Origin of the sequence: Citrobacter farmeri, assembly GCF_019048065.1 — a bacterium.
Lineage (GTDB): Bacteria > Pseudomonadota > Gammaproteobacteria > Enterobacterales > Enterobacteriaceae > Citrobacter_A > Citrobacter_A farmeri.
Window position 1 is genome coordinate 806738 of sequence record NZ_CP077291.1, and the last position, 115343, is coordinate 922080.

General features: G+C 52.0%; 103 protein-coding genes and 1 tRNA gene (2 of these 104 running past the window's edge). 52 read left to right on the forward strand and 52 right to left on the reverse strand.

What is annotated here, in order from left to right; translation table 11 throughout:
* From guaD to mocA, 7 genes are all read right to left on the reverse strand, one after another.
* Positions 1–766, reverse strand: the 5' portion of a protein-coding gene (gene guaD, locus I6L53_RS03785; RefSeq protein WP_042322145.1) for a guanine deaminase. 551 nt of this gene lie to the left of the window's left edge; 766 of the gene's 1317 nt are visible here — the first part of the coding sequence; its start codon is at positions 764–766; its stop codon lies beyond the left edge, outside the window.
* 17 nt (positions 767–783) lie between these two features.
* A complete protein-coding gene (locus tag I6L53_RS03790) occupies positions 784–2184 on the reverse strand; it encodes a nucleobase:cation symporter-2 family protein (protein ID WP_042322148.1) in 1401 nt (466 codons plus the stop codon).
* A gap of 162 nt (positions 2185–2346) precedes the next feature.
* Positions 2347–5217: a molybdopterin-dependent oxidoreductase Mo/Fe-S-binding subunit gene (locus tag I6L53_RS03795; protein WP_042322152.1), complete on the reverse strand. Its 2871-nt coding sequence runs from the start codon at positions 5215–5217 to the stop codon at positions 2347–2349.
* Positions 5214–5993 (reverse strand): molybdopterin-dependent oxidoreductase FAD-binding subunit, encoded by a 780-nt coding sequence (ygfM, locus tag I6L53_RS03800; protein ID WP_042322155.1) that lies wholly within the window; start codon positions 5991–5993, stop codon positions 5214–5216. Before ygfM ends, I6L53_RS03795 begins: the two co-directional genes overlap by 4 nt.
* Positions 5994–6039: 46 nt before the next feature.
* Positions 6040–7368, reverse strand: coding sequence for a putative aminohydrolase SsnA (ssnA, locus tag I6L53_RS03805; protein ID WP_042322157.1), 1329 nt, complete (start codon positions 7366–7368; stop codon positions 6040–6042).
* A 2-nt stretch (positions 7369–7370) separates the two neighbouring features.
* Positions 7371–10475, reverse strand: a complete 3105-nt coding sequence (gene ygfK / locus I6L53_RS03810) for a putative selenate reductase subunit YgfK (protein ID WP_042322159.1) — start codon at positions 10473–10475, stop codon at positions 7371–7373.
* A gap of 364 nt (positions 10476–10839) precedes the next feature.
* Positions 10840–11427, reverse strand: a complete 588-nt coding sequence (gene mocA, locus I6L53_RS03815; RefSeq protein ID WP_042322161.1) for a molybdenum cofactor cytidylyltransferase — start codon at positions 11425–11427, stop codon at positions 10840–10842.
* 48 nt (positions 11428–11475) lie between these two features.
* On the opposite strand from mocA, the gene yqeC reads away from it, so the two are divergent.
* Together yqeC and yqeB are read left to right on the forward strand one after the other, a co-directional pair.
* The gene (gene yqeC / locus I6L53_RS03820; RefSeq protein ID WP_042322165.1) at positions 11476–12243 is read left to right on the forward strand and encodes a selenium cofactor biosynthesis protein YqeC; all 768 of its coding nucleotides are present in this window, start codon (positions 11476–11478) and stop codon (positions 12241–12243) included.
* Between the two features lie 48 nt (positions 12244–12291).
* Entirely contained in the window at positions 12292–13917 is a 1626-nt protein-coding gene (gene yqeB / locus I6L53_RS03825) for a selenium-dependent molybdenum cofactor biosynthesis protein YqeB (protein WP_042322167.1), read from the forward strand.
* 58 nt (positions 13918–13975) lie between these two features.
* Here the strand turns inward: yqeB and arcC are convergent, their stop codons facing one another.
* The 5 genes from arcC to ygeW are packed head-to-tail and all read right to left on the reverse strand — an operon-like array spanning position 13976 to position 20087.
* Positions 13976–14908, reverse strand: a complete 933-nt coding sequence (gene arcC, locus I6L53_RS03830) for a carbamate kinase (RefSeq protein ID WP_042322170.1) — start codon at positions 14906–14908, stop codon at positions 13976–13978.
* Between the two features lie 13 nt (positions 14909–14921).
* Positions 14922–16328 carry a dihydropyrimidinase gene (gene hydA, locus I6L53_RS03835; protein ID WP_042322172.1) on the reverse strand — a complete coding sequence of 469 codons (1407 nt, stop codon included), beginning with the start codon at positions 16326–16328 and terminating at the stop codon, positions 14922–14924.
* A 48-nt stretch (positions 16329–16376) separates the two neighbouring features.
* Positions 16377–17588, reverse strand: a complete 1212-nt coding sequence (locus tag I6L53_RS03840) for a YgeY family selenium metabolism-linked hydrolase (protein ID WP_042322173.1) — start codon at positions 17586–17588, stop codon at positions 16377–16379.
* Positions 17589–17647: 59 nt separating this feature from the next.
* Complete coding sequence (gene dpaL, locus I6L53_RS03845) at positions 17648–18844, reverse strand: diaminopropionate ammonia-lyase (RefSeq protein ID WP_042322174.1); 1197 nt, start codon at positions 18842–18844, stop codon at positions 17648–17650.
* A gap of 55 nt (positions 18845–18899) precedes the next feature.
* The gene (gene ygeW / locus I6L53_RS03850; RefSeq protein ID WP_042322176.1) at positions 18900–20087 is read right to left on the reverse strand and encodes a knotted carbamoyltransferase YgeW; all 1188 of its coding nucleotides are present in this window, start codon (positions 20085–20087) and stop codon (positions 18900–18902) included.
* Positions 20088–20554: 467 nt separating this feature from the next.
* Between ygeW and I6L53_RS03855 the strand changes: the two genes are divergently transcribed.
* Positions 20555–22330, forward strand: a complete 1776-nt coding sequence (locus tag I6L53_RS03855; RefSeq protein WP_042322179.1) for a sigma-54 interaction domain-containing protein — start codon at positions 20555–20557, stop codon at positions 22328–22330.
* A gap of 61 nt (positions 22331–22391) precedes the next feature.
* Here I6L53_RS03855 and xdhC read toward each other — a convergent pair whose 3' ends face one another.
* From xdhC to xdhA, 3 genes are read right to left on the reverse strand one after another with little or no spacing between them, the layout of a single operon-like run.
* Positions 22392–22871: a xanthine dehydrogenase iron sulfur-binding subunit XdhC gene (gene xdhC / locus I6L53_RS03860; RefSeq protein WP_042322180.1), complete on the reverse strand. Its 480-nt coding sequence runs from the start codon at positions 22869–22871 to the stop codon at positions 22392–22394.
* Positions 22868–23746, reverse strand: a complete 879-nt coding sequence (gene xdhB, locus I6L53_RS03865; RefSeq protein WP_042322183.1) for a xanthine dehydrogenase FAD-binding subunit XdhB — start codon at positions 23744–23746, stop codon at positions 22868–22870. The genes xdhC and xdhB overlap by 4 nt, the downstream gene beginning before the upstream one ends.
* Positions 23747–23756: 10 nt before the next feature.
* Positions 23757–26054, reverse strand: coding sequence for a xanthine dehydrogenase molybdenum-binding subunit XdhA (gene xdhA / locus I6L53_RS03870; RefSeq protein ID WP_042322187.1), 2298 nt, complete (start codon positions 26052–26054; stop codon positions 23757–23759).
* Positions 26055–26374: 320 nt separating this feature from the next.
* Between xdhA and actS the strand changes: the two genes are divergently transcribed.
* The 18 genes from actS to I6L53_RS03960 all read left to right on the forward strand — a co-directional run bounded on the left by actS (position 26375) and on the right by I6L53_RS03960 (position 42829).
* Positions 26375–27118, forward strand: coding sequence for an amidase activator ActS (actS, locus tag I6L53_RS03875; RefSeq protein ID WP_042322188.1), 744 nt, complete (start codon positions 26375–26377; stop codon positions 27116–27118).
* A gap of 79 nt (positions 27119–27197) precedes the next feature.
* Positions 27198–27271 (forward strand) — tRNA-Gly (locus I6L53_RS03880).
* A gap of 209 nt (positions 27272–27480) precedes the next feature.
* A complete protein-coding gene (gene arsR / locus I6L53_RS03885) occupies positions 27481–27834 on the forward strand; it encodes an As(III)-sensing metalloregulatory transcriptional repressor ArsR (RefSeq protein ID WP_042322190.1) in 354 nt (117 codons plus the stop codon).
* Positions 27835–27881: 47 nt separating this feature from the next.
* Complete coding sequence (arsD, locus tag I6L53_RS03890) at positions 27882–28244, forward strand: arsenite efflux transporter metallochaperone ArsD (protein ID WP_042322193.1); 363 nt, start codon at positions 27882–27884, stop codon at positions 28242–28244.
* Between the two features lie 17 nt (positions 28245–28261).
* A complete protein-coding gene (gene arsA / locus I6L53_RS03895) occupies positions 28262–30013 on the forward strand; it encodes an arsenical pump-driving ATPase (protein WP_217124962.1) in 1752 nt (583 codons plus the stop codon).
* A 45-nt stretch (positions 30014–30058) separates the two neighbouring features.
* Entirely contained in the window at positions 30059–31348 is a 1290-nt protein-coding gene (locus tag I6L53_RS03900) for an arsenic transporter (protein ID WP_042322200.1), read from the forward strand.
* A gap of 12 nt (positions 31349–31360) precedes the next feature.
* Positions 31361–31786 (forward strand): glutaredoxin-dependent arsenate reductase, encoded by a 426-nt coding sequence (gene arsC, locus I6L53_RS03905; RefSeq protein ID WP_042322203.1) that lies wholly within the window; start codon positions 31361–31363, stop codon positions 31784–31786.
* Positions 31787–32056: 270 nt separating this feature from the next.
* Entirely contained in the window at positions 32057–33061 is a 1005-nt protein-coding gene (gene cuyA, locus I6L53_RS03910) for a D-cysteate sulfo-lyase (RefSeq protein ID WP_042322206.1), read from the forward strand.
* On the forward strand, positions 33054–33764 hold the full coding sequence (gene cuyB, locus I6L53_RS03915) for a cysteate racemase (RefSeq protein ID WP_042322209.1): 711 nt from the start codon (positions 33054–33056) through the stop codon (positions 33762–33764). Before cuyA ends, cuyB (I6L53_RS03915) begins: the two co-directional genes overlap by 8 nt.
* A 54-nt stretch (positions 33765–33818) precedes the next feature.
* Positions 33819–34826 carry a taurine ABC transporter substrate-binding protein gene (locus tag I6L53_RS03920; protein ID WP_094465711.1) on the forward strand — a complete coding sequence of 336 codons (1008 nt, stop codon included), beginning with the start codon at positions 33819–33821 and terminating at the stop codon, positions 34824–34826.
* On the forward strand, positions 34823–35593 hold the full coding sequence (locus I6L53_RS03925) for an ABC transporter permease (protein WP_042322211.1): 771 nt from the start codon (positions 34823–34825) through the stop codon (positions 35591–35593). The genes I6L53_RS03920 and I6L53_RS03925 overlap by 4 nt, the downstream gene beginning before the upstream one ends.
* A complete protein-coding gene (locus tag I6L53_RS03930) occupies positions 35593–36369 on the forward strand; it encodes an ABC transporter ATP-binding protein (protein WP_042322213.1) in 777 nt (258 codons plus the stop codon). Before I6L53_RS03925 ends, I6L53_RS03930 begins: the two co-directional genes overlap by 1 nt.
* A gap of 53 nt (positions 36370–36422) precedes the next feature.
* On the forward strand, positions 36423–37640 hold the full coding sequence (locus tag I6L53_RS03935; RefSeq protein WP_042322214.1) for a M20 family metallopeptidase: 1218 nt from the start codon (positions 36423–36425) through the stop codon (positions 37638–37640).
* Positions 37641–37662: 22 nt separating this feature from the next.
* Positions 37663–39225 carry an ABC transporter substrate-binding protein gene (locus tag I6L53_RS03940; protein ID WP_042322216.1) on the forward strand — a complete coding sequence of 521 codons (1563 nt, stop codon included), beginning with the start codon at positions 37663–37665 and terminating at the stop codon, positions 39223–39225.
* A gap of 11 nt (positions 39226–39236) precedes the next feature.
* On the forward strand, positions 39237–40193 hold the full coding sequence (locus I6L53_RS03945) for an ABC transporter permease (RefSeq protein ID WP_042322739.1): 957 nt from the start codon (positions 39237–39239) through the stop codon (positions 40191–40193).
* Complete coding sequence (locus I6L53_RS03950; protein ID WP_052425404.1) at positions 40190–41050, forward strand: ABC transporter permease; 861 nt, start codon at positions 40190–40192, stop codon at positions 41048–41050. Before I6L53_RS03945 ends, I6L53_RS03950 begins: the two co-directional genes overlap by 4 nt.
* Positions 41043–42032 carry an ABC transporter ATP-binding protein gene (locus tag I6L53_RS03955; RefSeq protein ID WP_042322218.1) on the forward strand — a complete coding sequence of 330 codons (990 nt, stop codon included), beginning with the start codon at positions 41043–41045 and terminating at the stop codon, positions 42030–42032. The genes I6L53_RS03950 and I6L53_RS03955 overlap by 8 nt, the downstream gene beginning before the upstream one ends.
* Positions 42029–42829 (forward strand): ABC transporter ATP-binding protein, encoded by an 801-nt coding sequence (locus I6L53_RS03960; protein WP_052425405.1) that lies wholly within the window; start codon positions 42029–42031, stop codon positions 42827–42829. The genes I6L53_RS03955 and I6L53_RS03960 overlap by 4 nt, the downstream gene beginning before the upstream one ends.
* 658 nt (positions 42830–43487) lie before the next feature.
* Here I6L53_RS03960 and I6L53_RS03965 read toward each other — a convergent pair.
* On the reverse strand, positions 43488–43649 hold the full coding sequence (locus I6L53_RS03965; RefSeq protein WP_042322220.1) for a DUF4223 family protein: 162 nt from the start codon (positions 43647–43649) through the stop codon (positions 43488–43490).
* Between the two features lie 756 nt (positions 43650–44405).
* On the opposite strand from I6L53_RS03965, the gene ehaB reads away from it, so the two are divergent.
* The 3 genes from ehaB (at position 44406) to I6L53_RS03980 (ending at position 49317) form a co-directional block, all read left to right on the forward strand.
* Entirely contained in the window at positions 44406–47288 is a 2883-nt protein-coding gene (gene ehaB, locus I6L53_RS03970) for an autotransporter adhesin EhaB (protein ID WP_042322222.1), read from the forward strand.
* Positions 47289–47376: 88 nt separating this feature from the next.
* Positions 47377–48000 carry a helix-turn-helix domain-containing protein gene (locus I6L53_RS03975; protein ID WP_042322224.1) on the forward strand — a complete coding sequence of 208 codons (624 nt, stop codon included), beginning with the start codon at positions 47377–47379 and terminating at the stop codon, positions 47998–48000.
* Between the two features lie 282 nt (positions 48001–48282).
* A complete protein-coding gene (locus tag I6L53_RS03980; RefSeq protein ID WP_042322227.1) occupies positions 48283–49317 on the forward strand; it encodes a LacI family DNA-binding transcriptional regulator in 1035 nt (344 codons plus the stop codon).
* Between the two features lie 40 nt (positions 49318–49357).
* Here the strand turns inward: I6L53_RS03980 and I6L53_RS03985 are convergent, their stop codons facing one another.
* From I6L53_RS03985 to I6L53_RS04000, 4 genes are all read right to left on the reverse strand, one after another.
* Positions 49358–49777 (reverse strand): RbsD/FucU family protein, encoded by a 420-nt coding sequence (locus I6L53_RS03985; protein WP_042322229.1) that lies wholly within the window; start codon positions 49775–49777, stop codon positions 49358–49360.
* A 47-nt stretch (positions 49778–49824) separates the two neighbouring features.
* The gene (locus I6L53_RS03990; protein WP_042322232.1) at positions 49825–50589 is read right to left on the reverse strand and encodes an SDR family NAD(P)-dependent oxidoreductase; all 765 of its coding nucleotides are present in this window, start codon (positions 50587–50589) and stop codon (positions 49825–49827) included.
* A 117-nt stretch (positions 50590–50706) separates the two neighbouring features.
* Positions 50707–52581 (reverse strand): TRAP transporter large permease, encoded by a 1875-nt coding sequence (locus I6L53_RS03995; protein ID WP_042322233.1) that lies wholly within the window; start codon positions 52579–52581, stop codon positions 50707–50709.
* A 73-nt stretch (positions 52582–52654) separates the two neighbouring features.
* On the reverse strand, positions 52655–53698 hold the full coding sequence (locus I6L53_RS04000; protein ID WP_052425406.1) for a TRAP transporter substrate-binding protein: 1044 nt from the start codon (positions 53696–53698) through the stop codon (positions 52655–52657).
* A 449-nt stretch (positions 53699–54147) separates the two neighbouring features.
* Between I6L53_RS04000 and cuyB (I6L53_RS04005) the strand changes: the two genes are divergently transcribed.
* Positions 54148–54882, forward strand: a complete 735-nt coding sequence (gene cuyB, locus I6L53_RS04005; RefSeq protein WP_042322236.1) for a cysteate racemase — start codon at positions 54148–54150, stop codon at positions 54880–54882.
* Positions 54883–54889: 7 nt separating this feature from the next.
* Here cuyB (I6L53_RS04005) and hypT read toward each other — a convergent pair whose 3' ends face one another.
* From hypT to I6L53_RS04025, 4 genes are all read right to left on the reverse strand, one after another.
* On the reverse strand, positions 54890–55798 hold the full coding sequence (hypT, locus tag I6L53_RS04010) for a hypochlorite stress DNA-binding transcriptional regulator HypT (RefSeq protein ID WP_042322239.1): 909 nt from the start codon (positions 55796–55798) through the stop codon (positions 54890–54892).
* A gap of 70 nt (positions 55799–55868) precedes the next feature.
* On the reverse strand, positions 55869–57035 hold the full coding sequence (iadA, locus tag I6L53_RS04015; protein WP_042322240.1) for a beta-aspartyl-peptidase: 1167 nt from the start codon (positions 57033–57035) through the stop codon (positions 55869–55871).
* A gap of 12 nt (positions 57036–57047) precedes the next feature.
* Positions 57048–57509, reverse strand: a complete 462-nt coding sequence (locus I6L53_RS04020; protein ID WP_042322243.1) for a YjiG family protein — start codon at positions 57507–57509, stop codon at positions 57048–57050.
* Positions 57506–58192 carry a nucleoside recognition domain-containing protein gene (locus I6L53_RS04025; RefSeq protein WP_042322246.1) on the reverse strand — a complete coding sequence of 229 codons (687 nt, stop codon included), beginning with the start codon at positions 58190–58192 and terminating at the stop codon, positions 57506–57508. Before I6L53_RS04025 ends, I6L53_RS04020 begins: the two co-directional genes overlap by 4 nt.
* A gap of 343 nt (positions 58193–58535) precedes the next feature.
* On the opposite strand from I6L53_RS04025, the gene evgA reads away from it, so the two are divergent.
* The 7 genes from evgA to I6L53_RS04060 all read left to right on the forward strand — a co-directional run bounded on the left by evgA (position 58536) and on the right by I6L53_RS04060 (position 68225).
* Entirely contained in the window at positions 58536–59165 is a 630-nt protein-coding gene (evgA, locus tag I6L53_RS04030) for an acid-sensing system DNA-binding response regulator EvgA (protein ID WP_042322250.1), read from the forward strand.
* Entirely contained in the window at positions 59162–62347 is a 3186-nt protein-coding gene (locus tag I6L53_RS04035; protein WP_232231096.1) for an ATP-binding protein, read from the forward strand. The genes evgA and I6L53_RS04035 overlap by 4 nt, the downstream gene beginning before the upstream one ends.
* Before the next feature lie 459 nt (positions 62348–62806).
* A complete protein-coding gene (locus I6L53_RS04040; RefSeq protein WP_042322256.1) occupies positions 62807–63331 on the forward strand; it encodes a helix-turn-helix transcriptional regulator in 525 nt (174 codons plus the stop codon).
* A gap of 114 nt (positions 63332–63445) precedes the next feature.
* Complete coding sequence (locus tag I6L53_RS04045) at positions 63446–63964, forward strand: fimbrial protein (protein ID WP_042322259.1); 519 nt, start codon at positions 63446–63448, stop codon at positions 63962–63964.
* 44 nt (positions 63965–64008) lie between these two features.
* Entirely contained in the window at positions 64009–64686 is a 678-nt protein-coding gene (locus tag I6L53_RS04050) for a fimbrial biogenesis chaperone (RefSeq protein ID WP_042322264.1), read from the forward strand.
* Positions 64687–64697: 11 nt separating this feature from the next.
* Positions 64698–67199, forward strand: coding sequence for a fimbria/pilus outer membrane usher protein (locus tag I6L53_RS04055; protein WP_042322268.1), 2502 nt, complete (start codon positions 64698–64700; stop codon positions 67197–67199).
* A 12-nt stretch (positions 67200–67211) separates the two neighbouring features.
* A complete protein-coding gene (locus I6L53_RS04060; RefSeq protein WP_042322271.1) occupies positions 67212–68225 on the forward strand; it encodes a fimbrial protein in 1014 nt (337 codons plus the stop codon).
* Between the two features lie 66 nt (positions 68226–68291).
* Here I6L53_RS04060 and I6L53_RS04065 read toward each other — a convergent pair whose 3' ends face one another.
* Both I6L53_RS04065 and I6L53_RS04070 read right to left on the reverse strand, forming a co-directional pair.
* Positions 68292–69590: an anaerobic C4-dicarboxylate transporter gene (locus tag I6L53_RS04065; protein WP_042322274.1), complete on the reverse strand. Its 1299-nt coding sequence runs from the start codon at positions 69588–69590 to the stop codon at positions 68292–68294.
* Between the two features lie 111 nt (positions 69591–69701).
* A complete protein-coding gene (locus I6L53_RS04070; protein WP_042322277.1) occupies positions 69702–71132 on the reverse strand; it encodes an aspartate ammonia-lyase in 1431 nt (476 codons plus the stop codon).
* A gap of 138 nt (positions 71133–71270) precedes the next feature.
* Here I6L53_RS04070 and I6L53_RS04075 point away from each other — a divergent pair, with 138 nt between their 5' ends.
* The 3 genes from I6L53_RS04075 (at position 71271) to I6L53_RS04085 (ending at position 73709) form a co-directional block, all read left to right on the forward strand.
* Positions 71271–72212, forward strand: a complete 942-nt coding sequence (locus I6L53_RS04075) for a LysR family transcriptional regulator (RefSeq protein ID WP_052425407.1) — start codon at positions 71271–71273, stop codon at positions 72210–72212.
* Positions 72213–72300: 88 nt separating this feature from the next.
* Positions 72301–72603: an antibiotic biosynthesis monooxygenase family protein gene (locus I6L53_RS04080; RefSeq protein WP_042322280.1), complete on the forward strand. Its 303-nt coding sequence runs from the start codon at positions 72301–72303 to the stop codon at positions 72601–72603.
* A 470-nt stretch (positions 72604–73073) separates the two neighbouring features.
* Positions 73074–73709, forward strand: a complete 636-nt coding sequence (locus I6L53_RS04085) for an acyl-homoserine-lactone synthase (RefSeq protein ID WP_052425408.1) — start codon at positions 73074–73076, stop codon at positions 73707–73709.
* Positions 73710–73722: 13 nt separating this feature from the next.
* Here I6L53_RS04085 and I6L53_RS04090 read toward each other — a convergent pair whose 3' ends face one another.
* The 11 genes from I6L53_RS04090 to I6L53_RS04140 all read right to left on the reverse strand — a co-directional run bounded on the left by I6L53_RS04090 (position 73723) and on the right by I6L53_RS04140 (position 84784).
* On the reverse strand, positions 73723–74406 hold the full coding sequence (locus I6L53_RS04090) for a LuxR family transcriptional regulator (RefSeq protein ID WP_232231097.1): 684 nt from the start codon (positions 74404–74406) through the stop codon (positions 73723–73725).
* A gap of 178 nt (positions 74407–74584) precedes the next feature.
* The gene (locus I6L53_RS04095) at positions 74585–76006 is read right to left on the reverse strand and encodes an EAL domain-containing protein (protein ID WP_042322286.1); all 1422 of its coding nucleotides are present in this window, start codon (positions 76004–76006) and stop codon (positions 74585–74587) included.
* Positions 76007–76022: 16 nt separating this feature from the next.
* A complete protein-coding gene (locus tag I6L53_RS04100) occupies positions 76023–76928 on the reverse strand; it encodes a fimbrial protein (RefSeq protein ID WP_042322287.1) in 906 nt (301 codons plus the stop codon).
* Between the two features lie 16 nt (positions 76929–76944).
* Positions 76945–77445, reverse strand: a complete 501-nt coding sequence (fimG, locus tag I6L53_RS04105) for a type 1 fimbrial minor subunit FimG (RefSeq protein ID WP_042322290.1) — start codon at positions 77443–77445, stop codon at positions 76945–76947.
* A gap of 12 nt (positions 77446–77457) precedes the next feature.
* Positions 77458–77988, reverse strand: a complete 531-nt coding sequence (gene fimF, locus I6L53_RS04110) for a type 1 fimbrial adaptor subunit FimF (protein ID WP_094465706.1) — start codon at positions 77986–77988, stop codon at positions 77458–77460.
* 7 nt (positions 77989–77995) lie between these two features.
* Positions 77996–80632: a fimbrial biogenesis usher protein gene (locus tag I6L53_RS04115; RefSeq protein ID WP_042322294.1), complete on the reverse strand. Its 2637-nt coding sequence runs from the start codon at positions 80630–80632 to the stop codon at positions 77996–77998.
* A 72-nt stretch (positions 80633–80704) separates the two neighbouring features.
* Entirely contained in the window at positions 80705–81409 is a 705-nt protein-coding gene (locus tag I6L53_RS04120) for a fimbria/pilus periplasmic chaperone (RefSeq protein ID WP_042322297.1), read from the reverse strand.
* A gap of 56 nt (positions 81410–81465) precedes the next feature.
* Complete coding sequence (gene fimI / locus I6L53_RS04125; RefSeq protein WP_042322300.1) at positions 81466–82005, reverse strand: type 1 fimbrial minor subunit FimI; 540 nt, start codon at positions 82003–82005, stop codon at positions 81466–81468.
* 68 nt (positions 82006–82073) lie between these two features.
* Positions 82074–82622 (reverse strand): type 1 fimbrial major subunit FimA, encoded by a 549-nt coding sequence (gene fimA / locus I6L53_RS04130; RefSeq protein ID WP_042322303.1) that lies wholly within the window; start codon positions 82620–82622, stop codon positions 82074–82076.
* A 493-nt stretch (positions 82623–83115) separates the two neighbouring features.
* Positions 83116–83712 carry a tyrosine-type DNA invertase gene (locus I6L53_RS04135; protein WP_042322306.1) on the reverse strand — a complete coding sequence of 199 codons (597 nt, stop codon included), beginning with the start codon at positions 83710–83712 and terminating at the stop codon, positions 83116–83118.
* A gap of 466 nt (positions 83713–84178) precedes the next feature.
* A complete protein-coding gene (locus I6L53_RS04140) occupies positions 84179–84784 on the reverse strand; it encodes a tyrosine-type DNA invertase (protein WP_042322310.1) in 606 nt (201 codons plus the stop codon).
* An 844-nt stretch (positions 84785–85628) separates the two neighbouring features.
* Between I6L53_RS04140 and I6L53_RS04145 the strand changes: the two genes are divergently transcribed.
* Positions 85629–86204, forward strand: coding sequence for an LOG family protein (locus tag I6L53_RS04145; RefSeq protein WP_042322313.1), 576 nt, complete (start codon positions 85629–85631; stop codon positions 86202–86204).
* 76 nt (positions 86205–86280) lie between these two features.
* A complete protein-coding gene (locus tag I6L53_RS04150) occupies positions 86281–86805 on the forward strand; it encodes an HD domain-containing protein (protein WP_042322315.1) in 525 nt (174 codons plus the stop codon).
* Here I6L53_RS04150 and I6L53_RS04155 read toward each other — a convergent pair.
* Positions 86802–87425 carry an ECs1377 family protein gene (locus I6L53_RS04155; protein ID WP_042322319.1) on the reverse strand — a complete coding sequence of 208 codons (624 nt, stop codon included), beginning with the start codon at positions 87423–87425 and terminating at the stop codon, positions 86802–86804. The genes I6L53_RS04150 and I6L53_RS04155 overlap by 4 nt on opposite strands.
* Before the next feature lie 276 nt (positions 87426–87701).
* Here I6L53_RS04155 and I6L53_RS04160 point away from each other — a divergent pair, with 276 nt between their 5' ends.
* The gene (locus tag I6L53_RS04160) at positions 87702–88253 is read left to right on the forward strand and encodes a hypothetical protein (RefSeq protein WP_042322322.1); all 552 of its coding nucleotides are present in this window, start codon (positions 87702–87704) and stop codon (positions 88251–88253) included.
* A gap of 45 nt (positions 88254–88298) precedes the next feature.
* Here I6L53_RS04160 and I6L53_RS04165 read toward each other — a convergent pair whose 3' ends face one another.
* Both I6L53_RS04165 and I6L53_RS04170 read right to left on the reverse strand, forming a co-directional pair.
* Entirely contained in the window at positions 88299–88781 is a 483-nt protein-coding gene (locus tag I6L53_RS04165; protein ID WP_084196623.1) for a hypothetical protein, read from the reverse strand.
* A complete protein-coding gene (locus tag I6L53_RS04170) occupies positions 88774–89622 on the reverse strand; it encodes a winged helix-turn-helix domain-containing protein (protein WP_042322326.1) in 849 nt (282 codons plus the stop codon). The genes I6L53_RS04165 and I6L53_RS04170 overlap by 8 nt, the downstream gene beginning before the upstream one ends.
* A gap of 809 nt (positions 89623–90431) precedes the next feature.
* Between I6L53_RS04170 and yjdI the strand changes: the two genes are divergently transcribed.
* Together yjdI and I6L53_RS04180 are read left to right on the forward strand one after the other, a co-directional pair.
* Complete coding sequence (yjdI, locus tag I6L53_RS04175) at positions 90432–90662, forward strand: 4Fe-4S mono-cluster protein YjdI (protein WP_042322328.1); 231 nt, start codon at positions 90432–90434, stop codon at positions 90660–90662.
* Between the two features lie 11 nt (positions 90663–90673).
* Positions 90674–90946 carry a GNAT family N-acetyltransferase gene (locus I6L53_RS04180; protein WP_042322332.1) on the forward strand — a complete coding sequence of 91 codons (273 nt, stop codon included), beginning with the start codon at positions 90674–90676 and terminating at the stop codon, positions 90944–90946.
* Positions 90947–90984: 38 nt separating this feature from the next.
* Here the strand turns inward: I6L53_RS04180 and I6L53_RS04185 are convergent, their stop codons facing one another.
* Positions 90985–91917 (reverse strand): LysR substrate-binding domain-containing protein, encoded by a 933-nt coding sequence (locus I6L53_RS04185; protein WP_042322335.1) that lies wholly within the window; start codon positions 91915–91917, stop codon positions 90985–90987.
* 113 nt (positions 91918–92030) lie between these two features.
* Positions 92031–92525, reverse strand: coding sequence for a DUF1097 domain-containing protein (locus I6L53_RS04190; RefSeq protein WP_042322338.1), 495 nt, complete (start codon positions 92523–92525; stop codon positions 92031–92033).
* 255 nt (positions 92526–92780) lie between these two features.
* On the opposite strand from I6L53_RS04190, the gene I6L53_RS04195 reads away from it, so the two are divergent.
* The 6 genes from I6L53_RS04195 (at position 92781) to I6L53_RS04220 (ending at position 99678) form a co-directional block, all read left to right on the forward strand.
* The gene (locus tag I6L53_RS04195; RefSeq protein WP_042322341.1) at positions 92781–93386 is read left to right on the forward strand and encodes an ankyrin repeat domain-containing protein; all 606 of its coding nucleotides are present in this window, start codon (positions 92781–92783) and stop codon (positions 93384–93386) included.
* Positions 93387–93425: 39 nt separating this feature from the next.
* Positions 93426–94289 (forward strand): oxamate carbamoyltransferase subunit AllH family protein, encoded by an 864-nt coding sequence (locus I6L53_RS04200; RefSeq protein WP_042322343.1) that lies wholly within the window; start codon positions 93426–93428, stop codon positions 94287–94289.
* The gene (fdrA, locus tag I6L53_RS04205; RefSeq protein ID WP_042322346.1) at positions 94279–95826 is read left to right on the forward strand and encodes an acyl-CoA synthetase FdrA; all 1548 of its coding nucleotides are present in this window, start codon (positions 94279–94281) and stop codon (positions 95824–95826) included. The genes I6L53_RS04200 and fdrA overlap by 11 nt, the downstream gene beginning before the upstream one ends.
* On the forward strand, positions 95826–97244 hold the full coding sequence (locus tag I6L53_RS04210) for a YlbE family protein (protein ID WP_042322349.1): 1419 nt from the start codon (positions 95826–95828) through the stop codon (positions 97242–97244). The genes fdrA and I6L53_RS04210 overlap by 1 nt, the downstream gene beginning before the upstream one ends.
* 88 nt (positions 97245–97332) lie before the next feature.
* The gene (locus tag I6L53_RS04215) at positions 97333–98283 is read left to right on the forward strand and encodes a carbamate kinase family protein (RefSeq protein ID WP_042322352.1); all 951 of its coding nucleotides are present in this window, start codon (positions 97333–97335) and stop codon (positions 98281–98283) included.
* A gap of 12 nt (positions 98284–98295) precedes the next feature.
* The gene (locus I6L53_RS04220; RefSeq protein ID WP_042322354.1) at positions 98296–99678 is read left to right on the forward strand and encodes an amidohydrolase family protein; all 1383 of its coding nucleotides are present in this window, start codon (positions 98296–98298) and stop codon (positions 99676–99678) included.
* A gap of 16 nt (positions 99679–99694) precedes the next feature.
* Here I6L53_RS04220 and I6L53_RS04225 read toward each other — a convergent pair whose 3' ends face one another.
* The 6 genes from I6L53_RS04225 to I6L53_RS04250 all read right to left on the reverse strand — a co-directional run bounded on the left by I6L53_RS04225 (position 99695) and on the right by I6L53_RS04250 (position 107318).
* Positions 99695–100420 (reverse strand): fimbria/pilus periplasmic chaperone, encoded by a 726-nt coding sequence (locus I6L53_RS04225; RefSeq protein ID WP_042322357.1) that lies wholly within the window; start codon positions 100418–100420, stop codon positions 99695–99697.
* Positions 100386–101723, reverse strand: a complete 1338-nt coding sequence (gene stbD, locus I6L53_RS04230; RefSeq protein WP_042322360.1) for a fimbrial usher protein StbD — start codon at positions 101721–101723, stop codon at positions 100386–100388. Before stbD ends, I6L53_RS04225 begins: the two co-directional genes overlap by 35 nt.
* A gap of 6 nt (positions 101724–101729) precedes the next feature.
* Entirely contained in the window at positions 101730–104282 is a 2553-nt protein-coding gene (locus I6L53_RS04235) for a fimbrial outer membrane usher protein (protein WP_042322363.1), read from the reverse strand.
* Positions 104263–105015 (reverse strand): fimbria/pilus periplasmic chaperone, encoded by a 753-nt coding sequence (locus I6L53_RS04240; protein ID WP_042322365.1) that lies wholly within the window; start codon positions 105013–105015, stop codon positions 104263–104265. Before I6L53_RS04240 ends, I6L53_RS04235 begins: the two co-directional genes overlap by 20 nt.
* A gap of 52 nt (positions 105016–105067) precedes the next feature.
* Complete coding sequence (locus I6L53_RS04245; protein WP_042322367.1) at positions 105068–105601, reverse strand: fimbrial protein; 534 nt, start codon at positions 105599–105601, stop codon at positions 105068–105070.
* Positions 105602–106436: 835 nt separating this feature from the next.
* Complete coding sequence (locus I6L53_RS04250; protein WP_042322368.1) at positions 106437–107318, reverse strand: nickel/cobalt efflux protein RcnA; 882 nt, start codon at positions 107316–107318, stop codon at positions 106437–106439.
* 119 nt (positions 107319–107437) lie between these two features.
* Here I6L53_RS04250 and rcnR point away from each other — a divergent pair, with 119 nt between their 5' ends.
* The gene (rcnR, locus tag I6L53_RS04255; RefSeq protein ID WP_042322371.1) at positions 107438–107710 is read left to right on the forward strand and encodes a Ni(II)/Co(II)-binding transcriptional repressor RcnR; all 273 of its coding nucleotides are present in this window, start codon (positions 107438–107440) and stop codon (positions 107708–107710) included.
* A gap of 27 nt (positions 107711–107737) precedes the next feature.
* On the opposite strand, the gene I6L53_RS04260 is transcribed toward rcnR, so the two are convergent.
* The gene (locus tag I6L53_RS04260; protein WP_042322373.1) at positions 107738–108049 is read right to left on the reverse strand and encodes a hypothetical protein; all 312 of its coding nucleotides are present in this window, start codon (positions 108047–108049) and stop codon (positions 107738–107740) included.
* A gap of 20 nt (positions 108050–108069) precedes the next feature.
* Positions 108070–108771: a helix-turn-helix transcriptional regulator gene (locus I6L53_RS04265; RefSeq protein ID WP_042322754.1), complete on the reverse strand. Its 702-nt coding sequence runs from the start codon at positions 108769–108771 to the stop codon at positions 108070–108072.
* Between the two features lie 601 nt (positions 108772–109372).
* On the opposite strand from I6L53_RS04265, the gene I6L53_RS04270 reads away from it, so the two are divergent.
* Together I6L53_RS04270 and I6L53_RS04275 are read left to right on the forward strand one after the other, a co-directional pair.
* Positions 109373–110170, forward strand: coding sequence for a winged helix-turn-helix domain-containing protein (locus I6L53_RS04270; RefSeq protein WP_167382399.1), 798 nt, complete (start codon positions 109373–109375; stop codon positions 110168–110170).
* Complete coding sequence (locus tag I6L53_RS04275; protein WP_042322378.1) at positions 110157–110627, forward strand: hypothetical protein; 471 nt, start codon at positions 110157–110159, stop codon at positions 110625–110627. The genes I6L53_RS04270 and I6L53_RS04275 overlap by 14 nt, the downstream gene beginning before the upstream one ends.
* 29 nt (positions 110628–110656) lie before the next feature.
* Here I6L53_RS04275 and I6L53_RS04280 read toward each other — a convergent pair whose 3' ends face one another.
* Entirely contained in the window at positions 110657–111886 is a 1230-nt protein-coding gene (locus I6L53_RS04280; RefSeq protein WP_042322381.1) for an amino acid permease, read from the reverse strand.
* A gap of 142 nt (positions 111887–112028) precedes the next feature.
* Positions 112029–112484, reverse strand: coding sequence for a multidrug/biocide efflux PACE transporter (locus I6L53_RS04285; RefSeq protein WP_042322384.1), 456 nt, complete (start codon positions 112482–112484; stop codon positions 112029–112031).
* A gap of 101 nt (positions 112485–112585) precedes the next feature.
* On the opposite strand from I6L53_RS04285, the gene I6L53_RS04290 reads away from it, so the two are divergent.
* The 3 genes from I6L53_RS04290 to kduI form a co-directional block, all read left to right on the forward strand.
* On the forward strand, positions 112586–113461 hold the full coding sequence (locus tag I6L53_RS04290) for a LysR family transcriptional regulator (RefSeq protein WP_042322387.1): 876 nt from the start codon (positions 112586–112588) through the stop codon (positions 113459–113461).
* Positions 113462–113572: 111 nt separating this feature from the next.
* Positions 113573–114751 (forward strand): acetyl-CoA C-acetyltransferase, encoded by a 1179-nt coding sequence (locus I6L53_RS04295; protein WP_042322389.1) that lies wholly within the window; start codon positions 113573–113575, stop codon positions 114749–114751.
* 419 nt (positions 114752–115170) lie between these two features.
* A protein-coding gene (gene kduI / locus I6L53_RS04300; RefSeq protein WP_042288966.1) for a 5-dehydro-4-deoxy-D-glucuronate isomerase crosses the window boundary here: on the forward strand, positions 115171–115343 show its 5' end (the start). It continues 664 nt past the right edge of the window; the window shows 173 of its 837 coding nt (coding positions 1–173); it begins with the start codon at positions 115171–115173; its stop codon lies beyond the right edge, outside the window.

Here is a 115343-nt window from a genome sequence, read left to right on the forward strand (position 1 = left end):
CGTCATGTTCAGGATAGAGTTCTTTAACCCAGGCAATTTCGTCTTTATTTTCACAGAGATGGGTATGCAGCCAGGTATCGGGATATTCTTCACGCAGACGCTGCGCCATTACCATTTGCTGCGGGGAAGAGGTCGGCGCAAAGCGCGGCGTGATGGCATACAGCAGACGACCATTTTTATGCCAGCGTTCAATTAACGCCTTACTTTGCAGGTAGCTGCTTTCGGCATCGTCCAACAGGTAATCCGGTGCGTTACGATCCATCATCACTTTGCCGGCGATCATGCGCATATTGATATGGCTTGCGGCTTCGAATAATGCATCAACGGACTGTGGATGCACCGTACCAAAAACCAGCGCGCTGGTGGTGCCATTACGCAACAGTTGCTTAATAAAAAAAGCCGACATCTCGCGTGCGTATTCCAGATCCTCGTAACGTTTTTCGGTCGGGAAGGTGTGTTTATTCAGCCATTCCAGCAACTGTTCGCCATAGGCACCGACCATTTCGCTCTGGGGGTAGTGGATATGCGTATCAACGAATCCCGGCACGACCAGTTTTCCGCGATAGTCACGGACACGGATGGCGTCAGGGATTCGATGTTTCCCTTCTTCCCATTCGCCAAACCATTCGATTTTCCCCTGGCGAATCAGCAACAAGCCGTCTTCCACAAATCGTAGCGCTGAGGCAATTTCTTCCGGGTCTTCGGCGGTGCGGGTGACGTCAATAAAGCTGCCGCGCACCGCTTTCAACGTATGTTCTCCAGACATCGTAAACTCCTTTACCGTTAGTCCGCTTCCTCCGGGGAGGCGATGCCCGGCAGCACTTCTTCAGGCCGGTAACCTCCAGGGAGAATGATATTCAGTAGAATGGCGGTCAGTCCGCCTGCGCAGATGGGGTTTTCCACCAGTACATAAATTGAGGCTGGCAGGATTTTGAAAATTTCCGGGTCATAGGAGACACCCAAACCCAGCCCCAAAGAGGTGGCGACAATCAGCGTTTCACGGCGTTTAAGCCCGTTGGTGATGATGATGCGGATCCCGGCGATTGCGATCATTGAGAACATCAGCGTCATCGCTCCCCCCAGTACCGCCGAGGGAATCGTGGTGAAGAAGCCGCCAATCATCGGAAACAGACCAAGCAACACCAGCATGACGGCGATTGTGCGCCCGATATAGCGTGAGGCGACGCCGGTCATCTGAATAACGCCGTTGTTTTGCGCAAAGGTCGTCAAGGGGAGTGAACCCACCGCAGAGGCAATGACGGAGACCAGTCCATCAGCCAGCACCCCGCCCTTCAGGCGCGACTGATATTCATCCCCCTGAATCGGGCGTCTGGAAACCATCGCCGTCGCGGTAATGTCTCCTACAGCCTCCAGCACGCTGAGTAGATAAATGGTCCCGACGACCAGAAAGTGATGAAAATTGAACTGAAAACCGTATTTAAAGGGGGTCGGGATGGTGACCCACGGCAGATTGCGTATACCACTGAAATCCACCATGCCAAGGCACAGAGAGACAACATAGCCCACGCACAGGCCGATTGCGATGCCACCCATTCTCAGTAACGGACTGCGGCAGCAGTTAAAACCGATCACCACGATCAGCACCAGCAACCCGACGCCAATGTTCTCGTAATTCCCGTAGGTGCCGCTGCTTTTCGCCGCAAAGCCGCCGCCAAAATCGATGATCCCGACTTTAATCAGGCTCAGGCCAATCATCAGCACCACTATGCCGCTGACGGTCGGGGTAATGACTCTGCGCAAGTAAGGCAGAATGAAAGACGATCCCACCACCAGAAATGCCCCGACAAATGAAACGCCGAGCAGCGATGACATGATCAACTCTTCATGAAATCCGTCGTTTTTCATCCCGCTGCCCAGGGCAATCATCACCGTGACAAAGGAGAAATTGACCGACTGAATCGAGAGTAAACCGGAGCCGACCATGCCATAGCGATTGACCTGCAGCCAGGTACCGATGCCGGAGGCAATCATCGCCATTGAAACCAGGTAGGCGGTGGTTTCCGCCGAGAGCTGTAGCGCGGTGCCGACAATTAATGCGGGTGTGACCATGGGAACAAAGATGGCCAGCAGGTGGGTGATCGCGCCAATAATTGACTGATGAAAGGGAGGGCGATCCTCCAGTTCGTAAATCAGATCTGAGCCTGCACGTGATATATCAGACATCCCTTCACTCCTTAATAAGTAAATTTGATCATCTGAATCAGCAGAATTAAATTCTGCGAATTTGAGGCGCAGGTTGCCCTGAGAACGGCTTATCTCATTTCCGCAGACGGCATTTAATCATTATTGAGTCATGAAAGCGGGCCGCCTGAGCGGCCCACGTCGCTACATTTTTTCCAGTGCGGTCAGTATTTTCTCCGGTGTGAAGTGCCATTCGCGTAACCATACGCCGCAAGCATCATGAATCGCGGTGGCAATGGCGGGCGCCGCACCGTTTACGCCAATTTCAGAGATCGATTTGGCACCATAGGGGCCGACTTTGTCGTCGCTCGGCACCAGCACGGCACGAAAATCTCGAGGGATATCGCCAATTTTGGGGGCGCCATAGCTGCGCAGGTCGCGGGTCAGTGGATGGCCTTCAGGATCATAGAGGATCTCCTCAGTCAGACTGTGACCGATCGCCCGCATCGACGCACCGTAGATTTGCCCCAGCGCGAGTTCCGGGTTGACCGGCGTGCCGCAGTCCAGCAGCGCGTAGAACTTGTCGAGACGAATTTCGCCGGTGCGGGTATTCACCGCGACTTCGGCGAAGTTCGCTCCATAGGGGAAAGCGAAGTCTGCGGTGATGTAACTGGCCGTGGCGACCAGCGTGCCAAAACCGGTCCCCGTCTCTGCTTTATGCGCGATTTCACCATAGCTTACTTCTCCCTGCTTGCCGCGCACGACGCCAGGGGCCGCCAGTTGAACATCAGAAACGGGTTCGCCCAGCATTTGTGCACCGTGAAAAAGGATTTTTTCGCGCAGGTTTTCCGCCGCCTTACGCGCCGCATTCCCCGAGAAGCAGGTGCCGGATGAGGCGTAAGCGCCTTTGTCGAAGAGCGCATGATCCGTATCGCCGGAGATGACATGCACGTCTTCTGGCGCGCAGTGCAGCACTTCCGCTGCCAGCTTGGTGACGACGGTATCCAGTCCAGTGCCGATATCCGCACCGCCGGAATGGACGATGAAGGTGCCATCGGATTCCAGTTTGATCATGCAGTTGGCCTGATCGATATCCGGGATCCCTGATTTCTGCATGATAATGGCGACTCCGCGACCGGTACGCCAGTCACCGTCCTGCGGCTTGGGTGAAGACCAGTCGATCATCTTCCGTCCCTGGCGCAGGATCTCTTCCAGCGCACAGCTGGCGGCGGAAGGAACGGACGTTGGCGCTTTCCCTTCGCCGATCGCACCGAGTATCTTCAGTTCCTGTCCTTCGTGAACCCGGTTGCGCTCGATGATCTCCAGTTGGTCAATTTGCAGTTGTTCGGCAAGCTCGGCTAACGCCATTGTCATCGCAAAAGTGCCTTTCGGCGCACCATAGCCCTGATACGCCCCAGTCGGGCAGATATTGCTGTAGTACGTGGTGACCTGGAAATCGACGTTGTCGCAAGGGTACAGCGGTAACGAAAGTGCCGGACCGTTGCTCGGTACGGTCAGAGAATGGTTGCCGTAAGGGCCAGTATTGGCGCGGAAGTCCATTTTAACCGCCGTCAGGCGACCATCTTTCTTCGCGCCAAGCTTAACCGTGACTTTCGCAACGTGACGGGAGGTATTGGCAATGAACTCCTCTTCACGGGTATAACGGAAATAGACCGGGCGTCCGGTCACACAGGTCGCCCAGGCGCAGACTTCTTCCAGCAGGATATCCTGTTTGGAACCAAAGCCGCCGCCGACGCGCTCTTTAATGACGTGGACCTTGTGTTGTTTCATGCCAACGAGACGGGCCACCTGGCGGCGAAGGTGCCATGGTACCTGAGTTGAGGCGTGAATGATCAGACGATCGCCATCCATGCGGGTAAAACAGATATGAGGCTCTGCCGGGCACTGTTGCGCCTGTGTGGAATGGTAGGTGCGCTCAATAATCACATCCGCTTCGGCAAAACCTTTCTCCATGTCGCCGATATGACCATGGATACTGGCGGCGATATTTTTCCGGGGACGAGAACCAATCGGGAAGTTGATGATCATATGCTCGCCACGCTGGGCGGCATGGCGGTTGTCTTCTTCCAGCGTCTCCGGCGCGCCAGCGACGTATACCACGGGTTCATCGTGGACGACTGGGGCATCGTCCGCCATCGCTTCGTCAATCGACAATACCGGTTTAAGCACATCGTATTTCACGTCGATAAGCGCCAGCGCTGCCAGTGCAATCTCTTCGCTTTCTGCAACCACGGCGGCAACGCGATCGCCGACGTGGCGCAGTTTCTTACCGAACATGCGACGGTCGAGCGGGGAGGGTTCCGGCGCACTCTGTCCGCCTGGCGTATAGTAGATATCGGGACAGTTGCGATGCGTGATGACGTGAACCACGCCGGGTAGCGCTTCGGCTTTGCTGACGTCGAGATGAGTAATCAGCGCATGGGCGTGCGGACTGCGCAGCATTTTAATCACGCAGGCGTCAGGAGTGATCCGGTCTTCCACATAGCAGGGTTTGGCCTGGACCATTTTGGCTGCATCCGTTTTTGGCCAGGGCTTACCAATGACCGCGAGATCGTCGCGGAAAGTTGGTGCTACGGTAATATGGGCTTGCGGATCGTTTTTACGTGCCACCGCCAGTTCGATCACCTGATAATATTGCTGCCAGCCCGCGTCACGGCTGAACAGACCGGACAATGCATCGTCAATCTCTTCACGCGTAGGGAGCGCGATGCGCTCCAACAGATCGCTGATGATCAGCGCGGCGGCCGGATCGTTATAACCGGACTGCACGACGCCGACATCCACCATCGCCTGTTGAACGAGGCTCAGCGCATTCCACTTACCGAGTGATTCGCTGGTGCGGATCTCCGCGTGATCCAACTGAGCGGCAATCAATAATGAGGCATTGACGATGCGACCGTTATAAAGAATCGCGTCCGAACCGGCGAAACCGAATCCGTCATCGCTGTTACGTACCGAGTGCATGCCCAGGTTGAACAATAGTTTCTGTACGTTTTCGCCCGGGTTAATCTTCATTTCACGGACCGTGCCGTTCAATGTGAAGTGAATCATCATACAACGTCCTCCCCGAGCATCAGACAGTCTGCATACAGATCGGCCACGACCACGCCGGTGATGTAGCGCTTATAGGCAGCGCTACCTCGAATATCATCCTGTGGGAATATGGCGTTAGCGACCATTTGTTCCAGTTCTGCACCTTCGCGCATTTGTGTTTCCACATCACGCAGGCGTTGCGCTTTGCCCGCCACGCCATCCAGCGCGATACAAATACCACCATGTTCTGTTAACGCGACCGCCGCTGTCACGACGGTTAATCCGGCTTGTGAACGGCTTACTTTGCGGGTGGCGCAAGGACGGAAGGGATCTTTAATGATAATTTCGGTGAGCAGGCGATCGCGTGGGGAGGCGAGATAGCTTTCCAGCGACAGGGTTTCGCCATCACCACAAACCAGCTGGGCGTCCAGCGCCAGCAGGGCGGGGAGTAACACAGATTCTTTCTGTTGTGCGGCAATCTCTCCGCCGAGAGTTGACTGGTTACGTAAATGACGCGAGTAAATAAAGCCGATCGCCTCCCGCAGTGCTGCCGGGAGATAACGGGCATCGTGTAAAGGTTGCAGACGGGTCATCGCTCCAATGCGCAATGTGCCATTGTCCCAGTCGATCCACTCCAGTTCCAGATCCTGTAGTGAAATAGCAATTCGCTTATCGGTACGCGTTGGCGTGGCGTTGAGTTTGCTGCCCCCGGCAAACCACACGGCGTCCTCCTGATAGCGACGCTTGAGTTCCAGCGCCTGGTCAACGGAGTCGGGCCTGAAAAATTGTTCAATCATCAATCATTCCTCATCACTCCCTCTCCCGTTCAGAAGAGGGTATGGGCTATGCCAGCGCATCCATTCGCCGCCACATGCTGGCGGCGGCTTTTCGGGCCTGCGCATAAATTGAATCGGTATCGAAAGTGAACTGACGGTCTTCATATACCATCACGCCATTCACCATCACGCTGTGCACGCTGCCTGAACCGAGGCCGAAGGCGATATGCCCGGCAACGTTTTCGGCGATCAGCGGCGTCGGCGACGAATAGTCAAGGAGGGTTAAATCGGCCTTATAACCGGCTTGCAGTTGGCCAAAGTTTTCCCCGAAGTTGCGGTGCAACAGCTCGTTGCCATTTGCCAGCGCTTTCGCAAAGCTGTCAGGCCACAGAGGACCGCCCGCGTCGCGATGTTTGAAGAAGGCAAATTTCATCTCTTCCAACATGTCGGAGCCGATGCCGTCCGTCCCCAGCGCCAGATTGCGAATGTGGGTAAGGTGGTGGTTGTAACCCACATGGTTATTCATGTTGGAGCGGGCATTGTGTACCAGGAAGGCATCTTGCTGATTCAGCAACGCGATATCTTCTCCGGACAGGTACAGACCGTGCGCCACCAACGTTTTACTGTCGATAAGCCCGTATTCCGCCAGCCGGACCAGCAGGTCTTTACCATACAGATGATGGCTGTGGGAGACATCGTAACTGTCTTCCGCCGCATGGATGTGCAGCCCGCGCCCGGTGATGCTGATGGCCTCACGCAACATCTCCAGACCGGCATCTGGTACGGTAAACGGGGCGTGCGCGCCAATGTGCGCTTCCACCAGGTACGGCTCGCTACCGGTCTCCCGAGCGTGGTCTATCTGGCGGGCGAAGCGGATATTCTCTTCGACGCTGGCCTGCAACTCTTTGATTCCCTCGTTACGATCGGTGGTTTCAAAGCAGGTCATTGCCCGCAGGCCCACCTTTAAAAATGCTGAACGTAGTGTAGAAAGCGACCCTTGTATGTAGCCCGGCGAGGCGTGGTGATCGATCACCGCAGAGCATCCGCTCTTAATTGCCTCCATTGAGCAAATCAGCCCGCTGTAGTAGAGCGATTCTTCGTCAAGAGCACGGTCCAGACGCCACCACAGGTTTTTCAGCGTCGAGATAAAGTCCGGGCTGGGAGCGATATTGGCCTGGATCCCGCGTGATAAACCGGAATAAAAGTGGTTATGCGCGCAGACCAGGCCCGGCATCACGATTCGCCCGTGCATCTCTTTCCATTGCGCCTGCGGGTAGCGCTGCGTCAGGGCATCGCCCACTTCAACGATCGCGTCTTTGTCGATCGCAATATCCACACCTTCGCGCACGCTGGCCGGATGAAGTTGTACGGCAGTGACATTTTTCAGAATCAACATGATTACACCTCCACGCGGCCTAACAGGTAATGGTGACGCTGGTGGACATAGCTGATGATTCGGCACATGTCATCCAGCTCCGGCGGGATGCTGGCGAACTGCCCATCGCTGCTGATGTTCAACACCCAGCTTTGGTCGTTTAACCGGACTCTGACCCGATCGTCTTCCACCAGGAAACCGGGGTTAGTGCTGTTGTCGAAATCCTGCGGTAGGCTAAAGAGCGTGACTTTGTCTTTATACGGCTTGCCCTGCCACGGGCAGAATTGGGCGCAGTTACCGCATTCGTTGCAGTAAGCATCCAGGTGCAGCGTCTGGAAGCGGTTCTGGAAGCCAGGAACGGGAATCGACACATTGGCGCGGTTTGGACAGACATCCACGCATTTGCTGCAGACATAGTTGCATTCAAGACAGCGGGCCGCTTCCTGGACGACAAAGGCGTCGCGGTCGTCTTTATCGACCCTTGCGATCGCTATCTCGCCTTTACGCTGATAGATTTTAGCGGGACTGACATTACTCCAGCGCTTATCGTCGTGGTGTGAGCGGATATTTTCTCGCCAGAGGATGGTATCCGTGGCCCGGCGCGCAGAGCCGATGGCAGCAACAATGGATGACGGACCGCGCTGGACATCGCCAATCATGAACACGTCGGAGAGACGGGTTTCGCCATTGTTGTTCACCTCTGGCCAACCTTTGCTATCCAGCGGTACGCCCATTGCGCTCAGCGCGTCGCTGTCCTGTTGTTCACCAATGGCGGTAATCAGGCTATCGATATGCAGGGTCAGCGTTTCGTCGGTTTCCATCGGACGGCGACGCCCTTTCTCATCCGGCTCCCCGAGCGTCATGACGCGCAGGGTGAGTGTGCCATCCGCATCAAAACGTTCCGGATTGTTGAGGAAACGGAACTCAACTCCGTCATGCAGGGCTTCTTCATACTCTTCACGCCAGGCGGGCATCTCCTGTAGCGAACGACGGTAGACCACCGTGACGTTTTCCACACCCGGTACGCGTAATGCCGCTCGGGCACAGTCCATTGCCGTGTTACCCGCACCGACGATCGCCACATGTTTACCGAGCGTCAACGCCGTTCCCTGGTTGTATTCGCGCAGGAAAGGGAGTGATTTCCAGATGTTGGGGTTGTCGCCATCGAGCTTCACGCCGCTGTTTTTATCCGTACCGGTTGCGATCAGAACATAGTGGAAACCCTGATCTTTCAGGCCTTGAACGGTCATATCCGGTGCACAGCCATATTCGAACTTCACGCCGTGATCGGCGACAAAATCGATATCGTGTTGGATGAGTTCTGCCGGAATACGGAACTGGGGAATGATATTTTTCACCACGCCACCCGCATTGGCTTCGCGTTCGAATAGCGTCACGGGATGTCCTGCCCGGGCCAGGAAGTAACCGGCGGCAAGCCCGGCAGGACCCGCGCCGATGACCGCAACAGGATGACGTGAACCCGAGCCTGCAGGTTTATGCCAGCGTTGTTTGTACTCTTCCCACCCTTTTTCCAGCGCCACTTTCTTCAGTTCACGAATGTTAAGCGCACTGTCGTAGTCCAGACGGGTACAGTTGTACTGGCATTGATGATCGCAGATATGACCGGTGATCGCAGGGAGGGCGTTTCGTTGATAGATCAGTTCCAGGGCATCGGCGTAACGCTGTTCACCAAGCAGGCGAATATACTCCGGAATATCCTGTTTGATAGCGCAGGCTGTAACACAAGGGGCCACGTAGCAGTCGGTCAACGGCAAGTCATCGGCAACGTCGATGCGTTCTTCGGGCTTCCAGTTTTTCTGGGTGTAGGCCATCGTGACGGCCTCTTCCGCCAGCCGATCCAGACGCGCGACATCGACATGTTCCATTCCCCACGCATCTGAAGATTCCAGCTCACGCATACAGGCGCTCAGACGCAGGTAACCGCCCGGTTTTAACAGGTCAGTCGCCATCGTGATCGGGCGGATTCCGGTGTCGAAGATATCGCGGATGGTCAACTGGCTGGCACCGCCGGAATAGGAGATGGGTAATTTGCCGTCAAACGCCCGGGAAAGCACGGCGGCCACATTGATCGAGAGAGGGAACAGCGCCCGGCCGGACATATACATCTCTTCACCGGGAAGCGCGCCTTTATGATTAATGGTGCCGAGGGTATTGGTGAGTTTGACGCCGAAACCCAGCGATTTTTCTTTTGCCAGCGTCATCAACCGCTGCAACATTTCCAGCGCCTGAGTGAGCTTGAGATCGTGTTCAAACGACTCCTCTTTTAAGCCGACATAAGCAAAACCGCAGTTATCCAGAATTTCACGCGCGCGTGGGTAACCCAGGAGCGTCGGATTGAGCTTCACAAAGGTATTCAGCCCTTTTTCTTCCAGCATGTAGCGGCAGATGGCTTCTATTTCGTGCGGCGGACAACCATGCATCGTGGATAACGTGACGCCCTGCACCAGTTTTGCGGGAATACGTGCTGGCAGCGCCTGTAGATGCTGTCGATGTTCGTTCAACCCGTGACGCGCCAGGAACGTCTCATCGTGCAGCCATTGCTGTAGTGTGTTGCGATATTGCGCGAACTTAGGATGCGCCGACGCGTCCATCATGTTGTCGATGAACTGTTGCATGGGCGGTTGCTTGATACCATCAAGGTTATAGCCGACGCTCATATTAAAAATGAACGATTTACCGGTACCGGCTTCCGAAGGTTGCAGCAGTTGCTCCAGTAAATGCAGTGCGAACCAGGCTTTAAGATACTCATCCCACGCTTTCAGCAGGGTAAATTCAGTCGACCATTCGGTATTGAAGCACTCATCCTCCGCATCGATACAGGGTTTTTCCAACTCCAGCCGATCGAGAATTTGGACTGTTTTGAGTTCAATGAATCGGCCGCCTGTCAGCCAGGAGGTGATGATATTTTGTGCGAGTTGAGTGTGCGGGCCAGCGGCGGGACCGACGGGAGTGGCACAGGTTTCACCGAATACATTTATCGATTTGCCTTTTTTCGGTGAATAGAACTGTTGCTCAGGAATACCAAAGATCGAGCGTTGCTGCTGATATTCATCAAATAGGCGCGTCAATAGTTCCTCAAATGGAATCGGACGCATTATATCCCCCATAACCCTCTCCTTAGCTTTACTCGACCTCCTTCAGGGTGTTGCAAGGCAACGGGAAGGAGCGCGTGTTCATAAATGTCATCGGTTGACCGGAACTGATAAATCCGGCGGTTTGGAGAGATAGAGCAACATTCACACCACTCTGACAAAGCAACGTCATAAAAATATAATTTTGTGAAGCGGTTCTAATCTTAAGTCCGCTTTGTGAAATATCTCACAAATGCCAAATGAGAATGAAAATCAGCCGGGAGGATAATTGCGGGAAGGTATTTCATTACCGCATTCTGTTTTTCTCAAAAATGGCGATCTCTTATCATTATGATAAGTGAAAGATGGCCGGGGGAATTTCTTTAACGCAATCGTTTAACTACAGGTTTGTTATTTGTTTGTGCCGATCCTGCACATTGATAAAATCCTCTGGGGTATCAATATCCAGAGTGATCTGAACATCGTTCATTTCAATGATATTATGTTTTCCGCGCAGCAATGCCTGACGCATACTACTCACATCCGGTTGGGATATGGCCTGCAACAAGCATTTTTTAGAAAGTAAAATAGGATGTCCTGGCTGGCCGTGATAGCAGGGGATAAGGGCATTATCGTTTCGTAACATCCAGATTTTACGAAAGATATCGCGGTTCAGCTCTGGCATGTCACCGTGTGTAATGAAGCAATATTTACTCCGCACGGCGGTAGCGCCAACCTTAATTGATGTAAATAATCCCTGCGCATAATCCGGATTGTGCGTAATAATAATATTGGGCTGATTCGCATAGCGATTATGTAACTCAGTTGCGCGATAACCGGAAACTAATATCACTCTGTTACAAAATTGCAGCGCGTTTTTGATACTTGCATCAAGAATTGTGCCTTCACGCCAGGGTAACATCATTTTCCATTTTCCCATTCTGGATGATAACCCGGCAGCAGTAATTATACAGTCGACAACAGGCATAGCGATTCCATAATGTCTATTAGACGTTGTGTCACTTCAGAGAGGCTTATGAGTATATCGGGTCATGCTTCTTTATTCTTTGATTTAGGTGCACAGAAACGGCCTGCGGTTATTTCAGTTGTCGGTGCCGGTGGGAAAACCAGTACCCTTTTCTGGCTCGCACGTCTCTTTCAATTATCAGGTCGACGGGTAATTATCACCACGACGACGCATATGTTTCTGCCTGACCCGCGCTGGCCGATCCTTTTCTGTCGGGAGCCCGCCGGATTGCCATCCCACACCTTAATGCAACCCATCATAACCTGTTTTCAGTCATGGAAAGCGCCATTGGGAAAAGCGCGTGGTTTCTCGCCAGACGCCATCGATGCGCTAGCCCGGCGGGCGGAATGTGACGTGGTTCTCGTCGAGGCAGACGGTGCCCGCGGAATGCCGCTCAAAGCGCCAGATGAGCACGAACCTTGCATGCCTGAAAGCAGTTGCTGCGTGATTGCCGTTATGGGGGCACACCTTCTGGGAAAAAACGTAGGGGCAGAGCAGGTGCATCGCTGGCCGCAGTTTGCCGGGATTACTGGCCTGACGGAGGGATCCCCCTTACCACTGAAGGCGCTTATTCGACTGGTTCAGCATCCACAGGGCGCATTCAAAAATGCACCACCTGCCAGTCGACGAGTCTGGTTCCTCAATCGTTTTTCTCAATCTGAGAATGCTATTGATGAAAGTGAGCTCATCCAGCCTTTGTGGGACGGCGATGTGGAGGCTATCTGGCTGGGGAATGCCCAGGAAACGCCTGCAATCGCGCGCAGATTTGTGAGATAGCGACGCCGGTAACACCGGGTGACTGAAAGGATATCCATTGAGGTTCGTATGAATATTTTCACAGAGGCTGCAAAACTTGAAGAGCAAAACCGCCCATTTGCGCTGGCGCAGATTGTCGATAGTCGGGGTTCCACACCCCGGCATTCGGCACAGATGCTGGTGCATCAGGATGGGTCTATCGTGGGTACGATCGGCGGGGGAATGGTTGAGCGCAAAGTGATCGAGGAGGCGCTGCTGGCGTTGCAGGAAAGAAAGCCGCGTATGTTCCATGGTCGAATGGCCCGTAACGGTGTTGACGCTGTTGGTTCAGATTGCGGCGGCGCGATGTCGGTCTTTATTAGTGTGCACGGTCTGCGTCCGCGCCTGGTGTTAATTGGCGGCGGGCATGTGAACCGGGCGATTGCTCAGAGTGCGGCGCTGCTAGGGTTTGATATCGCCGTGGCGGATGTTTACCGCGAGAGCGTAAATCCGGACGCTTTTCCCCCTTCGGTACAGTTGTTACATGCCGATTCTTTTTCCGCGGCGGTGGATGCGCTGGAGATTCGTCCAGACAACTTTGTGCTCATTGCGACGAATAATCAGGATCGGGAGGCGCTGGACAAATTGATCGGGCAGCCCGTCGCGTGGTTGGGTTTGCTGGCGAGCCGTCGAAAAGTGCAGTTGTTCCTGCGTCAGTTGCGGGAAAAGGGCGTCGCTGAAGAGCATATTGCGCGTCTGCATGCGCCCGTTGGTTACAACATTGGTGCTGAAACGCCGCAGGAAATTGCGATCAGTGTGCTGGCGGAGATCCTACAGGTTAAAAACAATGCGCCTGGTGGGCTGATGATGCGGGCCGCACACCCGTCTGGTCATCAGCGTGTGGTGATTCGTGGCGCGGGGGATATCGCCAGCGGCGTGGCGCTACGTCTGTTCCATGCCGGTTTTAAAGTGATCATGCTGGAAGTGGATAAACCGACCGTCATTCGCCGTAGTGTCGCATTTGCACAGGCGGTTTTTGATGGCGAAACGATCGTGGAAGGCGTGACGGCCCGACTGGCCACCTCGTCTGCAGAGGCCGCGGCGTTAGCTGAGCGAGGCTTCATTCCGATACTGGTTGACCCCGCAGGTTCGTTGATTGACACACTGAAACCCGTCTGCGTTGTCGATGCTATCCTGGCAAAACAGAATTTGGGCACGCGGAAAGAGATGGCTCCCGTGACCATTGCGTTGGGGCCTGGGTTTACTGCGGGTGAAGACTGCCATGCGGTAATTGAAACGAATCGCGGACACTGGCTGGGACAGGTGATTTACGCCGGTTGCGCACAGGAAAATACCGGTATTCCCGGCAATATCATGGGGCATACTGCTCGCCGGGTGATCCGTGCGCCTGCCGCAGGCATCATGCGTGCCAGAGTGAAATTAGGCGATCTGGTGGAAGAGGGGGATGTGATTGCCTGGATTGGGGAAAACGAAATCAAAGCACCGCTGTCGGGTATGGTGCGCGGCCTATTAAGCGACGGGCTGGCGGTAGTGGGCGGCTTTAAGATCGGCGATATCGATCCACGTGGCGAGACGGCTGATTTTACCAGCGTCTCCGATAAGGCGAGAGCGATAGGCGGCGGTGTGCTGGAAGCGCTAATGATGCTGATGCATCAAGGGGTGAAGTCAACGAATGAGGTGCTTGAAGTGGCGTAAAGCGAGTTGCCGGGTAAGCGAATCGCCCCCGGCAAACGCACAGGACAGACGTATCAGACTACTGGCAGATAACGGTGCCGGTTTTTCCTTCAATCCCTTCTTTCGCTTTACTCAGCACCGTAATCAGGGCTTCCCGACCTGGTCGGGAGCGAGCAAACGAAGCCGCGGCCTCAACTTTAGGCAGCATGGAACCTTTGGCAAAATGTCCCTCGCTGATAAAACGTTCCGCATCGCTCAACGACAGACGATCCAGCCATTGCTCATTTTCTTTGCCAAAGTTAATCGCCACTTTTTCGACAGCTGTCAGAATGATGAGCATATCCGCATCGATCATCTCTGCCAGGCGGGCACTGGCCCAGTCCTTGTCGATCACCGCGCTGGCGCCACGCAGATGGTTACCCTCACGAATCACCGGAATTCCGCCTCCGCCCACGGTAATGACCACCTGTCCGGCCTCAACCAGCGCTTTGACGGTCTCTTTCTCAATAATGTCTACCGGCTTAGGTGAAGCAACGACGCGACGATAACCGCGGCCAGCATCTTCTTTAAGCGTATAACCTTGTTTTTCCAGCTGTTCCGCTTCTTGCTGGGTGAAGAATGAACCAATGGGTTTGGTAGGATTCAGGAACGCCGGATCGTTGGCATCGACCTCTACCTGTGTCACCAGCGTGGCGACAGGTTTGTGCATTCCACGTGAGAGTAATTCTTCGCGCAGCGCATTTTGCAGATCGTAACCGATGTAGCCCTGGCTTAATGCCACACAGACGGACATCGGCAGCATTGGAGAGTGCGCTTCTGTTTTTGCCGCCGCTTCAAATGCCTGGTTGATCATGCCTACCTGCGGCCCATTACCGTGGGTCACGATAACTTCATGACCCTGTGCGATGAGATCAACAATGGCTTGCGCCGTGATTTTGACGGCCTGCATCTGTCCGGCAAGATCGTCACCCAGCGCGTTACCACCCAGCGCGAGAACAATTTTCTTCCTCATTTTTCCTCACTTATCATACACAGTTGTCTGTTTCGCAAACGCCGGGCGGGGTGAACGGCTTACGCCGCAAGAAGCGTCCCCGGCCTGCTTTCCCTGTAAAAATGCCATCGCAGAAGATCGTTTCGCCACGCGACAGCGTTCTGACAATGGCTCCCTGACAGCGGAACCCCTCCCAGGGCGAATAGTCAGCGTTATCGTGCAGGCGGGCATGATGGATCACCTGGCTTTGACGGGGATCGATAATCACCACATCGCCATCAGCGCCAGGCGCCAGACTCCCCTTCTGCGGCCACAGGCCGAACAGCCTGGCGGGCATCGCACTGGTCAACGCGACAAAGCGTTCAGGGGTAATTCGTCCGCTCATGACACCTTCAGAAAAGAGCAGTTGCAGGCGGTTTTCCACACCGGGCAAACCATTCGGACAGCGGCTAAAATCACCGCCTGAGATCTGCAGGCGTTGTACACTTGAGAAGGTGCAGTGGTCCGTTGCCACCACGTCGATGGCACCGTCGCTGATGCCGCACCAGAGCTTGTCCTGTTCACGAACATTGCGTAGCGGCGGGCTGAGAATGAAGTTCAGGCCGTCTTCTCCGTCATAACGACGTTCATCCAGCAGCAGATATTGTGGACAGGTCTCTATCCACACGGGCTGATGATTCGCTTTCGCCAGGCGTAAATAGTCCAGCCCCAGACCGTTGGATAAGTGGACGATATACAGCGGCGCGTTCCCTGCAAGTTGTGCAAGATTGATCATCCGGGCGATGGCCTCGGCTTCACATTCCAGCGGTCTGCTCAGGGCGTGATAGCGCGGTGAGGTTAGGCCAGCGGCAATGAATTCGGCCCGTTTACTGGCGATAGCGGCGTCGTTTTCCGGGTGGACGGTGGTCAGCGCGCCGGACTTGTGCAGACGGCGCAGCACCTGCAAGGTTTCATCATCGTTGAGTTTGTACTGGTAGGTCAGATAGAGCTTGAAGCTGCTGATACCTTCTTCCACCATCATCGGGATCTCATCGAGGATGGCGTGATTGACGTGCTGAATGACGCCGTGGAAACTGTAGTCAATCGCCGCTTTATGCGCCGCATACCCCTGATAGATGTCCAGTTGATGGCGCAAGCGGCATCCTGTCGGACCAAATCCCATATGGTCGATAATGGTTGTTGTACCGCCACACGCCGCAGCGCGGGTGCCGGTAAAAAAATCATCACAGCTACGGGCGAGTCCTGTGTCGATATTGAAATGCGTATGCACATCCACGCCGCCAGGAAAAACGTAACATCCTGCTGCGTCAATAATTTCACATGAGGGCGGCGGCGTAATCTTCGCGTCAAGCTGGCGAACGATGCCGTTCTCAATCAGTAAGTCTTGTTTTGCCTGTCCATCGGCGTTAACGACGATGCCATTTTTAATTAATACGCGCATAGCACTCTCCGGAAATCCCCCGGTAAACCGGGGGAGGCAGATGGATTGTTATTTTGTTGCCAGCCAGGACAGTGGAATGGCAGCGTACATTGCGGCGCAGGTCACCAGATGTGATTTCCAGGTTTTTTCGTTTGGCGCGTGGGCTTCTGGTTCTTTACCCGGACCAAAACCGATCACCGGAATACCGTGACGTCCCATAATCGATACGCCGTTTGTGGAGAAGGTCCACTTGTCGACCACCGGTGCTTTGCCGAACAGTCCTTCATAAGCATTGACCAGCGCTTTGACGGTGAAGTGATCTTCTTCCACTTTCCAGGTCGGGAAGTAACATTCGGTGGGGTAAACCAGGCCGGTCCAGGAGGGGCGGTCATAGTTGTACATTGAGACCACCGCATTGGCAGCTTTCACTGCCGGCAGGGCGCGAATCTCTTCCAGCGCACCCTCCCAGGTTTCGCCCCAGGTCAGACGACGGTCGATAGAGACGGCGCAACTGTCCGCTACGGCGCAGCGGCTGGGTGACGTGAAGAAGATTTCAGAAACGGTTAAGGTTCCTTTCCCGAGGAAGTCGTCCCAGGCCAGATTCTGTGACAATTCCTGTAACTCGTTGAGGATTGGGCCCATTTTGAAGATGGCGTTATCACCGCGTTCCGGGGCGGAACCGTGGCAACTCACCCCCTGTACGTCAATGCGTATCTCCATGCGTCCGCGCTGGCCACGATAGACCTGGCAGTCGGTTGGTTCGGTGCTAACGACGAATTCCGGGCGGATACCGGATTGTTCAATGATGTACTGCCAGCACAGGCCGTCGCAGTCTTCTTCCTGTACCGTGCCGGTGACCAGCAGCGTGTACTCATCTTCCAGACCGAGATCTTTAATGATCTTCCCGGCGTAAACCATTGACGCCATACCGCCTTCCTGGTCTGACGTGCCGCGTCCGCCGATCAGTTCGTCGGTCTCCATCCCTTCATAGGGATCAAAATTCCAGTTCTTGATGTTGCCGATACCGACTGTATCGATATGCGCGTCCATCGCGACAAGGCGCGGACCATGACCGATGTATCCCAGAATGTTGCCCATCGGGTCAATCTCGACTTTATCAAAGCCGACTTTCTCCATTTCTTGCTTGATACGATGAATGACGCGTTTTTCATCGCAACTCTCGCTGGGAATGGCGACCATATCGCGCAGGAAACGCGTCATGTCCTCTTTGTAGTCGTTTGCTTTTTCAAGAATCAGTTTAAAGGGAATGTGCTTAGCCATGACTTTTCTCCAGTGTTCGCTCCCGAATCTCCTGGGGAGCGTTGTCCAATAGGGGGGGATTACAGTGCGACCGGATGTTTGCCTTCCCAGACCACTTCGCGGTAGTGCTTCACATCGGTATCGCCTTCGGTACTGATGACCAGCACAACGGCGTCTTTATCTAACGCCAGTTTGTTCATTAAGGCCTGACGCTGTGGGTGGTGATGGACGGCTGCCAGAATGCCTAATCCTACGGCCCCGGACTCACCGGAGATCACGCGTGGGTCGCTGCCAAAGGGATTGCCCAGCACGCGCATGCCCAGTGCGGCGACGCTGTCCTGGCAGGAGATAAACTGTGTGGCGCAGTTGCGCAGAATTTCCCAACCAAGCGGGTTAGGTTCGCCACAGGCCAGACCGGCCATGATGGTTGCCATATCCCCACCGACGTTGACAATGTCACCTTTCACGCCGGAACGATAAATACAGTCCGCTTTGTCCGGTTCGACGATGATGCTGTGCAGATTTTGTGGGCCATAGACGTCCACCAGATAGCCCAGCACGCCGCCCGCCATTGCGCCTACGCCGGCCTGTAACAGCACGTGAGTCGGCGTGACATCCATGGCGCGCATTTGCTCAACAGCCTCGTCGGCCAGCGTGGCGTATCCCTGCATAATCCAGGTAGGAATCTTGGTGTAGCCTTCCCAGGCGGTGTCCTGCACCACTTCCCAACCGTTCTGTTGGGCATGCTGCATCGTCAGGCGAACGGTATCGTCATAGTTCATATCGGTGACGATGCACTCTGCGCCGAGGTTGAGAATGGCGTCCACGCGCTCCTGGGCTGAGCCTTTCGGCATGTAAATCACCGCATTTTGTCCGAGCTGTTGTGCAGCCCAGGCAATACCGCGGCCGTGGTTGCCGTCGGTGGTGGTGGCGAACGTCATTTTTTCGCCGATGGCGTTTTTAAGCTGTTCGAAAGAGAGCGTCTCAATATCAAGATGATATTTCTCACACAGCAGGCAGGCGATGGCCCAGGCTCCGCCGAGCATCTTGAACGCGTTGAGTCCAAAGCGTTTTGATTCATCTTTGACGAGGATTTTTTTCACGCCAAACAGGCTGGCAAGGTCATCCAGCGCACAGAGCGGCGTTGGGTGGTAGCCAGCGATCTTTTGATGGAACTGGCGAGCCACTTTGGCCTGTTTTTGCGAAAAAAGGGGCGATGTCTCACCGTTGTAAAAGCGGTTATCGACAATATCGATCTTCAATGAGAAAACGGACATATCCTATCCTTTTGGCCTCCGGAAAGGAGAGCCGACCGGCAGGTCGGCTCAGGGGTTATTTCACGCGTGGTTGCGCTTCTTTCAACAGTTGTTCCAACAGCACGCCAGGTTTCGGATATTTGCGGGAGAGGATCATCGCGGCGATGATGTAGGGTTTCCAACTGGCTTCTTTGTAAGTCGCGATGCGGTATTTTTCGAAGACGGCGTCGGTAACTTCGCCTTCTTTGCAGGAGACGCCGCTAATATCCGCAGGCAGGCAGTGCATATACAGCGCTTCGCCGTTGCGGGTGAGTTGCATCATTTCTTCAGTGCAGTGCCAGTTTTTATGCTTCGCGTTCTGTTCAAGGCACTGTCTTTCCAGCTCTTTCAGGGCCGCGTGGTCATTGGCGCGCAGAAGTTCGGTGCGCTCTTCCATCACTTTGTAAGGTGCCCATGACTTCGGATAGACGATGTCGGCATCTTTGAAGGCTTCTTCCATGCTGGTGACCTGACGGAAACTGCCTCCGGACGCGTTCGCGTTGTTTTTTGCCACTTCAATCACGTCCGGGATCAGGTCATAGCCTTCCGGGTGCGCCAGGGTGACATCCATACCGAAGCGGGTCATCAGACCGATAATGCCCTGCGGCACGGAGAGAGGTTTGCCGTAACTGGGTGAGTAGGCCCAGGTCATGGCGATTTTTTTGCCTTTGAGGTTTTCCAGAGAGCCGAAATGTTCACGCAGCCAGGCCAGATCTGCCATCGCCTGTGTCGGGTGGTCGATGTCGCATTGCAGGTTAACTAACGCTGGACGCTGCGGGAGTACGCCCTGTTTATAGCCGTCATCAAGCGCGGCACCGACTTCACGCATATAGGCGTTGCCCGCGCCAAGATACATGTCGTCGCGAATACCAATGGCATCGGCGCAGAAGGAGATCATGTTGGCCGTTTCGCGGACGGTTTCGCCGTGCGCGATTTGTGATTTCCCTTCGTCCAGGTCCTGTTGAGCCAGGCCGAGCAGGTTAAGGGCGGAGGCATAGGAGAAGCGGGTACGGGTGGAGTTATCGCGGAATACAGAAATTCCTAATCCACTATTGAAGACTTTGGTCGCGATGTTTTCGGCACGCAGCATTTTCAGTGCGGCAGCGACGTCCAGGACTTGTTTCAGTTCATCCGGCGTCTGTTCCCATGTAAGCAAAAAATCCTTCTCGTGAAGGTGTGAGGTCAGCGAATTGATATCCTTTATCAGCTCATTAACAGTTTTCATTGTAAGATCCTGGTAGTGGAATGACGGCAAGGTGGCTTATCCGCGGTAATGACACGTGGCATCACCGATATACCAGGGACTAACAATAAGCGTGCCAAAATGAATCCGGTGGTGGCTAAACGGGAATTCATCCCGCAATATGCGGTTCCGATCACAGAATAAGGCTGTTTGTAATTAGCGATGAATATACGAAAACGTTTGGCTCAATAAATATCGAAATTTGTCAATGAACTTGCGGGCAGAATAATAGGGGTAAGGGAGGTAAATACCGTCAGTTTGATAAACTCACACCGTTAATTCTCATATTGATATGGAAATGTGATTTCTCTTGCATATTTTCATTATAAAATGATAAAGAGCCTGTGTTTTTATCAAAGCAAATTTCGTCTGAGTTAGTATCCTTATATTCTACGAACCATCAATGTCTTCAATGATCAATCATTTAAGTGATTTCGGAAGGTAAGACTATGGTGCTTGCAACAACGCAGTCCGTTTTGATGCAGATTCAACCTACAATTCAGCGTTTCGCCAGAATGCTTGCCAGCGTTTTGCAACTCGAAGTTGAGATCGTCGACGAAAACCTCTGTCGCGTCGCGGGAACCGGCGCTTACGGCAAATACCTCGGGCGCCCGTTGAGCGGCAACTCCAGATTGTTGCGCTATGTGCTGGAAAGTAAAAAAGAAAAGGTCGTGACGCATTCCCGCTTAGACCCGCTGTGTGATGGTTGTGATAGCAAAGAGAACTGTCGTGAGAAGGCTTTTCTGGGAACACCGGTCATTCTGCAGGACCGTTGTGTCGGTGTGATCAGTTTGATTGCTGTAACACATGAACAGCAGGAACATATCAATGATAACCTGCGCGAGTTTTCAGATTATGTTCGCCATATATCCACCATTTTTGTTTCAAAACTACTCGAAGATCAAAGTGGGAGTGACAGCATCAGTAAAATATTTTCGACAATGATTGAGAATATGGATCAAGGCGTATTGGTCATTGATGAAGATAACCGCGTACAGTTCGCGAATCAAACCGCGTTAAAAATTCTCGGCGCGGCACAGAATAATATGGTGGGAAAGTCAGTCAGGTTTCGGCCGTTAACGTTTGAAAGTAATTTCACCCACGGACATATGCAGCATATCGTCTCCTGGGATGATAAAAGTGAACTGATTATTGGTCAGTTGCATCATGTGCAGGGGCGGCAGTTATTCCTGATGGCTTTCCATCAGTCGCATACCAGTTCCTCAGTGTCGATTGCCGCCGATGAGCCGCATATTGAACAACTGGTTGGTGAATGCCGGGCCATGCGCCAGCTTAAGCGACTCATTAGTCGTATTGCGCCCAGTCCGTCCAGCATCATGATTGTGGGTGAAAGCGGCACCGGGAAAGAGGTGGTCGCGCGCGCCATTCATAAACTGAGTGAACGGCGCAATAAACCGTTTATCGCCATCAACTGCGCGGCGATACCGGAACAGTTACTGGAAAGTGAACTGTTTGGCTATGTCAAAGGCGCATTCACCGGCGCTTCCGCCAATGGTAAAACCGGCCTGATTCAGGCGGCAAACAGTGGAACGCTGTTCCTCGATGAAATCGGCGATATGCCGTTGATGCTACAGGCTAAACTGCTCAGAGCTATTGAAGCGAGAGAGGTGTTGCCGCTGGGGGCGAGCAGCCCGGTTCAGGTCGACATCCGCATTATTTCAGCCACCAATCAGAACCTCGGGCAGTTCATCGCCGAAGGCAAATTCCGCGAAGATCTGTTCTATCGACTGAACGTTATTCCACTGACCCTGCCGCCGCTACGTGAGCGACAGGATGATATTGAATTGTTGGTGCACTATTTTCTGCATCTGCATACTCGCCGCTTAGGGCTGGTCTACCCGGGTATTGCCCCGGATGTTGTGAACTTGCTCAAACACCATCAATGGCCGGGAAACCTGCGCGAACTAAGCAATCTGATGGAATATCTGGTCAACGTGGTTCCTTCTGGCGAGGTGATAGACAGTACGCTCTTACCACCCAATCTGATCAACGGTAAAGCGCCAGAATCGGTTGGTGCGGTGGCTCACATGGCGCAGTTGCTGTCCGATGACACCGGCGGAACCGCGCTGGAAGAGATGGAAAAGCAGATGATCCGCGAAGCGCTCTCCCGCCACTCCAATAAAAAACAGGTGGCGGATGAGTTAGGCATTGGCATTGCGACGCTTTATCGCAAGATCAAAAAGTATGAGCTGCTGAACGCGTAATTCTGCACGCAAACGTGTGAATGCCTCCATCCCGGAGGCAATCTGAAAGAGGCGGCGTCTATTACTCCGGCTCGGTGCAGCGTTGTACGGTATCGACAATCATTTGATAACCGGTGCAACGACACAGATTTCCCGCCAGCCCGCGACGGATCTCCAGAATGGTTAACGGCTGTTCCCGTGGCTTTGCCAGCATAGCGGTGGTCGCCATGATTAAACCCGGCGTGCAAAAGCCGCACTGCACGGCGCCGGATGAGGCATAAGCCATCTGGACTCGTGAGAGTTGGCCGCCAGCCGATTCGCCTTCCAGTGTGCGGATCTGTTTTCCTGCTGCCCACGCGGCAAGATACAGGCAACTGTCAATGGCTGTACCATCAACCAGAACCGTACAGGCTCCGCATTCACCGACACAGCATCCCTGTTTAACGCTCAGCAACCCTTGTTCGCGCAGGAGTTCAGAGAGCGGCATTCCCGGCATGATACTGAGCTGAAAAGGGTGACCATTGATAACGCATTCCAGCGTGATTCGGTTAGTGTCATTCATTGCAGCTTTCCTCCCGCCGCGACAACGGCTTCAGTAACCACTTTCCGGGTCATCGTCTGAATGAGATGCAGACGAAATTCCTTACTGGCCCGCCAGGAAGAGCGCGGGGCGACATCTTGCAGAACGGATTCCGCGATTGCGTCCAGCGTTTGCAGAGTCAATGGCGCATTTTGCGCCGCACGCTCCGCATGCTGACAGCGGACTGGCGTGGGAGATGCAACGCCAAACGCCAGTCGAAGTTCTTTAAGACCACCGTTATCCAGTTGGCATTGTGCCGCGCAGCCGATGGTCGAAATGTCCATCGCATCGCGCATGGCATATTTAAAATGCGCGCTGCCGGTATGGGCCCTGGGCTGTGGTGGAAAATGAAAGGCGACAAGGATTTCATCTTGCTCAAGAGAGACTTTTCCGGGGCCGGTGTGAAAACCGATGATGCTGGTAAAACGCACGCCCTTTGGCGAGGCTATCTCAAGCGTGGCGTCATAAATCAGCGTTGGCGTTGCCGAATCTGCGCTGGTTGCGCCGTTGCAGATATTCCCGCCGTAGGTGGCGACATTGCGGATTTGCGGCCCGGCTATGGAGGCGGCGGCTGCGCACAGGGCAGGCAGATGTCGTTGCGCGATGGGGTTCTCGATAATATCGCTAAAGGTGGTGGCGGAACCGATACGCAATCCCTCCTCCTTCGTCAACGTAATTCCCCGCAGCTCGGGCAGATCATGGATGTCGACGATATGACGGTAACGCGCATTATGATGATGAAGTTGAATCAAAACGTCAGTTCCGCCGGCGAGCAGTTTCGCCTGCGGATAGCGCGCCAGCAGGCTGATAGCCTCGGCAATGTCTGACGCGCGATGGTAAGAAGCAAAGTCATACATGGTCTTATCCTCAAATCAAGCCAGCCTGGTGGAACTCCGCATACAGCCGTTTTGGCGTCAGGGGCAGCGTATCAATAGCAACGCCTGTGGCCATTTTCACTGCGTTACGAATGGCGGCAGCAACCGGGATAATGGGCGGTTCGCCGAGAGATTTATGCCCATATGCCGATTGCGGCTCCCGGGTTTCAACGAAGGCGCTTTCCAGTTGCGGCAGGTCGGGCATAGTTGGCATTTTGTAATCGAGGAGATTAGGGTTTCGTACCAGGCCACTTTCCTCATCGATGATCATCTCTTCAAACAGCGCCCAGCCAATGCCCATCCCCATTCCGCCGTGCACCTGTCCTTCCGCGAGTTGCGGGTTCAGGATATGGCCAGAATCATGGACATTGAGGATGCGGTTGATCGTGACCTTGCACAGTGCGATATCGACGCTCAGATCGACAAACGTGCAGCCAAACGCCGGTGGGTTGGTGGTTGTTTTCACGGAGCATTCCGCTGACAGCTGACCGCCGCGTTCCGGGTGATAAAACGCATCCATCGCCAGGTCTTTTAATGACAGTAACGGAGAGTCCGGGCGATCGATAAGGACGATGCTACCTGCCGTCAGCGTCAGATTCATGACGGACTGATGCAGCATGTCGGCAGCGTGATGGAGGATCTTATCGCGCAGTTGTATTGCTGCTTTGCGCAGTGCCGGTGCGGCGACATAGCTTTGGCGAGAGGCGAATGCGCCAGGGTCGAATGGGGTGATATCGGTATCCTGGGTCGAAATGACGTGCACATCGCTGACCGGTACGCCGAGGGTCTCCGCCACCATCTGTGAGAAGACGGTATCCGCCCCCTGACCGATTTCCGTGGCACCGCTCTGAACGTTGATCGTGCCATCCTGGTTCAAAAGCAGGCGGGCTCCGGCGATCTCCACGCCGACCGGCCAGGTGTTGGAGGTGTAGCTAAAGCAGGCGACGCCGATGCCCCGGCGGATGTTGCCCTGCTGACGTTGACATTCTGCACGACGGGCGTCCCATTCAAACAGCGTGCGGCCTTTTTGCAGACATTCCGGGAGTCCCGCGCTGTAGATGCGTTTGCCGGTAATCGGGTTTTTGTCACCTTCACAAGCCGCATTTCGTAACCGAACCTCGAGCGGATCGAGACCCAGCGCCGTCGCGGCATCATCCAGCATCGATTCCACGGCAAAGATCACCTGCGGCGCGCCGTAACCGCGCATCGCGCCAGCAGAAGGGAGATTGGTGTAGCAGGTGGTGGAACGGTAAGCATACGCGCTTCGGGGATAGAGCCAGGCCACTTTGTTGCCGCCCGCTGAGGCGATCGAGTGTCCATGTGAGGCGTAAGCGCCGGTATTTGACAGGACATCCAGACGATAGCCTTTCAACGTGCCATCGCGATTAAGCCCCATCTGTCCATCAATGGTGAACGCATGGCGGGTCCGGGAAGCGAGAAAACACTCTTCGCGACTCAGCGACACTTTCACCGGTATGCCGCCCAGTTTACGAGTCAGGAAGGCGGCCATTGGCTCTTCCAGCACGTCCTGTTTGTTGCCAAATCCGCCGCCAACGTACGGTTTGATAACCCGTACGCATGACCAGGGAATGTCCAGCGCCTGACCCACAACCCGCCGCACGATGTGTGGAATCTGCGTGCTGGAGACGATGGAAATACGTGAGTCATCTTCCATCCAGGCAAATGAGGTGACGCTTTCCATATGGCAATGTTGAATTACCGGCGTCTGGTAATAGCCATGGTGTTGATAATCTGCGGCATCAATGGCCTGTTGCACATCTCCCGTGGTCATTTCACTGCGATTGAGCAGATTACCGCCAGGGTGAATGAGGGCCGCGTCATGCGCCAGAGCGGCTTCTGGCGTGGTAATCACCGGGAGTTTTTCCCATTCCACCTTCACCAGCAGGGCCGCATTCTCCGCGGTTAACTCATCTCTTGCCACGACAATCGCGACCGCATCACCATGATGGCGTACGTGACGGGTCAACAGTAAACGATCGGCGGTGTCACGTTTGTTCTCATCCAGCGTCCAGGCGTGTCCTGCCGTGGCGAATGGAATAGCAGGTACATCTTCCCAGGTAAATACCGCCAACACCCCGGGAAGGCTTTTCGCCTCGTCACAGTTGATGCTGGTAGCGTAACCGTGAGCAATCGGGCTGCGGACGTATTTGGCATAACACATGCCCGCCATCATGTAATCATCAGTATATCGAGCCCGCCCGGTCACTTTAGCAATGGCATCCACGCGCATACATGACTCACCGGTAGCGGTTGCTTCCCGCGCATCCATAAACGTCCCCCTGATTTGACTATTCGGTTCCAGAACAACCGTTAAATCAGGCAAGAATTACGCCAGAAGCGCAAAGTCGTGTTGCGAGAGAAGGGAAGTGTGACGGAGATAATAATATGGCCTGTGAAAGGGATGACAGCGCGGGGAAAACATACGTCTTGCTTATCATTATGAGTTTAATCAACTCATTGTGATACACGGTAAGTGGTGGTGATAGCGTTTATCTGGCAGTCTGAGAGGCTACTTACCGACTCAATAAATTTGGCATCCGGATTATGACTGCTATCATATGGCGTCTGTGAATGTAGCGAGGAACGGTTTTGAGCGCAGGACGCCTGAAGAAAAATAGTCTGGGTATTGCCATGCTGCTTTGTGCAGGATTGCTGATCGCAGGCTGCTCGGGGAGCAAATCGTCTGATTCCGGGTCTGGAGCCGTTTATACTGTCAAACGGGGGGATACCCTTTACCGTATTTCACGCACGACCGGCACCAGCGTTAAAGATCTTGCGCGTCTGAACGGCATTTCTCCGCCGTATACCATTGAGGTTGGGCAAAAGCTGAAACTCGGTGGATCGAAAACAGCCTCAGCGAAATCCACTAAAAAATCGTCCAGCAAAACGGCAGCGGTCAGACCGTCCTCTTCTGTGCCACAATCATCCTGGCCACCGGTGGGCCAACGTTGTTGGCAATGGCCAGCCAGCGGTAAGGTGATCCTGCCTTACTCCACGGCAGAAGGTGGTAACAAGGGGATCGATATTTCCGCGGCTCGTGGTACACCGGTTTATGCCGCCGGAGCAGGGAAGGTGGTTTATGTGGGCAACCAACTGCGCGGCTACGGTAATCTCATTATGATCAAACACAGTGAAGATTACATTACCGCCTATGCGCACAATGACACCCTGCTGGTGAATAACGGACAAAGCGTGAAGGCCGGACAGAAAATTGCCACGATGGGCAGCACTGATGCGGCCTCGGTGCGGTTGCATTTCCAGATTCGCTACCGCGCGACGGCCATCGATCCGCAGCGTTACCTGCCGCCGCAGGGCAGCAAACCGAAATGCTGACGGCGAATTAATCGCCAGTCGGCAGGTCTGTCCCTTGCCAACAAGAGCGTAAGGTTTATAATGCCTTACGCACTCCAAAGCGGGCGTAGTTCAATGGTAGAACGAGAGCTTCCCAAGCTCTATACGAGGGTTCGATTCCCTTCGCCCGCTCCAGACTCAAGTCTCCTGAAGTCTACTAAACTCAATTTTCCCTTGATAAATCAGCAGTTATAAAATTCTATTCATTAATTGAGTCCAACCAAACTTGCTCCCTCAGGACAGCCTGTTCAACCGTTTTATGTACATCACATATGAAAATCCAAATATATTTTTGACATTTTATGGTTACAGAGAGAGACTGCCAGACAGAAGCAGGAGGGCTTATGCTGCAATTATCATCCATACAACTCTTCAAAAATCTCTCCGATGAAACCCGCCTGGGCATCGTGTTGCTGCTCAGGGAGATGGGGGAGCTGTGCGTGTGCGATCTCTGCACGGCGCTGGAACAGTCCCAGCCCAAGATCTCCCGTCATCTGGCAATGCTACGGGAAAGTGGATTATTGCTGGATCGCAAGCAGGGGAAATGGGTGCATTACCGCTTGTCCCCGCATATTCCTGCCTGGGCTGCTCAGGTAATTGAGCAGGCCTGGTTAAGTCAACAGGACGACGTACAGGCTATCGCCCGTAAGCTGGCATCGGCAAACTGCTCTGGCAGCGGCAAGGCTGTTTGTATCTAAAAAATTTACCTGTACATATATGTTTTTACGAATATAAGGTGCGAGAGATGAAAACCTTAACGGTGTTTGACCCGGCAATGTGCTGTAGTACCGGCGTCTGTGGTTCCGATGTCGATCAGGTTCTGGTCGATTTTTCTGCTGATGTGCAATGGCTGAAAGGGCGCGGGGTGCAGGTTGAACGATACAACCTGGCGCAACAGCCGATGAGCTTCGTTGAGAATGCAAAAGCGAAAGCATTCCTTGAAGCTTCCGGAGCCGAAGGGCTTCCGCTGCTGTTGCTGGACGGCGAAACGGTGATGGCAGGACGTTACCCCAAACGTGCTGAACTGGCTCGCTGGTTCGGTATACCGCTGGAGAAAGTGGGTTTAGCGCCCACCCGTTGCTGTGGTGGTAATACGTCCTGTTGTTGAGTATGTCAGGAGGACATATGAAATTCCTACAGAATATCCCGCCTTACCTGTTTTTTACCGGTAAGGGAGGCGTAGGCAAAACCTCAATTTCCTGCGCGACGGCTATACGGCTGGCAGAGCAGGGCAAGCGGGTTTTGCTGGTCAGTACCGATCCGGCTTCTAACGTTGGCCAGGTATTCAATCAGACTATCGGCAATACGGTTCAGCCCGTGGCTGCTGTGCCCGGCCTTTCAGCACTGGAGATAGATCCGCAAGACGCTGCCCAGCAATACCGCGCCAGAATCGTTAACCCTATCAAAGGCCTTCTGCCTGATGATGTCGTAAGCAGTATCAACGAGCAGCTTTCAGGGGCATGTACTACTGAAATTGCTGCATTTGATGAGTTCACTGGCTTATTGACCGATGCTTCTCTGCTGACTCGTTTTGATCACATCATTTTTGATACTGCTCCAACGGGCCACACTATTCGCCTTCTTCAGCTTCCCGGAGCCTGGAGCAGTTTCATTGAAAGTAACCCGGAGGGGGCTTCCTGCCTTGGCCCGATGGACGGGCTGGACAAACAGCGTGAGCAGTACGCGCATGCGGTTGAGGCGTTATCCGATCCTGAACGCACCCGGCTGGTGCTGGTCTCACGCTTGCAAAAATCCACGTTGCAGGAAGTCGCCAGAACGCATGAAGAGCTGACGGCGATTGGCCTGAAAAACCAGCATCTGGTTATTAACGGTGTTCTGCCTGCAGCCGAAGCAGAATATGACGTATTAGCCGCTGCGATATGGCAACGGGAGCAGGAGGCTCTGGCAACGCTTCCGTCCGGGTTATCAGCGTTGCCGACTGACACGCTATTCCTGCAGCCGCTGAATATGGTTGGTGTGCCCGCACTGAAAGCTCTGCTCAACGAAGTCGCTATGCCAGCATCGCATGCGGAACAGAGTATGCGGAACAAGCCAGCGAACATGTCACTCTCTGACCTGGTCGATGAACTCGCCCGTAGTGAACACGGCCTGATTATGCTGATGGGCAAAGGTGGCGTGGGTAAAACCACGATGGCAGCCGCCATCGCTGTCCGCCTGGCAGACAAGGGTTTTGATGTCCATCTCACCACGTCAGATCCTGCCGCACACCTGAGCACAACGTTGAACGGCAGCCTCAAAAACCTGCAGGTCAGCCGAATCAACCCTCACGATGAAACCGAACGCTATCGCCAGCATGTCCTTGAGACGAAGGGGAGGGATCTGGACGAAGCAGGGAAACGGCTGCTCGAAGAGGATTTACGTTCCCCCTGCACAGAAGAGATTGCGGTATTCCAGGCGTTCTCACGGGTGATCCGTGAAGCGGGTAAACGATTTGTGGTGATGGATACGGCACCTACCGGGCATACGCTATTGCTGCTTGATGCTACCGGGGCTTATCACCGCGAGATTGCCAGGAAGATGGGTGATAAAAGCCATTTTACCACGCCGATGATGCAGCTTCAGGACCCGCAGCGTACCAAAGTATTACTCGTCACTCTGCCTGAAACCACACCTGTACTGGAAGCAGCACATTTGCAGGCCGATCTGGAACGTGCGGGGATTCATCCCTGGGGCTGGATTATCAATAACAGCCTTTCTATTGCCCGGACGCGTTCACCACTGCTTTGCCAGCGAGCGCGACAGGAATTACCTCAGATTGAGGCAGTGAAACAGCTGCATGCCAGTCGTATGGCACTTGTTCCGCTGCTGGCCTCAGAGCCAGCCGGTATTGAAAAACTCAGAGCACTGGTGAGTTAATTTTTTTCTATACAGAGCGGCAATGCCGCTCTGTCAGGAGGATGTATGTTACTGGCAGGCGCTATTTTTGTCCTGACCCTTGTTTTGGTTATCTGGCAGCCGAAAGGATTAGGGATCGGCTGGAGTGCGACCCTGGGCGCAGTGCTGGCGCTGATTTCTGGTGTTGTACACCCAGACGATATTCCTGCGGTGTGGAATATCGTCTGGAACGCGACGGCAACGTTTATTGCCGTGATCATCATTAGCCTTCTTTTGGATGAATCCGGCTTTTTCGAATGGGCTGCGCTGCACGTTTCGCGCTGGGGTAATGGTCGGGGGAGATTGCTGTTTACCTGGATAGTCCTGCTCGGCGCAGCGGTAGCGGCACTGTTTGCCAACGATGGCGCAGCACTTATTCTGACGCCGATTGTTATCGCTATGCTCCTGGCGCTTGGCTTCAGTAAAAGCACCACGCTGGCATTCGTGATGGCTGCCGGGTTTATTGCCGATACGGCCAGCCTGCCGCTTATCGTCTCGAACCTGGTGAATATCGTTTCGGCTGATTTCTTCGGTCTGGGGTTCACGGAATATGCCTCAGTAATGGTGCCGGTGGATATTGCCGCTATCATCGCCACGCTGGTGATGCTGCATCTGTTCTTTCGCAAAGATATTCCGCCCGCGTATGACCTGGAACGTCTGAAAGAACCGGTAAAAGCAATCAACGATCCGGCAACGTTCAGAGCTGGCTGGATAGTGTTGATTCTTCTGCTGGTAGGCTTTTTCGTCCTTGAACCACTTGGTATTCCCGTTAGCGCCATTGCGGCGGTTGGGGCGGCGATCCTGTTGGCGGTGGCGAAACGAGGCCATGCCATTAACACCGGTAAGGTGCTGCGTGGGGCTCCCTGGCAGATCGTCATCTTCTCGCTGGGGATGTATCTGGTGGTCTATGGCTTGCGCAACGCCGGACTAACGGATTACCTTTCAGGGGTGCTGAATGTGCTGGCGGATAAAGGGCTTTGGGCGGCGACGTTGGGAACCGGCTTCCTGACGGCAATCCTCTCTTCCATCATGAACAACATGCCTACCGTGCTGGTTGGCGCCCTCTCTATTGACGGCAGTACTGCAACCGGCGTAATCAAAGAGGCGATGATCTATGCCAACGTGATTGGCTGCGATCTGGGGCCGAAAATTACCCCTATTGGTAGCCTGGCAACGTTGCTCTGGCTGCATGTCCTTTCACAGAAGAATATGACGATCGCCTGGGGGTACTATTTCCGCACCGGGATTATCATGACTCTGCCTGTGCTGTTTGTAACGCTGGCCGCGCTGGCGCTACGTCTTTCTTTCACTTTGTAGTGAGATACTGAAATGAGCAACATCACCATTTATCACAACCCGGCCTGCGGCACGTCGCGTAATGCGCTGGAGATGATCCGCAACAGCGGTACTGAACCGAACGTTATTCATTACCTTGAAAATCCCCCGTCACGCGATGAACTGGTCAAACTTATTGCGGATATGGGGATTACTGTACGGGCGCTGCTGCGTAAAAATGTCGAGCCTTATGAAGAACTGGGTCTTGCCGAAGATAAGTTTACTGACGATCGGTTAATCGACTTTATGCTGCAGCATCCGATCCTGATCAACCGTCCGATCGTGGTGACGCCGCTGGGAACGCGTCTGTGCCGTCCTTCAGAGGTGGTGTTGGATATCCTCCCTGATGTGCAAAAAGGTGCGTTTACAAAGGAAGATGGCGAGAAAGTGGTTAATGATGCAGGCCAAATAGTGAAGTAAACATCAGGGGGAAGCATGTCCTCCAGGTTGTTGACCATGTTAAATAAAACATGAAATGAGTATTTCTGTAACGCCTTGCGGACGCAAGGCGTTATTCTTTTTTGCCGCAAGCCATTCCGGAACAGAATATATCTTATCCTGCCAGTCACACTTTTCCTGCTTATCCATTTTTCAGTAATCGTTATTTATTATTCTTGATTGGCCCCATCTGGCAGATGTGTATAGTCAATTTCACTTTTATAAAGTCTTTTTTATTAGCAAGGAGCGATTATGCATCTGGCCCGGTTTCCTCGAATTTCTCTTGGTCATTTTCCCACGCCGCTGGAGCCGCTGAATAATTTAAGTGAATTATTAGGCGGACCTAAAATATGGATTAAACGCGACGACGCAACCGGTCTGGCAACGGGCGGAAATAAAACCCGCAAACTGGAATTTCTGCTGGCGGATGCGCTGGAGAAAAAAGCCGATGTGGTCATTACCCAGGGGGCGACGCAGTCAAACCATGTGCGTCAGACGATCGCGGGTGCCGCGCGTCTCGGGCTGAAAGCGAAAGCGCTGCTGGAAAAACGCGTTACCGATTTTGGTGAGGATTACCAGCGTTCAGGCAACGTACTGCTGGATAACCTGCTCGGTGGCGACATCGTCGCTCATCTGCCGGGCGGCACCGATATGCAGCAGGCGATGGAAGAGTATGCGGAGACGCTGCGCGAGCAGGGGCACAGGCCGTATATCATCCCCGGCGGTGGCTCGAACCCGATCGGCGCGCTGGGTTACGTCGCCTGTGCGGAAGAGTTGCTGTATCAGTCATCGGAACGCCGTCTGCGCATCGATCATGTGGTTCACGCCACCGGCAGTACCGGCACGCAAGCGGGATTAGTCGCTGGTTTTACCGCCACCAACAGCCATATTCCGGTGCTGGGTATTAGCGTGCGCGCGCCAAAAGCAAAACAGGAAGAGAACGTCTGGAATCTGGCCTCGCGGACGCTGGAACTGCTCGGTGTGCCGGGAGAACTGTCGCGTCATGCGGTGGTGGCGAACAGTGATTATGTCGGTGACGGGTACGGTTTGCCGACAGAAGGCACGCTGGAAGCGCTGACTCTGCTCGCCCGCCATGAAGGTATTCTGCTCGATCCGGTTTATTCCGCAAAAGGCATGGCCGGGCTTATCGATCTTATCCGCAAAGGCCACTTCCGCCAGGATGAAAACGTCGTGTTTATCCATACCGGCGGTGCGGCGGGTCTGTTTGGTTATCGTCAGGTACTGGAGCATGGCTAAGCCCTTTCTGCTGGGCGTACTGGGCGGTATGGGACCGCTGGCGACGCTGGATTTTCAGCGCCGCCTGCTGGAAGCCACGCCTGCACTGAGCGATCAACAGCAGATCCCCACGGTCGTCTGGAATGTACCGCAAATTGCCGATCGCCAGCAGGCGCTGGCGGGCAAAGGGCCATCGCCCCTGCCGCAGCTGCTTCACGCTGTTGAGAAACTTAACCAGGCGGGGGCTAGCCATATCGCCATACCGTGCAACACGGCGCACCACTGGTACGACGCGCTGAGTGAAGCCAGTCGCGCGCCCATTTTGCACATTGTTGATGCCACGCTGGACGCGCTGGCACAGGTTGAGGAGAAACCTCAGCGGGTAGGTGTGATCGCCACGAAAGGCACGCTGACGGCAGGCTGGTATCAGGAGCGACTGGCGGCGCTGGGTATGGAGGCCATCGTGCCAACCCCGGAGGAGCTGGAACACTGGTTTGTACCAGGCTGCTACGCAGTAAAACGGGGAGCGCTGAATGAAGGCGGGGAATTACTGACGTTGCAGGCTAACGCGCTGTTTGCCCGAGGTGCGCAAAAGCTGGTGCTGGCCTGTACCGAAGTGCCAGTTGCGCTGGAGGCGGCCAGGGCGCCTTTTCGTCATCTCACCTGGGATCCGGCTCAGGCATTGGCCGAGCGATGTTCGCAGTTATGGCAAATAAATAGATAAACGGTCCAATTCGGTATTGGGCGAAATAATGGGTTTCATCAAAGGATAAATAGAATGAAAAAAAGTTTTTTCTTATTAATAGCAGCGGGTGGCTTGTGGGCAAATATGAGCTTTGCCGATACGCCGGCTGAAGTTCGGGTCGCTTATAGCGGCGGTTCCCAGGTATTAATGCTGGCAAAAGCCGACGGCTCTCTGGATAAAGCGTTAAACAGCAAAGTGAAATGGGTGCAATTTGCGTCTGGTGCAGATGCTTTGAATTATTTCGCCAGCAATGCCATTGATATCGCCAATTTCGGCTCCAGCCCGGCGACAGCGGGTATTGTACGTAAATTACCGGTCGAGATTATTGGCATTTCGGGCGTCATTGCCAGCTACGAGCGACTGATCGGCAAAGACGGGATCGTGAAAATCAATGACATCGAGGGCAAGCGTGTCGCCTATCCACCCAATTCAACGGCACAGTACGCCCTCGAAGCCGCAATCAGCGTAAATAAACTGGATCGCAGCAAAATCACGCTGCTGCCGCTGCGTCCGGCAGAAATGGTGGCGGCCTGGAAACGTGGTGACATTGATGCTGGTTATGTCTGGGCGCCGTTTGCGCAGGAACTGGAGGCCTCGGGCGGCCATCAGGTCTTTGCCACCAAAGATCTGCAGAAAGAGGGTTACCTGATATACAACAACTATGTCGTGCGTAAAGCCTTTGCCGAACAGCATCCGGAAGCGGTGACCGCCTTCCTGCGCGTACACCAGCAGAAAGTGGATGAGTTCAGGAAAGATCCGGAGCGTGCCGCAGCCATTGTCGCTAAAGAAGTGGGGGCTCCGGTCACCACCGCCGCCAATACGTTGGGCGGGCTGGAATATCCGACGCTTGCTCAGCAGGGGACGGCTGACTGGCTGGGAAATGGCACACAAACCACAGACAGCGGTATTGGCAAAGCGTTGACCAAAACCGCCAGCTTCCTTGCCGGTATCGGTGAGATCCGCAAACGTGATATTCCTGCCAACTGGGATACCGCGATTGAGTCCCGCTACATTCGTGATGCGGCGGTGGCGGCGCAATGAGAGTGAGTCAGCATATCGCCATCAGCGTGGTGTCGGTGGCGGTTTTCTTTATCATCTGGCAGGTGGCGGCAACGCGGCAGTGGGTCGATCCACTGTTATTGCCATCGCTCACTGACATCGGCCTGACCACTGAAGAGCTCCTGGCCGATGGCTATCGTCAGGTGCCGCTCTGGGAACACATTGTAGTGAGCCTCGCACGGGCACTTAGTGCGTTTTCCGTGGCGATTATCATCGGTATTCCGCTGGGGCTGTTGATGGGGCTGTCGGATGGTCTGGCGGCGGTGCTTAATCCTTTTGTGCAGTTCCTGCGCCCTTTGCCAAAAATCGCGCTTATTCCACTGGCGGTGGTCTGGCTGGGGATCGGCGAGGCATCCAAGTTTTTCCTGATTTTCATCGCCACATTTTTGAGCGTGGTGGTCGGCGCGTCGGCCGCCGTTGAGCGGATTGGGCGCTCTCGTATTCGCGTGGCGCAAACGCTAGGGGCATCGCGTAAGCAGATTTTCCTGCGCGTAGTGTTGCCGGACGCGCTGCCGGATCTCTTCACCACCGTCAGGCTCTCCATTGGTATTGGCTGGACGTCGCTTATCGCGGCGGAGATGGTTGCGGCCAGCTCCGGGCTGGGCTGGATGGTGATTAACGCCAGCGCTTATCTGCGTACCGATATCGTCATGCTCGGCATTTTGCTGTTGGGCGGCATTGGCTATCTGCTGGATCTGTTACTGCTGGGGCTACAACGTCTGACGGTGCCCTGGGCGGGGAAAGAATAATGAGTGCAATAACCCTCGAAAATGTGTCGCTCGCTTTTGCGGCGAAACCACAGCCGTTTACGGTGCTGGAAGATATCAGCCTGACACTGAACCACGGCGAGTTTGTCGTGTTGCTCGGGCCGTCTGGCTGCGGGAAATCCACCATCCTGAACCTGGTGGCCGGGTTCAATAAACCGGATTGTGGTCGGGTCGCGGCTGGTGGCAAAACGGTACGCCAGCCAGGTCCCGATCGCGGGATGATCTTCCAGCAGCCCAATTTGTTTCCGTGGCTGTCGGTACTGGAAAACGTCACGTTTGGCCCACGGTTGGGGAAACATCGTAAGGATGAAACCAACGCGCAGGCCCAGGCCTGGCTGGAGCGCGTGGGGCTAAAGGGATTCGAACATCACGCGCCCTGGCAGCTTTCCGGCGGCATGAAGCAGCGCGTGGCGCTGGCGCGCGCCTGGCTGCCTGGTCCGGAAGTGCTGTTGCTTGATGAGCCGTTCGGCGCCCTGGACGCACAAACCCGACTGATGATGCAGGAGCTGCTGCGTGAGGCCTGGCTTTCCACCGGTACCACGTTGCTCTTCGTCACTCACGATGTGGAAGAGGCGCTGTTTCTTGCCGATCGCATTCTGATCATGTCGGCAAAACCAGGAAAAATTGTTGATGAGATCGTTCTGCCCTTTGGCAGGGAACGGGATATCGAAACGCTTGCCGAACACCCCGCCTACAGCGAGATCAAACATCACGTTCTGCATCGGGTGCGCCAGGAAGCAAAGCGGCACTTACGTTAAATGCCATTCCCGGTGTCGGGAATGAATCAACTGTCATGACTGAGGTGGAAGCAATGAGCAGCAGCGAATTACGAGACCGTCTTGAAATAAGTATTCAACAGCACCGGGACGAGTATGTGGCGATAGCCAAAGATATTCACGCCCATCCTGAGACCGGCAATAACGAATATTACGCCAGCGGTTTGCTGACAACGTTGCTGGAAAAACACGGTTTTGCCGTCACCGTTAACGTCGCCGGGCATGAAACGGCCTTCTGTGCGGTGAAGGAGAGCGGTAAACCTGGCCCAACGATCGCCTACCTTGCCGAATACGATGCGCTGATTGATATCGGCCATGCCTGTGGGCACAACCTCATTGGGGTGACCAGTATCGCCGCAGCGATTGCCCTTAGTGAAACGCTGGACCGCACCGGTGGCAAGGTCGTCGTATTGGGGACGCCGGCAGAGGAAGGTGGACTGCGGGGTAAAGGCGGTCTGAATGGCAATGTGAAGGCCCGGTTCGTGGAGCACGGTTTCCTGAAGGACGTTGATGCGGCGCTGATGATTCATCCGGCGGGTAAAACGCGACTCACAGGCCCATCGCTGGCAAACAATCATCTGTATTTCCATTTTTATGGCAAACCCTCTCACGCGGGCAGTTCGCCGCATAAAGGCGTGAATGCTCTGGATGCGCTGGTCCTGCTGTACAACGGGATCAGCGTTCTGCGCCAGCAACTGCCGGACGGCATCCGCGTTCACGGCATTATTACCAACGGCGGACAGGCGCCGAATGTGATCCCGGAGTATGCCTCTGCGCACTATTACATCCGGGCACATACCCGTGAAGAGGTGGTAGCGCTGGAACCGCGTATCCGCGCGATTGCAGAGGGCGTTGCGCTGGCGACCGGCACCACGGTGAAAATTGAGCACCAGGTCGGGCCGCGAGATTTCAATATTAACCACACGTTGAACAGCGTGCTGCTGGATGAGTTCACCGTTGCCGGGGAGGACGTTGAACTGAAAGAAAAAGAGGGGCTTGGCTCCACTGACGCAGGCGATATCAGCCATGCGGTGCCGACAGCCCACCCTTACATCAAGATTGGCCCGGATGAGTTGATTGGACACACCGTGGCGTTTCGCGAGGCCGCTAACTCGGTACAGGGATATGACGCGCTCATCACGGGAGCGCTGGTGCTGGCCCGTACCGGGCTGCGCCTGTTAACGGACGCGGCGCTACTGCAGGAAGCGAAAGACGAATTTGCCGGTCGCACCGCCACCACGCGAGCCGCCTGATCCTGACTGGAGTAACATAACAATGAAAATGCTGTTTTCTGCCGCCGCGTTGATGCTGGCGGCGGTTTTACCCCTGGGAAGCGCACAGGCTGAAAGCGTCGATCGTAACGCCACGCTCAATATTGCCTACGGGAATCGGCCGGGCACGCTGGATCCCTATCTGACCACGAACAATGCCACCTCCGATGTGGACCGGCATATTTTCGAGACGTTGTTCACCATCAACGCAAAATTTGAGCCGGTACCGGAGCTGGTGCAAAGTTATACCCTGAGCGACGATCGTAAAACGTACACCTTTGTACTGCGCGATGGGGTTCATTTTCATGACGGGCAATTGCTCACCGCCGATGACGTGGTGGCTTCGATGAACCGCTGGCTGGCGGTGTCGACGCAGGGCAAAGCCAATCTGCCGGGCGTGCAGTTCACTAAAGTCGATAATAAGACCGTCAGCTTTACGCTGCCCGCGCCTTCACTCATCACCCTTAACGTATTGGCGGATGTGAAAAACATTGCCGCGATCATGCCGAAACGCATTATCGACGAGGCCAACAGCAGCAAGAAGCCAATCGCCGAACTCATCGGCACCGGCCCTTATAAGCTGGCTGAATTCAAACCCGGTGATTATTTGCATCTGACCCGCTATGACCAGTATCAGTCACGCAGCGAACCGGCGAGCGGTTTGTCGGGGCAGAAAAAGGCGAACGTGAAGGACATCTGGTTCCGCTACATCACCGACGAATCCACCCGCCTGGCGGGGGCGATGACTGGCGAATACGATCTCGTTTTCCAGTTGCCGAAAGACAACATTGATACGTTGAGCAGCGCGCCGGATCTGTCGCTGTTTCAGCCACAGAGTGGCGGTTCGCTCATTACCTATCTGTTCAATAAAAACCAGGGGCCGTTCGCCAACGTGAAACTGCGACAGGCATTTAACCTGGCGCTTGACGTTCATCAGACGCTGCTGGCGGGCTACAGCGATCCGCGTTTCTTCAAAGAAGATCCCTCACTGGGCTTCCCGGATCAAGTGGACTGGTACAGCGAAGCCGGAAAACCCTTCTGGAATCAACATAAGCTGGATGAGGCGCGGGCGCTGGTGAAAGCCTCCGGCTACAAAGGTGAAGAGGTGGTGATCATCGCTACCAAAGAATATGCCGAGCTGTATAACCTGGCGATTGTGGCCCAGCAGGTGCTAAAGCAGATTGGCGTGAAATCGCGACTGGACGTGTACGACTGGCCGACGGTACTGCAACGCCGCCAGGATCCGAAAAACTTCGACCTCTGCGCGCTGGAATTTTCGATGCGTCAGGTACTGCATCAGTATCCGTTCCTGGATTCCCGGGCGAAATTCCCCGGCCTGAGCGACAGCCCGGAAATTGACAACGTGCTGGATCAAATTAAACAGGCGCCATCGCTGAAAGCGGCCAGGCCGCTGGTGGATAAACTGAACACGCTGAGCTGGCAATATCTGCCGGTGATTGTGCTGGGCCGTACGACACCGGATGCAGTGGCGATCAAATCTAACGTGAAAGGCTATCAGGATCTGATCGGCCCCGTTTTATGGAACGTTAGTGTGACGAAACCCTGATGGGGAAGGCGATGAAAAGATACCTTTTTCACCGTCTGCTGGCACTGCTACCGGTGCTGCTGGTGGTGTCGGTAGTGGTGTTCTGTCTGATTCACCTCGCGCCGGGCGATCCGGCGCTGGTGATCCTGGGCAATGACGCGAATCCGCAAGATATTGCCGCGCTGCGTCAGCAGATGGGGCTGGACAGGCCATTGCTGGTGCAGTTCGTCAGTTGGTTTGGTGGGATCCTGTCCGGGGATCTTGGGCATTCGCTGTTTCTCAATACCAGCGTCATGTCGCTGTTTTTACAGCACCTGACGCCAACGCTGGCGCTGGCTCTTTATGCCCAACTGATTGCGCTGCTGCTGGGGCTGGCAGGTGGCGTAGTCAGCGCCTGGCAGCACGGTGGTACGACGGATCGTGTCATTCGTATGCTGGCAACGTTCGGCATGTCGGTGCCGGGTTTTTTGCTTGGCCTGTTTCTGATCTTCTTCTTTGCCGTTCAACTACGCTGGTTTCCGGTGGTGGGTTATCGCTCCACCAACGATTCTTTCTGGCTGAACGTCTGGTACTTAACCTTGCCCGCAATTGCGCTGGGATTACGTATTGCTGCGTTGATCGCCCGTATGACCCGGGCAGTGATGCTGGATGTTATGCAGGAACCTTTCATCAACACTGCACGGGCAAAGGGCGTGCCGGAGCGGCTGGTGCTGCTGCGACATACTCTGAAAAACAGCCTGATCCCGATTCTGACCATTTGCGGCGAATCGTTCGCCTCCCTGGTGACCGGCACGATCGTTATCGAGAGTGTGTTCGGTATTCCGGGCGTGGGCTCGCTGATTGTGGATTCGATCGAACGGCGTGACGTGACGGTGATCCAGGGCGTGGTGCTATTGATCACGGTTTGTTACGTGTTGATCAACCTGGCGGTGGATCTGCTGAGTTATCTGGCCGATCCGCGATTGTCCGTAGACGGAGGGGAAAAATGAACCTGCCGAGAAACCCGGCGCTGTTGATCTGGCCCGCCGTACTGGTGGCGATCGTACTGCTGTCGTTTTTCGCCAGCCTGGTGAGCCCTTACGATCCCTACAGCATCGATCCGTTAAGCCGCTTGAAACCTCCTTCCGTTGAGCACTGGTTTGGTACCGATAACTTCGGACGAGACCTTTTTGTTCGCGTGGCGCTTGCGGTGCGGGTGTCGCTCTCGGTTGGCGCGGCGGTGGCGGTGATTGCGGGCGTCACGGGGATCGTCATTGGCCTGCTGTGTGCCTGGTATCGTCCGGTCGACAGAGTGTTAATGCGTGTCTGCGATGGTCTGTTCGCGTTTCCGTCTTTGTTGCTTGCCATCGCCATTGTGGGGGTTCTGGGGCCGAATATCGCCAACGTGGTGCTGGCGTTGTCGCTGGTTTACGTGCCATCGATAGCCCGGGTGATCCGCGGCGCGGCGATGGTCATTAAAGAGAAGAATTTTATCGAAGCCCTGCGTGCGCAGGGGGCGAGCGCTTCGCGCATCATCTGGCTGCACCTGCTGCCTAACGTCATCTCGCCGTTTATTGTGCAGGTGAGCTGGGTATTTTCCGTGGCCATCCTTACCGAAGCGGCGCTGAGTTTTCTCGGTTCAGGCGTACCTGCGCCAATGCCCAGCCTGGGCAACCTGTTACTGGAAGGTAAGACCGTGATCTTTAACGCGTGGTGGATGACCTTTTTTCCGGGGATCGCCATTGTACTGTTGATCCTTGGGCTAAATATCATAGGCGACGACCTGAGAGATAACACCGATCCCAACCTGAAGCCTCTGCCGCGTCGCGTGTTACGGCGGTTAAAACAAGGAGGTCGCTATGGCTGATAGCTTGCTTGAAGTGAAAGATCTTGAGGTTCATTTCGCTACCCGGCAGGGCGTGGTCTCCCCGGTGCGTGGCGTCTCCTTCCGGGTTAACACACATGAGACTCTCGGTATTATTGGTGAATCCGGTTGTGGTAAGAGCGTGACCGCGCAGGCACTGATGGGGCTACTTTCGCCCCGTACCAGTCGGGTTAGCGGTGAGGTGAAGCTGGCAGGAAAAGCACTGCATTCGCTATCGGCGAAAGCGCGCCGCCAGCGAAACGGCCATGAGATGGCGATGATTTTTCAGGATCCGCTCGCCAGTCTGAACCCGGTGATGACCATTGGCTTACAGATTGATGAAAGCCTGCGGCTGCATACGTCGTTGAATCGATCGCAGCGTCAGCAGAAAATCATCAGCCTCCTGACGCAGGTTGGTATCGTCGATCCCGCCCGCAGCGCGGGTGCCTGGCCGCATGAGCTCTCTGGCGGTATGCGCCAGCGCGTGATGATTGCAATGGCCATTGCGACATCACCGTCGTTGCTGATTGCCGATGAGCCTACGACGGCGCTGGACGCCACTATTCAGGCACAAATCCTCGACTTGCTGGAGGAGATTAACCAACAATCGGGCATGGGGATTGTCATTATCACGCACGATCTGAGCGTGGTCGCGCGGCTTTGCCAGCGGGTGGTGGTGCTCTATGCCGGACAGGTTGTGGAAGAGGCGGATGTACACACGCTGTTTGAGCGTCCGCGCCATCCGTATACCCGTGCGCTGCTGGCGGCGCGTCCGTCGGCGGATCACACGCCGAAAACGCCGTTGGCGGAAATTCGCGGTCAGGTGCCGGCGTTGCATGACTTGCCTTTAGGCTGCACTTACGCCGATCGTTGCCCGCTGGCGCAGCCGCGCTGTCGGGCACAGGCTCCTGAACTGCGGGCGGTAGGGTACAAGGCACAACAGGTTCGCTGCTGGCGGGCCGACGAAGCGGGAGTGTTGAGATGACGACACCGTTGTTAAGCGTTACAAACCTGTCGAAAACGTTTAGCCGTCGTGGGCAGTCGGTACAGGCGGTGGATAACATCAGTTTCAGCCTGAATGCGGGTGAAACCTGGGCGCTGGTGGGGGAATCCGGCAGTGGAAAAAGCACGACCGGCCGCCTGGTGCTGGGGTTGACGCCCGCAAGCGCGGGCGAGATCGCGTTTGAGGGGCGACCGCTTGCGGGGCGTAATGCCGTTGGCTGGCGGAGCGTTCGCCGCGACATGCAGATGATTTTTCAGGACCCGCTTTCATCGCTCGATCCAAAACGGACCATTGGCTATAGCCTGGAAGAGCCGCTGATCATCCACGGCGCCGGTAATCGCAAGGCGCAGGTTGCTGAGATGCTGGAGCAGGTTGGCCTGCGGCCACAGGATAGCGCCCGCTATCCGCATGAGTTTTCCGGTGGTCAGCGCCAGCGTCTCGGTATTGCCCGGGCGCTGATCCTGAAGCCGAAGCTGATCGTCTGCGATGAGCCGGTTTCAGCGTTGGATGTTTCGATTCAATCGCAAATTCTCAATCTGCTGATGCGATTACAGCGTGACTACGGACTGGCGTATCTCTTTATCTCTCACGATCTTAACGTGGTCAGGCACATTGCCGACAGAGTGGGGGTGATGTACCGGGGAGCGCTCGTTGAACAGGGGGAAACCGCAGACGTTTTTGCTACACCGCGTCATGACTACACGCGTTATTTGTTGAATGCCATTCTGCCTGAACATCCGGACACAGAGACGGAAACGCGCGTGGCCGCGAATGGTTAAGTCTGAAAAGGGCTGTCTGAACGCGGTGTCGTTTTCTTAGGCGAAAGTGATTTGTCTCTTGGTCCCACTTAACCCGGTACAAATCGCCTCAATGAATGAGTTTGTTGAGTGAAATGAATGACGACATCCGTAAGGTACAGCCAGGAAATAATTTGAACCATATTATTTGATAACGTGCAGCCTACCGGGCCGATTAAAATAGATCCAAACCGATGAACAGTGGCAGACAATGCCACTCCAGACTCAACTCCCCTGAATGCCTTCAGTTTAACTTATCTGCTGATAAATAATGGGCTACTTCTTAACAACAATGTCGCCAGAAGGGTTGGTATTCACTCTGGTTTTTTCACTTTTTAACTGGGATAAATCTTCTTATTATGAAACTCCTTAATCAATGGATTAAGAAAAGTAGACTATTTTCTTAGGTTTCACACCTGGCATTCTGGGGGTGATGGTGAACAGTCTGACGATCGTCGTCAGAAGAAGGACATCTGGTCTTATGTTTCTCTCTGAAATTAGCGAAAATGTTTTTCCCCTCACATTAAGCAATAGATGTATAAAAAAAGCTCAAATTATGCTTGCATATAATTTGAGCAAAAGTGTGGCACTTTTTAAACTTCTCTTAGTTAAAGACAGTTATAACTTTACTTCCCTGGTGTTACAGGTTATCGCAACCACCGATGATTTTCGAGATAGAGATAGCAGGGTGTAACAAATAATCATAGTCACAATTTTTAGATTTGTTATAGACACTGCCTGTACAGCCGCTCAGTACGGTGATAGCAGTAATAACCAGAATACCTGTAAAAATTTTCTTCATTGATAACTCCATTGTAATGATGAGACGATGACGTCCATATTGTTAAGCGTTTTTGAAACTTCAGTGTCTTTCCCGCTAATACTGAAAGCTATTATATTGATTAATCCAGGTGAGAATAATCGTTTAAAACGTTCGTAGTTATACGTGTTGATAGCTCTTTGCGATTGTTTTTTTTATTATATGCAGGGTAATTATCCATCTTCGCTAATCTCGTTTACAGAGAGGCACATAGTGATTGTCATGGCTATGCGGGTTGTAAGCTGTTATTGATGATTAATTCACCAATAACAGGATTTATATCGTGCATTGTGAATTTATTTTACTTATTAATGTCATGATTTATCTGATGAAATAATCCTATTGTTTTATCTGAGGTATTTTTATTTTTTTAAATGTGACTTTTATTTTTTACGATAAATTGTGATGCCGATCTCATGTTGTCTGGCGGTGTGGATACCTCGAATTTATATTCTGCTTATGTTTTTTTAATGATTGAAATTATCTTGGTTTTAATTGTGGGATTATTCGTTAGGAATTTTCCATACCTGCTTCTATATTCTTAGTAATCTCTGGATTTATGTTTGTTGTACACCTTAAAAAACTGTTTTATATTGTTTGTCCGGTTTCGGACATGTGCTCATAAATAATTGATGCCTCTCTTTGAGTCGCTATAGAATGCTTGCGCAAATAAGCTTAATTATTTGGATTTTAAATCTGATGGAACAACTGATACACGTCCCTGAGGAGGGATGACTAATGCATACATGGAAAACGAAACTTGCTGTATCAAAAATAGCATTGGCCTGCACGCTGGCAATCACTTCTCAGGCAAATGCGTCAACGGATATCTCTGGAACCCGATACAATACATTCGTCCATTATAATGACGAAACTCATGCTGATGGAGTGTATTACCAGGGCTATGTCGGATGGAATAACTACGCTGCGGATAGTCTGTATAATGGAAACATTTATCCAGAAATCAACAATGCAACAGTAAATGGGGTTATCTCTACCTATTATCTGAACAGTGGAGTAGCGGGTGACACAAATCCCAATAGTCTGACAATCAAAAACAGTACTATCCATGGGATGATTACCTCTCAGTGTATGAGTGCGGATTGCGCTGAGCGCGAGACGGGGTATGTCTACGATCGTCTTTCACTGACGGTGGATAACTCAACCATTGACGATAATTTTGAGCACTACACCTATAACGGCACAAATGCCGATGGATCGCGGGATACGCATTCCTATGACGTTTACGACCTTGGCACTGCCATTACGCTGAACCAGGAAGTCGATTTAAACATCAAAAACAATTCTCGTGTCGCGGGTATTACGCTGACGCAAGGGTACGAGTGGGCAGACATTGACGACAACACCGTCAGTACCGGTGTTGATAGCAGTGAAGTCTTCAACAATAACATCAATGTCACTGATTCAACGGTAACATCAGGTTCATGGTCTGATGAGGGCACATCAGGCTGGTTTGGCAACACCAATAACGCAGGCGATTACAGCGGCACAGGAACGATGAATCCTGACGATTTCGCGATCTCCGCCGTCGCAAATCCGAATGCGGATAACGCCATGCAGACCACCGTTAACCTCAACAATTCAACATTGTTAGGCGACGTCTTCTTCTCCAGTAACTTTGACGAGAACTTCTTCCCGAACGGTGCTGACAGCTATCGCGATACTGACACAGCGCCAGACACCAACGGTTGGGATGGAACCGATCGGATGGATGTGACGTTGAACAACGGCAGTAAGTGGGTGGGTGCAGCGATCTCTGCGCATCAGGTTGATACTAATGGTGACGGCGTTTATGACAGCTTCGAGTTGGGCACCGAAGCGACCGCAACCCTGTTCGACATTGCAGCGAACAGCCTGTGGCCATGGTCTACCTACGGAATTGAAAATGGTGATACTGCCTACAACGAAGGCGATCATGTCGCGGGCAACAGCGTTTACCAGAGTGGCCTGTTCAACGTCACGCTGAACGGTGGCTCACAGTGGGATACCACGAAATTATCGCTGATTGATACGCTGAGCATCAACAGTGGATCAGTGGTGAATGTTGCTGATTCTACGCTGATTTCTGACACCATCGCGTTAGCCGGTGGCGCAGCGCTGAACATCAATGAAGATGGTCATGTCGCAACCGATTCTCTGTCAATCAACAACAGTACCGTCACGCTTGCTGATGATGTGGCTGCGGGCTGGGGCACCAATAATGCCGCGCTGTACGCCAATACCATCAACGTAACCAATGACGGTGTTCTGGATGTCGGTAACAGCACCGCATACGCGCTGCAGACGGATACGCTGAACCTGACCAGCTCGACCGATGCGAACGGTAATGTCCATGCGGGTGTTTTCAACATTCATAGCAACAACTTTGTGTTGGATGCTGACCTGGTCAACGATCGTACCTGGGACAGATCTCAGGCGAACTATGGTTACGGCATTATCGCCATGAACTCCGATGGTCACATGACCGTCAGTGGTAATGGCGATGCTGAGACGACAGCGACCGGTAACTATAAAGTACGTATCGACAACGCCACGGGTGAAGGTTCCATTGCGGATTACAAAGGTAAAGAGCTGATCTATGTCAACGACCGGAACAGCACAGCAACCTTCTCTGCAGCGAACAAGGCCGATCTGGGTGCCTATACCTATCAGGCTCAGCAGCAGGGCAACTCTGTTGTCATGCAGCAGACGAGACTGACGGATTACGCAAACATGGCGCTGAGCATTCCGTCTGCGAACACCAATATCTGGAATCTGCAGCAGGATACCGTCGGGACGCGTCTGACCAACTCTCGTCATGGCCTGACGGATAACGGCGGCGCATGGGTAAGCTACTTCGGTGGCGGCTTCAACGGTGACAACGACACCATTCGTTACGACCAGGATGTTAACGGCATCATGGTTGGTGTGGATAGCAAAGTTGAGGGTAACTACGCGAAGTGGACTGTCGGTGCGGCGGCAGGTTTCGCGAAGGGTGACATCAAAGATCGTACCGGAAAAGTGGACCAGGACAGCCAGTCGGCTTACCTCTACACCTCTGCATACTTTGCAAACAATATCTTTGTTGATGGCAACCTGAGCTATTCACACTTCAGCAACGATCTGACTGCCAACATGAGCAATGGTCAGCACGTCAGTGGCGATAGTTCTTCTGATGCCTGGGGCTTCGGTCTGAAACTGGGCTATGACTGGAAACCTTCTGATGCCGCTTATGTGACTCCGTATGCCAGCATCTCTGGTTTGTTCCAGTCTGGTGATGATTATCGTCTGAGCAACAAGATGAAAGTGGATAGCCAGTCTTACGACAGCATGCGTTATGAGCTGGGCGTGGATACAGGCTACACCTTCACTTACAGCGAAGATCAGGCGCTGACGCCTTACTTCAAGCTGGCTTATGTTTACGATGATTCCGACAACGATGCCAAGGTGAACGGTGATTCTATCGATAACGGCGTTAAAGGTTCTGCGGTACGTGTTGGACTGGGTACTCAGTTCAGCTTTACCAAGAACTTCAGCGCGTACAGTGATGTGAATTACCTCGGCGGTGGCGATGTCGATCAGGACTGGGCTGCAAACGTAGGGGTTAAATATACCTGGTAATCATTTCTCCCGGAGAAAATAGATAAAGGTTATTTACGCTGATAATTGCCCGTCAAGAATATGACGGGCAATTTTTGCAAGGAGCAACATGCTGTCAATCACGAAGCCGGTGGCTGAATTTATCAAGCTGGATAAGCAGTTATCATCATACGGCACCCATTTTGATGTTTCTTGCAAGAAACAAGTGCTTTATTTTAGCGAGTCGAACAACGACAACGTGGTTGTGATTCGTTCGGGAACCGTTTCACTCCGTCGAGGCGGAGCGGTACTGATTGGTTTTGCGGAGGCTCCAGTGATTACTGGATTAGCGAATAGCATCATCGAAGCCAACGCCCACTATCAATTAGTGTCAGAAGCGAATTGCTCTGGCTACTATCTCCCTGCATCCGTCGGGATGAAAATCATTGAGGAAAATAACCTGTGGCGTGAAGCTTTTTGCTGGCTCGCCTGGCATAACCGTGTGATGGAGTTACGCGATCTGCAATTGATCGGGAATAGCTCGTATGATCAGATTCGGGTCACGCTGATGTCGATGATGGAATGGGATGAGACGTTACGTTATCGTGTTGGCGTCATGAATTATATCCACCAGAGAACCTGTATTTCTCGTTCCGTGGTCGCCGAAGTTCTCTCGGCGTTGCGAAAGGGGGGATACATTGAAATGAAGCAAGGTAAATTGATCGCAGTTAATCATCTGCCTGCAGAGTACTGAACGTTGAGTGATGATGACGCAACCTCCAACGGGTCGTCGTCGTGAGGCCACGCGATCCCGCGATCGGGATAGCGACAGGGTTTCATTTCCCCGTTTTCCGCTGACACTTCTCCTGTTATTCATCGTATGTCACCTCATCCCGTCTCCTTTTCGCCAACACATTGCATTGACAGTACTGTCTGTAACGTTACACTAAACCGTTGTAGTTCATAATTCCTAAAAAGATGGCGATGCCGGATGTGAGCGTTTTCCGCCATTCATCGATTGCCGCAAAGGAGATGTATGGCGAATATTCGTGATGTCGCAAAGCATGCTGGCGTTTCCGTCAGTACGGTATCTAATGTGCTCAACGGGCGTACCGATCAAATGCGTGCTGAAACGCTGGCGCGCATCCAGCAGAGCATGCAGACGCTGAATTACTTTCCAAACCGGGTGGCGCAACAGCTCAAGACCGGGCAGGCCAAAATGATTGGCCTGCTGGTGCCATCGATTGTGAATCCCAGCTTTGCCGCCCTGGCTCGTGAAGTCGATCTGGCTGCCAAAAAACGTCAGTTCCGGGTGCTGATTGGTAATACCTACCGGCAGATTGAAGAAGAAGAAGCCTTTCTGGACGATATGTTTTCCCACGGCGTCCGCGGGATTATCGTTGCTGCCTGCGATATTGAAAAAGCGCATTTTGCGCGAGCGGTAGAGCAGGGGATGGTGATGGTGAACTATGACGGCCGCATGCCTGCGCGCGCTCAGTCCGACCATTTTGCGCTGGACAGCGTCTCTATGGACAACATTGGTGCCGGACGAATGGCGGCAGAACACCTGATCGCACAGGGATGCCGCCGCCTCGCATTTGCCACGGTGGAAGGGATGACGCCGAGCCGTGCGCACAAAATCGAAGGTTTTCTTCGCGCGGCGCAAGAGCACGGGCTATATCGGGAAGGGATGATCATTGAAGGTCAGGCTGTGGCCGCCTATGGCGATACGGAAATGACAGAACTTGGGCGGGCGCTGGCGTTAAAAATCAGCCAACAGCCAGAGTTCCCGGATGGCATCGTGGCGATCAACGACGCGCTGGGTATTGGGCTGATGGCCGGTCTGCATCAGGCGGGGATCGATGTGCCACAGCAAATTTCTATTGTGGGTATCGACAATATCCCGCTCTCCGGACTGGTTTTCCCTGGGCTGACCTCCATCATGCCGCCGCTTCGGGAGATGGCTGAGGTGATGGTTGCGCGGCTGATTGACAGGACCGAAAACCCGGCTATTTCGCCAGAAGAGTTTTTGTTCCCTCCGACGTTGGTTTCCCGACAATCGGTACGATAACGGCGTGGCAGGAGAAGAACGGCACGTTCTTCTCGTTTTGTCATACCAGCGTTGGGGCCACGGTCAGCAGGATATTGGCGAAGCGGCGGGTTTCACCGGACGCGATGACCAGGATCGTGTCGGACGATTTGGCAAGCGAATAAAATGCGTTACGTTCAACATATTCAAACTCAATTGATTCAGAGAGCATGTCGCGGTATTCGCGTTCGACCGTATTATCAAAATCCGCCGGGCTTGCCATCAACGTGGCTTTTTCCACATTAATATAGCCGAGAATTTTCTCCAGAATGACGACGCTGCCGATCAACCCCGGAGTGAAATTAAGCCAGATAATCCGTGCCTGCGCAGAAGTATTGGTTAGAAAAGAATAATTGGCATCGGTGATTAAAATATTCGCCTTGTGTCCGCACTGTGCCAGTGCCTGTAATAAATCAGGATGAATAATATCTGACTTGATCATATGTCATACCTTTTAAAAGCTGGCGGGCATGATTACCCGCCATATTTTTATGCCCGGTAAATACCGCCGTTAATGTCGATGGTGGCGCCGGAAACGAAACCATCATATTCAGAGGCGAGGAAACAGATGACCCTTGCCACATCTTCCGGCGTGCCCGCTCTTCCCAGAGGTATGGCCTGGATCGTCTGGTCGGCAGAGGCCTGCGTGGTGTGTTGATTATGAAAGCGAGTGCCCAGAATCAGTCCTGGCGCAACGGCATTGACGCGGATGCCGTGTTCACCGAGTTCAGCGGCGAGTGAGCGAGTCCAGGTCAGCACCGCGCCTTTGGTGGTGGAATACACCAGAGAACCCGCGTGGCCGCCGGAGCGTCCGGCCAGAGAGGCCAGATTGACGATACTGGCGCCGTCTGGCGCGGCTTTTAGCCACGGTAAAGCCTGCTGAGTGACATTTAGCATCGTGGTCATATTGACATCGATAACCGTGCGCCAGAAATGAGGCTCGATCTCACCCAGCCATTTGCGAGCAATAATGCCGCCGACGTTATTAACCAGAATATCGATACCGCCGAGAAATTCTGCCGCCTGCGCCACGCAGCGGGCCGCATCTTCTTCATCGGTTAAATCGGCGAAGCCGCAGGACGCCCGACAGCCCTGCTGCTCGGCGAGAGCAATTAATTCCCGTGGACCTTCTTCGCCACTGAAATAATGAATATAGATATCGCATCCCGCCTCAATCAGTTTTCTTGCACTCTCTTTACCAATGCCTTGTTCTGCACCGGTAATAAACGCTTTTTTACCCGTTAATAATCCCATTTCATACTCCCGTTATTCATATTTAAACGGCATCAGGCAATGACGTGATATCGTTTTGCCGTTTTTTGCGCGTGGATATCCCTGCCACCAGAATGTGGCAAATTCAGGACGTAATTATCAGTAACCGGCCAGTCCAGGCAGCCAGGTGGTTAACGGTGGCGCCATGGCGACAATAATGATGCCGACAAAAATCACCGCCAGATATTTTGCCATCGGTCTGATGACGTGTTTCATTTCCACTCCGCAAATCGCGCAGGTGGTGTATAAACCCAGACCGATCGGTGGTGAAAACAGGCCAAAGCCCATCGCCATGATCATCACAATGCCAAAGTGCAGCGGGTTAAAGCCAAGCTGAATCGCAATCGGCACCAGAATAGGGGCGAAGATGATCAGCGCTGGCGCGCCTTCGAGCACCGCACCAAAGATGATCAGAATGACAATGGTCAACATCAGGAACAGCCAGGCACCTTGCTCCATACCAATTCCCACCAGCAGTTCAGCGATTTGCTGTGGGATCATCTGAATGGTCAGGGCATAGGAGAGACTGGTTGCACAGGCCACGATGAACAGCAGGACGCCGGACATCGCCGCGATATCAACAAACATTTTCACCGTGGCTTTCAGCGTCAGTTCACCAAACGCCAGGCGGCCCACCACAATGGCGTAGATAACCGCGAAGGCGGAAATCTCCGTGGAGGTGGCGATCCCCATCATGACGCCACGGCCAATCATGAAGATCATGACCAGGCCAACCGCGGCACCCAGGTAAAGCTGAGTTCTCGGGCGTAATACCGGGTAGGCTTCGCTAACGTTAATTTTCCCGCCGAAACGATTGGCGGCGACCATTAACAGCACCAGCAGACAGGCCGCAGGCACCAGGCCGGCAATAAACAACGCCCCGATGGAAATATTCGCGACAAAACCCATCACAATCAGGTTTACGCAAGGGGGAATGGTCTCTGCCATCACTGCGGATGCGGCAAATACCCCGGCAGCTTCTTCGCTATCCTGCTTCGCACGGCGTACCGCAGGCATTAATACCCCACCGACGGCCGCCACATCCGCCAGTTTGGAACCGGAGATGCCGGAGAAAAAAGCCATCGACAGCACGGTTGTCATATTCAGACCGCCGCGAAACCGTCCCATACCGCGCACAATCAGTTCGACCAGTCGCGTGGACATGCCGTTGATTTCCATTGCCGCACCGGCGAGCAAGAAGAACGGAATCGCCAACAGAACAAAGTGGTCAACGCCCGCCGCCACCTGCTGTGAGAAAAAGACAAAGGGCAGGGAAGGGTCGCAGATGAAAAAGACCATTGCGGACATGCCAAGCGTGAAGGCGATCGGCACACCGGCCAGAATGCCGAGCACGAAGCAAATCAGCATCAGGCCCGCTGCCGCGCTGGCAGGATCGGCCATCAGCGACAATTTCAGATAGCCCAGTGCCGCCAGCACTAAAATTCCAACACCGCTGAGCAACACCACTTTGGCGCGTTCATGCAGGGCATGTTCCAGCGCGGCCACCATCATCACCACGGAGCCGATTAACACCGGGATAACGTAGATGGTCTGCGGCAGGCCCGTCTCGGTGGTTTGCAATCGTGCTGCCTGGACCAGATCATAACTGGAAACCACCAACCCGACGGAGACCAGAAACAGGATCCAACGACTGGCATGGATAACGTAAGGGCGAACGCTTTCAGGCAGGAAGCGTAAGAACAGATCGACACCGATGTGTCCGCCTCTGCCCGTCGAGGTCGCAACACCAAAAAAGACCAGCGCAATCATCAGCGCGCGCGCCACTTCTTCCGCCCAGTGGATCGGTGAATGCAGGGCATAACGCCAGATCACCGAAGCGAATACCACCAGCACGTTGATAAACAGCACCAGCGCCCCGGCCCACGACGTTAAGGTTGTTAAAAATCGACTCAGCCGCCCCAACAGCGTCAACAAAGTATTTTCATCCTTTGTTTTCATCGAGATATCTGCCATGGTGAACTCCTTTCATGGTTCGTTTGGGCAACATCGTCGACCCGGGAAACTCCGCAGGCCGACGATGCACGGCTTATGGCTTGTCGCTCGGCGCTGCGGCGCTGATCTCGTCCACCATAGGTTTCAGATCCGGGTATTTATCCAGGAAGGCTTTCCAGACAGGCTGTACGGCCTGTGCGAAGAATGCGCGATCGGTTTCCCGGAAAGTGACCCCTTTGGCCTCCAGGTTTTTAATCGCTTCCAGCTCTTTCTGGCTGGCCTGCTGGCGTTCGTATTCTGTGGCTTCTTTCGCTGCGGCCAGCACGTCGGCACGTAATGGCTCTGGGATCTGCTCGAAGCTCTTCTTGTTCATGGCAATCATCAGTGGGTTATAGCTATGGCGGGTCAGCGTGCCATTTTTGATGATTTCATAATATTTGCTGGCGTAGATGGTGGGAGCATCGTGCTCGACGCCATCGATCACGCCCATTTGTAGGCTGGAATAGACCTCCCCGCCCGGCATTGGAATGGCCACCGCGCCCATGTGATTCAGCGTGGCGATAAAGTTAGGTACCGGCAGCACGCGGATTTTCAGATTCTTTAAATCCTCTGGTTTTTCAATCGCCTTCTTGGTGTAGACGTTGCGCGCGCCGAGGTTATAGCCATAACCCAGCACCATCACGTTTGCTTTATCCATCATCAACTTAGAAAGCTGCTCGCCGGCTTTGCCATCCAGCGCTTTCCCGACCTGGTCGTAGTCTTTAAACAGATAACCCAGATCCAGCACGCCGACCTCAGGGACCAGTGTGGCCCAGATTGAGGTACCTGAAATCATCATGTTAATGGCACCGATACGAACCTGCTGTGTGGCATCGGCTTCTTTTCCCAGCATCGCGTTGGCGAAATAGTTAAGTTTAATCTGTCCTTTTAACTTCTCGTTTTTATTAATGTTTTCCTGGAAACGATTGAACCAAATATAGTGCGCAGAGGAGTCATCTCCTGGCAGAGACGAGTAAACACGAAAATTGATTGCTGCCTGTGCTGAAGCGCTCAGAACACTGCCTGCAATCAGGGCGCTACTGAGGCAAGCGAGTGCCAGAAAACGTCTGGCTGAACGAAACGGTGTTGTTTTCATCATGATTATCCTTTCTCACAGTGTAGAGGTCGTGATAACGCCATCTGGCAAGGCTGACACAGCCAGCTGGTTTAACGAAAAAGTCGCTGAATCTGTTTTCTGTAACGTTTTAGTGTAACGTTACAGACGCTATCCGACTCACTGTGCAAATGCAATATGCTTCCTTTCATCAACGCCAGTGATATGTGAATTTTGTGGCAGGCATCGCTAATTTGCGGGTGAGTGTTACAAAACCGAAACGGGGTGTTCGCTGTTTAGTCACTGTTTAGCGGCGCAAGGCTCAGAATCCGGTCCTCCGTAGGCACCGAAGGGACAGACAGAAGTCTGTGTAAGCAGATTCGCGTTTACCAGGCGATAACTTTTACGCATAGCCGCTTAGAAAACGGCATTTTTTACATAAGCATCAAGGTGATAGTGTCATTTGAAATTGTAGAGAAAGAGCGGTACAGGTGATGAAACATACCATTGGGATTCTGGGCGGCATGGGGCCTGCGGCAACGGCGGACATGCTGGAAAAATTTGTTGAATTGCGCAGCGCCAACTGCGATCAGCAGCATATTCCGATAATCGTTAGCTCAATTCCTGACATTCCCGATCGTACCGCCTGCCTGCTCTCCGGCGGCCCCTCTCCCTGGCACTATCTTGAGCGTTACCTGCACATGCTGGAAGATGCGGGGGCTGAATGCATCGTCATACCCTGTAACACCGCGCACTACTGGTTTGATGACTTACGGGCAGTGGCAAAGGCGGAAATGATCAGCATTCTGGATGCCACGCTGAGTGATATTCCCCCCGGCGTAACCCGCGTCGGCCTGCTGGCAACGAATGCCACGCTGGCGACGGGGTTATATCAGAAAAAAATGATAGCGCAGGGACTCGCTCTGATTCAGCCGGAAGAGGCCGGTCAGGAGCAGGTAATGCAGGCAATTTACGCATTGAAAAGCGGTGATAAGGCCGCCGCGCAAAGTTTGTTGTTTCCACAAATTGAGCGACTGATTTCCCACGGTGCGCAGGTCATTATTATGGGCTGCACCGAGATCCCGTTAATTGTGGCTGGGCATGAGAACAAATTTGGCCGCCAGTTTATTGATTCAACCGCCTCTCTGGTTCACGCCGCTATTCGCTGGTATGAGTCATGGCCAGATACGCAGATAGAAGAGCCTGTGCAACAGGTTGCCTGCGTTTGAATTGCGATCAGGGGACCGTACGCAGGTGGTGCAGCTCCTTCCAGAACCGCTCCGCCAGGGGCGTCATCCGCGTATCCATTCGGTAGGCATAGGCCTGGATAGGAATAATCAGCTCGTCCTGGTCCAGCACAATAAGTTGTTTATTACGAATCTCCTGACGAATCGCATACTCCGGAAGCCAGGCGATTCCACACCCGTCCAGCGCAACCTGTTTAAGCAACTCACTCATCGAAGAGACAAAAAATGTGCTGAACGTTAGCTCAGTATGGCGGGTTAACGTTCGGTTGATCAGCCGCCCCATGTAGGAGTTTTGGCTATAGTTGAGCAGCGGAAAAGAGGGTTGGTCGAGTGTGTATCGTGGTTTTCCGTTCACATCGCTCGCGCAGACGGGGAATAGTTGCGACTCAAACAGATGAATATTGGCAAACGGAGGCTGGAGCAAGTTTTCGTCATAATAAGAGAAAATAAAATCACTTTGCCCTTCCCGCAACATATCAACAGCCTGATCGACATCGATCGCTTCAACCGACCAGGTAAACTGCGTTGGCATCTGGCTGACAATACCGGGTAACAGCCCCAGTGAGAGCGAGTGCGCCGCGGCAATCTTGATTTTTCGCAGCATGAAATCGCTACCGCCACGAAGCTCAGCCAGGTTGCTTTCCAGCTGTTGTAGAAGATGACGTATCTGAGAGTGAAAGATTTTTCCCTGCTCGGAGAGTTGCAGCGGCGAGACCTGACGATTGAATAATTCAACGCCAACCGCGTTTTCCAGTGCGCGAATGCGACGGCTGAAGGCGGGTTGTGAGACATTACGAATAATCGCAGCCTGGGAGAAGTTTCGGCACTTTTCCAGTGTCAGAAAGTCATACAGCCATTTCGTTTCAATGTTATACAAACCTGCACCACTCACATCCATTGATCATCACCTGTCAGCCGTCTGTTTGCGCCATTTTACGGGCATTCACACGGCTGACAACCGATAGCTCTTACTCGAAGGTGCCCTTCACGCAGGCTTTACCGTCAACCACCATTCGTTTGCCGTGGGCATAAACCTGCTCAATCCGCAATTCCGGTGTCATCACCAGCAGGTCGGCATCCTTCCCGGGGGCGATTTCGCCTTTAGTGGAAAGGTTAAGAAAGGTCGCCACACTGGTCGTCAGCGGACGCAGTGCATCGGTCAGGGTAAATCCGTAATCGTTTATTAGCGATTGTACGGTTTCGAGCAAACTCTCGAAGCCCGCCACGCCAATTCCGGTCAGTTTCCCGGCATCATCAAATAACGGCTGGCTACCATTACCATCAGAACTGACCGTTATCCGGGCAAGCGGTATACCGGCTTTCACTGCACGCGCCACACCCTCCGCCGGCGCAACCGGATCGGGAATACCGCTGGTGATATCGATAGTTCCGCCTTTGAGAGCAAAGGCCAGAGCTTCTTCGAACAGTGCCTCATTGCGGTTAACGTGGGTGGGAAGCAGCTTACTCATCGGCACATCGCTGTTTTCCAGAATGTCATACAGCGGTTTGAGCCCCTTTTTGCTGTCACCCATATGGAACACGCTAACCCCAGGTTTGCCGCCCAGCAGTCCACCCACGCGGGATTCCGCTGCCATGTTTGCCAGGTGATAATCACCAGGGGCGGCAGAGCGGTGGTCAGAGACGGCGCATTTTACGCCGATGACGCGATCTATCAGCGCCACATCTTTTTCTACGGAACCGGTGATTGTCGGTGAAGGGACATGGTAAGCGCCGGTTAACATCCAGGCGGTGATCCCTTCTTCATTTAGCGCCCGGGTTTTCGCCAGCAGGGATTCCGGATGGCGAGTCACAGAGTCAGTGCCGAGCAAACCAATGACGGTCGTGACCCCGGCTTCGGTCAGTTTGCTCAGTCTCACTTCTGGCGTTCGGGTCGTGGGACCCGCTTCGCCGCCGCCGCCAATCAGGTGAACATGCTGATCGATAAAGCCAGGACACAGAATCCGCCCTTTGAGATTGATAACCTTACAATCCGGTACAAGGTGTGGAGAGATATCGCGTGCTACGGCAATAATCTTGCCGTTGGCGAGAAACACGTCGCAAATCCCCTGGTCTTCAGGAGTGTAAAGGTGTGCACCCTGCAGCAACGTAAATTCTGCAAAGGATAAATCAGGCATGGTAATTCCCTTTTAAACAATGAGTTGCATAACCCAGATCGACAGCAGTGCGTTGATGGCGCACACCGCAATGATATGGGGATAATATTTGGCGTTCACTTCGGCGGTACCGAGGCAGCGACCCACGTTCTGCACAGGGTTACCCATCAGGTATATCGCCGGGAGCAGAACCGTTACGTCGTGACCATTCAATGCCCCTGCCGCGAGCAGACTGGCGGAAACGCCGACCGCGCCGCCCATGCTCATTAGCGACGCTAACAGCACGGTGGCCGCTTCACCGGGAAGTCCCCACAGCGCCATGATCGGCTGGCAAATGTGCCCAACCCAGTCAAGTAGTCCGGTAATTTTCAGCGCCTGAATAATGACGAACGCCATGACCACGTTTGGCAGCAGGTTAGTGGTGGCAATAGTGAAGCCGCGGCGGGCACCGTCGATAAACATGTCCATGACATTTTTGCGAACCTGAGTGGTCATGCTTGTGCTCCTTGCGTTGGGTTACGGCGTTCTTCAAAATTGATCCAGATACGTAGCAGATTCGCGCCGACAAATTTAAACACCAGAATGACGGCCAGCGGGACGATAACAGACGTTCCCAGAAATGCGAAGACGGCGACGCCAGAGGAAAAATAGTTAGTAATAATCGCGCTACCGCTGGTCTGGTAGGCTGCAAAAATAACTTTGTCGCGCTCAGTGATTTCGCCATCCTGCGCCAGTTCTTTCGTCATACCCGCAGCCGCATCGGTATTTTGTAAGTTCGCGATGAGCGCCAGCGAGCAGATGCCCGGAATGCCCAACAGCGGCTTTAGGATTGGCGTCATCAGTTGTTGAGCCGCGCGCAATCCGCCCAGACCGTCGGTTATTGAAATAATGCCCAGTGACAAAATGACAGATGGCGCGAGTTCCAGCGCGAAAAGAAAACCATCTTTTGCACCAGTACCGCCCGCCCCCCGGAAGGTTACGGACGTTTGTCCAGCCCCGTTTGCGATTTGGCCAAATGAACCGTTCAACACGGTAAAATCAAAAACACGCCACCAGCCTTCCGTTCCGGAAAATACGCCGGAAAAGAAAATGATGGTCAGAAAAAATGCCAGATACCCTTTAAGTCCGACTTTTTCTGCTGCAAGCGGCAGCGCCGCCTGTTCCCCTTGTTGCGCCATAGCGAACCCCGTTATTTTTTTGATGATGTGTGTTTATCGCGACAGGCCAAAAGTGGCCCGAACTCAATGACCTTATCAGTCATGGGGATATGGGGAAAATGCAAGAATGTTTCGCACTATGCGTTTCTTGCATAGTGCGGCAGGCTCAGTCATCACGATCGCGTATGAGTGAGCATCCGATATCTTATTTTTAAATATATTATGTTGGACAGGGCGGGAAACTTCCGAGAACAGTGAGCGGTTCCTCACGACAAAGGTTAATGTAGGAGATAGCCTGCCGTATTGTTTACACTATTCTCAATAACATAGCAGATCTAATGCCTCATGCTTTTCGGGGGGAATTATGAGTGAAATACGTTCTCGCACGGCAATTATAGTGGACGATCATCCTCTGGCGCGTATGGCTATTCGTGGTGTGCTGGAGAAAGATCACATTACGGTTCTCGGGGAGTATGAAGACGGTGCGATTGCGCTGAACAGTCTGGTAAAAACGACAGCGGATATTGTGGTTATTGACGTAGAGATCCCCGGTGTCGATGGTGTAGCGCTGGTGGAGAAGCTCAGAATGAATCGCTATCCCGGTGTGCTGGTTGTTGTCTCCGCGAAAAACGATCGTTACTACAGCAAGCGCTGTGCGCAGGCGGGGGCGAACGCGTTTATCAGTAAAAAGCAGAACATGGATAACATCCTGGCGGCCATTAACGCCGCGCAGAATGGGTATACCTACTTTCCATTTTTCCCCGAAGAAGCCTCCGAAATCCTGACCGATTCGCAGCGTCTGGAGTCCCTTTCTGCACAAGAGATGAAGGTCATGGGGCATGTGCTGAGCGGTTTGGACAATTCGCAAATCGGCGAGATCATGCATATTAGTGGTAAAACCGTCAGTACTTATAAAACGCGACTAATGGAAAAACTCGGCTGTAAATCATTAATCGAACTGCTCTCTTTTGCTCACCAAAATAAGCTGACATGATGATGAATAAATGGCTGTTGGTGGTGTTTATTGCTTTATCAATAGGTGGGCATGCGGTTTATGCACAGCAAAAACCGCCTGTTGAACTGGAGCTGTCAGGGGTCAATTATATCTCGCCTGTGCCGGTTTATCTGAGTGAGGATGACAAACGTTGGCTGCAACAGAAAAAAAGACTCAACGTCGCTGTTTATGGTCCCGGTCAGCCGCCGCTTGTTCTGACAATGCTGACTGGACGTTATCGGGGAATGAATGCTGATTATCTGGCATTAATCCAACATTCCCTTAATACACGCATAAGTGTGATGGCGTATCCGGGGCAAACTGACGCGGTTGAGGCGCTCAAAAAGGGTGAAGTCGATATGGTATTGACCGGGCTGGAGGGGCAGTCCTGGAGTGACGAAAGTGTTCAGCGTTCTCTGCCCCTGATTCATTCCTGGCCCAATTTAGTGACTTCCCTTGGCAATGTGATGGCGCCATTGCAGAGTGCGCAACGTACAAATGTGGCAATTGTTAACCACTATCCGGATGCTGATTTTATCCGTCAGTCCTTTCCTGATGCCGAGATCGATAACTATAGCAGTTATCAGGAGGCGTTGAATTCCGTCAATAACGGACGCAATACCTGGTTTTTCGGTGATTCACTCACGACCAGTACCTGGCTTTCCCAGGAGTTCAGCCTTGCGCTGACGACGGTAAAGTATTGGCCAGCTCCGCAGAGAAAAAGTTACTTTCTATTTTTGCCCGCACAGCAACGTTTGCGGGACATTGTAAACAATACCCTTAGTGCAATTGATGAAAATGTTCATGGTCAAATTGGCCAGTCGATGATTGATAAAAGCAATCTCTCTTTCCTGATAGAACCTCTGAATCTGACGCCACGCGAAAAGCAGTGGTTGAATAATCATAAAACACTACGTGTGATTATTAATCCCTGGTTTGCACCCTACACGATGGTTGATGGCAGCCAGCAGATCCGAGGTATTGTTGGCGACATCCTTAATTTGATTAGCCTGGAAACAGGTATTCAGTTTGAGACCGTTGTCGTCAAATCGAATAAAGAGATGATCGCTGAAATGAAGAAAGGTAACTGGCATATTGTGCAGGCCGCAACCTATGATCTCAGCCGGGAAGATTATCTCTCTTATACTCACCCCTTTATCACCACACAATTCGTTGCCGTTACCAGAAAAGAGGAAGGTAAAGAGAATGTGTTGCGACCCGGTAATCATATTGCTATCAGTGCCGATCATACTTTACTGACTACGCTGAAGGCGCAATATACCGGCATTCAGTGGGAAGAGGTGGAAAATTCCAGCGTGGCATTGAATCTGGTCGCAACAGGAAAAGTGGATGCTGCCATTTCAAATCAGTTGACCGCGCGTTATCTGAGTGAACATTACTATCCCGATCAGCTTTCCTGGATACCGCTTACCGGAGAAGAGCCCGCGGCAATTAGTTTCGCGGTGCCCCGTTCTGAACCGGAGTTACGGCAAATTCTGGATAAAGCGTTAGATGATATTCCACAAAAAGAAGTCCTGCAGATCGTCAGCAAATGGATCCGTCTGCCGGATGTCAAAATAGATACCTGGGAGTTGTATAACAGGCCTTTTTATCTGGTGGCTACGTTAGCGTCGTTACTGATACTCAGCACCTTGTTATGGGCAGTCTATTTGTCGCGGGAAGTTCGCGTCAGAAAACGTTCTCAACGCTTACTCAAAGAGGAGCGGAACAGGGCTCTCAGGGCCAATGAGGAGAAGCGGGAATTTCTTTCTCATATGAGTCATGAGATACGCACTCCGGTAAGTGCCATTATGGGATTCCTTGAACTCCTGCAACTCTCTCCGGCAAAGTTTAGTCCGGAAGATAAAGCGTCAGTGGACCAGGCGGCTCAGGCCTCACGTTCGTTATTAAAATTAATCGGTGAGATCCTCGATCTGGAGAAGATTGAATCCGGCTTGTTAGAGGTCGTCCCTCAGTGGAAATATCCTGATGATCTGATAAAAGACAACATTACGCTATTTAGCGCGCTGGCGGCGCAAAAAGGGATCGCGCTACGTTTCGATTCTCGTTTAGACGCGCGTGAGGCAATGCGGCTGGATCCGCAATTACTGGGGCAAGTTCTCACCAATATTATTGGTAACGCGGTGAAATTTACCGAACGCGGTGATGTGCGAATTTCCGCAGTGAAACATGAGCAAACGCTGGTGATTTCGGTGACCGATTCTGGCCCTGGGATGAGCGAAGAAGAACAACGACGTTTATTCACCGCCTTTAGCCAGGGAAAAGCGGGAGAACATCATCGCGGTTCGGGACTTGGATTAGCAATCAGTCGGGCGTTAATGAAGCAAATGGGAGGAACAATCGAACTGCAAAGTGAGGTTAATCGGGGGACGACAGTGACGTTGAGCCTGCCAGTCCAGACGTCGTTTGATATCACGCCCACCGTTACGGACGTTGATTCACCTCTGCCAGCATTTCAAGGAACACTCCGGATATTAATCGCTGATGACCTCTCTTTCAGCCGGTTACTCCTGAAACGTCAGCTTGCAACATTGGGCATCATGGCGGATGAAGCCGACAATGGAGAGGTCGCATTACATTATCTTCAGCAAAGAGAGTATGACTTGTTGATTACCGATCTCAATATGCCCGTTATGGATGGTATTGAGCTTACCCGGCAGGTAAGAAAAGGTAATACGAGGCTTGTCATCTGGGGGCTCACGGCAACGGCGCAGGAGCATGAGCGCGAACGTTGCCTGTCGGCGGGAATGAATGCCTGTCTTTTTAAACCCATTACGTTGTCGCAGCTTTCTCATTTGCTCTCCGGTGTCATTGAGACCCACGACACCGTATTTGATCTCGAAAGACTGGCGATGCTGGCGCAAGGCAATCGGGAATTGATGCTTCGCGCATTAAAAGATGCGCAGGTAGAAAATCGCTGTGATTTAACAGCGGCTTATAAAGCCAGTGAGTCTGGTGATTATCGTCTGGTTAAACATCATATTCATCGCATTAACGGTACTGCTCAGCTATTGGGGGTTGAGACCTTAATGAAAGCTGCGCAGTCTTTGGAGGATAAACTCCCGGATGCTATTACTGTCACAGAACTGCCTGGTGAGCTTGAGCATATCCAGGCACTGTTGGAGGAACTGGATCTGGCAATCGAGAAATTCACACCTTAATTCCCCTTCCTACACGTGTAGGCGGCGCCTGACAGAATAATAAGGCGCCGCTGATGTTGCTCCTGTGTTAACCAGGTAAAATAAGCCCTGTTCCAACAGAATAAAATTCGTTAATTAAACCTGGTATATTTCCTAAGAAAAATCCATATTTTCGTTTATTACAAGTTTCAGCTATCAAATATGCCTGAATCATTAAACCAAACCTATCCATGTCGGTAGCGTTTAATACTATTTTTATTTATCTTTGTGGCTTTTTATTTTGATAAAAATAGTTAATTGTGGATCGTTGTTCTTTTGAAGGTGAAAAGATAGTAGAAACGATCGTTTTTGTGTTTGCTTCCGAAAACCACGACTTTTGTGATGTCATGCGGAATTATTTTCTGTAAATTTTACACCGAAACATGAGGTGACTTACTGACGTTAAAAAAGCAAACGGGAAGTGTCGAAAAGGGAAGTTTTATGAAGTTGTCAGACTCCGTTTTTTCTGATGATTATTTTTTTATTGTCGGCATAAGTGCGTTGTTAACGCCGGAGTTGATTGATGAAAATTACTATATAGTTGATGTCGATGAGTCCAGTATTCAACGGATCGCAGAGTATATATCTCCAGGCAGGAAAATCATTGCATTTATCACCAATGATCTCGACTACTATGCCTTGAACCACTTGAGTAATATTGCTTTTATTGATAAGAAACGACGGATAAATGAAATTCTCTCATGTCTGTTTGTCAATGACGCGCGATATGCTTACCGAGTGAAATACACGCTTTCATTCCGGGAAAATGAAGTTCTTGCTTGTATGCAGAAAGGAATGGATGCGAATGAGATTGGTAAATTATTAGGCATGTCGATGAAGACATTTTATGCGCATCGCCGCAGTTTAATATTTAAACTTCAACTCGGTAATCGAGTGTCTCTGTATAGAAATATCGCACGAGTAAGAATGTGCAAAGATTTTACTTATGAATCTGACCTTCCATAAATTATTGCTTTAATGTCGGGAGTGAGAATAAGCAGAGGAGGTGAGTACGGAATAATTGTTTTTAACATCAACGCGTTTAATTAAATATAACCTTAACTATCTGGATTTAACGATATGAAAAAAATTGCACTGATTTCTGCGATGCTATCGCTTTCTGCTCTGCAAGCAGCTAATGCAGCCGATGGCGTCATTAATTTTACCGGAACAATTACGGGAACGGCGTGTGTGGTTGATCCTTCTGCGATTGCGCAACCCGTTGATCTGGGAACTGTTTCAACGGCGGCATTTTCTGGCGGGAATGGCGCAACAGCGGCAGCCAAGCGTTTTAATATTGTGTTGAAATCCTGTCCGGCGAGTGTAACCAGCGCCAGTATTCGGTTTGACGGTGCCACTAACACGGCGAATCCTTCGATTCTCGCTCTGACCTCGGGGCAAACGGCGACGAATGTCGGTGTTGCTCTTTATGAACAGGACAGCGCCACACTGATCCCGGTTGGCTCTTCTTCGGCTAGCGTGACGTTGTTGGAAGACGTCAACAATACGTTGACCTATTTCGCGAAATATATGGCCACAGGTACTGTCGGAGCGGGGACGGCAAATGCGTCAACCTCCTTCACGGTGACTTATCAGTAAAAGCAGGGCCACTCGTGGCCCTGAGTAATCAATCAGGAACGCACATGTTTCAGCAATTATATAAAACGGTTGCTGTGGGGATGATCTTTATCTCAACAGCGGCAATCAGTGGTATTGAAATAGGCGGTACGCGTCTTGTTTATAATGGTAACGCCAATCAGGCTGCAATCAGTGTTAAAAACCCGGACAACAAACCATATTTAATTCAGTCATGGGTGAGTAAAAGTGAAAATAGTGATGATAGTGGCAGCGAATTTACCACGACGCCACCCTTGTTTAAATTAAATCCAAATGCTCAGAATTCTGTTCGTGTCATATTGGCAGAAAACAACTTACCCTCGGACAGGGAAAGCGTTTACTGGTTGAATATAAAAGCGATCCCTTCATCCTCTCCGGATGCGAAAAATGAATTGTTGATCGCGGTGAAAAGTAAAATGAAGCTCTTTTACCGCCCTGCTGGATTAAAAGGCGATCCGTCATTGGCATACCAGCAATTAATTTTTTCACGCGAGGGCGGGAAGTTAACGGTAAATAATCCAACGCCTTATAGCGTGTCGCTTAATGAAATAAAGGTGAACGGCAAGACGATAACTAAGCCTCCAATGGTATTACCATTTCAAACAGTAACGCTGCCTCTGTCAGGGATAACGGGGGGAGACGTATCGTGGCGTGCGATTAATGATTTTGGAGGCGTCACGACTGAACAAAAAGTTAAAATGTAGGTTAAATACTTATGCTCCAGCTCAATGCGGTTTCAGGTTTTGCAACGTTAACGAAATTATCAGTTCTTATCTATCTGTTTACACATACGTCAACCGTGTTGGCTGAGGATTATTTTTCCCCAGATTTTATTGAAACGCGAGGGAATATTCCACGTGATATTGATATCTCCCGTTTCAGTAGAACTGACGGACAGGTTCCCGGTGTTTATCACGTTGATGTTTATCTGAACGGAAATTATATCGAATCTCGTGACATTAGCTTTCTGGGTAAAGAGAGTGAATTGGCTCCATTGTTAACCTACGCCGATTTCGTGAAATGGGGGGTGAAGCGTAACGCACAGCCTGACTGGATGAGTAAGGACGATTCCGCCGCCATCGATAATATTGGTGCGTTACTTCCCGGGAGCCAACTCAATTTTCAGTTTGATGGGATGCGTCTGGATATTTCGGTGCCGCAAGAATATATGCAGCGCGATCCACGCGGCTCTGTTTCACCGGAACAGTGGGATGACGGACTGAATATGTTGTTCATGAATTATAACTTCTCTGCGGCCAACAGTCGTGGCAAAGGGGATTCGCGTAATGACAGCTATCTGAATCTGCGTAGTGGGATTAACGTCGGTCCCTGGCGATTGCGCAATTACTCGACTTATAACAATAACGAAGGGGACGGGCACTGGAACACCCTCAGTACTTCACTGGAGCGTGATATTAAAGTACTGAAAAGTCAGTTCAGTGTTGGTGACGGATATACCCAGGCCGGCGTGTTTGACAGTGTCCATTTCCGCGGCGCGCAACTGTATTCGGATGACACCATGCTGCCGGAAAGCGTACGGGGATTTGCGCCAGTGGTTCGTGGTATAGCGCAAAGTAATGCACAAGTCACCATTCGTCAGGGCGGGAATATTATCTGGCAGTCTTATGTTCCGCCAGGCCCGTTTGTGATTGACGATCTCTATCCTACTGCCGCCAGCGGCGATCTTACCGTGGTTGTGCGTGAAGCAGACGGTTCGGTGCATCAGTTCATTCAGCCATTTTCGGCGGTGCCGATCATGCAGCGTGAAGGCCAGTTTAAATATGCGCTGGCTGCGGGGAAATATCGTGCATCAAGCAGCACAGATAAGGAACCCGAATTTCTCCAGGCCACAATGAGTTATGGGTTGCCGTGGGACACTACGGTTTACGGCGGAACGCTGGCATCAGGAGATTACCAGGCCGGAGCAATAGGTATCGGCAAAGGATTGGGTGATTTCGGTTCGTTCTCTTTTGACACCACTTTTGCTCATACGCAGATGCCAGGCAAAACGGAAGACGGCATCTCGCTTCGTGCGCAGTACGCCAAAGATTTTTCATCCACGGGCACCTCGCTGAGTCTGATGGGATATCGGTATTCCTCTTCCGGTTTTCATGATTTTCAGGAAGCGAATGGCGATGTGAATAAATACCGGATCGCGAGCGATAGCGTTCTGGAAGGCAATGACTGGCGTTATCAGCGTAACAAACGCAGTAAGGCACAGGTGACGTTGAACCAGCAGCTCGGTGATTTCGGGAATATCAATTTTTCTGCCTGGCACCAGGATTACTGGGGGGGGGATAGCGAACGTAACATCAGCCTCGGTTACAACACCAGTATTAACAATATTAATTATGGCCTGAACTACAGCTATTCCCGCGGTCCCTGGCACAACGACAATGATCATATCGTCTCTTTTACGATGCAGATTCCGTTCTCACGTTTCTTGCCAAATAGCTGGATGACGATTTCGGCAAACGCGAATAAAAAAGGCGATGCCACTTCACAGATAGGGCTGTCAGGTTCCGCGCTGGAAGACAGAAATCTGAGCTGGAACGTACAGCAGGGATACAACAGTAAGGGGTCAGATGTGACGGGCAGCGCGTCGGCGAATTATAAGGGCCGTCAGGGTGAATATCAGCTTGGTTATAACTACTCTCGCGATAACCGTCAGGTGTCAGTTGGCGCGATGGGCGGACTGGTCGTTCATCCGTATGGCGTCTCCGCGACTCAACCGCTTGGCGAGACGATGGCGTTGGTGAAGGCCGAGAATGCGGCGGATGTGAAAGTGGCGAATAACAGTGGCATTTACACAGACAGTAAAGGTTTTGCCGTCGTGCCGTACGTTGCGCCATATCGGCAGAACAGTCTGACGTTAAATACCGACACGTTGAATAACAATACTGATGTGTTGAGCGACACGCAGACCGTCGTACCAACAAAAGGAGCGCTGGCGCTGGCCGATTTCCCGACCGTTACCGGCTACCGAATCATGCTGCAATTGACGGGCAAAACGATTCCGTTTGGCGCGACAGCAAAAATTAACAACCGTGACAATACGCCAGAAGGGATTGTTGACGATCGTCAGCGAGTCTGGTTTAGCGGTGCACCGGAAAAAGGCTCCGTGGTGGTGAACTGGGCTGGAGAAAGTTGTCTGGCAAATTATCAGATTGCGCAGGCTTCTGACAAAACGCATAACGTCACCGCGGAGTGCAGGTAAGTGGAGAATAAGATGAATCGAATTATTGTGAGTTTACTTTTGGTGGCTCTGGGACTGTTTTCACGTACCGTGCTGGCGTGGGATTGTTCGACAGTCACGCCTTCAACAACATTATCGCCACAGAATATCACTATCTCCAGGGATCTGCCGATGGGGGCCGTTATTGGTACACAGATAATGACCCCGACAGTGAATGCGTTCAGTTGTTATGACTCACAGGAAGGGGTCATTTCCAATCAAACGTTTGGCGTAAAGGCGACAGGCACCTTCGATTCGATGGTTAATGGCGTTCGGGTTTATAAAACCAACGTTAACGGTATTGGCTATGCTATTTCCGCTACAACGGCAAAGTGTGCCGGAGGGAATGCCACCGTCACCGGGTCGAATACTATGCGAGGGGATATTAACACCGCTCAGCTGTGTCAAAATACCACGGGAATGATAAGCCCTGGATTAAATGGCTCAGTCACGGTGACGTTTTATAAAACGGCGACGGAGACGGGGTCTGGCACGATATCGGCAAGAACGGTGGGGGCGTTGGTATTGCTGAATAACTCGCTGCTCTGGCAATCCCCAGAGGCCGCAGTCAGTATCAATGCGTTTACGGTGACCACGCCGGCCTGCAAACTCACCGCGGCATCCATCCCTGTCGATATGAAAGAGGTCGATAAAAACGCCTTTAATGGCAAAGGCACAACGCCGGGGGAGACATATACCCAGTCCTTCAGTCTGCCGATGACCTGCAATGCCGGAACGGCGGTCAGCGTCAGGATGGAAGGCGATATTTATGACGCAACGAAAGGCGTTATCAATACGACCAGTGGTAGTAACGCCGCCACAGGGGTCGGGATCCAACTGCTTTACGACAATCAACCGATGAGGTTGGGCTCAGAGGTTGCGGTTGGCACATCGGGTACGGGGGGCGGATTCACGGTGCCGCTTAAGGCTCGTTACTACCAGACGGGCGAACGCATCACCACAGGGGCGGCGAATGGCGTACTGTCTTTTACAATGACATACCAATAACTGCGAATGACGACCACACGGGTGAACATCAGAACAGGTTAACGTTAACCTGTTCTGTTTTCGCCATTACAAAATCAGCTGTGCCAGTAAGAAGCCAAACGGTACCGAGAAGATAATCGACAAACATCCCGGCAGGAAGAAAGGATGGTTAATGATCCTGGAGCCATTCCAGCGTGGACTGAGAAACGATCCCGTATCATCAGTGGCTATCGCAAACGCCGTTGTCGGATAAATATTCGTGATATAAAGCGCGCTGACCGCGACAAAACTGGCTAATATGGCATCTGCGCTAATTCCGATCGACGCGGCGATAGGCATCAGTAACGCACTGGTTGCCCCCTGGCTGAACAGCATCGCGCTGGTACAGAAAAATACCGCGGCCAGTAATACCGGCCAGGCGCGTAAAATGTCACTGGCTTCCATCTTGATTTCATCAATATGGGCACCGATAAGCGTACTGCTCAACCAGACAATCCCTAAAACGACCACCAGCGATTCCGCGCCTGATTTAAATATCGGTGAGTTCTTCAGATCCTTCATGTCCAGTTTACAGGTAAAAATAATGATCGTGGACACAACAAACATCGTAATAATAATTAAGTCGCGGGAGTTGATGGTATGTCCAATCAGTGATTTAAACAGCAGCATACACACCACAAAGACAACGCCTGCCAGGAATATGGCAACCGAAGATTTCCCGCCAGCGGGAATAGGGCGGTGGGTCGATTTATTCAGTACAATTTTATTTTCCTGCATGATTTTTTGACACACGGGATCGTCGGCCAGTTTTGCACCCTGTCTGCTGGCAATAAAAGCCGCGATCAGCATAGCGAATAACGCGGTGGGCAGGATAACCAGCATCGCATCACCGAAACTGACGCCCATCACCTCAACAGTGCCGTACATAATCGCTGTGGCGGCAGAGATAGGGGAAGCGGTAATCCCTAATTGTGAAGCCACAACCGCGGAACTTAATGGCTGGCTGGGTCTGATCCCATTATCTTTCGCGACTTCCTGAATCACGTTCATCACTGACATCGCGGTATAACCGGTACCGGAAAGTACCGTCAAAATAAAGGTTACAGTGGGGGCGAGAATATTAAGGTAGCCAGGATGATGACGTAATAATTTTTCTGTCAGGGTGACGAGATAATCCATCCCACCGGCCTGCTGCATGGCCGACAGCGCCACAATAGTTGACAGAATAATAAGCATCACGTCGACAGGAGGAGAACCCGCCGGAACGCCAAAGATAAATACCGAAATCGCTAATCCGATCCCGCCGGCAAACCCGACGCCAATTCCGCCCCAGCGGGCGGCAAGCATGATGGTTCCCAGCAATAAAACGACATGTAATATCACCATATAATTAACCTGCTCTTTGTTATATTTTATTTATCGGCAACGCGGGGGTGAGGTAATGAATAGTGAATATTCATTACCTGCAGTTAACGCTTATTTTTCGATAACAGATGATTACAACATATTCATTTCTGTTTGATAGCGTTTAATCGCTGCCGTACTCTTTTGCGGGTCGGTCATATTCATCGGATCAAGCAGATAATCTGCCTGTTCCGGTGTTAGCAGTTTTTCTGCCAGCACGACCTGCTTTACGCTGCACTGTTGTTGATACGCGGCTTTTGCAATTCGCGATCCGACCTGATAACCAAACAGCGTTGCCACGATAGTGGCCAGCGCCGTACTTCCTTCTGCGTATCGGGCGCTCACTTCCTCATTGATCGCGATATCTTTCAGGCATTTATCGATGAATAGCGGTATCCCCCGACTCAACAACGAACAGGATTCGAAAAGCGCCTTCAGCAGCACAGGTTCCCACACGTTCAGGTCAAGTTCGCCACCTTCAACGGCCATGGTCACCGTGACGTCATTGCCAATGACCTGATACGCAATTTGATTCATCAGTTCGGGCATGACCGGGTTAATTTTGCCGGGCATGATGGATGAGCCCGGTTGCACGGCCGGAACGATAATTTCATTAAAGCCTGCACGCGGTCCTGAACCTTGAATACGAAAATCGGTCGCCATTTTGGAGAGAAACGCGGCGATTTTTTTCAGCTGTGCGGAGAATTCAATATAAAAATCACCGTGTTGCAAACCATCGAAGAAATCCGTTTCCGGGCGATATTTTTCGCCCGTGAGGGTTTCCAGCCAGTGATAAACTGCCGGAAGGTATCCCTCATGTGTGGATAACCCGGTGCCGATAGCCGTCGCCCCCAGCGGTAAACACAACGCCTCTTCGTTAACCTCGGTCAGCTTTTCCTTGAGTCTGCTCACCTGTGTGCGATACGCGCCAAACTGCTGACCAAATGTCATCGGCACCGCATCCTGTAAGCAGGTGCGGCCTAACTTCACCTTGTCGGCAAACAGACGGCTTTTATCTGCTAATACGGTTTCCAGTTTTTCCAGTTGTACGAGCAACTGTTTGATATTCATGCGGCTGGTCATTTTCATTGCCGCAGGAATGACGTCGTTAGTAGACTGCCCCATATTGACGTGCGTATTCGGGTGAACCGCGTCATACCCACGTGCGCCGGTGAGAAGTTCATTCGCGCGGTTAGCGATCACTTCATTCATGTTCATGTTGGTTGAAGTGCCGCCGCCGCCCTGAAAAATATCAATCGGGAAATGGGCGTCAAAACGTCCGTTCATCACCTCCTGCGACGCCGTCACGATGACGGCTGCTTTTTGCTGATCCAACGCGCCAATTTGCGCGTTTGCCTGAGCCGCCGCGTGTTTGATCGCGGCAATAGACCACAGGAAATGCGGAATGTCCGCGGCGGTTTGTCCCGATACTGAAAAATTCAGTACCGCTCGTTGCGTTTGAATACCGTAGTAGGCGTCATCTGGCACCATTAAAGTTCCTAATAGATCCTTTTCTTCACGCATCGTTGTCTCTCTTCCTGTATTAAGGTGTATCGCTACCTTAATTTGCTGGCGGTACTGATAATTTGAAGTGGCTCAAAGAAAAAAAACCATTGAAAAGATAAATACTCATTATTAAAAAATGTAATAGTAGAGAGGGTGATGAAAGACATTAACTTCGATTTTAAGCAGTTACAGGCGTTTTTAGCGGTGATTGAGACCGGTTCATTTACCGCTGCGGCAAAGAAACTCAGCCTGACTCAATCTTCGATTTCTCAGCAGATCGCGAATCTGGAAAATGGCTTAAAGACAGAGGTGATTAACCGTTCCCAGCGGCCAATTCAGATGACGATAGCCGGGCAGGCGCTGTATCCGCTGGGGAAAAAGATTATCGATAGCGGTATCTATTTACAGGAACATATTAACGCGATCAGTCACGGGCATATTTCACATTTGAAAATCGGCTTTGTTGATTCGATCGGTAAATCCATCGGCCTGGATATCCTTAAGTTCCTGCAACCGCAGGTGAAACATATTTTCCAGGTTACCGGGACAGCGTCGGGACTGCTTTCTGCACTGAATACGGGCAGCATTAACCTGGCTATCACGATGTTGCATACTGAGATGCCGCCTAATGTCAGAATGTACCCGCTAATTGAGGAGGAGTTTCTGTGCGTTTGTCCCAAAGCCTGGCCGGAGACACGGCTGGAAGAGTTGTGTAAAAACAGGGACTACATCGCCTACACTCGCAATACGCCGACCGGCATCCAGACGCTCAACTGGCTGAAATGGAATAATTTGTCTCCGTCCATACAGTTTGAAATGGACAATGCTGATGACATTCTGAAATTAATTGCCTGCGGTTGCGGATGGACGCTGACCACGCCGCTGTTTATTACCACTATTCCTGCGTTTACTGATGCGCTGAAGATTATCCGTATCAACAACCGCAAAGAGCGACGCAAAATCGTCCTGCTGTGTAAGGACGACGAACTGTCTGAATTTTATAAAAACCTGGCGGTTGAAGTCCGGTCGATACTGGAAGCGAAACTGGAGCAGGGGTTTTACCGTAAGCTTGATTCGGATGAGGACGTGTCGTCATGATCCCCGGACATTCATCATTCGGTCTCCAGCGAAGTACTGTCGGGTATTACCCTCTATAGTGGCGGAAATGCTAACCCTGGAGGTTGTTATGATAGCGGTAATTTTTGAAGCGGAAGCGGTGCCGGCTCAGCAGGAACGATATTTACAACTTGCCGCTGAACTCAGGGCGGAACTCGTTAATATTGCGGGTTTTATCTCGATTGAGCGTTTCAAAAGCCTGAGTACGGAAGGAAAGATTTTATCGCTCTCATGGTGGGAGAGCGACGAGGCGGTTGCGGTGTGGAAGAACAATATGAAACACCGGGCAGCGCAGATGGAAGGACGGGAGTCGATATTTTCTTTTTACCGAATCCGTGTCGCGCACGTTCTGCGTGATTATTCATCCGAATGAGAAGCGAAGGGGATCATTCCCCGACGGCTCTTCTGGCTGTCGGAGGAAGGGTTATATACCTGTTCTTCCCTGATACACGATTACAACCTGAATGCCTGCACGCTGTTGAGATAGAGATTCATCAATATCTAAGACAGAATTGAATTTTTGAACTAATGCAACCCTAAATATTACCCCTTGAAAATACAAGGGGCAATATAATAAGGGTGAATATTTGATATTTGTCGTATTTTAATGGTTTTTTATTGATTAAGTGCTTATTGCATTCTGTACCCGAGGAACTAAATGTTAGATAATCTCGGGTGGATTTATCCCTGGTGTTACGTTGGTCTTTGACCGCCTGACTAGTATGTGCCGCGAGCGCTATTAGTCAGGTATTTTTTAAGTATAAGGAAGACCCGGACTAAAAAAAAGCTGTCCTAAAAGACAGGGGATAATAATTTCGGAATGTTATTATCAGGAATGAATAAATGAACTCTATTGTTGAGTTTTTTTTGCTTGATCGCGATGAGTTGCCGTCAGGTTTTGCCACTGAACTCTACCGACTGCGAAACCGGACATTTCGTGAGCGACTCGACTGGAAAGTGGAATGCATTGATGGCCTGGAAAAGGATCAATTTGATAACGAAAATACGACGTACCTTTTAGGTATGCATGAGGGAGAACTCCTGTGCGGCGCCCGTTTTATCGATGCCATGCAACCGACGATGATCAGCGAAATATTCCATGAGTACTTTGATAATATCGCCCTCCCCACGGATATTCCCTGTTGCGAAGTGAGCCGTCTGTTTTTGGATAAAGCCCGACGTGATTCCGGAAATCTTCGCGGGATGCCCGCCAGTAAAGCACTGTTCCTTGCGATGATCGTCTATTGCATGAAAAAGCAGTATCGGGGGATGTACGCCGTTGCCAGTCGCGGCATGTATGCCATATTTCGGCATGCAAACTGGAAAATCGACGTAATTCAGAAAGGTCTTTCTGAGAAAGGTGAAACTATCTACTATATTTTTATGCCGGCAAGTGAAAGCGCGATCGAAAGCATCATCAGCAAAGACAAAGCCAGTCACTGGCTCCGTGAGATACTTCAACAACTTCGCCGTATGTAATCCCGCACGGAGTTCAGTTGTCCAGTAATCTGAGCTCCATTCCAAGTTTAACCGCATGTCTGGCGTTGTTTACGCCCAGTTTTTTCATCGCATTACTCATATGAAATTTCACGGTTCGTTCAGCAATGGATAAAATAACCGAGACTTCCGCATACGTTTTACCTGCACTGACCCATTTCAAAATCTGTCGTTCACGCGGCGATAAAAAAACGTTCTTTTTCTGATGGACTTTACTGTAGAGATCGAGTGTCTTCTGATGTAACTGAATGAGAAAATGCATAAAATTTGCGCGGCAGCTTTCCATCTCAATACCTGAATCCTTTTGGCTGATGATGGATAACACAACAAGATTATTCAGATAGTCGTGCAAGGGAAACGTCTGCCCCTGAAAAATATTGTGTTCAGAACTTTCGCTGAAAATGCGTGTAAGATTATAACCGGTCGCCAGTAATACCTTGTTCTCCCAGAAAAAATCTTCAACGCTACTTAATGCCCTGATAATAACAGGGTCAATAAACTGATATTTTCTTTCAAGGTAGATGTCAAACCACTCAGGATTATTATTGATAATCTGCATTTGCGAGGGATCTTTCTTGTTCATAATCGCATAGGCGTAGACCGTATTCTTGTAGTCTTTAATGAACTCATTCAGTTCATTCTGGATTAACGCATTGATCCCTGCATCGTTGTAATACATATCCTTCACGCCAGTTGCTGCCTCTGAGATGAGTGTTGGAATAAGTATAGCCTGCCTCGTTGCCTGACAAAATGGACTTATCCCACAACAGTCGATATTTCTGTCTATTTGACGAGTAGGTTTACCGCCTGAAATGGTCAGATTCGAAGGCTATCGTGCAGGCGAAAAGCAGGTATGATCAGAAAGAGATGTTGTTGTCCATAAACTTTTCAACCATCTCCCCGCCTACCGGCGGGGAGATGAGATATCCCTGAAAGCGATCGATACCTAATGCTTTCAATAGGGCAAATTTCTCTGCACTGTCCACCCCTTCGGCAACACAGCGACTACCGGTCAACGTACAGTAATAGTTCAGGCTTTTTATCAGCGCCAGAGCGTGCGGATCGCGTTGCATATCATTGATAATACACCTGTCCAGTTTGTATTCGCTAAACTGGATCTGCCTGACAGGAAACATCACGCTGCCTTGTGAAAAACAGTCATCCAGCATAATACGAAAGCCGAGCCGTTTTAATTCGTCGACGTTCGCCGCGATTTTTTCCCTTTTACTGAACTCAATGGTTTCAGCAAATTCCAGTACCAGCCTGTCTGTTCGCTGCGGCGGATAAAGTTGCTGTTTTGCGGTTTTCAACATTCGTGGAAGGCATTCATGACCGGCAATGGCGGCAGGGATGTTCAGTGAGAAATAAAAGTCCCCGGGATGCTGGTTGATTCTCTGTATGGCTTCCTGCAAAACAAACGCGGTCAGTACCTGCCAGGCGTATTCGGCGCGTATCTGTGGCAAAAATGCACCGGGTTGCAGGATCGTCCCATCGCGGCGCCAGCGTGAGAGAATTTCCATCCCTTGTAAACGATGGTTGCTATCAACAATCGGTTGAAATACCGGGAAGATATGCCGGCAATGGATGGCATGGACGAACTCGCGTTCGAAAGATGAGAGCGCATCGCTGCCGCTTCTGTTCTGCCGGGTCTCTGGATTACCGGGAAAGTGTGCTGCCAGTCTGGGGTGATGTTCTGCCATCTTTTTGAGTCCTGATGTCCTCTGGTTGTAAAGCGTTTTTTGGCTGATACCACGCTGTTGTGCGCGTTCCATGATGTTGTGTCCGTGCAACAAATCCAGAATGGCGTTTAGTTCAGGTTTGCTGAGACCAACAGCAGGTTTGCCATAGACCAGCCGCTCTTTTTCTTCCCGTTGTGTCAGAAAAGGAGGGGACTGAAATCCGTGACCACGCAACTGCGCCGCAATGCAGCGAGTGGGTAAGTCAGAGGCGGCGAACCGGATTTCGGTAAGGACACTGCGATGCGTAACAAGATGTCCCAGTGTGTGCCACAACCAACGATCGGGACAGCGGCTAAGGATGAGCATTGGCAGGGGCGCGGCGGCATGGTCAAGCAGATCCGCCGCTTGCTGCAGAGTAGTGAGCAACACAAGGGGATCGTCAGGAAGAAACACTACGATTCGACGTGCTGGCGGCAGAGTGGGCAGCGTCGAAACGTCCAGCGACTGTGCGTTCAACTGCGTCAACTGCTGGCGGTCTGGCGCCATTATCCCGGCGAGTCCTTCGGCAGCATAGAGGCAGGGCGATAGAATGTAGTCCATCGCAGGCCTTCCCGCCTCACTGATAAACAAACGTCACCCCGATGATTGACTGCACATTGCCCGCCGTCACCTGTCCGCTGGTTCGTGCGTAATTGGCCGTTAAGCCAAGGCTCACGGCAGAGGTGCTGACCGTCCCTAATGACACGGTGCTGTTGGTGGGGACGATGCTGCCGTTGCGCGTGAGCTGGACGCCAACACCCAGCGCCGGTGAGGACGACGCGGTATTGGTGAAGATCGAACTGGCGGGATCCGCCGTCGTCCCGGAGAGGTAATACGCCAGTCGTTGGCTTTGCGCGCAGTAAACGGTCAATGGGATGGGCATAGACCCGGGGTAGTCAGGCAGGGTCACCGTCACGTCGCGGGCGGAGACGTCGCAGCCGCCGGTAGGAATGACCACATTATTGTTGGCGTAGATATTCCAGACGAACTGGAAGTCGTCATTGTTTTTGCTGTTGGTCTGGCGGAGGATCAGTTTGGCAATCAGCGTACCGGAGGTAATCGCCACGCCGCCGGCAGAGCTGATTGGCGTCAGATACAGTACCGTCGGCCAGGGTTTATCGGTTTTCGAGTCATAGATCATCCGTGCGGTTTCGCTGGTGGTGGGGAACGGGTAGCTGGAACCGTTGTATTTTACGGTGCCGGAAAAACTCGATAACACCCCGCCGTAAGCGGATCCCTGCTGGAGAGTGACATAGTCAGTCATGCTTTCGGGATAATCGTTATGACAAAAAATCTGCGTCGAGAGATCGACGACCAGGTTTTGCCCGACGTTTACCGCGGGCGCAAGGTCGACATAGACGTTAGCGCTGCCGCCGCCGATGGGAATTGTTGCCCCGCCCGCGGTTTTGCAGGCGAAGGACCAGGCATTGACCGACCAACCCAACAGTAGCAACGTCGTCAACAGGGTGATGATTTTTTTCATTAACATACTCTCCTGGTCAGGCATAGGTATAGGTCACGTTAATCACGGCCTGGATCGTTCCCTGCGTTGCGCCGCCGTTGACGGATATCGCTCTGACCTGCAAAGGAAAACGGGCATTTTGTGTGGCGTCATCCACCTGAACAGACTTTGTCGCGCCGGTGTTCAGTCGGTTACCGCTGTCATCCTGGAGTTCAAGCTGGATATTTCCCGCGCTTCCCTGGTTTTTGTAATAGCCGGTGCTGTCGGCCGTGCCGCTGAAGCTGGCTGTCACGCGGGACGTGCCAACCGGGCAGTTGCTCAGATCGAGCGCCACGGTATGCCAGGCGGAGGTGGAACCGGCTGAGATCAGACTGAAGGTGTAGAGATCGCCAAGCTCGACGGTGGCATTGGTGGTCGAGACCGTGCACGGTTTCGCAACCACTTTTCCGTTCACGGTAATGGTCACGTCGGCTGCCTGCAGCGCTGAGGGGGCTGCCAGTGTTACGGCCAGTAGCCACCCGGGGTGAAACCATCTCATCAGAGCCTCCGCTTACTGAAATTCAAGAGTGAATGTCGCTGTTGCATTAACGTGCCCTGGCGTGACGGGCATCTGCGTCGCCATCAGGCGGGCATAAAAGTTCAGCGTGTTGGTCTGACCGGGCGTCAGGGTGGTCCAGGGCAGGGTGGATGATCCGGCATTGATGGGAAGCTCAGTCTGCTGTCCGTTGAGGATCTGGATCCCCATTCCTGCCGCCGCCGAGCTTCCGCTGTCGAGTTGCAATAAATGGGTGTTGTCGTTATCACGAATACCAGTAAAACCGACCTTCACCGCAGTGACTGAACTGCCGCAGGGGGAGAGCACAATACGAAATGGCACTGGAGGCGTAGTCGCTCCGATGCTGCTGAACTGCTTTGCGGCGTTATCCAGTAAATCGACAGTAAAATCTTTGGATTCGCCCGCAACAGCACAGGCGTTATCCCTGACATAACCGCTGATCGTAATTGTGCTGTCGGCGGCGAGCGCGTGAGTAGCAAGCAGCGAGAAAAAGGCACCCAGCAGAGAAAGACGTTTTTTCATCATCATGTCCTTAGCGGCACGCCGCCGTGAGCTGAATGAGTCGTTGTTGCTGGCTCTCTGCGGTCAGGCGGTAATCCGCCACGCAGCTGGCGCTCGCGGCATCCCCCCATTTCGCCTGCACCTTTCCCGCCAGCGGCATGCCGCTCAGATAGACCAGACCGTTGTCGGCGACGATGCTGCCGCTTTGGTTGCTGTCGGAGGTGACCATCGCGCCGAACGGAACCGGTTTGCCGTTGTGGGTGAGCGTCATCAGCAGTTTCATCCCAACATGAGCATTAAATTCTGCACGGACGATCGCACCGTGCGTGGGCACGACGTTGATGACGGCATCATCGAGATCAACATTGTCGGCGAGCGTATTGGTATTCAATGCAACCCGGTTTTCGCGGTACTCAGTGGCGTAAGGCAGGACGGCGTAACCCCGCCAGTCGGTACGTATCCCGGTCTGGTTTTCAACTTTCACGCCCTCAGCGCCAGGAGCCTTTATTAACACCACCGTGTCATTGAGCGGTTGGCTGAGCGTGACGCCGTTGGCATGAGCCAGTACGCCACCGCTCATCCCGTAATAGAGCTGTTTGAGACCGTCACTACGGCTGTAGCCGACGTTGGCGTTGCCGTAACTGCCGCGGTAGTTCAATGCGGCATAGCCTGTGCTGCCGCTATTACCTTCCCCACCGCCTGCGTAGCCGGTTTGCACGCTGTAGCTGAGGTTATTGTCTTCCAGTAAGGTGCCGTACAGTCCCGCCAGGTTAGTCATTCGGCCGTTGAGGTCGTTCGACATGCTGTAGCTGGCGCTGGCGTGCCGCCAGATCGACTGGCTATCCGACCGCAGCCAGTGGCTGAAAGGGATATTGACGTTAATGGCCAGCATCTGATCGCGGCCTTCCTGCCAGGCGTTTTTGGTCAGACTGTAGCTCAGCGTCCAGTTGATATCATTGATGGCGGTATTCAACCCGGCTTGCAACTGTTCGTCGGCGCTGTCGGTACCCCAGTAAGTCTGGTGACTTCCGCTCAGATAGAACGTGGCAGTGCGGCCTAACTGTTGGGTCAGACTCACCTGCACTTTGCCGCGCTTGTTATAAGCGAGGTTGTAGTAGTCCGTGAATTTCGGCTGTACCTGAATGACGCCATCCTGCGTTTCAATGCTATAGCCGTTCATACGACGGTAAGTGGTATCGGCAAAGCTAAAATAGCCGCGCGTGGAGTAGCGATAGCCCACCAACTGAATGTTTGTGCCAACGTCGCTCAGCGATTTGTTATAGAGGAAACGCACCGACTGACCCTGATGCTTGCTGTCATCGGGCAGGGTGGCATTGGCCTGAGTGACATCTACTGACAGCGCCCCCAATATCCCCATATTTTTCCCCACCCCCAGGTTGAAGGCGCGGTAGCGGTCCGCCAGTTGAGTACCGCCATAAAGGGTCCAGCCCGCCGGAAGGCCGTGGAGTAAGGTGCTCTGAAAGAATGTCGGTTCTTCCTGCTGATTGTTACCGCTACGATACTCACCGGCGGTGACGGCATATCGGGTGCGGCCTTCACGTTGCAGCACCGGAACCGAGGAGTAAGGAACGGTGAAATTCTGGCTGCTCCCGTCGGTTTCCTTGATAGTGACCTGCAGATCGCCACCGTTACCCGCGGCATAAAGATCGCTGATGGTGAAAGGGCCGGGCGGTACCGTGCTGTGATAGATCTCATAGCCGTTTTGTTTAATGGAGACCTGTGCCGTACCGCGAGCAATACCGTGGATCGCCGGGGCGAAACCTTTCAGGCTGTCTGGCAGCATATTCTCATCAGAAGCGAGTTGCACGCCGCGGAAGTTAATACCGTCAAACACATCGCCGTTGGTATAGCTATCGCCGAGCGTCAGGCGTGAGCGTAACGGCGTGATATCCCGCTCAAGCCAGGTATTGACGTGCTGCCATTTGTTTTCGTTGCTCGAGGAACTCCCGCCGCTGCTGTAGCTCCACGTGGTATTATCGCGCAGACGCCACGCGCCAAGGTTAAGTCCACTTTGCAGGTTCAGATACGCATAATTGCTGTTGCCGCCGACGTCGTTCTGAACTGAGTTACCTGAGAAGTTGTAGTTCAGTAATCCCGCCGTAATACCGTTATCCCATTGTTCCGGCGGAATATAACCCCGAGCCTGATTACCCATAAACGCCTGAGGGATAGTCAGGTACAACTTCTGTTGTCCGACGTCTAAACGTGCCGTCGCGTCTTTAATCATCTCTGTTAACGGAACGCAGGCGTCAGCCGCCAGCGCATCCATTCCATTTACTGATGCGGTGTTAAGCCCCATCGCCGCAAGCTGTCCACGCGTCAGACACGGTGCCAGTTCGCGGCTGTTTTCGCCGGCCTGAAAGGCGACATCGCGGGTGGTCATATACCCGTCATTCAGCCAGATATCGACGCGGTACGTGCCGGGTGGCAGCTCATGTCCTTTTTCAAAACTGGATAGATCCGCGACGGCAGACGGATCGTCCGCCAGAAAGCGCGGGTTAAAATAGATCTCTGCCTGTGCGGAGAATGTCTGCAAAGCAAGCATAAGGGCAAAAGCGATCTGCGCAATGATGCCAGCCGAACGTGGCGCGTACTGCCGTATACGGCGGGAGCTCAAACGGTCGAGTCCAAATTTCAGATATGACATAGTCCCTCCGGTTCGAAATCGCCCGGCTGTCAGTTCTTTTTTATTCAGGGATGACGCTGGTTTCCCTGCTCGTTATTGCATTGCGCCTTTCATGCGCGGCGTCAGCGCGCCATAGTCATTAATGGTCTTATAGGTAATATCGCTGCCTGCATCGGCGGGTAATGTCACGCGGGTTTCGCCCATCGGTGGGACGAGTGCATTTTCCAGCGTTCGGGTGCCGGCATTGAGTTCAGTCACCGTCAGGTAGTACGGCGTTGGATTGATCAATGTCAGCGAACCTGCGCTACGGCGAAAGGTGAGCTTTTCTGGTGCCTGATCCGGCGACAGCGCGAGTCCGGTCGGACGGTAATACAGTTTAATGCGGCTGATAATGGCCAACTGCAGGGTGTTTTCGCTGAGCTTCGATTTGTCCATCGATGGGATCGCTTTGACATTCATCCAGAACAGACTTTCCCGATCCTGGGGCAACTGATTATTCGTCGCGTCGAGAATACGTAAGGTGTTCTCTTTTTTTCCCTGCATGGCAAACAGTGGCGGGGTAACGACAAAGCGTCCGTCTTTGACGCCTTCGGCATTTTCAACCCATGACTGGAGCAGATATGTACTGTTGTCATCATTGTTAGTGACCGCCAGTTGCACCTGTTTTTGACCCGCCGGATAAATCACCCGCGTCGCGCCTAACGCTACGCCCGCTTCAGCCTGCGTGACGGTTCCCATGGCGGTTATCATCAGCACGCCTGCCAACAGACTGCGCATCATGGTGCGTGTTTTTTTCATGTTTACCCTTGTTGTTCTCACCGTAGTTTCCTGTATTCGATATCTCTGCGGGTTAATTACTGGTAGGTCAAAGAGAACCAGGCCTGTGCGTTGGCGGCGCCTCCGGTGACCTGACGTCCGGTAGAACGATATTTCGCCACAAAATGCAGAGTGGTTGGTCCGCTGTAGAGTCGCGACCCGCTAACCGGTGGAAGGTTAAGAGGAAGTTGGCTACCTTCTTGATCAAATAACGCTATCCCGATACCGGTGGCGATCCCCGGTCCTTCGCCTACGGAAAGGACATCGGGATTTTTCCCATCGGCTACGCCGTGAAAAGCCACGCCGACACGCTGGCTTACGGCGGTACTGCACTCCTGGAGATGAATGTCGAAAGGGACAGGGTTGGCATCTTCCCCCGCTGCATGAAATCGATTGCTGCTGATCTGCCCCATTTGCACCGTCATCTGACGATCGCCCGCCTCTATACGGCAGGATTCGGCAATGATGACGCCCTGGAAACGCATGCTTCCGCCGGGTAGCGTGACATTCCATTTGTTTCCGGCCAGCGCGCAGGCGGGGAGTAAAAGCATCAGCAGTCCTGATTTCATCCTTTGCATTGTTATCATCTCAGTCCCATTGCGGATAACAGGCCATCCTGGCCCTCGTCGCTTCCCTGCCTGATGAATTACTGGTATTGAACTTTGAACGTCGCGTCTGCGTTAGCCGTACCAGCCGTCGCTGCGCCCGTAGCGTAGTAACGCGCCTGGAACGGAATGATGTTGGTGCCATCGTTCAGGGTTGTCGCGGCGCTAAAGGTTGCGCCATCCAGCGCCAGTGGGGTGCCTTTATTGTCGAGGATCTGGACGCCTACGTTGGTTGCGCTACCGGCTGCGGAGCTCTGCAACGCCAGTACGGTGTTATTGGTGGTATCAATCGCAGTGCCAGAGAACGCGACAGAGGCTTTGGTTGATACGCTGGTATCACAGTCATCAAGCTGGATATTGAAACCGACCGAAGAGCTGGTGCTGCCCGCAGTCGCCAGTTTTGCCGAGCGAACCTGGCCAAGCTGAACGGTTTGTTCGACAGAACCGGCATCGACGGCGCAGGCTGCGTTAACGACTTCCCCTTTAAAATGCACTGTACCGCCGTTTACTGTGGTGGTATCGGCCAGAGCCGCCGCGGAGGCCAGGGATAGAGCTGACATAGCAACGATAGCCAGTGTTTTGATTTTCATGCTTTTTTCCTTTAAACAATATCGATATAACGAACCCAAATAGGCAGTCGTTATGCCTTCCAGACATTCCATGTTTCAACACAATGGACGACTGCCGGTTCTGCACAGTTATTGCCCAATTAATGAGACAATTGGGGCCATTTTGACTCATTGGGATAAATGTCTTGAAATGGCGTTTTTAAGTTTTTATTGTGGTTTTTTATGTCTAATTTTAGTGTTTTTGTGATATAAAAAACTAAATTTAGTATGTTGATAAACGAACTGATGCAGGGCGGAATTCAGACGAAGAAATCGAGGAGGGGTTTAAACGGCAGAGGGGGTTATGAAAAAATTTCAGAATAATGCTATTTTAATCAATGAGATAAATAATGTTTTTCGATAATTCCTAACTTGTTAGTTGCAAAGCTTTACTAAATTTTTTTATGATATAAACAGTTTGGCCCCAATTGACCTGTTCATTCACAGACTTCCCTTTCCATATCAGTAAGTTATCTTATTTCTTTTTTTCCTGTGAAATAACCTCTAACAGGCTGCTTCTCTCCCATAATCCGACGAAACGTGCGGCGTTACTGGCGGTATAACGGACGGTATGGCGAATATTCCGGTGACCAAGATAATCCTGAATCAGTCGCGTATCTGCTCCCCTTTCAGCAAGTTCATAACCACAGGCGTGACGTAACATATGGGGGTGAGTATGGGTGACGGTTCCGGCATCAATACCCGCAGCACGAATAATACGATACGCCTGTTGGCGAGAAAGCGGAGTTCCCCGGCGGGAGATAAATACGGCGTCAGTACGGCTTGCGCCTCTCCAGTCTGCGCGCTCCTGACTCCAGCGTTCAACGGCCTCACGCTCATCAAAACGCAGGGGATGAATGGTGGAAAAACCGTTTTTTAGTCGACGGATATTGATTCGACCCTCGTTAAGATCAAGGTCGCGATAATGCAGATCGAGGAGTTCACTGATGCGCATGCCGTGACGGAATGCCAGCAAAATAAGGCAATAATCTCGCTCTCCGGTTGCCCCATGCCGGGCGGCCAGCATCATGGCTTGCACTTCTTTGCCGGTAAGATAACGACGTCGATTCACAATACATTACTCCTGAAATATGTTTCTGGTAGTGAACGCCTGCAAAAACATCATGCGATCAAAAAATAATCCGCGATGTTAAAGGCATATTATATTTGAGGGATTAATCACAATCTGTGATTACATCAGTTTTACACATGTAGCTATTATTGCCACATGATAAATCTTATTTTTATTGATTTTATCGGGTGCGACAATAGCACTGATTGTAGATAAAGACAGGTGTATAAATTTAAAAGAAAAATAGTTGCAGAAGGTGGCGGTTCCCACGAAAGATGGTTTGAGTAAAAGTTAATGTTGATAAAATATATATCCTGATTAATTACAAGGATATAATAAAGCTGCCTAATTTTAACGCAAATAAAAACATGCGTGAACAATAAGCATAATAAACATAATGTTAAATATTATTAATGTTTCATACTCTGTGGATTGTTTTTTAACACCGTCCATGGCGTTGAAAATGTCACAGTGAAATAGCATTATTCTGTTTGAGTTTAGCGTCATCCCAAATACCGTAAAATCGACCTGCATTACTGGCAGTGTACCAGACGGTATGGCGAATGTTACGGTGTCCCAGGTAATCCTGGATGAGGCGGGTGTCAATCCCCATATTGGCTAACGCAAAACCGCAAGAGTGACGAAGCATATGTGGATGAATTTCAAGCGGCAGTCCGGCGTGATCGCCCGAGGCTGAAATGATTTGATAAAACTGTTGGCGAGAAAGAGGATTCCCCTTTCTTGATAAAAATAACCACTCACTGTTGGAATGAGGATAGGTAGCACGAATAATCAGCCAGTTCTTTAACGCCTGAATTTCTTCACTTAATAAAGGATGCGTTGTCGAAAACCCTTTTTTCAGACGGTGAATATAAATGCATCGTGATTTAATATCGATATCTGAAATTTGCAGGCGACAGATTTCACTGGCACGAAATCCATGAATAAAACACAATAATGTCAGACAGTAATTACGGGTGGCGTGTGCACCGGTGTTTGCTGCTTTGAGAAGCGACTCTATTTCATTATGAGTCAAAAAATTCCTCTTCTTATTATCTGCGCTATTTTTCATTAGGGTCCCTTTTGATTGCAGGTGTGCACTCATTCTGCTGATTTCCATTAATCCAATGGTCTTATCCGGTTTTAACTCATTCTTTATTTGCACTGCACGGTAGGCGTTAATCGTAGGCAACGCTGCATCGCCACAGAAGGACTTGAGCGGATAATGAAAATGGCTGTATGTTGTTTCGTCATAACGTCGTGACATTATCGACTGGCCGCCTCCTCTTGTCTTGTGTTCTTGCTTATCTTGCTGAAACAAAAAAATTATTGCTGTTCTAAGATCGCGTTCATTCAGGAACATCCCGAATGATGAGCAAAAGGCGTCACCAGGGACGAAGAACAAGATAGCAACCTCGCTAGCATTCACTGTAGAACTACAACAATAACTAAACAATACTGCAAAAATCACCGGGAGAATAGTCATAATAAATCGAATGAGCACGTCAGAGGGCTCATAGGGTATTTAGCTGGAAGCAAAATAGTTCCCGTTTAAGCTGCGGAAGTTGCAACCGTACGGGTATATTAGGCGGATGGGGAAGTGTCGCTGAAATTAGAATATCAAAGGTGATGAAATATTTTGCGACAAATAAAATGCGTGCGAGAGAATAATAACGGCTGAAACTACTCCGGTGCGTACAAGGGCACTTATTCGTAATTTTCTAAAGGGTCACTGTGTTTTCTGCTATCGGCATGCGGTGGGTGCTATACCTCATTTCTGGTAATTACTGGAACGCCTGTAGTCAGAACTTTCACTTTTTCAGACGCACATAGTGTATTGAGTCTCTTTGAATTATGCTATTTCGACATTGCGTTGCTGACGATTCACGGATTTAGTGATGACTGAAGGAAATGATATGAAGTCTATTGGTATTTTTTGCGGTTCATCTGAAGGCTATTCTCCTGTTTACATGCAGGCCGCTCGCGAAACCGGAACCTTTCTGGCTCAGGCTGGACTGGGTATTGTTTATGGCGGTGGTCGGGTCGGACTCATGGGGGCCGTGGCGGATTCTGCTCTGCAACACGGTGGGTATGTGACAGGTGTGATGCCTGTGTCTTTGGTTGAACGTGAAATTGCGCATACCGGGCTGACCGATTTGCAGGTCGTTGAAAATATGCACCAGCGTAAAGACCGGATGGCAGCGTTGTCTTCCGCTTTCATCGCCTTACCCGGTGGCGCTGGCACCCTGGAAGAGATTTTTGAGCAGTGGACGTGGGCGCAATTGGGCATCCATAACAAACCCTGCGCGTTTTATAACATAAACGATTTTTATCGACCGTTGCAGGCCATGGTGCAGAAAATGGCCGATGAAGGTTTTATGAAGCAAAGCTACGTGGATATGCTGTTGTTCTCCGATTCCTTGCCGGAAATTGTTGCGCATTTTGCAACGTATACGCCGCCCGCTTCCAAATGGACGGCGAGCCAGAAATAATGTAAATACGTAGTGTCTTCAGGGATGCCCAGGCGCCGCTGACGCGGGCATAAACGGTAAGGAAGCAGGAGAACGGATGAAATTTATCGCCACCTTAACCGGGCAACACATTGACTACAGCGATATTCGACCGGAACATATCGTGATTGAAGACATCGCTGTGTCACTTTCGAACATCTGTCGCTTTGCCGGACATGTGCCTGAATTTTACAGCGTCGCGCAGCACGTGGTTCTGTGCAGCCAGTTAACGCCGCCGGAGTTTGCGCTTGAAGCGCTGCTGCACGATGCCGCTGAGGCCTATTGTCAGGATCTTCCCTCGCCGCTAAAGCGCATGCTTCCTGAGTACAAAGAGATTGAAGCGCGGCTGGACAACGCCATTCGTCAGCGTTTTCATCTTCCTCTCACACCGAGCAAAGTGATCAAGCAAGTGGATCTGATGATGCTGGCGACTGAGCGGCGCGATCTCAAGTTGGATCCCGGAAATGACTGGCCAATGCTGGCAGGCGTGTCGCCCACGACGCGGCTGACCGTCAATCCGCTGATGCCACGCCAGGCGCGAGCGCTCTTTTTAGCCCGCTTTCAGGAACTGACTACGGGTTAAAGATGGTATGCCGTCACGGTTCTGTGCGTCCCGGTCAGTGAATCGAACACTTCGACATCCGACGACTGAACCGGCATCCCCGACGCGCGAAGCCGCTGTATGTCTGCGGCAATTCGCTGGATCCCTAACCAAAATAGCCCATCGAGGGCATTAACCTGCAAACCGCTCTCCAGCGCCAGACGAAGCCGTTCTTCAGGGTGTTTTGTCTGACTGGCTACCTGCTGATAGGGCGCCGTGGTCATTGTTTCTTCATCCATACGGCGAATACGCGACGACAGACGATAGCGAAAGGCATCGGGGACGCGGCTGAGATCGGCGCTGATACTGTAAACCTGCCCACGGCGCTTATCATTAATCAGCACATTTTTTTGGGTGAGGGCAAATTCTTTCCGCAGTTTATCGATCAGTTGCGGGGTGCGGGTGAGCAGTAAACGAAAGGGCAGTTCGAAACTGGTCACATAATCGACATTGAGCAGCGCAATACGCAACCGTTCTTCAACGCCGGCATTCTCTTGCTGGCACTCCGCCAGGACTTCTTTCCATTGGCTGGTAATGCGCGGCGATTCGTTGATTTCAGTGAAATGATATTTCTCAATCAGGTAATCGATACGCCTGGTCATTGTTATTCCATCCCATCCGCCTGTTCGCTAGTTGCCCAACATAGCATAGAGAAAGAGGCAGAATACAGAGGACGACGAATTTCTGTCCATTTAAGAACGTTTAAGAAGTATAACTAAAATCTATATTTTCAATGGGTTAGGAAAATCACGTCAGTTAAGACTTTTTAATTGTATTATTCAATTATTTACTAATATAGTTTTATTGCCGCGCCAGATGATATAGCAGAACGGAAATCAACGGCAAGTTAAATGGATTATTAATACGGAAGTAAAGCGATGACAATATATATTATAAGCAATAATACCTATTTGCAGGACGGAATCGTTTTATTGGCAAAAGATGCTAACCTGGAAATTGTGAAAGAAACCATGCCTCATTTGCCTGTTGAAAAACTCACTTTCGACGATACCGTGATTTTGCATCTTAATTTGTTCAACAAATGTTGTGCCAGGGAAATCACCAGACTCAACAAAAAATGTAAGCTGCTGGTTATACTAAATCCTGAGCGAAGCGCATTGATCTTTGATGCCGACATGATTGTCAGTGCCCGACAATCTCTGTTGTCACTGACGATGATTATTACGCGGCTGGTTAGCATGCAAAAGCGTGAGGTCATCAGGAACCATGTTCTCAATCGTGTTGAGAAAATGATAATTTGTGAATCGCTGCAGGGTAAAGATATTAACCTGATTGCCAAATCATTGGCCTTGCCGACGAAACGGGTATACACCTATCGTAATCTCGCGTGCAAGAAATTGGGGGGGCACAAGGTCCACGACCTGTTGTTAATCAAAGAGAATTTACTGGAAGAGAGTGTATTTCTTTAAAAAGCGTCAGCCCTGTTAAGCTCAGAGCTGACGGCGGTATCCTGTTTAACGGGCACAGTACAACAGGGGGCGTTTTCCGATGGTAAACAGGAACCCGTAGACGCCCTGATTAAGGATAGAGTAACTCACATTCTTATCGGGATAGACGTAAAAATCAGGCAGAATATCGGCTAATAATTCATCCGACAGCGTCTCGATGATTTCGAACTTATTGATTCTGGTTGAGTGTAAATGATATGAATCCTGGTTTTCTGTCCAGTTATAGGCGACATCTCGTCTGATTCGTCCTTTAAGTTTGTTATCCTCGATGTAGGTCCCGCTGACGGCCACAATACCGTTCTGATTCTTCAGGGAGTACATGTAATTTAGCGTAATATTTGCACGTGCGTTTTTATTAAACACTACCAGCGACATCGAACATTCCTGTTTGTCGTAATGTTTAGACATAAGAACATTGTATATTGCGCCGATGAGCACACCCGCGAGTAAAAACACCGCACTCATCATCATGATCGTTTTTTTACTCACCTTCTACCCCGCGAAAAGAGAGTGTGATACAACCCGGAATGGCTGATTTCAGGTAATTCTTGCGGCAAACAAGGACTGCTAATCCGGGAGAGGTTTGTGACAGCGGGAAGTACACCCAGGGATATTTTTTGCAATCGAGGCCAGACTCCAGAATCAGCGACTTAAAGCGCGCGTAACTGTTTTTGTTATCATGGCTATCATCCTTGGTATAGAAATGACATCCTTTGTCCTGCTCGACGAAGGTATAGTCAGCGAAGAAAGGCTTCGTATCACTAAAGTGCCAGACATAGTTCATGCCGATTGCACCAATGAAAAATGCCGCTGCCATGGCGATGATGCCAACGAAGAGAGGCAATCTGCTGTGCTTACTTACCGCTATCGTATGGGCAGGAAGTGCAGAGTCTTCAGGTGTCATCTCTGGCTCGGCATCAGTGCGGTACTCCACGTCCAGCTCATCTTCACCCTGTAGCGTGTCAGGGGCAGCATCATCAGCCTGAGTTGCTGCAACGCGGGTGATTTTAACGCTTTTATCAATTTGAAACCCTTTGCGCGGTACCGTGGCGACCAGGATTCTGTCTGTCTCACCGACGGCGCGCAGGCCGCGACGGACAATCGAGATATTCTGATAAAGCGTGTTTGCCGGAACCAGCATCCCTTCATCTTCCCACACCTTTTTGAAGAACTCCTGCTGAGTGACCACATCTGGTGAAGCATCAAGCAGCAAAAGCAGACAACGGCTGGCAGGCGTTGTCAAAACGACATTAATTTCCGGATTAGTAACAGAAATTAACTTTTTACTGTCCGGTCTGAATTCAATATTATCGTTAATAATCCAGTACATATAGGTTCACGGTGAGCGAAAGTTATAAATAGTAGAGACTTAAGTGTAGAAAATTCTGAACATAGTATTACATATACTATATGTGAACACAGTAAGCCGTTGGATTTATGAAACTAATGTTTTTGTTCTGTAGTTTCACATAAGTATATAGACAATAAAGCAATTTATTAACAAAACCAGTGGTTTCTGCCACGCTGTTTAATCTGGGGAGGAATCCTCTAACATTCTTAATCGCTCATCCCGGACAGATTGCTGCGCAGTGGTATATGTTGGTTTTATGTCAAAAAACTCAACCTGTTAGATTACCTGTCAGGCATCGGAGTGTGGGAGTGGATAAATATAGTGTACTTATTATGTTCATTTCGTAGTGACTCCTGCTGGTATTTTTGTCCCTGGATGGCGTTAGTCGATGACATTCCGCTTATAAATACCTCATTTCGACAGCCTGATTTTAGTAGAGTGAAGAAGGTGGCGTAGAAATCTGTTTCAACACGTTGATTTAAGGCTCGTCATCTGGCAGTTCCCTTTCTGTAAATCACTCCTCTTGATTATTATTTTTGAATGAAAACAAGGGTTTTTAAATCGTATTATTGAATAAATTATTATGCCGACCTGTCATCAAATAGTCAATTAGAGCAAATAACTTTAAATATCATTAAATACGCAATATAAAATTTAAAATATCGCAATTGCTGGATTTTTATCCTTAAGGATAAAGGGGGTGAGTATTTACTCATCTAACATTAAAGTGGTGGTGGGAGACATTCACGCGCTATGCTTAAGGGATAAACTAAAAATGAGGCAATGTCATGGATAAGCAACTTGAGGATGCGGGTTACCGCGTCTATACCGGCGAAAAAATCGATGTCTACTTCAGTACGGCGATTTGTCAGCACTCCGGAAATTGTGTACGCGGTAGCGCCAAACTTTTCAATCTGAAGCGCAAGCCGTGGATTATGCCTGATGAAGTTGATGCTTCAACGGTGACCAGGGTTATCGATACCTGCCCAAGCGGGGCGCTGAAATATCGTCTTAAATAAGCGAGGGAAAAATGGAAATACTGGAAGGGCACAATAAATTCTATGTCAATGATGCTCAGGGGAATCAGGTCGCTGAAATTGTTTTTGTTCCAACGGGTGATCATTTAAGCATTATTGAGCATACCGATGTCGATGCCAGCCTCAAGGGGCAAGGGGTCGGAAAGCAACTGGTGGCAAAAGTGGTGGAGAAAATGCGTCGCGAAAATCGCAAGGTGATCCCTCTTTGCCCGTTTGCCAAACATGAGTTTGATAAAACTCGCGAGTATGACGATATTCGGGCCTGAGAACATGCCGGACAATGCGCTTACGCGGTCCGGCTAATTTAGCCTTCCCGATGCAGTAAATCCTGATAGATTCCGGTTAATATCCCCTGCGGCTCAAACTCCTTTTTGATCCACTGGGTCACCTGACCGGTGGCGGAGTGCTGGGTGGCGAGTAACATCCGTGAGTCCTGACGTGGGTTATGGATCTGCCGCGTCACCAGCAGCGAATCCTCTGCCGCTTCACGCACCATGTAGTCCGGTAGAAAACCGATGCCTTCACCGAGGATTTGACACTGACATTTGGTATTGAAATCCGGCACGAGAATCGATTCCTGACCATGCAGCAACCAGCCCACCTTTTTATTGATGGTATGTGCGGTATCTTCCACCATGATGTTCGGGTAGAGACGCAGCTGACTTTCGGCGATCGGCTCAGGCATGAAAGCCAGCGGGTGATCCGGTGCGATCGCAAATGCCCAGCGAATGGCGCCAATTTCGGTGTAATCAATACCGCCGCCGTCCAGCAACGTGTCGGGCGCGCCGATGGCGATATTGGCCTGGTTGTTAATGATGGAGTCCCAGACGCCGTTATACACTTCGGTGGTGACCGTAATCTGGCAGGTCGGAAACTGCTTCTTCAGCACCTGGAGCAATCGCGCGGTGTGCTTTGGCGTATACAAGAGCTGGTTAATGCAAATACGCACCCGTGCCTCAATGCCCTGTGCGATAGTATCAATGCTGCGCTTGATGGCGTGGAAGTCGTTCAACAGGTCGGTGGCCTTGCGGAAAAAGTAGCGCCCCGACTCGGTGAGTTCAATACTCCGGGTATTGCGGGTAAACAGCACCACATCAAGACCCGCCTCCATTCGTTTGATGGTATAGCTGATGGCTGAGGTCGTCAGGCCCAGCTCCTCCGCCGCCTTGCTGAAACTGCCAAAACGGGCGGCGGTGGTAAAGGCCTGTAGGTTTTCTTCCGTAAAAATTGAATTCATGCACCGGTTCCTGTTCTGGTCAGCGATCGTCGCTTCTCCCCGGAGATGACTGTATTGGCTGGAGTTGCCACTGAGCAATCATTTTTGAATAACTTTTAATACCTGAGCCGGGCTCAGACACGCTCTTTCGAGGTGGACTCACTCAGTTTGCGCCCGGCGTATTCCGAGATGAAACCTACGCAGTTCCCGGCCAAAAAGCCGAGTAGCGTCACCGTCCAGTTCAGCCCGGTGGCAAAAAACAGCGTCATGCCAAGGAAACCGCCAGGGATAAACGAGGTTAACCAGAAGCGCCCCTGCCAGACGATGACGGCGGAAAACGGTACGGTCATGACCACGCTTGCCCAGAACGACGAAAGCCCGCTGGCGGAAGCCAGCCATCCGGAGGCCAGTGCCGCCAGAAAAGCCCAGACGGCGCCGGTGTAGTTCACAAACAAGCTTTTCACAAACCCCGCCTTGCTCCCCCCGGCAGCGTAGAAACTGCAAAACGCGACAAAGCCGATCGTTCCCAGTAATTCCCAGCCTGGCGCCAGCCCAACCCTCGAGGACACCATCTGCCAGAGACCTGCACAAATGCCGACAGTAATGCCTGTTGCGGTGAGTCCGTTCATCTTTATCTCCTCTCGTAAAAAGTCTGGTTAGCATGGTTTCGTCCGGCAACTATATAGAAAGAAAACCCGATTGAGTTAAGGGGAATAGCGGCAAAAAAATAAAGAGTGCACTACAGCACAGTCTGCAAGGATTGTTAAAAACCATTCAATAATTAATCCGCTTATGGCGAATAAAATTTAAGCGGGTTCTTTTCTATAAATTTCGTTGCTATTCTCAGTTCATCAGATACAGCCACAAAAATCAGGGGAATGATCATGACAAATATCAGTCTGATGACAGATTACCTAATGGCTGCGCAGCAGGGGGATATGAAGAAATTAACCTCCTGTCTGGAACAGGGTGTGGATATTAATACCTGTAACCGCCAGGGCCAGACGGCCATTATTCTGGCGAGCCTGCATAAGCAATATGACTGTGTTGCTGCGTTAATTAGCGCCGGTGCGGATATCAATCAGCAGGATCAGACCTGTTTAAATCCTTTTTTGCTGAGCTGTCTGAATAACGATCTTACGCTTTTGCGATTAATTTTACCGGCCAGGCCCGATCTCAATCGGTTAACGCGTTTTGGCGGCGTGGGATTAACTCCCGCCTGTGAAAAAGGCCATCTTGATATCGTCAACGAGCTATTAACGCAGACGAATATTAATGTGAATCACACCAACTTTGTGGGCTGGACACCGCTACTGGAAGCCATTGTGTTGAATGACGGCGGTGCCACACAGCAGGCGATAGTCGCCTTGCTGCTGGAAAAGGGAGCCAGTCCGCATCTGACGGATAAATACGGCAAAACCCCACTGGAACTGGCACGAGAAAAAGGCTTTGAGGCGATCGCCCAATTACTGATTGCCGCAGGAGCCTGACAAAGGAGAAACGCTATTGACACCCCATTACGGCGGTGTGTGCAAGCGCTAACTGCGGATGCGCGCTTTCTCTGCGAACGCGGCATGGGACGGGTAGAACAGGTCTTTTCCCGGGCAATCAATCTGTATTTCCCGGCGCGGCACCAACTACTGACGCTGCTGTGCGAAGAGTATGATAACGCGCCCAACAGCGCCCGGTTAGCACTCACCCACTTTGACGGTCTGTTCCGGCCTGGTGAGTCGGTTCAGTTTCATCCTTCAGGGATAACGGTTGGCGATGACAAATGGATAGACACGACATCCTGTCATGACTGGCATATGCCGAAACTGCAATTGAGTCCCGAACGTTTTCGGCAAATACCCTGGCAACGGTGGAGCGAACGTATCCATCAACAGGTACGGGAGAACGAGACATTATTTCTCTGGCGCGGAGATAATCCGTTTTATCAGGCGATTTGCCAGGAATTACAGCTTCGGCGGAATAGATTATTACGTGCAATACGAAAAGGGGCAGGAATTGCGCCCGCGGTAACCCGGATGATGGGGTTAGGTATTGGCCTGACACCCACCGCAGACGATTATCTTGTCGGTCTGAGTATTATTTTATTTATTGCGGGTCATCCGGCGGAAAAATACAAGGAGGCATTTTGTTCGGCACTGCAATCGGACAGGGAAAATACCACCCTGCTTAGCGCGATTACGCTGGAAGCGGCATTTGAACAACGTTATCGCGAAAATATTGCCGGGTTTATTAGCTACATAATTAATGAACCCAACGGCTTTTCTATCCAGTCTGTTGCCAATATTAAAAATATTGGCTCAAGTTCCGGTTGCGACATGCTGTATGGCATGGCGGATGCCTGCGCGCTGAGCCAAATATATGGAGGGAATTATGTCAGTTAAGATAGTCATTAAAAAGAATACCTATTTTGATTCCGTGTCGCTTATGTCCATTTCCACCCGCGCCAATAAACTCGACGGCGTCGAACAGGCATTTGTGGCGATGGCGACCGAGATGAACAAAGGGGTGCTAAAAAATCTGGGGTTGTTGACGCCGGAGTTGGCTGAGGCGAAAAACGGCGACCTGATGATTGTGATCAACGGCAAAGACGGCGCAGACAACGATCGGACCCTGGCGGCCATTGAGGCGTTGTTCTCCCAAAAAGCCGAAAGTGGCTCGCATGAAGCGCGCTACGCCACGCTGGCCAGTGCGAAAAAGCATATTCCCGACAGCAACCTGGCGGTGATTTCGGTTAACGGTCTGTTTGCTGCCCGTGAAGCGCGTCAGGCGCTACAAAACGATCTGAACGTGATGCTGTTTTCTGACAACGTCTCTGTTGAAGACGAACTGGCGCTCAAACAACTGGCGCATGAGAAAGGACTGCTCATGATGGGGCCGGACTGCGGCACCGCCATTATCAACGGTGCGGCACTGTGCTTTGGCAACGCGGTTCGTCGCGGCAACATCGGCATTGTGGGGGCCTCGGGTACCGGTAGCCAGGAGCTGAGCGTACGCATTCATGAATTTGGCGGTGGCATCTCGCAGTTGATTGGCACCGGCGGACGCGATCTGAGTGAGAAAATCGGCGGCCTGATGATGCTGGACGCCATCGCGATGCTGGAAGAAGACCCGGAAACGGAAATCATCGCGCTAATCTCAAAACCGCCAGCCCCGGCGGTGGCGCATAAGGTACTGGAGCGTGCGCGCGCCTGTCGTAAGCCCGTCGTTGCCTGTTTCCTTGGGCGCGCAGAACCGCCTGCTGACGAACAGGGGTTGCAGTATGCTCGCGGAACCAAAGAGGCCGCACTGAAAGCGGTGTCGCTGAGCGGCGTGAAGAAAGCATCGTTAAACCTGCATCCGCTGAACGAGACGCTGATTGCCGAGGTTCGCGCGCGTCTGACCCCACAACAGAAGTACATTCGCGGTCTGTTCTGCGGCGGCACGCTGTGTGATGAAGCCATGTTTGCGGTGATGGAAAAACACCCTGACGTCTACAGCAACATTCAGCCCGATCCGGCCTTTCGCCTGACAGATCTGAATCACAGCGTTAAGCACACTTTCCTCGACTTTGGTGATGATGACTTCACCAACGGTAAGCCGCATCCGATGATTGACCCTACCAACCGTATCAGCCGTCTGTTGCAGGAGGCTAGCGATCCGGAAGTGGGAGCGATCGTGATGGATTTTGTGCTCGGCTTTGGCTCGCACGAGGATCCGGTTGGTTCCACGATCGACGCGATCAAAGAGGCAAAAGCGATCGCCGCCGCGGATGGTCGTGAACTTACGATCCTCGCATATGTGTTAGGCACCGATCTCGATACACCGTCGCTGGAAAAACAGAGCCAGATGCTACGCGATGCGGGCGTGATCCTGGCAAGCAGCAGCACCAATACCGGTCTGTTGGCGCGTGAATTTATCTGCAAAGGGGAGGAAGCCTGATGAGCCAGTCACTGTTTACCCAACCGCTGAACGTCATCAACGTGGGCATCGCGATGTTTAGCGACGATCTGAAAAAACAGCATGTCGATGTCGTTCAGCTTGACTGGACGCCGCCCGGTCAGGGCAACATGCAGGTCGTGAATGCGCTGGACAGCATTGCCAACTCGCCGCTGGCGGAGAAAATCGCCGCTGCGAATCAGCAGGCGCTGGAGCGAATTATCCAGTCTCATCCCGTACTGACTGGATTTGATCAGGCGATCAACGTCGTGCCGGGTATGACGTCGAAAACCATTCTCCACGCCGGTCCACCGGTCAGTTGGGAAAACATGTGCGGCGCGATGAAGGGGGCGGTCACCGGCGCGTTGGTGTTTGAAGGGCTGGCAAAAGATATTGATGAGGCGGCCGAACTGGCGGCCTCCGGTGAGATTACCTTCTCGCCGTGCCACGAGCATGACTGTGTCGGTTCGATGGCGGGAGTCACCTCTGCTTCCATGTTTATGCACATTGTCGAAAACAAAACTTACGGCAACATTGCCTACACCAACATGAGTGAACAGATGGCGAAGATCCTGCGCATGGGGGCCAACGACCAGAGCGTGATCGACCGTCTGAACTGGATGCGTGACGTGCAGGGCCCCATGCTGCGCGATGCGATGAAGATTATTGGTGAAATCGATCTGCGCTTAATGCTGGCACAGGCGCTGCATATGGGCGATGAGTGTCACAACCGCAACAACGCGGGCACCACGCTGCTGATTCAGGCGCTGACGCCGGGCATCATTCAGGCTGGTTACCCGGTTGAACAACAGCGTGAAGTGTTCGACTTTGTTGCCAGCAGCGACTACTTCTCAGGTCCGACGTGGATGGCGCTGTGTAAAGCGGCAATGGACGCGGCGCACGGCATCGAATACAGCACGGTGGTAACGACGATGGCGCGTAACGGCGTGGAGTTTGGTCTGCGGGTCAGCGGTCTGCCAGGTCAGTGGTTTACCGGTCCGGCGCAGCAGGTGATTGGCCCAATGTTCGCCGGGTACAAGCCGGAAGACTCTGGTCTGGATATCGGCGACAGTGCGATTACTGAAACTTACGGTATCGGCGGTTTTGCGATGGCCACGGCACCGGCCATCGTTGCGCTGGTCGGTGGAACGGTGGAAGAAGCGATCGATTTTTCCCGTCAGATGCGTGAAATCACCTTAGGTGAAAACCCGAACGTCACGATTCCGTTACTGGGCTTTATGGGGATACCGACGGCGATCGACATCACCCGTGTCGGTAGCAGCGGCATTCTGCCGGTGATTAACACCGCGATTGCGCATAAAGATGCCGGTATCGGCATGATTGGCGCCGGGATTGTTCACCCGCCGTTTGCCTGCTTCGAAAAAGCGATCCTGAGCTGGTGCGAACGCTACGGCGCATAACCATGCACTCCCCGGCGCTTTCTGAGCCGGGGATTCTTGCTCAAAACACACAATAACCTCATCACACTCTGTACCGGAAACCTACACGATGAAAGAACTTGTGGTCGTTGCCATTGGTGGCAACAGCATTATCAAAGATAACGCCAGCCAGTCGGTTGAACATCAGGCCGAGGCGGTGAAAGCCGTCGCCGATACCGTACTGGAGATGCTGGCATCGGACTACAATATTGTTCTGACCCACGGCAACGGTCCGCAGGTTGGACTGGATTTGCGCCGCGCGGAGATCGCTCATGAGCGTGAAGGGCTGCCGCTGACGCCGCTGGCAAATTGTGTCGCCGATACTCAGGGTGGGATTGGCTATCTGATTCAGCAGGCGCTGAATAACCGGCTGGCGAAGCGCGGCGAGCAGAAAGCCGTCACTGTCGTCACCCAGGTTGAGGTGGATAAAAACGATCCGGGATTCACCCATCCCACCAAGCCCATCGGCGCGTTCTTTAGCGAAGCCCAGCGCGATGAATTACAGCGGGTCAACCCCGACTGGCAGTTTGTGGACGATTCCGGACGCGGCTACCGTCGGGTTGTCGCGTCACCTGAGCCGAAGCGCATTGTTGAGTCGGAAGCGATTAAGGCACTGACTCAGAAGGGCTTTGTGGTTATTGGCGCGGGCGGTGGCGGCATCCCGGTGGTGCGTGGCGAGCAGGGGGATTATCAAAGCGTCGATGCGGTTATCGATAAAGATCTCTCTACCGCGCTGTTGGCGCGGGAGATCCATGCGGACATCCTGGTGATCACCACCGGTGTTGAAAAAGTGTGCATTCACTTCGGCAAACCCGAACAGCAGGCGCTGGACTGGGTCGACATCCCCACTATGACCCGTTATATGCAGGAAGGTCACTTCCCACCGGGCAGTATGCTGCCAAAAATTGTCGCCAGCCTGGCTTTCCTCCGGCACGGCGGTAAACGCGTCATCATCACTACGCCTGAGTGCTTGCCTGCGGCCATTCGCGGCGAGACGGGCACCCACATTGTCCATTCATAACAGGAAGCAACGATGAAGGAAAACAAAAGCCGTCGTGAATTTTTGAGCCAGAGCGGGAAGATGGTCACTGCCGCTGCGCTATTGAGTGCTGGCGCACCGGTCGCGTATGCGGCAACCTCGGGTGCAACAACCTGTGACGTTAAGGGCACTATGCAGATTACCGACCTCCATTACTATCTCGACAACGTCCTGCTGGAGACGGGCTTTGACTATGAGGGCGCAGTCGCGGTTCACACGCGTACGGCGCTGCAAACCGTGGAGATTCAGGCGGGTAAAATTGTTGCGCTACGCGATAACAAAAGCCATCCGGACGCCGCGCTGCCGCATTACGATGCGGGCGGCAAGCTGATGCTGCCGTCCACGCGCGACATGCACATCCATCTCGACAAAACCTTCTACGGTGGGCCGTGGCGCTCACTGAACCGTCCGGCAGGCACCACCATTCAGGACATGATCAAACTTGAGCAAAAACTGTTGCCAGAACTGCAGCCCTATACTCAGCAACATGCCGAAAAGTTGATCGACCTGCTGCAGTCAAAAGGAACCACCGTGGCGCGCAGCCACTGCAATATCGAACCGGTCTCTGGCCTCAAAAACCTCGAGGACTTGCAGGCGGTACTGGCTCGGCGTAAAGCGGGTTTCGATTGTGAGATCGTGGCGTTCCCACAGCACGGCCTGTTGTTATCGAAATCAGAGCCGCTGATGCGTGACGCGATGCAGGCCGGCGCGCACTATGTCGGCGGGCTGGATCCGACTAACGTCGACGGCGCGATGGAAAAATCTCTCGATACTATGTTCCAGATTGCCCTCGATTATAACAAGGGCGTGGACATCCATCTGCATGAGACCAGCCCGGCGGGCGTCGCGGCGGTGAAGTATATGGTTGAAACGGTTGAGAAAACACCGCAACTGAAGGGCAAACTGACCATCAGCCACGCTTTTGCGCTGGCGACGATGAACGAGCAGCAGGTTGATGAGATTGCCACCCGCATGGCGGCACAGCAAATATCCATCGCCTCAACGGTGCCAATTGGCACGCTGCATATGCCGCTGAAGCAGTTACACGATAAAGGCGTAACGGTAATGACCGGCACGGACAGCGTGATCGATCACTGGTCGCCCTACGGTCTGGGCGACATGCTGGAGAAGGCGAACCTTTACGCGCAGCTCTATATCCGCCCCAATGAACAAAGCCTTTCCCGCGCGCTGTTCCTTGCAACGGGTAATGTGCTGCCGCTGAATGAGAAAGGTGAGCGAGTCTGGCCGAAAGCGCAGGATGACGCCAGCTTTGTGCTGGTGGACGCTTCCTGTTCTGCCGAGGCGGTCGCCCGTATTTCACCGCGAAGCGCCACATTCCATAAGGGGCAACTGGTGTGGGGAAGCGTCGCCCGCTAAACGAGGGGAGAGCCCGCTACGGTTGCCGGGAGACGGGTTTCTCGTAGTGCCAGGCAGTGCCGTGATCGTTGATCGCGTCATAGCGAACTGACGTACACGGCGCTCCTCCTCCCTGGAGCGGGACCGACACGGTAGCAAGCGGTGCAATCATGATGCCGCTTGCGCTGCCGGCTTCGCAGCGAATCCCGGCCAATGTGATATGCCACGGGGTAGGGTTGGTTATCTGCAACTGATTCTGCGACCCGACATACGCCACGCGCAGCTTCTCTGCGTCGCTTTCCTGAAGCGCACCAATGCCCTGTGGGCGGATAAACAGCTTCATACGGATGCGTAACGGCAGTACCACTTTTTGTGCCACCTGCGCATCGGCCTGCGTCATGGGCGGGATCTGATACACATTCAGCCAGTAAAGCGCTTCACGATCGCGCGGCAGGGCGGAAGTGTCGGTCAGTTGCAGCGTAATGCTGCGCAACTCACCGGGCTGCATTTTAAATACTGGCGGTAGCGCGATGACGGGCGTGACCACCTCGTTGGGCTGGCTCGACGGGTTACCCGTATCGGTCCAGATCTGAACCAGTGCCGGCTGCTGCGGAGAATTGACCAGCGCCAGCGACGTGCTTTTGTCACCGGCGTTAAAAATCACCCGGGTCACTTCGCTATTCACCACCGCGTGGGTGGAGAACGGCAGAACGTTCAGCAGCAACGCGCTACTGAAAGCTAACCACCACCTGAAGTTGTGCATAAACCGATCCTGCTGTAATGGCTTCGCCAGGAATTGCTTCCAGCGAGGCGGTGAATTCACCGTTGTAAAATTCGGTCGAACCGCTTGAGGTTTTACTGGTTAAATCGGCATAGCCATACCATCCTCCGGCGTTGCCCGTTGCGGTCGCCGTCAGATTCGGCAGAAGGTTGATGGCGCTCCCGCCCAGTTTTTCGCTGTAAATACGAATGCCCACGCCGGACGCCACGCCGCTGGCACCGTAATGGTTATCGAGCAGCCAGGTCCAGGCTCCCGATCCGGTCTTGAGCCCCAACTGGTTTGCCGCATTCGCCGCCGTCGGGTTATTCACCAGAAACCCCATCGCCACATTCGCTTTGCTGGTTGTTGAGACCGCGGTACTGGAAATCGCACCGGTTTCGCATTCGACGGTAATGTTAAAGGGCGTCTGCGCCGTGCCGCCGCCGCTCAGTTCTCCAACGCTGATAGGCGGCAGGCGGACGATAGCGGGATAGTCGTCGATCCGACAGGCGGCACCACGCACAAAGTAACTCTGACTGGTGAGCGTCCAGCCACCGGGCCACTGCATGGCACCCCAGCCGTCGTAGTTGGTTCTGCTGTCAGCGCCGTCAAACAGCCCGGAACTCATGCCGCCGCCGTGAAAGGCGATATAACCTGCCGGCCCCGCGTAGGTATAGCCATAGCGATTTGAACCGTTCGCCCCTTTCGACGCATCATCAACGCGAAAAAGCTCAACGAAAACATCGCTGAAGGCGCTGCCAGGAATGTATATATAGGTGCCGTCATTAAACATCTCACTTTCAGGGATGAGGCGTGTTTTCCAGTAGCGCGAGTAGTATTGCCCGGTTTTCAGGTTCGTCAGTCTGAGAGCCACGTTTTTGACGTAGGTGTAGTAAGCGCCTTCAATCCCCGCAACCGCTTCTCTGCCGCCCCAGGCATCATCGCCGTTGGTGGCGTAATACTCATACACCTTGCCGATTTCTGCGACATCGCAACGGAAATAGATCTGGTTGGCGTTGACGCCCTGGGTGCGACCATTAGGCACAAAGCTGGCCGTTGAGCTGGCGAGCAGCGTGCCTTCACTCTGAAAGCCGGTACCGCTGCTTAAGGTGATGACACCGGGCAATCCCAGTTTGCCTTTTACTTCGCTATCGCCAACGCCCCCCCAACTGGCGCCGATGTAGCCAGCGTCTTTCGCCATCTGCGACAGGTCGTTGGCTGAGGTCACCCTTTTACAGGCAGACCATGCGGGCGGTGTCAGTACGACACCGATCAGTAGCAGCGGAAGTAAAGAGGAAAATTTCATGCGTCATTATTCCTGGCGACAAGGTAGCGTGAGTTGATACAACGGCGTGTCGCTCGTCGTCGGCAATTGATACCAGACCTGGCATTGTTGCGCGGCATTCTTGCCCCACTTAACGAACAGTACGCCGGACTGCGCGGCGATTCGGGCGTAGATTTGTCCGCCCTGGCCCATGATGCCAATGGCGTCACCGTTGCTGTCCGTGACGTCCGCGCCCATCGGGGGCAGGCTGCCGTCGGGTAGGGTGGTATTGATCAATGTCGCTTTGCCGCGAGTCGTCTTAAACGTCACACGGGAAATGGCACCCGCATAGGGAACAAGGCGCTTGCTGCCGCCCTGAAGTTCGACGTCATCGGCCATATTCTGGCTGTCGAGGCTGATGGTGTTATAGCGATAGGGCGTTAGGGAAGGGAGGATCGCGTAGCCGAAACGGTCTACCGTTGCACCCTGACCATTACGTATCACCGCGCCGCGCGCGCCGGGGGCTTCCACCAGTGCGAAGGTGTCGCTGGTATACGGGCCGGCGGTAATTCCGCCGCGATGGGCGACCAGCGTACTGGACATCCCCAGCCCGTACTGCTGATAACTGTCGCCCCGGGAGGCCCAGGCGCGGAAGGCGCCGACGGAGGTACGCTGTTCAATGTTGCCGCCCCAGGTTGAACTATCGCCGCTCTCATTGTTGTGTTCAATGCCGCTGTAGAGCGCCCACGAGGTCGTACTTTTCTCGCCCGTCGTCCCGCTCATCCCGACCGTTGCCGTCCGGCTGTCGCGGCTGCGGTTCATGTCCAGATTGATCTGCGAACGGCTGGAGCCAAAGTCGAACGGAATCGAAATCCCCAGCGACACGGTGTTTTCAGTGTATTTACGCTGGTTATCATTATCGAAATCGCGATCGTTGACGCTGCTGAAGTAGCGACTGGAATAAGTACTACGCTGACGCGCGGCGCTGACATTGATGCTGATATCCCGCCAGCTATTGCTGTAACCGAGCTGTAGTTGAGTGATACGTGAGGCGTTGTTGTAGTAATCCGACGTGCTGCCGGTAAAGCTCAGCATGCCCCAGTTGCCCATCGGCTGGCTGAGGGTCGCCGAGAAGTTGTTCCGCTGATTGAGCGTGTCGGAATAGTAGGTGGTACCGTTTTTTTCCTGGCGACGCACGCCGAGCACGTCCTGCAAATCACGATAGCCGCTGGTGGAATAGCGATATGCCGCGAGGACCAGGTTGGTGCCCGTGGTGAAGGTTTTACTGTAACTCGCCTCGACGCGCCAGCCCTGTTGCTTCTCGTCATTTTCCACACGGGCGTTGGAAAAAACCGTGTTCAGACCGAATGCGCCAACGGAGGTCGCCAGCACGCCGCCGGCGAGAATGGCCTGATAATTATCCGCCAGTCGCGTCCCCATATTGGCCGTCAGCACGTTGCTCATCCCACGCTGCAACACGCCTTCTATAAACTTATTTTCCACGCTGTAGTATTGACGAACATAGCCCATCGCCAGTTCGTAGTTCCAGTTGCCGGGACGAATCGAGTCCGGTACGGCGGAGTAGGGGACGGTAAAGCGCGATATCTGTCCGTTGGCGTCAACCACATCGACCGTCAAATCGCCCTGACCGCGAGTGTTGTACAGATCGTTAATCACGAAGGCTCCGGGCGCGACGGTGGTCTCGTAGATAACTTTTCCCTGCTGACGCACAACCACATGGGATGTTGTCGTGGCGACGCCGCGTACTTCCGGGGCATAGCCCCGTTTGCCCTGCGGCCACATGCGCTGATCGGTACTGAGCTTCACACCGTTGAATGACAGACTGCCAAACAGACTACTGTTAGTGTAGTTATCCCCGAAGGCAATGATACTGTTCAACGGTGGTAAAGGCCGCTGTACCGAGGTGGCGACCGCATTGTATTTGTAGTGCCCCCCCGTCTGTTTATCATCGGCATAGCGCAGGTTACCCTGATGACGAACCTGCCAGAGGCCAAGGTTGAGCCCCCCGTTGATGTTGCTCCACAGATAGTCATAGCGCAGAGGGTTGTCGGTGTTTTCGGTGTGGTAAAAGTTGGTGTTGTGGCGCAGAAACAGCGCGGTTTCACCGGCATCCCATTCGGAGACCGGGATGAATCCTCTCGGCGAATGTAACAGCCCCGCCTGCGGAATGACCATGTTCAGGCGTAACGTGCTTAAGTCCACTTCCCAGTTGATTTTCTGACCCAGACTGTCAATCGGCAGGCAAACATCCGGTGTTGTATTTTGCTTTGTACGAATGGCGCTGGCGATAATCAGTTCAGGTGACAGGCAGGGCTGAACCTGCGCCTTGTCGCCTTCCGGTTTGACCAGCGAGATCGACGCCTGGTGACGAATCAACTGGTTGTTGAGATAGACGTCGAGCACATAGTCGCCTGGCGCAAGCGCGTCATCCTGCTGATTAAAGCGACCCAAATCCAGTGACTTGCCAACGTCGGAACCCTGCAAAAGCGCCGGGTCAAAGTAATATTCCGCACACGCCGTCGCCGGAACGAATGCCAGGCCGATCAGAGGGGCGACAACGTTATAGCGGATAGTCGGCACTGATGCGTGCTCCCTGATCGTTGATCAAGGTAATGCGTACGCGCTGCGCGTCAGCGGCTCGCGGAAAGTGAAACGTTTCGCTGGCAAAGGGCGAAATCATGTCATTTTTGGGGTGCTGGATTTGCGATGAACCGCCCGGTTGCAGGGCTGCGACCGTGACGAAATAAGGTTGATTGTTCTTAATACTTATCGCCAGTTCTTTATTTCCGCTAATCCGTTTGACCTGCAGATTCTCCAGCATTTTTTGCGGATCGCCGACCAGTCCTGCCGGGCGATAAAAAAGTTTGACCCGATTGCGCAACATAATCAGCAGACTGTTTTGTTTTTCGGTTTGGCTTGCTGATTGTCCGGCATTGGCGGGGGGGATCTGCATGAAATTAAAATAAACCAGTGATTCCCTGTCCTGCGGTAACGCTTTCCCCTGGGTGTAAATAATACGAATAACTTGTCCTTCTCCAGGCTGAATACGAAATGCCGGAGGCGTGGCAATAAACGGAACCTGCGCCGATTTATCCGGGCCATCGGCCATATTGCCGTTATCGAACCAGCTCTGGACAACATAGGGAATGGCATCTTTATTTTTCAGGTGCACATCGGTAGATTTCGCCGCACCATTATAAATAATACGCGTTCCTGTCATCGTAATACTGGCATGCACCTGGCTACAGCAGGTAGCGAAAAAAAGAAACAGGCAGCCTGAAATAAACGGACGATAGCGGTGAGAGGTTCGCATAGTATTTTCCCTGAATGTGAATGGCGGGAGTACATTCCCGCCAGAACTACTCTTACTGATAAGAAACGGCGTATTGCAGTGAGGCCAGCACCGTACCGGTAGTGGCAGAACCACCGCTGTAATACTGGGCTTTATAGGTCGCGCTCGCCGAGGTCTTATTCGCGTCGAGAGAGAGGTCTCCAGTGCCGGTGAAGGCACTGCGGAAATCAATTTCGTCACCGCTGGTGTCGAGAATTTGGATCTCCACATCTGTCGCAGAACCCGTGCTGCCCAGGTTTCCGGTGGCAGAACTGATGTTGTTGCCAACGAAGACCGTCGAGATCTGCACGCCAGAAGGCGAGCCGGTACAGTTGCTCACACCCACATCAAATGTCGTCGCGCCAGCCACCTGATTGGCATTCAGATCGGTGGCAGTCACGGTCGGCAGCAATACCACCGGAGAGGCATCAGAGCCATTTACCGATATTGAGCAAGTCTCGTCACTCACTTCGCCCATAAACGTAATGGTATTGTCAGAGGCCAGTGCATTCGTGGAAAAGAGCGCAGAAGCCATCAGCGCCGAAAGGAAGGCACGATTTAAGGTCATAATATAAACTCCATTTTTTATCAGTCGTATTGATTTACCCTGTGATTCAGGGATCTTCCATGCGCAGGGACATTTATCGCGATGGCTCTGTGCGGGAATAAGGAAAAAGTGAAATTATTGGTAATTTTCTTAAAGGTAAATTATTTCCTGCGCCAGAAATATTTTAACGGCAATGATTGTAATTTCGCAGCGAGCTTAACTTCACCCGGATGAATAAATTTATTTGTCTGTGTGGATATTAGCCGGAATGTTCCTGGAGAGGAAAATCGTTTAAAACGAACAGATAGATTGCGTGTGATAGATTGGGCCTATTGAATTTTGGAAATAGATCGGTAGTAGCTTTTTTAGGAATTTTATATTATTAGATGATTAATATTGAAGTGTTTCATCGGCCGCAAAGCATATTTCTATTTAATTGATTACCTGATTAAGAAAATTCACATTTTATGCTTAAGTAAAACTGAACAGTTAGCCATGCTAATCATTTTTATGATGACATGCCGGGATAAGAATTTTATGTAATTATTCCGCCTCTTTTGGAAGCTAATCATTAAGGGTTCCAGTAATTACAGGCTGTTTGACATCAAAAAACGGGAAAAAAAATTTTCCTCTGCAATTGATGTTGCGTCATTTTTGCCATGTTTATAACAAAAAAGCGCGAGAGTAGACCTTGAAAGGGATAAGTTGTGGTGGTTTTTTGAACAGCATTATGTGTTCCGGGAGAGCAGTCGACTTTTGGGAGCCAGCAAATCATTGCCTTCGCAACGAAGTGGATGGGGTTTTCTGGAAAGAAGAGTGCGCACAGCGACAGGCGCTGTGCGTCAGAAACGTATTTTCAGGAGGCGTGAACAATTCCCATATAGCCATGAATGCCCATATACAATCCGACCAGACCGATCAACAGACTGGAAAAATAGGGGGCTTTTCTTGCCAGTGCGTTGAATCCACTCCAGCGTTTGGCAACCTGATGAACGCTAACCGCAGCACCGACGCCGACGGTCACCAGCGTAATAGCCAGTCCCAGGCTAAAGCAGAGCACCATCGTTGCGCCGAGCGTAAAAGCTTTCAACTGGATGCAAATCAGCAATACGGTAATCGCCGCCGGGCAGGGGATCAGTCCGCCTGTCAGACCGAACAGCAAGATTTGCCCATTGGTCACCTCTTTGCCGTGAAAACGACGCTGAATATCACTGGCATGTGCGCGTTCATGGGCGTCCTGCCAGGCTTTCGATCCCTCCGCCAGTCCTGCCAGATTACCGTGGTCGTGATGATGCTCGTGCTCGTGATCGTGATGCGCATGATCATGGTGTTCGTGGTGGTCATGATGATCATGTTGATGGTCGTGCTCATCATGCTGCATCCCGGTGAGCCAGTTTCGCTCCCCCTGCCACGTCCGCCAGAACATCCATGACGCAGTGCCCAGAATAATGAACGCGGAAATGAGTTGCAGCCAGGGTTCCACGGACTCTGCGGTAAATGCCTGACTGATATACATGCCACCGAGTGCGATCAGCCAGACCACGGCGGTATGGGATAGCGTTGCCGCGAGTCCCAGCATCACCGCCTGCTTGATCGTCCCTTTAATGGCGATGATGAATGCCGCCATCATCGTTTTCGAGTGTCCGGGTTCCAGTCCATGCAGCACACCGAGAAGAATTGCGCTGGGAATGAAAAACCACGCGTTACCTTGCTGAAGAAGTGTTGAAAATTCACCCATGATAATGATTCTTAGTTGCCTGTTTTGTCGGATTCTACTCCCCCCCAGTACCAAATACTACCCCCCAGTAGTAGCGTAATGCTATAATCCAAAAAGATTTATGTTAATGAGGTGTTGCGATGTCACATACCATCCGGGATAAACAGAAACTTAAAGCCCGAACCAGCAAAATTCAGGGGCAGGTCGTTGCGCTGAAGAAAATGCTCGACGAACCTCATGAGTGTGCCGCAGTCCTGCAACAGATCGCTGCGATACGCGGGGCAGTGAATGGATTAATGCGGGAAGTGATTAAAGGGCATCTGACCGAACATATCGTTCATCAGGGCGATGAAGAGAAGCGGGAAGAAGATCTGGACGTGGTTCTGAAGGTTCTGGACTCCTATATAAAATAGCCGGGAACGCAGTCCCGACTCTGTGTCTTAGCAATACACTACCGCCTGATTCCGCTGGGCAATATAGCGCTCAACGTGCTTATAGCCACTAATGGATTCCAGCGCATGCAGCAGGCAGCAGACCGCCCGGGCATTCGTTTGATCGGTTTCGTCTTCGCTATGACTTTGCAACGCTTCTTCACATAACCTGCGCACGGCAGGTGGAAAAGCGAGCTTTTGCAGAGAGTGCTCCAGCTCTCCGAAGGCTATCTCTTTACGTGCCGTGAAGAGCGATAGCAATACCGCACTCAGCACGCGCGTTTCTTCTTCGTAGTATCCCACTTTATATACCTTGTCCATTTCGTTCCCTGTTGTCGGACTCATCTGCGTCTATGCAAATGCACTGCTGTACCATCCGTTTCTTTCAGCAACAGCGGATAAGATGACTTATCGCCAGAGACCGGATGCGAGTGAATAAACAACGAATTGATTCGTCCACCCATTCTTTTCTCAATTCTTTGCTTGTAGGCGTAGACGCTGCGGATATCCATACCCAACAGTTGAGCGATCTGGTGCGGATTACTGCCTGCAACCATATGGCCCAGGATGGTGAACTCCATCTGCGTCAACGTATTCCCTTTGGTGAACGACAAATGCCGCCCGATGAACACCTGCCTGATCTTCTCATTGGCAACATCCAGTCCGTCATCGTGGTAAATGATGGCGGAAATCGCAGGATGCTTTTTACGCCAGTAGTTGGCGAGCGACTGCATGTTACGATCGCTTATCAGAATAATGCCCATGCGTGTACTTGCGAGATATTCTATCCACTCTATATCCAGAAACAGGCGTAAAAAGCTGATAGAAAAATCCACAAAAATATAGCCACTAAGCCTGGCGTTGTGATTATTATTTAGAATCCCTTCAATTACCCCTTTATTAAAATAAATGCTTTCTTCTGGCCACATGCAAAAACAAGCATTGGCACAATACTGTAAGCGGGGTGATTTTTCGGGCATTATTTTACAATGCAAGGTACAACTGCTGCATGTCAAATTCTTTAATTTAACGTCCAGCCCCATATTGAGAGCCTCCCTATCCGTAGATGATTTCATAATTTCATCCGTTTTAAAACATGTCAATACTCTACAAAATGCAACTTTGATAGTGAGGAAATCCTAAAATTTAGTTATTGCTATTATTCCTAATCGCATTTTTTTTTAGGCTATTATCTCTGTATCAATTCAGGTTTCTATCGGGGTCGTTGTCCGGCAGGCAAAGTATGAAAAAACGCCTCCAGGAATTTTGTAACAACCACCAGGAAAATCTATATTGCAAAAATGTTTAAAATTTATCGCTAAATGGCATTAATAGCAAAAAGTTGATCTTATGTTAAATTGTCTGAAACAATTGTAACAATGCCTTGTCTTTTATTAAGTAATACTATTTATCTGTTTGTCCGTTTTTTAAACGTGAAACAATAATAATGTGTGCTGAGTGATAACGCATCTAAAATGGTCTTAATTAAGAATAGATGATCTTTTTCAGATAGAAGTGTATTGATTTATAAGAATTTTTATTTTTGAGCTATGATCATACTGACATATCTATTATATATTTGGTGATCTCTGTATAAGATTTTTGTAGCATGAGATTCATCATGTAAATGCGAGAATGCACACAGTGCCTGAGAAGTACACACACACAACATTATACACAATTAATAACCTGGTTGATTTTCACCCGGGTGACAGAACGCTGACGAATAAAAATACGCAAAAAACAGTCATTCTTCAAAACCCTGCGAGTTTCATACTTTTATATCTCCTTACTCATTGTGGGGTTGTTATTCCGCAAACTCAGCTCGTAGAGGTGGGCTGGGGGGATAAAAACACTATCACTTCAGTCAATACGTTATATCAGACGGTGCTCATACTCAGAAATGCGTTAACCGAAGTCGGGTTGCCGCGCGATCTGATTAAAACCATTGCCCGTCGCGGTATGATGATGACAGCGGAAATTGAACGTACGGAGACGGAATCGGTTGATTATGTGGAGGAGTGCGAGATCGGTGAGGAGGAGCCTACACCGCCTGTGCTGAAGGCGACTCAGTCCAAAATGCGGGCTTCAAGAGAAACGCTAATGATGGGGGTCATTTTACTGTCGGTATTGCTGGTCGGTGTCGGCCTTTCTTTTGGCCTGTTATATCCGACGGCTGAATCGCTGTTTTCTACCTATACCATTATTGATACTACCTCCTTTTCATCCTGTACCCTGTTACTGAAAGGCAATAGTACACTAAATACTCGCTATGCAACTTTTCTGACGAGGCATCCGGATATCTGCCAGAGTCACAAATATGTGTATCTCTCGGGAATGAATAGCGCGAAAAATATTGCGGCAGTTGCCTGTCAGTTTGATGTAAGGGAATATCCTCAGACAAAATGTACGACATGGTACTCAATTAATGATAAAAATTAAAATAGTAGTATTCATTTTACTGGCTGTAGTAGTGATATTGTCAGGCGCAGGTTACTGGTATTCGCATAAGGGAAAAAGTGGAATTGATTGCCGGGGGCGAGTGGTATGGGAAGTTAATGATGAGGAGTTCCGGGGAGACGTTGCCTACCAGATGCATAATAATCAGGGGATAGTGACCATCACCGGTGATTTGCATACGCCGGAAGCGAATAATTATAAAATTAGCCGGATTATCTATTTCACTTATTATACGGTGCGGGACAACTATATTATTCGATCCAATAATCTCGTGCGGTTTCCGAGTGATAATTTAGAGGCGCAAAAAGGATACCGGTCGCTGCCCACGATCTATCTCTCAGAGCACGCTTCTTTCTCGCTATTGATAAAACGTTATCGGGAAGGGTGGGCCTTTACCACGGTTGGCGCTCCCTCGCTGCTATGCCGCAGTAGTGAGTAAACGGCCCGGACGAGCCGTTTACTTCAGTATTAGGCGAGGAACATCACGGACACGCAAAGCAGGCCGACAATCAGGGTGATCAGATTACCAGGTGAGCGATGCGGTTTTAACGCCGGGATCAGATATGTCGACAGGGTCGGCATAATGAACAAAATCATGGCGATGAGCGGTCCGCTGATGGCGTAAATCATTGAGATCGCATTCGGGTTGATGCAGCAGACAATAAAGGTAATAGCTGACACCAGCATGATGGACAGAGCACGGTTAAAGGCCCGACTTTTCTTCACCCCAACCTGTTGCAGGCCGGTTTTGACCACCTCGGTAGCCCCTTCGATGACGCCAAAGTAGGTGCCGAGAAAGGATTTCGACATCGCCACAACGGCGACGATGATACCCGAAATCGAGAGCCACGCCGGGGCGGCAGGCATCATGGATAAGGCCGAGAGAATGGTGACGCCTTCATTTTTAGCGGCTTCAATGTACGAAGGTGGAATCGATAACAGGCAGCTAAAGACGAAGAACAGCACGCTTAAGCAGATGATCAGATAGGCTACCTTCATGATTTTTTTGCATTTACCCATGGCCTGCTCGCCATATTTCTCACGCCTGTCGATGGCAAACGTGGAGATAATAGGCGTATGGCTAAAAGCAAAAACCATCACCGGAATCGATATCCATACCTGATGAAGGGTGTGCTGATCGAACGTCATTTGTTCCGTGAGCAACGAAGGTTGCCAACTGCCGGTCAGATACAGCGAGAGAAATAAGAAGTAGGCGATCAGAGGGAACACCAGAAAGCCCATCACACGAATGGTGGCATGACGGCCCATCAGGAAAATCAGGTTCAGGATTAACACCACGCCGAGGCTGACCGCCATGCGGATGCTCAGGTTAATCTCAAGATACCGGGCTAACTGCTCCGTCAGGGAGTTGGTTATGGCGACGGCATAAATCAGCACCACAACAAAAAAAGCAACAAAGTACAGCGTGGTGATGAGGCTGCCGATCTTCTTACCGTAATAGTGCGTAACCGCGCCGGTGATCCCTTCTCCCGCGGAGGTTTTAGACGAGAGAATGAACTGACATAAGGCTTTATGCGGCCAGTAGGTGAGCGGCCAGGCGACCAGGGCTGTGACAAACAAGACAATCGCGCCCGCGGAGCCAAGCTGGATGGGGAGAAACAGGGTCCCTGCGCCCACCGCAGTTCCATATAACGCAAAACTCCAGAGCGTTTCTTCTTTTGACCAAATTTTCGACATTTCTTGAACGTATCAACTATAAAATAAACAAAAAGAAGCGCAATTTACCATAAATGAGCGGGTGGGCGTGAGGACTGAACGGGAGAAGGGGTGGCAACGGGCCTTGCCGGAACCGTATCGATTCCGGCAAACGTCTGAATTATCAGGCGGTCACGCGCTGTTCGCGACGCTTCACAACGCGTATGCGTAACGTGTCATAGGCCCAGTTGTAGAACATGGTGTAGGGCAGGAAGAACAGGAAGAAGCCAATCTCCAGCGTAAAGGCCTGAATCAGGCTGACGTTCAACACGTACGCCACGATACTCACGCCGATGACAATAAAGCCGCTTTCAAACCCCAGCGCATGAAACGCACGCACTTTCGCTGTTCGCTTCACCAGATGTGAAGGCCAGAAACGGTCAAACAGCGCGTTGTAGATGATGTTCCAGATCATCGCCGTGGTCGCCAGCAGGATCGTCAGTCCGCCCATTTCCAGTACCGATCGCTGCATCAACCAGGCCGTAGTCGGTGCCAGGATCGCCGTGGCAATCCCTTCAAAACAGACAGCGTGGAAAACACGCTCCAGTAACGAACGACGTTGAACCGCATTGTGTTGCATAACTTACCTTTCTTAAAAACGCCCGGATCACGGAATAGGGGGCATTTTATCGTTTTATATGATATCTAAAAGATAGTATCCATCGATAAAGTAGATAGTTCATGCGTTATTCACCTGAAGCCTTAACCGCCTTTGTCGAGACGGTTTCCTGTGGTTCCTTCTCGGCCGCGGCTCGCCGACTGCGTAAAAGCCAATCCACTATCAGCACGGCGATCGCCCACCTTGAAGCCGATCTTGGCGTTCAACTTTTTGATCGTTCCTCGCGTCAACCGGTGCTGACAGAAGAAGGAAAGAAAGTACTCAGCTACGTTCAGGCGATTCTGTCGGCCAGCGAGCGTCTTGATGAGGTGGCGCTTTCGCTGTCTGGCGAAACCGAAGCGCGCCTGACGTTTGTGCTCTCAGACACCCTGCACCCCGATGTGCTGGAGGAACTGATGGTGCAGTTTGATCGCCAGTTTCCGCATACCGAGTTTGAGTGCCTGATTGGTGAAGATGTCGACGTCATCGATCTGCTGCAAAAAGAGCGTGCGCAGGTCGGTTTGATTGAAGCCAGAGACCACTATCCCACCGATATTGGTGCGACGCGCTTGCCGATGCAGACGTGGATGGGACTCTATGTCGCCGCTTCCCATCCCCTAGCGAAAGCGAAAAAACTGCAGTGGGATCAGTTGCACACCTGGCGTGAGTTACGCCTTAACACCTACATCGATCATGGTGCTCAGCTTGCCCGTGGTCCGGTGTGGTCCGCGCCGAACTATTTGCTGTTGTTGAGTATGGCTGTACAGGGTTTTGGCTGGTGTGCGCTTCCCTGTGCGTTGGTGGAGGAGTTCGCGGCGGAAAAACCGCTGGTGCAACTGGACATACCGGGGTGGCCCAAAGCCATTGCGATCGATCTGCTCTGGAGTAAAAAATCACCGCCCGGCGCGGCAGGGAGCTGGTTGAGATACCATTTACAGCAAGGCCGTGTCCCTGGCTGAGGGGCGTTATAACGATTTCCTTTGTGATAAAACTCACTTTTCTTAAACAATCAGGATAACTATTTTTAACAATCCTCTACTATTGCGGTGTTATTTTGCGCTGAGGTCGTAATGAAAGAGGTGGTGATTGTCGGGGCGTTGCGTACGCCAATTGGTTGTTTTCAGGGGACGCTGGCGCGTCATTCTGCCGTTGAATTGGGCAGTATGGTGGTCAAAGCGTTAATTGAAAGCAGCGGCGTGAATGCACATGCCGTTGATGAAGTGATCCTCGGGCAGGTGCTGACGGCGGGGGCGGGGCAAAACCCGGCGCGTCAGTCTGCAATTAAGGGAGGATTACCGAACACCGTTTCTGCTATCACTATTAACGACGTTTGTGGTTCCGGGCTGAAAGCGCTGCATCTCGCCACGCAGGCGATCCAGTGTGGCGAAGCGGACATCGTGATTGCCGGCGGGCAAGAGAATATGAGTCGTGCGCCGCATGTTCTCACCGACAGTCGAACCGGCGCACAGTTGGGCAACAGCCAGCTCGTCGACAGCCTGGTGCACGACGGCCTGTGGGATGCCTTCAATGATTACCACATGGGGGTGACCGCCGAAAATCTGGCGCGTGAATACGGCATCAGCCGGGAACTGCAGGATGCGTATGCCCTCAGTTCGCAGCAAAAGGCGCGCGCGGCCATTGATGCCGGTCGCTTTAAAGCGGAAATTGTTCCGGTTGCCACCCAGCGTAATGGGCAAACCGTGATGATTGATACCGACGAGCAGCCGCGAACCGATGCCAGCGCAGAAGGTCTGGCGCGGCTTGATCCGGCCTTTGAACTGTCAGGGTCGGTGACCGCCGGCAATGCTTCTTCTATTAATGATGGTGCGGCGGCGGTGATGATGATGAGCGAGACCAAAGCGCAGGAGCTGAATTTGCCTGTGCTGGCGCGCATCCGCGCCTTTGCCAGCGTCGGTGTGGATCCTGCGCTGATGGGGATTGCTCCTGTATATGCCACTCGACGCTGCCTGGAGCGGGTCGGCTGGCAGTTGGCCGATGTGGATCTCATTGAAGCGAATGAGGCGTTTGCCGCCCAGGCGCTTTCCGTGGGCAAAATGCTGGAGTGGGACGAACGTCGGGTGAACGTCAACGGGGGGGCGATTGCCCTTGGGCATCCGATTGGTGCTTCCGGCTGTCGTATTCTGGTTTCTTTGGTTCACGAAATGGTTAAACGCAATGCCCGCAAAGGCCTGGCGACGCTGTGCATTGGCGGTGGGCAAGGCGTGGCATTAGCCATCGAACGTGATTAACGCTTCTTTTCCTCTCCCTCTCTGTCTTTCAATCCTGTTCATACCCGTTATGCCGCGCGATAAATCTCCACGGCATAACGGCATTGTGCTGTGCATTCCCTCCGATTTTAGCGCCGGGTAGATGAACTAAACGAATGAACTTACCGCGGTTTGCCCGGGCGTCGTGGTATCGAAGACTCAGGGTTTAATCCTATTCCCTTGTTTTACTATACGATTTTTCTCCCTCACTTAATCATGGGATGAATCGACCGTGATCGAAATTACACTTTTGACAATAAGACGCAGAAAAAGTGAAACGATGTTTTATTTGTAATTGAAAACGGGTTCCTGGAAGACTATCATGGGCGCATAAAGTAAAACGGAACAGCGTTTCGCTCTCCGTTGAGAAATTCCCGCTCAGTACATCACTGGAGGTAAATGTGGACGTAAGACAAAGTATTCACAGCGCGCACGCCAAAACACTGGATACCCAGGGGCTACGCAAGGAGTTTTTGGTTGAGAAAGTGTTCGTGGCTGACGAATACACGATGGTTTACAGCCACATTGACCGCATTATCGTCGGCGGCATTATGCCGGTGGCAAAAACGGTCTC

Coding starts and splice junctions, on each gene's coding strand:
- I6L53_RS03975 (WP_042322224.1), top strand. CDS start 47,377: ATGCTGTCAATCACGAAGCCGGTGGCTGAATTTATCAAGCTGGATAAG.
- I6L53_RS03965 (WP_042322220.1), bottom strand. CDS start 43,649: ATGAAGAAAATTTTTACAGGTATTCTGGTTATTACTGCTATCACCGTA.
- fimA (WP_042322303.1), bottom strand. CDS start 82,622: ATGAAAATCAAAACACTGGCTATCGTTGCTATGTCAGCTCTATCCCTG.
- I6L53_RS03930 (WP_042322213.1), top strand. CDS start 35,593: ATGAGTGCAATAACCCTCGAAAATGTGTCGCTCGCTTTTGCGGCGAAA.
- arsC (WP_042322203.1), top strand. CDS start 31,361: ATGAGCAACATCACCATTTATCACAACCCGGCCTGCGGCACGTCGCGT.
- arsR (WP_042322190.1), top strand. CDS start 27,481: ATGCTGCAATTATCATCCATACAACTCTTCAAAAATCTCTCCGATGAA.
- I6L53_RS04035 (WP_232231096.1), top strand. CDS start 59,162: ATGATGATGAATAAATGGCTGTTGGTGGTGTTTATTGCTTTATCAATA.
- I6L53_RS03985 (WP_042322229.1), bottom strand. CDS start 49,777: ATGATCAAGTCAGATATTATTCATCCTGATTTATTACAGGCACTGGCA.
- cuyB (WP_042322209.1), top strand. CDS start 33,054: ATGGCTAAGCCCTTTCTGCTGGGCGTACTGGGCGGTATGGGACCGCTG.
- yqeB (WP_042322167.1), top strand. CDS start 12,292: ATGAATATTTTCACAGAGGCTGCAAAACTTGAAGAGCAAAACCGCCCA.
- I6L53_RS04000 (WP_052425406.1), bottom strand. CDS start 53,698: ATGATGAAAACAACACCGTTTCGTTCAGCCAGACGTTTTCTGGCACTC.
- I6L53_RS04055 (WP_042322268.1), top strand. CDS start 64,698: ATGCTCCAGCTCAATGCGGTTTCAGGTTTTGCAACGTTAACGAAATTA.
- stbD (WP_042322360.1), bottom strand. CDS start 101,723: ATGAAATTTTCCTCTTTACTTCCGCTGCTACTGATCGGTGTCGTACTG.
- yjdI (WP_042322328.1), top strand. CDS start 90,432: ATGGATAAGCAACTTGAGGATGCGGGTTACCGCGTCTATACCGGCGAA.
- fdrA (WP_042322346.1), top strand. CDS start 94,279: ATGTCAGTTAAGATAGTCATTAAAAAGAATACCTATTTTGATTCCGTG.
- I6L53_RS04250 (WP_042322368.1), bottom strand. CDS start 107,318: ATGGGTGAATTTTCAACACTTCTTCAGCAAGGTAACGCGTGGTTTTTC.
- I6L53_RS03790 (WP_042322148.1), bottom strand. CDS start 2,184: ATGTCTGATATATCACGTGCAGGCTCAGATCTGATTTACGAACTGGAG.
- I6L53_RS04115 (WP_042322294.1), bottom strand. CDS start 80,632: ATGTCATATCTGAAATTTGGACTCGACCGTTTGAGCTCCCGCCGTATA.
- I6L53_RS04025 (WP_042322246.1), bottom strand. CDS start 58,192: ATGGCGCAACAAGGGGAACAGGCGGCGCTGCCGCTTGCAGCAGAAAAA.
- I6L53_RS04040 (WP_042322256.1), top strand. CDS start 62,807: ATGAAGTTGTCAGACTCCGTTTTTTCTGATGATTATTTTTTTATTGTC.
- ssnA (WP_042322157.1), bottom strand. CDS start 7,368: ATGTTGATTCTGAAAAATGTCACTGCCGTACAACTTCATCCGGCCAGC.
- I6L53_RS03940 (WP_042322216.1), top strand. CDS start 37,663: ATGAAAATGCTGTTTTCTGCCGCCGCGTTGATGCTGGCGGCGGTTTTA.
- I6L53_RS04290 (WP_042322387.1), top strand. CDS start 112,586: ATGCGTTATTCACCTGAAGCCTTAACCGCCTTTGTCGAGACGGTTTCC.
- I6L53_RS04295 (WP_042322389.1), top strand. CDS start 113,573: ATGAAAGAGGTGGTGATTGTCGGGGCGTTGCGTACGCCAATTGGTTGT.
- I6L53_RS04170 (WP_042322326.1), bottom strand. CDS start 89,622: ATGTACTGGATTATTAACGATAATATTGAATTCAGACCGGACAGTAAA.
- I6L53_RS04145 (WP_042322313.1), top strand. CDS start 85,629: ATGAAGTCTATTGGTATTTTTTGCGGTTCATCTGAAGGCTATTCTCCT.
- I6L53_RS04215 (WP_042322352.1), top strand. CDS start 97,333: ATGAAAGAACTTGTGGTCGTTGCCATTGGTGGCAACAGCATTATCAAA.
- ygfK (WP_042322159.1), bottom strand. CDS start 10,475: ATGGGGGATATAATGCGTCCGATTCCATTTGAGGAACTATTGACGCGC.
- I6L53_RS03795 (WP_042322152.1), bottom strand. CDS start 5,217: ATGATGATTCACTTCACATTGAACGGCACGGTCCGTGAAATGAAGATT.
- I6L53_RS04210 (WP_042322349.1), top strand. CDS start 95,826: ATGAGCCAGTCACTGTTTACCCAACCGCTGAACGTCATCAACGTGGGC.
- ehaB (WP_042322222.1), top strand. CDS start 44,406: ATGCATACATGGAAAACGAAACTTGCTGTATCAAAAATAGCATTGGCC.
- evgA (WP_042322250.1), top strand. CDS start 58,536: ATGAGTGAAATACGTTCTCGCACGGCAATTATAGTGGACGATCATCCT.
- I6L53_RS04045 (WP_042322259.1), top strand. CDS start 63,446: ATGAAAAAAATTGCACTGATTTCTGCGATGCTATCGCTTTCTGCTCTG.
- I6L53_RS04085 (WP_052425408.1), top strand. CDS start 73,074: ATGAACTCTATTGTTGAGTTTTTTTTGCTTGATCGCGATGAGTTGCCG.
- dpaL (WP_042322174.1), bottom strand. CDS start 18,844: ATGTCCGTTTTCTCATTGAAGATCGATATTGTCGATAACCGCTTTTAC.
- I6L53_RS03950 (WP_052425404.1), top strand. CDS start 40,190: ATGAACCTGCCGAGAAACCCGGCGCTGTTGATCTGGCCCGCCGTACTG.
- hydA (WP_042322172.1), bottom strand. CDS start 16,328: ATGCGCGTATTAATTAAAAATGGCATCGTCGTTAACGCCGATGGACAG.
- yqeC (WP_042322165.1), top strand. CDS start 11,476: ATGAGTATATCGGGTCATGCTTCTTTATTCTTTGATTTAGGTGCACAG.
- I6L53_RS04180 (WP_042322332.1), top strand. CDS start 90,674: ATGGAAATACTGGAAGGGCACAATAAATTCTATGTCAATGATGCTCAG.
- cuyA (WP_042322206.1), top strand. CDS start 32,057: ATGCATCTGGCCCGGTTTCCTCGAATTTCTCTTGGTCATTTTCCCACG.
- I6L53_RS04050 (WP_042322264.1), top strand. CDS start 64,009: ATGTTTCAGCAATTATATAAAACGGTTGCTGTGGGGATGATCTTTATC.
- I6L53_RS03990 (WP_042322232.1), bottom strand. CDS start 50,589: ATGGGATTATTAACGGGTAAAAAAGCGTTTATTACCGGTGCAGAACAA.
- hypT (WP_042322239.1), bottom strand. CDS start 55,798: ATGGATGTGAGTGGTGCAGGTTTGTATAACATTGAAACGAAATGGCTG.
- I6L53_RS03920 (WP_094465711.1), top strand. CDS start 33,819: ATGAAAAAAAGTTTTTTCTTATTAATAGCAGCGGGTGGCTTGTGGGCA.
- arsA (WP_217124962.1), top strand. CDS start 28,262: ATGAAATTCCTACAGAATATCCCGCCTTACCTGTTTTTTACCGGTAAG.
- xdhB (WP_042322183.1), bottom strand. CDS start 23,746: ATGTATGACTTTGCTTCTTACCATCGCGCGTCAGACATTGCCGAGGCT.
- xdhA (WP_042322187.1), bottom strand. CDS start 26,054: ATGGATGCGCGGGAAGCAACCGCTACCGGTGAGTCATGTATGCGCGTG.
- I6L53_RS04190 (WP_042322338.1), bottom strand. CDS start 92,525: ATGAACGGACTCACCGCAACAGGCATTACTGTCGGCATTTGTGCAGGT.
- I6L53_RS03935 (WP_042322214.1), top strand. CDS start 36,423: ATGAGCAGCAGCGAATTACGAGACCGTCTTGAAATAAGTATTCAACAG.
- I6L53_RS03945 (WP_042322739.1), top strand. CDS start 39,237: ATGAAAAGATACCTTTTTCACCGTCTGCTGGCACTGCTACCGGTGCTG.
- I6L53_RS03855 (WP_042322179.1), top strand. CDS start 20,555: ATGGTGCTTGCAACAACGCAGTCCGTTTTGATGCAGATTCAACCTACA.
- I6L53_RS04240 (WP_042322365.1), bottom strand. CDS start 105,015: ATGCGAACCTCTCACCGCTATCGTCCGTTTATTTCAGGCTGCCTGTTT.
- xdhC (WP_042322180.1), bottom strand. CDS start 22,871: ATGAATGACACTAACCGAATCACGCTGGAATGCGTTATCAATGGTCAC.
- rcnR (WP_042322371.1), top strand. CDS start 107,438: ATGTCACATACCATCCGGGATAAACAGAAACTTAAAGCCCGAACCAGC.
- I6L53_RS04140 (WP_042322310.1), bottom strand. CDS start 84,784: ATGAAAAATAGCGCAGATAATAAGAAGAGGAATTTTTTGACTCATAAT.
- I6L53_RS03955 (WP_042322218.1), top strand. CDS start 41,043: ATGGCTGATAGCTTGCTTGAAGTGAAAGATCTTGAGGTTCATTTCGCT.
- I6L53_RS04120 (WP_042322297.1), bottom strand. CDS start 81,409: ATGAAAAAAACACGCACCATGATGCGCAGTCTGTTGGCAGGCGTGCTG.
- cuyB (WP_042322236.1), top strand. CDS start 54,148: ATGAAACATACCATTGGGATTCTGGGCGGCATGGGGCCTGCGGCAACG.
- ygeW (WP_042322176.1), bottom strand. CDS start 20,087: ATGAAAACTGTTAATGAGCTGATAAAGGATATCAATTCGCTGACCTCA.
- I6L53_RS04275 (WP_042322378.1), top strand. CDS start 110,157: ATGATAAAAATTAAAATAGTAGTATTCATTTTACTGGCTGTAGTAGTG.
- I6L53_RS04195 (WP_042322341.1), top strand. CDS start 92,781: ATGACAAATATCAGTCTGATGACAGATTACCTAATGGCTGCGCAGCAG.
- I6L53_RS04090 (WP_232231097.1), bottom strand. CDS start 74,406: ATGTATTACAACGATGCAGGGATCAATGCGTTAATCCAGAATGAACTG.
- I6L53_RS04245 (WP_042322367.1), bottom strand. CDS start 105,601: ATGACCTTAAATCGTGCCTTCCTTTCGGCGCTGATGGCTTCTGCGCTC.
- I6L53_RS04160 (WP_042322322.1), top strand. CDS start 87,702: ATGACAATATATATTATAAGCAATAATACCTATTTGCAGGACGGAATC.
- I6L53_RS04285 (WP_042322384.1), bottom strand. CDS start 112,484: ATGCAACACAATGCGGTTCAACGTCGTTCGTTACTGGAGCGTGTTTTC.
- I6L53_RS04020 (WP_042322243.1), bottom strand. CDS start 57,509: ATGACCACTCAGGTTCGCAAAAATGTCATGGACATGTTTATCGACGGT.
- I6L53_RS04155 (WP_042322319.1), bottom strand. CDS start 87,425: ATGACCAGGCGTATCGATTACCTGATTGAGAAATATCATTTCACTGAA.
- I6L53_RS04080 (WP_042322280.1), top strand. CDS start 72,301: ATGATAGCGGTAATTTTTGAAGCGGAAGCGGTGCCGGCTCAGCAGGAA.
- I6L53_RS03840 (WP_042322173.1), bottom strand. CDS start 17,588: ATGGCTAAGCACATTCCCTTTAAACTGATTCTTGAAAAAGCAAACGAC.
- ygfM (WP_042322155.1), bottom strand. CDS start 5,993: ATGATTGAACAATTTTTCAGGCCCGACTCCGTTGACCAGGCGCTGGAA.
- I6L53_RS04280 (WP_042322381.1), bottom strand. CDS start 111,886: ATGTCGAAAATTTGGTCAAAAGAAGAAACGCTCTGGAGTTTTGCGTTA.
- arsD (WP_042322193.1), top strand. CDS start 27,882: ATGAAAACCTTAACGGTGTTTGACCCGGCAATGTGCTGTAGTACCGGC.
- mocA (WP_042322161.1), bottom strand. CDS start 11,427: ATGCCTGTTGTCGACTGTATAATTACTGCTGCCGGGTTATCATCCAGA.
- fimG (WP_042322290.1), bottom strand. CDS start 77,445: ATGAGATGGTTTCACCCCGGGTGGCTACTGGCCGTAACACTGGCAGCC.
- I6L53_RS03995 (WP_042322233.1), bottom strand. CDS start 52,581: ATGGCAGATATCTCGATGAAAACAAAGGATGAAAATACTTTGTTGACG.
- I6L53_RS04150 (WP_042322315.1), top strand. CDS start 86,281: ATGAAATTTATCGCCACCTTAACCGGGCAACACATTGACTACAGCGAT.
- I6L53_RS04100 (WP_042322287.1), bottom strand. CDS start 76,928: ATGAAAAAAATCATCACCCTGTTGACGACGTTGCTACTGTTGGGTTGG.
- I6L53_RS04220 (WP_042322354.1), top strand. CDS start 98,296: ATGAAGGAAAACAAAAGCCGTCGTGAATTTTTGAGCCAGAGCGGGAAG.
- I6L53_RS03960 (WP_052425405.1), top strand. CDS start 42,029: ATGACGACACCGTTGTTAAGCGTTACAAACCTGTCGAAAACGTTTAGC.
- iadA (WP_042322240.1), bottom strand. CDS start 57,035: ATGCCTGATTTATCCTTTGCAGAATTTACGTTGCTGCAGGGTGCACAC.
- arcC (WP_042322170.1), bottom strand. CDS start 14,908: ATGAGGAAGAAAATTGTTCTCGCGCTGGGTGGTAACGCGCTGGGTGAC.
- I6L53_RS04070 (WP_042322277.1), bottom strand. CDS start 71,132: ATGCGTGAAGAAAAGGATCTATTAGGAACTTTAATGGTGCCAGATGAC.
- I6L53_RS03925 (WP_042322211.1), top strand. CDS start 34,823: ATGAGAGTGAGTCAGCATATCGCCATCAGCGTGGTGTCGGTGGCGGTT.
- I6L53_RS04075 (WP_052425407.1), top strand. CDS start 71,271: ATGAAAGACATTAACTTCGATTTTAAGCAGTTACAGGCGTTTTTAGCG.
- I6L53_RS04265 (WP_042322754.1), bottom strand. CDS start 108,771: ATGGGGCTGGACGTTAAATTAAAGAATTTGACATGCAGCAGTTGTACC.
- I6L53_RS03980 (WP_042322227.1), top strand. CDS start 48,283: ATGGCGAATATTCGTGATGTCGCAAAGCATGCTGGCGTTTCCGTCAGT.
- I6L53_RS04060 (WP_042322271.1), top strand. CDS start 67,212: ATGAATCGAATTATTGTGAGTTTACTTTTGGTGGCTCTGGGACTGTTT.
- fimI (WP_042322300.1), bottom strand. CDS start 82,005: ATGCAAAGGATGAAATCAGGACTGCTGATGCTTTTACTCCCCGCCTGC.
- I6L53_RS04185 (WP_042322335.1), bottom strand. CDS start 91,917: ATGAATTCAATTTTTACGGAAGAAAACCTACAGGCCTTTACCACCGCC.
- I6L53_RS04225 (WP_042322357.1), bottom strand. CDS start 100,420: ATGCACAACTTCAGGTGGTGGTTAGCTTTCAGTAGCGCGTTGCTGCTG.
- I6L53_RS04065 (WP_042322274.1), bottom strand. CDS start 69,590: ATGGTGATATTACATGTCGTTTTATTGCTGGGAACCATCATGCTTGCC.
- I6L53_RS03900 (WP_042322200.1), top strand. CDS start 30,059: ATGTTACTGGCAGGCGCTATTTTTGTCCTGACCCTTGTTTTGGTTATC.
- I6L53_RS04095 (WP_042322286.1), bottom strand. CDS start 76,006: ATGGACTACATTCTATCGCCCTGCCTCTATGCTGCCGAAGGACTCGCC.
- fimF (WP_094465706.1), bottom strand. CDS start 77,988: ATGATGAAAAAACGTCTTTCTCTGCTGGGTGCCTTTTTCTCGCTGCTT.
- I6L53_RS04260 (WP_042322373.1), bottom strand. CDS start 108,049: ATGGACAAGGTATATAAAGTGGGATACTACGAAGAAGAAACGCGCGTG.